This is a genomic window from Rhizobium sp. RCC_161_2, from assembly GCF_041355235.1.
GTDB lineage: Bacteria > Pseudomonadota > Alphaproteobacteria > Rhizobiales > Rhizobiaceae > Rhizobium.
The window spans coordinates 1-113,200 of the sequence record NZ_JBFUPL010000003.1; the positions used below are offsets into that span (position 1 = coordinate 1).

General features: G+C 59.7%; 111 protein-coding genes, 1 tRNA gene and 1 pseudogene (1 of these 113 cut by a window edge). 59 read left to right on the top strand and 54 right to left on the bottom strand.

The window, feature by feature from the left end:
- Both AB6803_RS07820 and AB6803_RS07825 read right to left on the bottom strand, forming a co-directional pair.
- Positions 1-402: DUF6538 domain-containing protein (locus tag AB6803_RS07820; RefSeq protein WP_371108352.1), on the bottom strand; the 402-nt coding region annotated here is incomplete at its 3' end.
- Between the two features lie 109 nt (positions 403-511).
- Positions 512-587, bottom strand: a tRNA-Ile gene (locus AB6803_RS07825).
- A gap of 164 nt (positions 588-751) precedes the next feature.
- Here AB6803_RS07825 and AB6803_RS07830 point away from each other — a divergent pair.
- Entirely contained in the window at positions 752-1,495 is a 744-nt protein-coding gene (locus AB6803_RS07830) for an SIMPL domain-containing protein (RefSeq protein WP_371108353.1), read from the top strand.
- Between the two features lie 205 nt (positions 1,496-1,700).
- Here the strand turns inward: AB6803_RS07830 and AB6803_RS07835 are convergent, their stop codons facing one another.
- The 4 genes from AB6803_RS07835 to AB6803_RS07850 all read right to left on the bottom strand — a co-directional run bounded on the left by AB6803_RS07835 (position 1,701) and on the right by AB6803_RS07850 (position 3,671).
- Positions 1,701-2,036 (bottom strand): hypothetical protein, encoded by a 336-nt coding sequence (locus AB6803_RS07835; RefSeq protein WP_012651887.1) that lies wholly within the window; start codon positions 2,034-2,036, stop codon positions 1,701-1,703.
- Between the two features lie 283 nt (positions 2,037-2,319).
- A complete protein-coding gene (locus AB6803_RS07840; protein ID WP_371108354.1) occupies positions 2,320-2,625 on the bottom strand; it encodes a hypothetical protein in 306 nt (101 codons plus the stop codon).
- Between the two features lie 178 nt (positions 2,626-2,803).
- Complete coding sequence (locus tag AB6803_RS07845; protein WP_371108355.1) at positions 2,804-3,232, bottom strand: secondary thiamine-phosphate synthase enzyme YjbQ; 429 nt, start codon at positions 3,230-3,232, stop codon at positions 2,804-2,806.
- An 85-nt stretch (positions 3,233-3,317) separates the two neighbouring features.
- The gene (locus AB6803_RS07850; protein ID WP_174161355.1) at positions 3,318-3,671 is read right to left on the bottom strand and encodes a DUF1428 domain-containing protein; all 354 of its coding nucleotides are present in this window, start codon (positions 3,669-3,671) and stop codon (positions 3,318-3,320) included.
- Between the two features lie 185 nt (positions 3,672-3,856).
- On the opposite strand from AB6803_RS07850, the gene AB6803_RS07855 reads away from it, so the two are divergent.
- Positions 3,857-4,249: a GNAT family N-acetyltransferase gene (locus tag AB6803_RS07855; protein ID WP_371108356.1), complete on the top strand. Its 393-nt coding sequence runs from the start codon at positions 3,857-3,859 to the stop codon at positions 4,247-4,249.
- 14 nt (positions 4,250-4,263) lie between these two features.
- Here the strand turns inward: AB6803_RS07855 and AB6803_RS07860 are convergent, their stop codons facing one another.
- From AB6803_RS07860 to AB6803_RS07880, 5 genes and pseudogenes are all read right to left on the bottom strand, one after another.
- On the bottom strand, positions 4,264-5,187 hold the full coding sequence (locus AB6803_RS07860; protein WP_371108357.1) for a LysR substrate-binding domain-containing protein: 924 nt from the start codon (positions 5,185-5,187) through the stop codon (positions 4,264-4,266).
- Between the two features lie 324 nt (positions 5,188-5,511).
- Complete coding sequence (locus AB6803_RS07865; protein WP_371108358.1) at positions 5,512-6,741, bottom strand: MFS transporter; 1,230 nt, start codon at positions 6,739-6,741, stop codon at positions 5,512-5,514.
- A 149-nt stretch (positions 6,742-6,890) separates the two neighbouring features.
- Positions 6,891-7,583, bottom strand: coding sequence for a B3/4 domain-containing protein (locus AB6803_RS07870; protein ID WP_371108359.1), 693 nt, complete (start codon positions 7,581-7,583; stop codon positions 6,891-6,893).
- An 83-nt stretch (positions 7,584-7,666) separates the two neighbouring features.
- Positions 7,667-8,020: a helix-turn-helix domain-containing protein gene (locus AB6803_RS07875; RefSeq protein WP_371108993.1), complete on the bottom strand. Its 354-nt coding sequence runs from the start codon at positions 8,018-8,020 to the stop codon at positions 7,667-7,669.
- Between the two features lie 24 nt (positions 8,021-8,044).
- A pseudogene (locus tag AB6803_RS07880) lies at positions 8,045-8,398 on the bottom strand (AraC family ligand binding domain-containing protein); the annotation flags it as partial.
- Between AB6803_RS07880 and AB6803_RS07885 the strand changes: the two are divergent.
- A complete protein-coding gene (locus AB6803_RS07885) occupies positions 8,331-8,501 on the top strand; it encodes a hypothetical protein (protein WP_371108994.1) in 171 nt (56 codons plus the stop codon). The pseudogene AB6803_RS07880 and the gene AB6803_RS07885 overlap by 68 nt on opposite strands.
- A gap of 21 nt (positions 8,502-8,522) precedes the next feature.
- Here AB6803_RS07885 and AB6803_RS07890 read toward each other — a convergent pair whose 3' ends face one another.
- The 3 genes from AB6803_RS07890 to AB6803_RS07900 all read right to left on the bottom strand — a co-directional run bounded on the left by AB6803_RS07890 (position 8,523) and on the right by AB6803_RS07900 (position 12,117).
- Complete coding sequence (locus tag AB6803_RS07890; protein ID WP_371108360.1) at positions 8,523-9,491, bottom strand: DMT family transporter; 969 nt, start codon at positions 9,489-9,491, stop codon at positions 8,523-8,525.
- Positions 9,492-9,626: 135 nt separating this feature from the next.
- On the bottom strand, positions 9,627-11,078 hold the full coding sequence (locus tag AB6803_RS07895; RefSeq protein WP_371108361.1) for a DUF930 domain-containing protein: 1,452 nt from the start codon (positions 11,076-11,078) through the stop codon (positions 9,627-9,629).
- A gap of 238 nt (positions 11,079-11,316) precedes the next feature.
- Positions 11,317-12,117, bottom strand: a complete 801-nt coding sequence (locus AB6803_RS07900) for an APH(3')-II family aminoglycoside O-phosphotransferase (RefSeq protein ID WP_371108362.1) — start codon at positions 12,115-12,117, stop codon at positions 11,317-11,319.
- Positions 12,118-12,189: 72 nt separating this feature from the next.
- Between AB6803_RS07900 and AB6803_RS07905 the strand changes: the two genes are divergently transcribed.
- Positions 12,190-12,432: a type II toxin-antitoxin system Phd/YefM family antitoxin gene (locus AB6803_RS07905; RefSeq protein WP_371108363.1), complete on the top strand. Its 243-nt coding sequence runs from the start codon at positions 12,190-12,192 to the stop codon at positions 12,430-12,432.
- Positions 12,432-12,851: a type II toxin-antitoxin system VapC family toxin gene (locus AB6803_RS07910; RefSeq protein ID WP_371108364.1), complete on the top strand. Its 420-nt coding sequence runs from the start codon at positions 12,432-12,434 to the stop codon at positions 12,849-12,851. The genes AB6803_RS07905 and AB6803_RS07910 overlap by 1 nt, the downstream gene beginning before the upstream one ends.
- A 58-nt stretch (positions 12,852-12,909) precedes the next feature.
- Here AB6803_RS07910 and rpoD read toward each other — a convergent pair whose 3' ends face one another.
- The 5 genes from rpoD to dnaG form a co-directional block, all read right to left on the bottom strand.
- The gene (gene rpoD, locus AB6803_RS07915) at positions 12,910-14,973 is read right to left on the bottom strand and encodes an RNA polymerase sigma factor RpoD (RefSeq protein WP_007701617.1); all 2,064 of its coding nucleotides are present in this window, start codon (positions 14,971-14,973) and stop codon (positions 12,910-12,912) included.
- A 445-nt stretch (positions 14,974-15,418) separates the two neighbouring features.
- Positions 15,419-16,456 (bottom strand): L-threonine 3-dehydrogenase, encoded by a 1,038-nt coding sequence (gene tdh / locus AB6803_RS07920; protein WP_371108365.1) that lies wholly within the window; start codon positions 16,454-16,456, stop codon positions 15,419-15,421.
- A 21-nt stretch (positions 16,457-16,477) separates the two neighbouring features.
- Positions 16,478-17,665, bottom strand: a complete 1,188-nt coding sequence (locus AB6803_RS07925) for a glycine C-acetyltransferase (protein ID WP_371108366.1) — start codon at positions 17,663-17,665, stop codon at positions 16,478-16,480.
- Positions 17,666-17,802: 137 nt separating this feature from the next.
- A complete protein-coding gene (recQ, locus tag AB6803_RS07930) occupies positions 17,803-19,677 on the bottom strand; it encodes a DNA helicase RecQ (protein ID WP_371108367.1) in 1,875 nt (624 codons plus the stop codon).
- Positions 19,678-19,684: 7 nt separating this feature from the next.
- Positions 19,685-21,679, bottom strand: a complete 1,995-nt coding sequence (gene dnaG / locus AB6803_RS07935; protein ID WP_371108368.1) for a DNA primase — start codon at positions 21,677-21,679, stop codon at positions 19,685-19,687.
- A 582-nt stretch (positions 21,680-22,261) separates the two neighbouring features.
- Between dnaG and AB6803_RS07940 the strand changes: the two genes are divergently transcribed.
- Positions 22,262-22,504 carry a hypothetical protein gene (locus AB6803_RS07940; protein ID WP_371108369.1) on the top strand — a complete coding sequence of 81 codons (243 nt, stop codon included), beginning with the start codon at positions 22,262-22,264 and terminating at the stop codon, positions 22,502-22,504.
- 241 nt (positions 22,505-22,745) lie between these two features.
- Here the strand turns inward: AB6803_RS07940 and AB6803_RS07945 are convergent, their stop codons facing one another.
- Positions 22,746-23,198, bottom strand: coding sequence for a GatB/YqeY domain-containing protein (locus tag AB6803_RS07945; RefSeq protein WP_153365139.1), 453 nt, complete (start codon positions 23,196-23,198; stop codon positions 22,746-22,748).
- Between the two features lie 308 nt (positions 23,199-23,506).
- On the opposite strand from AB6803_RS07945, the gene carA reads away from it, so the two are divergent.
- Positions 23,507-24,715, top strand: a complete 1,209-nt coding sequence (gene carA / locus AB6803_RS07950; protein ID WP_371108370.1) for a glutamine-hydrolyzing carbamoyl-phosphate synthase small subunit — start codon at positions 23,507-23,509, stop codon at positions 24,713-24,715.
- A 100-nt stretch (positions 24,716-24,815) separates the two neighbouring features.
- Here the strand turns inward: carA and AB6803_RS07955 are convergent, their stop codons facing one another.
- From AB6803_RS07955 to AB6803_RS07970, 4 genes are all read right to left on the bottom strand, one after another.
- Positions 24,816-25,388, bottom strand: a complete 573-nt coding sequence (locus tag AB6803_RS07955) for an EVE domain-containing protein (RefSeq protein ID WP_371108371.1) — start codon at positions 25,386-25,388, stop codon at positions 24,816-24,818.
- Positions 25,389-25,487: 99 nt separating this feature from the next.
- Entirely contained in the window at positions 25,488-26,885 is a 1,398-nt protein-coding gene (locus AB6803_RS07960; RefSeq protein ID WP_371108372.1) for an MATE family efflux transporter, read from the bottom strand.
- A 148-nt stretch (positions 26,886-27,033) separates the two neighbouring features.
- Positions 27,034-28,290 carry a TCR/Tet family MFS transporter gene (locus tag AB6803_RS07965; RefSeq protein WP_371108373.1) on the bottom strand — a complete coding sequence of 419 codons (1,257 nt, stop codon included), beginning with the start codon at positions 28,288-28,290 and terminating at the stop codon, positions 27,034-27,036.
- 316 nt (positions 28,291-28,606) lie between these two features.
- Positions 28,607-29,536, bottom strand: a complete 930-nt coding sequence (locus tag AB6803_RS07970) for a neutral zinc metallopeptidase (protein WP_371108374.1) — start codon at positions 29,534-29,536, stop codon at positions 28,607-28,609.
- A gap of 346 nt (positions 29,537-29,882) precedes the next feature.
- Between AB6803_RS07970 and AB6803_RS07975 the strand changes: the two genes are divergently transcribed.
- The 5 genes from AB6803_RS07975 (at position 29,883) to AB6803_RS07995 (ending at position 37,158) form a co-directional block, all read left to right on the top strand.
- Positions 29,883-30,458, top strand: coding sequence for a DUF1190 domain-containing protein (locus AB6803_RS07975; RefSeq protein ID WP_371108375.1), 576 nt, complete (start codon positions 29,883-29,885; stop codon positions 30,456-30,458).
- Between the two features lie 12 nt (positions 30,459-30,470).
- Positions 30,471-31,643, top strand: a complete 1,173-nt coding sequence (locus tag AB6803_RS07980) for a glutathionylspermidine synthase family protein (RefSeq protein WP_371108376.1) — start codon at positions 30,471-30,473, stop codon at positions 31,641-31,643.
- Positions 31,644-31,877: 234 nt separating this feature from the next.
- Positions 31,878-35,363, top strand: coding sequence for a carbamoyl-phosphate synthase large subunit (gene carB / locus AB6803_RS07985; RefSeq protein WP_371108377.1), 3,486 nt, complete (start codon positions 31,878-31,880; stop codon positions 35,361-35,363).
- Between the two features lie 241 nt (positions 35,364-35,604).
- Positions 35,605-36,081 (top strand): transcription elongation factor GreA, encoded by a 477-nt coding sequence (gene greA / locus AB6803_RS07990; protein WP_371108379.1) that lies wholly within the window; start codon positions 35,605-35,607, stop codon positions 36,079-36,081.
- Positions 36,082-36,087: 6 nt separating this feature from the next.
- The gene (locus AB6803_RS07995; RefSeq protein WP_371108380.1) at positions 36,088-37,158 is read left to right on the top strand and encodes a glycosyltransferase family 4 protein; all 1,071 of its coding nucleotides are present in this window, start codon (positions 36,088-36,090) and stop codon (positions 37,156-37,158) included.
- 9 nt (positions 37,159-37,167) lie between these two features.
- On the opposite strand, the gene AB6803_RS08000 is transcribed toward AB6803_RS07995, so the two are convergent.
- From AB6803_RS08000 to AB6803_RS08010, 3 genes are read right to left on the bottom strand one after another with little or no spacing between them, the layout of a single operon-like run.
- Positions 37,168-38,082, bottom strand: a complete 915-nt coding sequence (locus AB6803_RS08000; protein WP_371108381.1) for a glycosyltransferase family 92 protein — start codon at positions 38,080-38,082, stop codon at positions 37,168-37,170.
- 18 nt (positions 38,083-38,100) lie between these two features.
- The gene (locus AB6803_RS08005; protein ID WP_371108382.1) at positions 38,101-39,009 is read right to left on the bottom strand and encodes a glycosyl transferase; all 909 of its coding nucleotides are present in this window, start codon (positions 39,007-39,009) and stop codon (positions 38,101-38,103) included.
- 4 nt (positions 39,010-39,013) lie between these two features.
- Positions 39,014-39,481 carry an Lrp/AsnC family transcriptional regulator gene (locus tag AB6803_RS08010; RefSeq protein ID WP_371108383.1) on the bottom strand — a complete coding sequence of 156 codons (468 nt, stop codon included), beginning with the start codon at positions 39,479-39,481 and terminating at the stop codon, positions 39,014-39,016.
- Between the two features lie 240 nt (positions 39,482-39,721).
- On the opposite strand from AB6803_RS08010, the gene trxB reads away from it, so the two are divergent.
- The 5 genes from trxB (at position 39,722) to AB6803_RS08035 (ending at position 44,832) form a co-directional block, all read left to right on the top strand.
- The gene (trxB, locus tag AB6803_RS08015) at positions 39,722-40,696 is read left to right on the top strand and encodes a thioredoxin-disulfide reductase (protein ID WP_371108384.1); all 975 of its coding nucleotides are present in this window, start codon (positions 39,722-39,724) and stop codon (positions 40,694-40,696) included.
- Positions 40,697-40,719: 23 nt separating this feature from the next.
- Positions 40,720-41,616, top strand: a complete 897-nt coding sequence (locus AB6803_RS08020; RefSeq protein WP_371108385.1) for a LysR family transcriptional regulator VtlR — start codon at positions 40,720-40,722, stop codon at positions 41,614-41,616.
- 565 nt (positions 41,617-42,181) lie between these two features.
- The gene (locus tag AB6803_RS08025; protein ID WP_371108386.1) at positions 42,182-42,475 is read left to right on the top strand and encodes an ArsR/SmtB family transcription factor; all 294 of its coding nucleotides are present in this window, start codon (positions 42,182-42,184) and stop codon (positions 42,473-42,475) included.
- Positions 42,476-42,553: 78 nt separating this feature from the next.
- Positions 42,554-43,666, top strand: coding sequence for an alkene reductase (locus AB6803_RS08030; protein WP_371108387.1), 1,113 nt, complete (start codon positions 42,554-42,556; stop codon positions 43,664-43,666).
- 362 nt (positions 43,667-44,028) lie between these two features.
- The gene (locus AB6803_RS08035; RefSeq protein WP_371108995.1) at positions 44,029-44,832 is read left to right on the top strand and encodes an aminoglycoside phosphotransferase family protein; all 804 of its coding nucleotides are present in this window, start codon (positions 44,029-44,031) and stop codon (positions 44,830-44,832) included.
- A 9-nt stretch (positions 44,833-44,841) separates the two neighbouring features.
- Here AB6803_RS08035 and AB6803_RS08040 read toward each other — a convergent pair whose 3' ends face one another.
- The gene (locus AB6803_RS08040; RefSeq protein ID WP_371108388.1) at positions 44,842-45,816 is read right to left on the bottom strand and encodes an NAD-dependent epimerase/dehydratase family protein; all 975 of its coding nucleotides are present in this window, start codon (positions 45,814-45,816) and stop codon (positions 44,842-44,844) included.
- 94 nt (positions 45,817-45,910) lie between these two features.
- On the opposite strand from AB6803_RS08040, the gene AB6803_RS08045 reads away from it, so the two are divergent.
- The gene (locus AB6803_RS08045) at positions 45,911-46,798 is read left to right on the top strand and encodes a LysR family transcriptional regulator (protein ID WP_371108996.1); all 888 of its coding nucleotides are present in this window, start codon (positions 45,911-45,913) and stop codon (positions 46,796-46,798) included.
- Here AB6803_RS08045 and AB6803_RS08050 read toward each other — a convergent pair.
- Positions 46,795-47,076 carry a DUF2188 domain-containing protein gene (locus AB6803_RS08050; RefSeq protein WP_371108389.1) on the bottom strand — a complete coding sequence of 94 codons (282 nt, stop codon included), beginning with the start codon at positions 47,074-47,076 and terminating at the stop codon, positions 46,795-46,797. The genes AB6803_RS08045 and AB6803_RS08050 overlap by 4 nt on opposite strands.
- A 233-nt stretch (positions 47,077-47,309) precedes the next feature.
- Between AB6803_RS08050 and AB6803_RS08055 the strand changes: the two genes are divergently transcribed.
- Positions 47,310-48,407: a calcium:proton antiporter gene (locus AB6803_RS08055; RefSeq protein ID WP_371108390.1), complete on the top strand. Its 1,098-nt coding sequence runs from the start codon at positions 47,310-47,312 to the stop codon at positions 48,405-48,407.
- A gap of 146 nt (positions 48,408-48,553) precedes the next feature.
- Here AB6803_RS08055 and AB6803_RS08060 read toward each other — a convergent pair whose 3' ends face one another.
- Positions 48,554-49,756, bottom strand: coding sequence for a pyridoxal phosphate-dependent aminotransferase (locus AB6803_RS08060; protein ID WP_371108391.1), 1,203 nt, complete (start codon positions 49,754-49,756; stop codon positions 48,554-48,556).
- Between the two features lie 632 nt (positions 49,757-50,388).
- Here AB6803_RS08060 and AB6803_RS08065 point away from each other — a divergent pair.
- From AB6803_RS08065 to AB6803_RS08080, 4 genes are all read left to right on the top strand, one after another.
- Positions 50,389-51,534 (top strand): PQQ-dependent sugar dehydrogenase, encoded by a 1,146-nt coding sequence (locus AB6803_RS08065; RefSeq protein WP_371108392.1) that lies wholly within the window; start codon positions 50,389-50,391, stop codon positions 51,532-51,534.
- A gap of 108 nt (positions 51,535-51,642) precedes the next feature.
- On the top strand, positions 51,643-52,533 hold the full coding sequence (locus tag AB6803_RS08070) for a DMT family transporter (RefSeq protein WP_371108393.1): 891 nt from the start codon (positions 51,643-51,645) through the stop codon (positions 52,531-52,533).
- Positions 52,534-53,029: 496 nt separating this feature from the next.
- Positions 53,030-53,245: a cold-shock protein gene (locus AB6803_RS08075; protein ID WP_004116423.1), complete on the top strand. Its 216-nt coding sequence runs from the start codon at positions 53,030-53,032 to the stop codon at positions 53,243-53,245.
- 148 nt (positions 53,246-53,393) lie between these two features.
- Positions 53,394-53,825 (top strand): BA14K family protein, encoded by a 432-nt coding sequence (locus AB6803_RS08080; RefSeq protein WP_371108394.1) that lies wholly within the window; start codon positions 53,394-53,396, stop codon positions 53,823-53,825.
- Between the two features lie 59 nt (positions 53,826-53,884).
- On the opposite strand, the gene AB6803_RS08085 is transcribed toward AB6803_RS08080, so the two are convergent.
- Entirely contained in the window at positions 53,885-54,523 is a 639-nt protein-coding gene (locus AB6803_RS08085; protein WP_371108997.1) for an MBL fold metallo-hydrolase, read from the bottom strand.
- Between the two features lie 289 nt (positions 54,524-54,812).
- Here AB6803_RS08085 and AB6803_RS08090 point away from each other — a divergent pair, with 289 nt between their 5' ends.
- The 6 genes from AB6803_RS08090 (at position 54,813) to AB6803_RS08115 (ending at position 59,735) form a co-directional block, all read left to right on the top strand.
- Positions 54,813-55,451 carry a DUF1236 domain-containing protein gene (locus tag AB6803_RS08090; RefSeq protein WP_371108395.1) on the top strand — a complete coding sequence of 213 codons (639 nt, stop codon included), beginning with the start codon at positions 54,813-54,815 and terminating at the stop codon, positions 55,449-55,451.
- Between the two features lie 246 nt (positions 55,452-55,697).
- Positions 55,698-55,958 carry a hypothetical protein gene (locus AB6803_RS08095; protein WP_371108396.1) on the top strand — a complete coding sequence of 87 codons (261 nt, stop codon included), beginning with the start codon at positions 55,698-55,700 and terminating at the stop codon, positions 55,956-55,958.
- Between the two features lie 568 nt (positions 55,959-56,526).
- A complete protein-coding gene (locus AB6803_RS08100) occupies positions 56,527-56,949 on the top strand; it encodes a MarR family transcriptional regulator (RefSeq protein ID WP_153510366.1) in 423 nt (140 codons plus the stop codon).
- Between the two features lie 88 nt (positions 56,950-57,037).
- Entirely contained in the window at positions 57,038-57,739 is a 702-nt protein-coding gene (locus tag AB6803_RS08105; protein WP_047456280.1) for a response regulator, read from the top strand.
- Between the two features lie 24 nt (positions 57,740-57,763).
- Positions 57,764-59,143, top strand: coding sequence for an ATP-binding protein (locus tag AB6803_RS08110; protein WP_371108397.1), 1,380 nt, complete (start codon positions 57,764-57,766; stop codon positions 59,141-59,143).
- 10 nt (positions 59,144-59,153) lie between these two features.
- Entirely contained in the window at positions 59,154-59,735 is a 582-nt protein-coding gene (locus AB6803_RS08115; protein ID WP_371108398.1) for a DUF1349 domain-containing protein, read from the top strand.
- Between the two features lie 58 nt (positions 59,736-59,793).
- On the opposite strand, the gene AB6803_RS08120 is transcribed toward AB6803_RS08115, so the two are convergent.
- The 5 genes from AB6803_RS08120 to AB6803_RS08140 form a co-directional block, all read right to left on the bottom strand.
- Positions 59,794-60,381, bottom strand: a complete 588-nt coding sequence (locus AB6803_RS08120; RefSeq protein ID WP_371108399.1) for a hypothetical protein — start codon at positions 60,379-60,381, stop codon at positions 59,794-59,796.
- 167 nt (positions 60,382-60,548) lie between these two features.
- Positions 60,549-60,890, bottom strand: coding sequence for a tRNA-binding protein (locus AB6803_RS08125; RefSeq protein WP_174161297.1), 342 nt, complete (start codon positions 60,888-60,890; stop codon positions 60,549-60,551).
- A 25-nt stretch (positions 60,891-60,915) separates the two neighbouring features.
- Positions 60,916-61,755: a pyrroline-5-carboxylate reductase gene (proC, locus tag AB6803_RS08130; RefSeq protein WP_371108400.1), complete on the bottom strand. Its 840-nt coding sequence runs from the start codon at positions 61,753-61,755 to the stop codon at positions 60,916-60,918.
- Between the two features lies 1 nt (position 61,756).
- A complete protein-coding gene (locus AB6803_RS08135; RefSeq protein WP_371108401.1) occupies positions 61,757-62,257 on the bottom strand; it encodes a YbjN domain-containing protein in 501 nt (166 codons plus the stop codon).
- Positions 62,258-62,648: 391 nt separating this feature from the next.
- Positions 62,649-62,909 (bottom strand): accessory factor UbiK family protein, encoded by a 261-nt coding sequence (locus AB6803_RS08140; RefSeq protein WP_184354101.1) that lies wholly within the window; start codon positions 62,907-62,909, stop codon positions 62,649-62,651.
- A 263-nt stretch (positions 62,910-63,172) separates the two neighbouring features.
- Here AB6803_RS08140 and lgt point away from each other — a divergent pair, with 263 nt between their 5' ends.
- From lgt to AB6803_RS08170, 6 genes are all read left to right on the top strand, one after another.
- The gene (lgt, locus tag AB6803_RS08145; protein WP_371108402.1) at positions 63,173-64,060 is read left to right on the top strand and encodes a prolipoprotein diacylglyceryl transferase; all 888 of its coding nucleotides are present in this window, start codon (positions 63,173-63,175) and stop codon (positions 64,058-64,060) included.
- A 78-nt stretch (positions 64,061-64,138) separates the two neighbouring features.
- Positions 64,139-65,236, top strand: coding sequence for a class I SAM-dependent methyltransferase (locus AB6803_RS08150; RefSeq protein ID WP_371108998.1), 1,098 nt, complete (start codon positions 64,139-64,141; stop codon positions 65,234-65,236).
- 135 nt (positions 65,237-65,371) lie between these two features.
- The gene (gene pgeF / locus AB6803_RS08155) at positions 65,372-66,154 is read left to right on the top strand and encodes a peptidoglycan editing factor PgeF (RefSeq protein ID WP_371108403.1); all 783 of its coding nucleotides are present in this window, start codon (positions 65,372-65,374) and stop codon (positions 66,152-66,154) included.
- Position 66,155: 1 nt separating this feature from the next.
- The gene (locus tag AB6803_RS08160; protein WP_371108404.1) at positions 66,156-67,307 is read left to right on the top strand and encodes a M24 family metallopeptidase; all 1,152 of its coding nucleotides are present in this window, start codon (positions 66,156-66,158) and stop codon (positions 67,305-67,307) included.
- Between the two features lie 56 nt (positions 67,308-67,363).
- Positions 67,364-68,245, top strand: coding sequence for a hypothetical protein (locus tag AB6803_RS08165; protein ID WP_371108405.1), 882 nt, complete (start codon positions 67,364-67,366; stop codon positions 68,243-68,245).
- 106 nt (positions 68,246-68,351) lie between these two features.
- Positions 68,352-69,284 (top strand): ribose-phosphate pyrophosphokinase, encoded by a 933-nt coding sequence (locus AB6803_RS08170; RefSeq protein WP_371108406.1) that lies wholly within the window; start codon positions 68,352-68,354, stop codon positions 69,282-69,284.
- A gap of 16 nt (positions 69,285-69,300) precedes the next feature.
- Here the strand turns inward: AB6803_RS08170 and AB6803_RS08175 are convergent, their stop codons facing one another.
- From AB6803_RS08175 to AB6803_RS08185, 3 genes are all read right to left on the bottom strand, one after another.
- Positions 69,301-70,539: an MFS transporter gene (locus tag AB6803_RS08175; RefSeq protein WP_371108407.1), complete on the bottom strand. Its 1,239-nt coding sequence runs from the start codon at positions 70,537-70,539 to the stop codon at positions 69,301-69,303.
- Positions 70,540-70,564: 25 nt separating this feature from the next.
- A complete protein-coding gene (locus tag AB6803_RS08180) occupies positions 70,565-72,025 on the bottom strand; it encodes a hypothetical protein (protein ID WP_371108408.1) in 1,461 nt (486 codons plus the stop codon).
- A gap of 106 nt (positions 72,026-72,131) precedes the next feature.
- Positions 72,132-73,583 (bottom strand): hypothetical protein, encoded by a 1,452-nt coding sequence (locus AB6803_RS08185; RefSeq protein WP_371108409.1) that lies wholly within the window; start codon positions 73,581-73,583, stop codon positions 72,132-72,134.
- Between the two features lie 303 nt (positions 73,584-73,886).
- Between AB6803_RS08185 and AB6803_RS08190 the strand changes: the two genes are divergently transcribed.
- The 5 genes from AB6803_RS08190 (at position 73,887) to AB6803_RS08210 (ending at position 79,126) form a co-directional block, all read left to right on the top strand.
- Positions 73,887-74,501, top strand: a complete 615-nt coding sequence (locus AB6803_RS08190; protein ID WP_371108410.1) for a 50S ribosomal protein L25/general stress protein Ctc — start codon at positions 73,887-73,889, stop codon at positions 74,499-74,501.
- A gap of 244 nt (positions 74,502-74,745) precedes the next feature.
- Positions 74,746-77,112: an EAL domain-containing protein gene (locus AB6803_RS08195; RefSeq protein ID WP_371108411.1), complete on the top strand. Its 2,367-nt coding sequence runs from the start codon at positions 74,746-74,748 to the stop codon at positions 77,110-77,112.
- Positions 77,113-77,127: 15 nt separating this feature from the next.
- Positions 77,128-77,859, top strand: coding sequence for a substrate-binding periplasmic protein (locus AB6803_RS08200; RefSeq protein ID WP_371108412.1), 732 nt, complete (start codon positions 77,128-77,130; stop codon positions 77,857-77,859).
- 75 nt (positions 77,860-77,934) lie between these two features.
- A complete protein-coding gene (pth, locus tag AB6803_RS08205; RefSeq protein WP_371108413.1) occupies positions 77,935-78,651 on the top strand; it encodes an aminoacyl-tRNA hydrolase in 717 nt (238 codons plus the stop codon).
- A 1-nt stretch (position 78,652) separates the two neighbouring features.
- Positions 78,653-79,126, top strand: a complete 474-nt coding sequence (locus AB6803_RS08210; RefSeq protein WP_371108414.1) for a GNAT family N-acetyltransferase — start codon at positions 78,653-78,655, stop codon at positions 79,124-79,126.
- 15 nt (positions 79,127-79,141) lie between these two features.
- Here AB6803_RS08210 and clpS read toward each other — a convergent pair whose 3' ends face one another.
- Complete coding sequence (clpS, locus tag AB6803_RS08215) at positions 79,142-79,453, bottom strand: ATP-dependent Clp protease adapter ClpS (protein WP_012651940.1); 312 nt, start codon at positions 79,451-79,453, stop codon at positions 79,142-79,144.
- 14 nt (positions 79,454-79,467) lie between these two features.
- Here clpS and AB6803_RS08220 point away from each other — a divergent pair, with 14 nt between their 5' ends.
- The 6 genes from AB6803_RS08220 (at position 79,468) to AB6803_RS08245 (ending at position 84,038) form a co-directional block, all read left to right on the top strand.
- The gene (locus tag AB6803_RS08220; RefSeq protein ID WP_371108415.1) at positions 79,468-79,716 is read left to right on the top strand and encodes a hypothetical protein; all 249 of its coding nucleotides are present in this window, start codon (positions 79,468-79,470) and stop codon (positions 79,714-79,716) included.
- 79 nt (positions 79,717-79,795) lie between these two features.
- Positions 79,796-81,013, top strand: a complete 1,218-nt coding sequence (locus tag AB6803_RS08225; RefSeq protein WP_371108416.1) for an RNA ligase RtcB family protein — start codon at positions 79,796-79,798, stop codon at positions 81,011-81,013.
- Complete coding sequence (prfH, locus tag AB6803_RS08230; RefSeq protein WP_371108417.1) at positions 81,006-81,623, top strand: peptide chain release factor H; 618 nt, start codon at positions 81,006-81,008, stop codon at positions 81,621-81,623. The genes AB6803_RS08225 and prfH overlap by 8 nt, the downstream gene beginning before the upstream one ends.
- A gap of 157 nt (positions 81,624-81,780) precedes the next feature.
- A complete protein-coding gene (gene ychF / locus AB6803_RS08235; RefSeq protein ID WP_371108418.1) occupies positions 81,781-82,884 on the top strand; it encodes a redox-regulated ATPase YchF in 1,104 nt (367 codons plus the stop codon).
- A gap of 225 nt (positions 82,885-83,109) precedes the next feature.
- A complete protein-coding gene (locus AB6803_RS08240; RefSeq protein ID WP_371108419.1) occupies positions 83,110-83,574 on the top strand; it encodes a MaoC family dehydratase in 465 nt (154 codons plus the stop codon).
- Positions 83,571-84,038, top strand: coding sequence for a MaoC family dehydratase (locus AB6803_RS08245; RefSeq protein ID WP_371108420.1), 468 nt, complete (start codon positions 83,571-83,573; stop codon positions 84,036-84,038). The genes AB6803_RS08240 and AB6803_RS08245 overlap by 4 nt, the downstream gene beginning before the upstream one ends.
- Before the next feature lie 34 nt (positions 84,039-84,072).
- On the opposite strand, the gene AB6803_RS08250 is transcribed toward AB6803_RS08245, so the two are convergent.
- From AB6803_RS08250 to petA, 4 genes are all read right to left on the bottom strand, one after another.
- Entirely contained in the window at positions 84,073-84,615 is a 543-nt protein-coding gene (locus AB6803_RS08250; protein WP_007692558.1) for an adenine phosphoribosyltransferase, read from the bottom strand.
- A 120-nt stretch (positions 84,616-84,735) separates the two neighbouring features.
- Positions 84,736-85,602, bottom strand: coding sequence for a cytochrome c1 (locus AB6803_RS08255; protein WP_371108421.1), 867 nt, complete (start codon positions 85,600-85,602; stop codon positions 84,736-84,738).
- A 15-nt stretch (positions 85,603-85,617) separates the two neighbouring features.
- A complete protein-coding gene (locus AB6803_RS08260; protein WP_065706190.1) occupies positions 85,618-86,892 on the bottom strand; it encodes a cytochrome b N-terminal domain-containing protein in 1,275 nt (424 codons plus the stop codon).
- A gap of 14 nt (positions 86,893-86,906) precedes the next feature.
- Entirely contained in the window at positions 86,907-87,485 is a 579-nt protein-coding gene (gene petA / locus AB6803_RS08265; RefSeq protein ID WP_371108422.1) for a ubiquinol-cytochrome c reductase iron-sulfur subunit, read from the bottom strand.
- Between the two features lie 471 nt (positions 87,486-87,956).
- Here petA and AB6803_RS08270 point away from each other — a divergent pair, with 471 nt between their 5' ends.
- Entirely contained in the window at positions 87,957-88,892 is a 936-nt protein-coding gene (locus AB6803_RS08270; protein WP_371108423.1) for an endonuclease/exonuclease/phosphatase family protein, read from the top strand.
- A 56-nt stretch (positions 88,893-88,948) separates the two neighbouring features.
- Here the strand turns inward: AB6803_RS08270 and AB6803_RS08275 are convergent, their stop codons facing one another.
- The 4 genes from AB6803_RS08275 to AB6803_RS08290 form a co-directional block, all read right to left on the bottom strand.
- Positions 88,949-90,811: an ABC transporter ATP-binding protein gene (locus AB6803_RS08275; protein ID WP_371108424.1), complete on the bottom strand. Its 1,863-nt coding sequence runs from the start codon at positions 90,809-90,811 to the stop codon at positions 88,949-88,951.
- A 100-nt stretch (positions 90,812-90,911) separates the two neighbouring features.
- Positions 90,912-91,238 carry a type II toxin-antitoxin system RelE/ParE family toxin gene (locus tag AB6803_RS08280; RefSeq protein WP_371108425.1) on the bottom strand — a complete coding sequence of 109 codons (327 nt, stop codon included), beginning with the start codon at positions 91,236-91,238 and terminating at the stop codon, positions 90,912-90,914.
- Positions 91,235-91,507 carry a type II toxin-antitoxin system ParD family antitoxin gene (locus tag AB6803_RS08285; RefSeq protein WP_371108426.1) on the bottom strand — a complete coding sequence of 91 codons (273 nt, stop codon included), beginning with the start codon at positions 91,505-91,507 and terminating at the stop codon, positions 91,235-91,237. Before AB6803_RS08285 ends, AB6803_RS08280 begins: the two co-directional genes overlap by 4 nt.
- 150 nt (positions 91,508-91,657) lie before the next feature.
- Positions 91,658-93,511 carry an ABC transporter ATP-binding protein gene (locus AB6803_RS08290; protein WP_371108427.1) on the bottom strand — a complete coding sequence of 618 codons (1,854 nt, stop codon included), beginning with the start codon at positions 93,509-93,511 and terminating at the stop codon, positions 91,658-91,660.
- Positions 93,512-93,912: 401 nt separating this feature from the next.
- On the opposite strand from AB6803_RS08290, the gene AB6803_RS08295 reads away from it, so the two are divergent.
- The 3 genes from AB6803_RS08295 to AB6803_RS08305 all read left to right on the top strand — a co-directional run bounded on the left by AB6803_RS08295 (position 93,913) and on the right by AB6803_RS08305 (position 97,439).
- Positions 93,913-94,374, top strand: coding sequence for a tRNA (cytidine(34)-2'-O)-methyltransferase (locus tag AB6803_RS08295; protein WP_371108428.1), 462 nt, complete (start codon positions 93,913-93,915; stop codon positions 94,372-94,374).
- An 82-nt stretch (positions 94,375-94,456) separates the two neighbouring features.
- On the top strand, positions 94,457-95,584 hold the full coding sequence (locus tag AB6803_RS08300) for a hypothetical protein (RefSeq protein ID WP_371108429.1): 1,128 nt from the start codon (positions 94,457-94,459) through the stop codon (positions 95,582-95,584).
- Between the two features lie 211 nt (positions 95,585-95,795).
- Complete coding sequence (locus AB6803_RS08305) at positions 95,796-97,439, top strand: Na/Pi cotransporter family protein (protein ID WP_371108430.1); 1,644 nt, start codon at positions 95,796-95,798, stop codon at positions 97,437-97,439.
- Between the two features lie 42 nt (positions 97,440-97,481).
- Here the strand turns inward: AB6803_RS08305 and AB6803_RS08310 are convergent, their stop codons facing one another.
- Positions 97,482-97,742, bottom strand: a complete 261-nt coding sequence (locus tag AB6803_RS08310; protein ID WP_371108431.1) for a hypothetical protein — start codon at positions 97,740-97,742, stop codon at positions 97,482-97,484.
- A gap of 158 nt (positions 97,743-97,900) precedes the next feature.
- Here AB6803_RS08310 and hemF point away from each other — a divergent pair, with 158 nt between their 5' ends.
- From hemF to AB6803_RS08325, 3 genes are all read left to right on the top strand, one after another.
- Complete coding sequence (hemF, locus tag AB6803_RS08315; RefSeq protein WP_371108432.1) at positions 97,901-98,812, top strand: oxygen-dependent coproporphyrinogen oxidase; 912 nt, start codon at positions 97,901-97,903, stop codon at positions 98,810-98,812.
- 90 nt (positions 98,813-98,902) lie between these two features.
- Positions 98,903-99,181 (top strand): hypothetical protein, encoded by a 279-nt coding sequence (locus AB6803_RS08320; protein WP_371108433.1) that lies wholly within the window; start codon positions 98,903-98,905, stop codon positions 99,179-99,181.
- 133 nt (positions 99,182-99,314) lie between these two features.
- Positions 99,315-99,500, top strand: coding sequence for a DUF1059 domain-containing protein (locus AB6803_RS08325; RefSeq protein ID WP_371108434.1), 186 nt, complete (start codon positions 99,315-99,317; stop codon positions 99,498-99,500).
- A 16-nt stretch (positions 99,501-99,516) separates the two neighbouring features.
- On the opposite strand, the gene AB6803_RS08330 is transcribed toward AB6803_RS08325, so the two are convergent.
- The 3 genes from AB6803_RS08330 to AB6803_RS08340 are packed head-to-tail and all read right to left on the bottom strand — an operon-like array spanning position 99,517 to position 102,025.
- On the bottom strand, positions 99,517-100,773 hold the full coding sequence (locus tag AB6803_RS08330) for a CCA tRNA nucleotidyltransferase (RefSeq protein WP_371108435.1): 1,257 nt from the start codon (positions 100,771-100,773) through the stop codon (positions 99,517-99,519).
- Positions 100,770-101,405, bottom strand: coding sequence for a CoA pyrophosphatase (locus AB6803_RS08335; protein ID WP_371108436.1), 636 nt, complete (start codon positions 101,403-101,405; stop codon positions 100,770-100,772). Before AB6803_RS08335 ends, AB6803_RS08330 begins: the two co-directional genes overlap by 4 nt.
- Positions 101,402-102,025, bottom strand: coding sequence for a DUF1285 domain-containing protein (locus AB6803_RS08340; protein WP_371108437.1), 624 nt, complete (start codon positions 102,023-102,025; stop codon positions 101,402-101,404). The genes AB6803_RS08335 and AB6803_RS08340 overlap by 4 nt, the downstream gene beginning before the upstream one ends.
- Before the next feature lie 168 nt (positions 102,026-102,193).
- On the opposite strand from AB6803_RS08340, the gene AB6803_RS08345 reads away from it, so the two are divergent.
- Genes AB6803_RS08345 through AB6803_RS08365 form a run of 5 tightly spaced genes read left to right on the top strand, consistent with a single transcriptional unit; the run spans position 102,194 to position 109,483 of the window.
- A complete protein-coding gene (locus AB6803_RS08345) occupies positions 102,194-103,207 on the top strand; it encodes a MoxR family ATPase (protein ID WP_007692510.1) in 1,014 nt (337 codons plus the stop codon).
- A gap of 28 nt (positions 103,208-103,235) precedes the next feature.
- Positions 103,236-104,156, top strand: coding sequence for a DUF58 domain-containing protein (locus AB6803_RS08350; RefSeq protein ID WP_371108438.1), 921 nt, complete (start codon positions 103,236-103,238; stop codon positions 104,154-104,156).
- Positions 104,153-106,978 carry a DUF4159 domain-containing protein gene (locus tag AB6803_RS08355; RefSeq protein WP_371108439.1) on the top strand — a complete coding sequence of 942 codons (2,826 nt, stop codon included), beginning with the start codon at positions 104,153-104,155 and terminating at the stop codon, positions 106,976-106,978. Before AB6803_RS08350 ends, AB6803_RS08355 begins: the two co-directional genes overlap by 4 nt.
- Position 106,979: 1 nt before the next feature.
- On the top strand, positions 106,980-109,052 hold the full coding sequence (locus tag AB6803_RS08360) for a hypothetical protein (RefSeq protein ID WP_371108440.1): 2,073 nt from the start codon (positions 106,980-106,982) through the stop codon (positions 109,050-109,052).
- A gap of 5 nt (positions 109,053-109,057) precedes the next feature.
- Positions 109,058-109,483, top strand: coding sequence for a GNAT family N-acetyltransferase (locus tag AB6803_RS08365; protein WP_371108441.1), 426 nt, complete (start codon positions 109,058-109,060; stop codon positions 109,481-109,483).
- Between the two features lie 35 nt (positions 109,484-109,518).
- Here AB6803_RS08365 and AB6803_RS08370 read toward each other — a convergent pair whose 3' ends face one another.
- Together AB6803_RS08370 and AB6803_RS08375 are read right to left on the bottom strand one after the other, a co-directional pair.
- A complete protein-coding gene (locus AB6803_RS08370) occupies positions 109,519-111,510 on the bottom strand; it encodes a PhoX family phosphatase (protein WP_371108442.1) in 1,992 nt (663 codons plus the stop codon).
- Positions 111,511-111,652: 142 nt separating this feature from the next.
- Entirely contained in the window at positions 111,653-112,222 is a 570-nt protein-coding gene (locus AB6803_RS08375; RefSeq protein WP_371108443.1) for a GNAT family N-acetyltransferase, read from the bottom strand.
- 308 nt (positions 112,223-112,530) lie between these two features.
- Here AB6803_RS08375 and AB6803_RS08380 point away from each other — a divergent pair, with 308 nt between their 5' ends.
- On the top strand, positions 112,531-113,200 hold the 5' portion of the coding sequence (locus AB6803_RS08380) for a glutathione S-transferase family protein (RefSeq protein WP_371108444.1). 320 nt of this gene lie beyond the right edge of the window; only the first 670 of its 990 coding nucleotides appear in the window; the start codon lies at positions 112,531-112,533; its stop codon lies beyond the right edge, outside the window.

Genomic DNA, 113,200 nt, shown 5'->3' on the forward strand with positions numbered 1-113,200 from the left:
CGCATAGCAATCTCCTTTTCTGGAGATTGAATCACATACCAGCACCAACATGAACCCCGTTATGGGGACACGGCCTAGCTCATCTTCGCCGATTTCACGGTATTCTCTACCTTGATATTGGGCACCGTACGATGCAACTCCCTTGGCGAACCTTGCACTCTTGATTGCCTTCAATTCTTCATTGAGTGCTCGAAGGCTGTGAATAAGGGTGTCTCGCGTCATATTGGGCTCGTCCATCATCTGCATGGCCGCACCCGAGAGAATTATCGCTCTTTTCCTTGCCTCAGCAGCGGAAAGGGGACCGAGATTAACGCGGATCGGCGATTTTCCGAATTTTGATTCCACGCTAGCCGGTATGCGTTGCTGATAGGTGAATCCGTTATCACGTTTCCATAGGTACATTTAAAGCCTCTCAGTCTGGCTCGAAATGTGTACGGAACGGTGTAATTCATTGTGTACGGCGCAAATTTCGCCGAGAATATATCGTTTTATATCAATTACTTATGGTCATTGGTGGGCCCGGAGGGACTCGAACCCCCAACCAAGCGGTTATGAGCCGCCGGCTCTAACCATTGAGCTACAGGCCCGGCACGATGAAAAGTGATCGCGCATGCTGTTCCGGAGCAATGGTCCCCCGGAAGCCGATCTGGCTCTAACCCAATTCTTCTTTTCCCACAAGGGACTGCCGCAATACCTTCACAATCAATCAGCAAAAACGAATACTGAAAAAACACCAACCAAGGAACGAACCATGCCGATGACGAAAACCAGAGATTTCATTCTTGCTGCTCTGTTCAGTGCGACGCTTCTCGTGCCTGCCGCCCAGGCATTCGCCGAAGACGCCAAGCCGCGCGAGGCAATCATCACCGTCACCGGCGAAGGGCATTCGGCGATCGCGCCGGACATGGCAATCGTGACGCTCTCGGTCGTCAAGCAGGACGAGGCGGCCCAGGATGCGCTCGACCAGAACAACAAGGCGATGGGCGCCGTGCTCGCTACATTGAAGGACAGCGGGATTACCGAGCGCGACCTGCAGACCTCGGGCTTTTCGATCCAGCCGCAATATGTCTACTCTGGCGACAAGGACGGCCAGTCTCAGCCGCCGACGCTGACCGGCTATCAGGTCAACAATGGCCTGACAGTGCGCGTGCGTGATCTCTCCAAGCTCGGCACTCTTCTCGATCAGGTCGTCAAGCTCGGCATCAACCAGGGCGGTGATATCCAGTTCACCAACGACAAACCGGATGCTGCACTTCAGGAAGCCCGTAAGAATGCCGTGGCCGACGCAACAGCCAAGGCAAAGACGCTGAGCGACGCAGCGGGCGTTAAGCTCGGCCGCGTCATCTCGATCAGCGAGGGCGCCATCATGGCCCCGCCACAGCCTTACATGCGCCAAGCCATGGCCAAGGCGTCTGCCGATAGCTCTGTGCCGGTGGCAAGCGGCGAAAACACCTATAACGCGTCGGTGAGCATCACCTACGCGATCCAGCAATAGAGCAATTCCAGGAAAAGTGCGGCGCGGTTTTCCGTCGGAAATTGCATCAAACAATAGGCTAGAGCGGTCCACGCTCTAGCCAAAAACAAAACCGCCCTTCGCTCAAGTCCGATGGGACCGAGCAAAGGGCGGTTCGCGGCCCCCGCCGATAAAGCGAAAGCGTGAAATAGTGGGCGACAGACGCTAGACGCGTCCGTCAACCTTATTAGCGGCCGATCATTGGGCAACCACGAACATTGGCGAACATCATCGTATCCGGGCCACGGCGGGTGAAGCCGTCGACGATAACGCGGCGCGGCGTTACGTCAACCACGCGGGCACGGCGCAGGCCGTAGCTGCGGGCGACATCCATGGCTTCCCGCGGATCGCAGCCGCGACGACGATCGAAGCGCGGGTTGTCATAGTCCGGCGGTGGCGGCCGATGGCGACCAGGGCCGACATAGATGTCCAATCCCTGGGCGGAAGTTGTTTCAACCGTGCCCGACAGCGCAGTCACCGCGATAGCGGCGGCGACCCCCAACTTTGCCAGTAGTTTTTTCATTGTATCCTCCATGGAGTAAAAGGCTACTCTCTCATTGGCTTGCCGCATCTCCCGAGTGAGCGCCTGAGGAGTAACGGCCCGACACTGAACAAGTCCAGAATCAACCGCTCATGCCCTATTCAGGTACAACGAAGACAAACCCGATTCCAGAGGCAGATTCGCCGGAAGGCGGAAAAACAAAAACCGCCCGCCTTTCGGGAGGGCGACTTTGCTAAGCTTCGAATTGGATAGAAGCGACTGGAGCCCGCCCGTAAACGGTTACGCTACCCCTAGCCTTCCGATATTAGCGACGGATCAACGGGCAACCCGGCGCGTTGGCGAAGACGATGCGATCCGGGCCGCGGCGGCTAAAGCCGTCGACGACGACACGGCGCGGCGTGATGTTACCGATATGAGCGCGGCGCAGGCCCATGGCGCGGGCCTTCTGGACGGCCGCGATCGGCGAGCACGCGCGGCCGCGATGATGATCATAACGTGCCTGATGGACGCCGGCCGAAAAATCGTTGGCCGATGCAGTCGCCGCCGTGGCGGAGATGGCGCCGAGCGTGATGAGGGCTGCAATACCTGCCTTTGCAATGAGGCTGATCATGGGTGTTTCTCCTTCAAGTCCTTGGATCGTTGCAATCCCGAAATCCGGTCCCATCAAGTGGTCCGATGCCCTTGGGATTGAAAACACATTAGGTCAGCCAAGCTGAACCGAACGCGAACTGGCCATTCACAATGTATTCAGGAGCCTTAACAAAGGATTGACACCGATATCCACCGCCTCAGGCGGAAAGATGCAGCACGATATCGCGGCGATGCGGCCGGTCACGATGTTCGAAGAGATAAATGCCCTGCCAGGTGCCAAGCGCCAGCCGTCCATGCGTCACGGGAATGCCGATCGACACCTGCGTCAACGCCGCCTTGATATGCGCCGGCATATCGTCGGGGCCCTCGGTCGTATGCACGATCCATCGCATCGAGGGATCGGAGGATGGTGGCACGAGGCGACGGAAAAAGGCATTGAGATCGGTTTTCACATCCGGATCGGCATTCTCCTGGATCAGCAGGGAACAGGAGGTATGGCGAACAAAAACGGTCAGCAGCCCCTCGCCCATGCCTGAACTCGCCGCACGGACGAAGTCCGCCACCTGCTCCGTGAACTCGTAAAGTCCCTGGCCATGGGTGGATAGCGTAATGACGGTTTGCGGCATAGTCTCTTCCCGATACTGATGACGGTGGCGCACTTGAGGTCGGGCGCAACAGCCGGAAAGTCAAGCCCGCCCGGCCGCCGGCAGGTTAGATCTGCAGGAAGATATCGAAGCCGCCATAGATCATGCGTTTGCCATCGAAGGGCATGTTTTCCATCCCATCTTTCATTCGCGGATCAGCCATGACCTTTTCCAGAACGGCATCGCGATGCTGGCGGCTCTCATAGGTAATCCACGAAAAAATCACGAGTTCGTCCGCCGTGGCCAGGACGGCGCGTGGAAACGACGTCAGTTCCCCATAGGGCACGTCATCCCCGATCGCCTCGACGTAACTGAGCGCGCCATGCTCCATCCAGACCTCGCCAGCTGTGTGTGCCAGCGCCTTGTAGGCCTCGATCCTGTCTTTCGGCACGGCAAGAATAAAACCATCCACATAGGGCATATCGGTCTCCTCTGTTCTGTTCTCACTCGCAAAGGACGATCGATGATAGCGCGATCCGACATGGGATGCACTTTTCCATTCCGATTGCCCGGAGGTTATCAGTCGTATGCGACTGTTGCATCCTCTGACCCTGCGGATAAGCTTGGCATCACGGCTTCACCAACAATCAGCAACGGGAAATGGTTATGACGGTTGAATTCAGGACCGATCCCTATCCCGACAACGAAGCACTCAACGCTCTCTGCGCCGAGGCCTGGAATGAACCCGACACACGGGATTTCGCGCCGGTCCTGTCACGAAGCCTTGCTCATATTGGCGCCTTTGCCGGAGAGCGTCTGGTCGGCTTCGTCAATGTTGCCTGGGATGGCGGCATCCATGCCTTTATTCTCGACACCTGCGTCACCCCCGAATTCCGCCGGCGGGGAATAGCAAGCAGCCTTGTCGAAATAGCAACGAAGGTTGCACGCGAACGCGGCGCGGAGTGGCTGCATGTTGATTTCGAACCGCATCTTACCGGTTTCTATCGAAACCTGGGTTTTAGGGCGACCGCTGCAGGCTTGATCAGGCTACGCGATTGATGGCGATCGCTCTCTCAATCCACCTCGTTGGCCTGAGATATCAACCAATTGCGAAACAGCGCCGCCGACGGATTTTGTAGGGCATTGGGCGGATAGACCAGATTGTAGCTGACGGCCGCCGGCTGAACCTCCACGAAGCAACGCACCAGTCTTCCATCCGCAATATCTTCCGCAACAAGCGAGCTGCGCACCAGGGCGAAGCCGAGGCCGTCCCGACAGGCCCTGAGCATGTCCTCGAAGGTTTCGAACAATGGTCCGGCCTCCACCGCTTGGCCGATATCGAAACTCGCGACATCGCCATGATCGGGGTCCGTCACCTGCTCGTACCAGCGCTGCCAGTCCAGCACCGTATGCCGCATGCCGGCGTAGCGCAGCAACGGTGCGGCCCTTATGGCATTGCGCGGCGGCAATCGCTCGGACAGTCCCGAGGAGCTGACGACAAATTCCTCATCCGTCAGCAGCTCCTCCAGCACAAGCCCGACTTCGGCCCGCCCGAGCCAGATGGCGAGATCGACGCCACCAGCCCCGAAGTCCGGCCTCTGATAGCCGACAGCCATCTTCAACTCGATGTCGGGATAGCGCTGACAAAAATCCGGCAGCCGCGAGGCCAGCCATTGGCTCGAAAATTCCGGCGTCACCGACAATCCCAAGGTGCGGACCGACACACTTGCCCGTGCCTGATAGAGCGCTTTCTCCAAGTGAGAAACCGTTTCCGCGATTGACGGGTGCAAACGCGCGCCGAGCGGCGTCAGGCTTGCACCCGACCGGCCGCGATCGAAAAGCCTGCCGCCGATCCAGCCTTCAAGCTGCGAAAGCTGATGACTGATCGCGGTCTGCGTCAATCCCATCCGCTCGGCCGCGCGCCCGAAGCCACCGGTTTCGGCGACAGCGCAGAATGCCTGCAAGACGGTCAATGGCGGAAGCGGCCTCTTACCCATGAAAAACCTTCATGTATTATCGATGAAGGCTTCATTATACGCCGCAAATTTTCAAGCGCATACCTTTTGATCACAGAGTCAAAAGGTGCGTGAAAGATGAGAAATCTTCATGTAAATATTGGGCCGCTGGTCGTCCAAAAGCGGATCGATCGACTACTGCAGGCACTTCGATGCATGCGGAAATCTCGCTCCGAGGACAAAGCAGCACGCAAGAATGCCCTAGGCCTCAGCGAGCATCTCAAACGAGATACCGGGCTGGATCATATCCCGGATGACCAATGAGCATGCGGGACTAGCCGTCGCGTCGACGTAATCGACCGCGCCTCACCCATTGAGCGTCTTGACCTTGGTCAGATCCGGGAAGATCCGTGTCCAGAGCAGCACCACCGCAATCGTGCCGACACCGCCGATAATGCCGGTGAGTACAGGACCAAGCACACTGGCAAGCATGCCGGACTCGAATTCGCCGAGCTGGTTGGATGTGCCGATAAATAGCGAGTTCACCGCATTGACGCGGCCGCGCATGGTATCCGGCGTCAGGAGCTGCACCAGCGAGCTGCGCACGACGACGCTGACCGTATCGGATGCACCGACGACCAATAACGCCGCAACCGAGAGGATGATGTTGGTCGAGAGCGCGAAAACGACGGTCGCGACACCGAAGATGAAGACGGCGATCAACATCTTCTTGCCGACGTCGCTCTGCAGCGGCCGCCGCGCCAGCCAGATCGACATGACCAGCGCGCCGACGGCTGGCGCCGCGCGCAACAAGCCCAGCCCCCAGGGACCGGCATGCAGGATATCGCGGGCGAACATGGGCAATAGCGCCGTGGCGCCGCCGAGCAGAACCGCGAAGAGATCGAGCGAGATGGTGCCCATCATCACCGGCCGGCTCTTGATAAAAGAAACGCCGGCAAAGACCGAGCTCAGCGTCACCGGCTCGCGCGAGGATGGCTGCTGCCGCTCGACGCGGATGGAAATGACATTGATGCTCGCAATGACATACAGCACCGCAGACACGAGGAAAGGCGCGATGGGATTGAGGCCGTACAGCAGACCGCCGAGCGACGGACCGATGATGAAGGCCGTCTGCATCATCGAGGTCGAGGTGGCAATCGCGACCTGCAGCATCGAGGGCGGCACGATATTCGGCAGCAGCGCCGCCATCGTTGGACGCTCGAAGGCAGTGGCCGCCCCCATGACGGCAACGGCGGCGAGAATACCATGGGGACCGATCCAATGCTGCCAAACGGCAACGCCCAGCACCAGCGCCGTCAACGCCTCGATCAACTGACAGGCAAGGCCGATGCGCCGCCGATCGAACCGATCAGCCACATGCCCGACGATGAAGGTCAGGATCACCATCGGCAGGAACTGGCAGAAACCGACCAGACCAAGGTAGAAAGCGCTATGGGTCTGATCGTAGATCATCCAGCCCATGGCCACGGTGACGGACTGGAAGCCGATGGAGGAAAAGACGCGGGAGGCGGCGAAGGAACGGTATCCGGGATGACCGAGCGCGCTTGTCCGGTCTTGGCTCTGCAAGGTGTCCATGGGTCTTTCTTCGGTTCCGCGCACAGGGAACGGAACCATCTTCATGGGAAATATGAGATATTGAGTTGAGTTCCCTGCTCTGCCCGAACACAACAATTGTCAATCGCGTTTTTGTCTCGATCCGTCGTTTGCCGCAAAAAGACGTAAACCTAGAGATCAAAACGTGGTGAAGAGCGGCTGAGGAGCGCGGTCTTTGCCTTGACCTTCCATACAACAGCAAGCTCCGCAGCAATGGTCTCAATCAACTTCGGCACATCACGACCGGCCGCCTCATGCATTGCCTCGGCAACGATGAGTACCGATCGCGTATCCTCGCGAACAGCGGAAAGGCCGCTTTGCCGATTGGTCCAGCGCCGCGCATGCGCCCGATCGTTGCTATCGGCGAAAATCACTTCACGCGGCTCCGGATGCTCCGTCTCGCCGGAGAACGTCAGATAGGTCTCCCTACCGGTCGCATGCCTGACTTCGAGATCGCCCGAAATCTTCACGAGATCGAACACGGCGATGGGAATGGCAAACGCGATGGAGATGGCGTTGCAGAGATCGACCAGCGGATGCAGTTGCGGCAGCGAATTTTCCTGACGGAAACGACGAAGCAGCGCTTCGGAGGCACAGCGATATTGCGTCGGTTTCAGCCCCATCTTCGAGAAGGTGCGCCGCCAGGCCTGTATCTCCGGCATCTCGCCCTCCGAACCCGCCGCCAGCCGTTCCTCGGCAATGGCATGGAACCTTGCGACAGGATCAGTGACGTCTGCATCCGCCGTAATCCCTTCGACAAAGAGCACACCAGGGACTAGATCGGGGAATTCACTCCACATCTCGTTCGAATGGCGGAAATACATGGTTTTTCCTTCTGCGCGTTTCCGATTTGCCGCCGCAGAAGAGCCCGTCGTTATCGCCGGGTCTTGAACAAAATTGCATGGATCTAGCCCGCAGCTGCCGCATAGACGCCCGGCGACACGCCGAAATTACGCACGAAAAGGCGTGTCATGTGACTTTGATCGGCAAAGCCGCTGGCAAAGGCGGCCTCGGCCAGTGGCGTGCCCGTCGCGATCAACCGCCGCGCCTCATGAATTCGGCGCTGCAACAAATAGGCGTGAGGAGTGAGCCCCGTCGCCTTGGTGAATGCCCGCAGAAACTGAAAATGGCTGAGCCCGCAGGCGTCAGCGAGTTCGGCAAGCGTCAGAGGGGCGGAAGGATCGTCCTCGATCAGATCGCGAGCGCGATTAATAGCGGTGGGAATGCCAATATCGCGCGATGTCTGCTCTCCCTCGCCCATGACGACCGCGACGAGCGATAACAGCAGCCCGTCCTGCAATAGCACATCCTGCGGCTCTGAATTGCCGACCAGGAGCGAGAACAGCGTTTTGAAACACGCCGCCAGCTGGCTATTGCGGATGACGGGCGATGGAAACTCTGCGCCGCCAATCCTGCCCTCGCCGACATCGTTCAGCAGAGCGCCAATCACCGGCGGATCGAAATGAAGCATCGTCCAGGCCCGGCTTTCGCCGATGGGCATGCCGTCATGCACTTCATTCGGATTGAAACAGATGACATCTCCGGCCTCGGCCTGTACCAGTCCGCGCCCGCTGAGCGACGCATGCGCGCCGGATTCGATGACGCCGATGCCGAATTGGTCATGCGTATGCTTGGGAAAGGTATATCCCGTTTCGGCTTTCACGGCCCTGATGCCCGTGACGCGGGAGCGGAACATCCTGAACTGGCCGGTCTTCATGTGCCCCGCCCCTCAACCCTGCTGAAAGCTGTCGGCGAGGCATATGTCACGTCTCAGGCCTCTCCTGCGCGGTCGCCAATGCTGCCTGTGTATTGGCGGTAACGGCTGTGGGCAGAGGCGTGCCACGTTTGCGCTCGCGCGCCAGCGTCAGCAGACCGGAGAAAATGATGAGCGTGATGCCCAACGCCATCGGCAGGTCGATATCGTCGTTGAACAGAAGATAGCCGAAGCCGATCGCCCAGATCATCTGGCTATATTGAGGCGGAGCGACGAGGTTGGCCGGCACCATGCGCGCCGCAGTCATCAACAGCACGTTGCCGACTGCACCAAGCAGCCCATAGCTCGCCAGGAAAAGCCATTGCCAGGCCGTCGGCATCGACACCTCGGACAGCATCAGAAGGCCGCTGACGATGAGCGTGCCGAACAGGCCCGCGCCATAAAGCGAAATTCGCTTCTCCTTTGCCCCGAGCGCCCGATTGATGACGATCCCGATCGCAGCCGCCAGCCCACCGATCGCTGCGCAGAGGTGACCGATCGAAAGCTCGCGAAAACCCGGCCGCAGCACGATGAGCACGCCGATAAAACCGAGGATCACCGCCGTCCAGCGCTGCCAGCGCACGTCTTCCTTCAAGAAGACGACCGACAGAATGGTGACGAAGGATGGCAGCAGGAACAGCAGCGCAAACGCCTCTGCCATCGACAACTTGGTAAAGGCGACGATCGAGCATATGGCGCCGGTGGCACCGCAGGCAAAACGCAGTATCCACAGAGGACGGTTCGATGTTCTGACCATATCCACCCAGTCATCGTCGCGCCTCTTCAGGAACGGGACAGCGGCGAAGCCGAAAAGCGCGCCGATGAAGGCCACCTGATAGGACGGCAGCGTCCCATGTAGCATCTTGATCGACGCATCGCTGAAGGCAAAGACGGCATAGGACGCGAAGGCCACCAGGACACCGCGAAGCGTGGAATAGCCGGCGGCCAAGGATTTGGAATCGGCAGTGATCGATGTCATCGGATTGAGCAATGCAAAGGGAGGGAGACTGAATCGCCTGAGTACGGGCAATTGTATGATGAAATAGGCAGAATTTCGATTGGTGCCGAAATAAACTATTGTTTCAAAGCGATGGGGCGGGTGTTGTTCGGGGGATCAATATTCAGGCAAACGAAGCCTATCAAGTTGGCTTCTAGGAACGCGTCCCACAACCGCGTGTGAAAAAGCTGTCACCTTCAACGCGTCGGCATCGACCTGGCATGTGAATTTGACTTGCTGCCAGCCCTTGGGAGTTTGAACTGCTTGGCCGTTGCCGAAGGAACCGGTGTCCGAAACCATGGCCGGCGACAGCGCAGAATTGACGAAAGAAATCGCATTCAGGTCATGACCGAATTGCAACTTTTCCTCCGATTGGCAAAGATACGAAATGCGCTGGCGTCGCGGCAGCTTTTTCCAGGCATCGTAATCGCTTTTGGACAGTTTGGCCATTTCGCTGCCGGAATAGAGCTTCTTGGCCTGTGTCTGTTGCCCCTTCTGCGCGCCCGACTTGGCGTTAGCGGCTTGCTGTTGCGATTTGACATCGGGTTCGGTGACGAAGGACGTTCCGGTCGCCGGATTGCTATTATTGTCCGACGCAGCCAGCTCCTTTGACGGTGGCTGCGATTGAGGACCTGCAACGGTCGGCACTGCAATTTGCGGATCAACCTTGCTGTCGGCGGATGACGGCTGCTGTTGTGGATCGGGAGCGGCGGCATTCGCCTGCTTCGTCTCGAGATCAGATATCGCCGCCGCCTTCTCCTGCGTGTCCGTGCCATCCTGCTCCCTCGCCGGAGCTTCCGGCTGAGCCACTTGCGCGTCCGAAGGTTGGTCCGTCGTAAGCTGTTTCGGCTGCGGCATCGAGGCAGGGTCGCGTGAATTGGGGTCGGCTACCGGCGAAGCCGCCTTGGCCTGCTCGGTGGACGCAGGTGGGGTAGCCTGTGCTTGCTGCGGCTGCGGATCAGGATCCCTGGCCGACGATGCGGCATCGGCCTGCGCGGTCTGGGCATCAGAGTCCTTGGCGGCTGGCGACGCTGGGGCTTGGTCTTCGGCTTGGCCGTCGTTCGCAGCCGGTGCTTCATCTGCCTGAGCCGATGCATCCGCCTGCTGTGTGGTCGAGGGATCCTTCTCCTCCCCCTTCATGTCCGGAAGGGGTGTCTCCTCTGCCGGGGGCTGCTGTTCAGGTTTCGGCGTAGGTGTATTGGAGCTTGGGTTACTGGCGGGAGGCGCCGCCTTTTCAGCCTCAGCCTTATGCTGCTGATCCGACTGCGCCTTGGGATCGCCGGGCTTCTGTTCCGGCTGTTTTTGCGCTTCCGCCTGCTGCGCCTTCTCGTCCGGCTTGGGCGTGGGCGTCGGAACTTGGCCGGAAGCCTCCTTCGGCTTTGTCGCGTTCTCCTGCTGCTCCTGCGGCTGCGGCACAAGCTCCACGTTGACATTCTCTTCCGGCGCCGCCTGCGGCGGCATCATCAACGGCCGCAGCAGGAAAATGGCCGCCAGTATGACATGCAGAAGGATCGACAGGATAAAGCCCCGCCCGATCTTCTCATCCTGCTTTGTCGCGGCCTGTTCCATCGCTCAGCGAACGGCTCGCCGGGCAAAAGCAGCCGATGGGAAAACGCGTATCAATTTCATCGGAACCTTACCGAAAATGACAGATCGAGCGGCGACAGACACCCGACATATGGTGGGCAACAATGCGGCCCGAAAGAGGCAATTGCGAAAAGACAGATTGTCAGGCCCTAGGCGGCTTCGCAATGCCCGGAAAACACACCTGCGTGATTACCCAACAGCTACGCCGATACGCCCAGAGCTAAAAGAACTCGTCCAGCAGCCGATAGTAACCCATTTTTTCCGCATCCACCTCGGAGATCCCATAGGCCTCCAGAAAGGGCGCAACCAGCGCTTCACCAAAGTTATACACGATGCTGCCGCAGGCCAGCGTTATATCCTGATAACGGTCGGCGACGCCGAGACGGCCGCAATCGATGTAGCCGGCGAAACGGTGACCGCCGGCGACAAAGTTCGGCAGACAGGCATCGCCATGGGTGACGACGAGGTCCTCCGCTGCCGGCCTGCGCTCTTCGAGTTCGCGAAAAAGACTTTCCGCCGACCGCCCTAACCGCACCTCATCGAAATCAGTCTCCTCGACGTAACCGGCAAGCATGCGGGCTTTTGCGGCCGCCATCCTTGCTTCCAATCGATGATCGAACGGACAGGCCGCGATATCGACCGCATGCAGTCTTCGCAGCGCATCCGCGAGCATCCGCACGCGCTCCAAGGGCGATATCAAAGACGCACTGGCGAGGTCGGCGCCGCCAAGCGCATCCATCAGCAGCCATTCACGCTCGCCGCCGGCTTCATGAGCGACGACCGCTGGGCAAACAAGGCCCTGCGCACCAAGCCACCGAAGCCTTGCAACTTCACCCGCCAATTCACTGAACGGACTGGCGATTTCACTCTTGAGATAAAGAGGTGGCCGCCCCTCGGCTTCCAAACGAAAAACACTTGCCGAGGAGCGTCCGAGTTCGTCTGCCGCCCAGCGATAATCGGAGAGCAGATCTCGCAACCGTGCTGGCAGAGAGGTTTCGAGGGGATAAGGGATAGTTTTCACGTCATCAGAACCCATGTTGTAAAAATCAGCCACTCAATCTACATTAGACTAGAATTATAGTCAGGAACGGCAATGACAACGGTCAATCTTGCAGATGCGAAAGCTCATCTCAGTGAACTTGTAAACGAGGTTGCGGCGGGTAACACCGTACGTATTCTCCGGCACGGCAAGCCGGTAGCGCAGTTGACATCAGTCAAAACCGAGAAAAAGCCAATCGATATCAATTTCTTGCGCTCCGTTACGGATGGGATGTCTGTACAGGAAGACAGCGCTGGTGACTTCATGCGTGCCCTACGCGATAGCGAACGCTACTAATGTCCTATATCGATACCTCGGTGCTGATCTCCGCCCTTACAAGGGAAACAGCCACCGAACACGCGCAGGAATGGCTCGCAGCTCAAGAGAGCGCTCTCTATATCAGCGATTGGACGATCACTGAATTTTCCTCGGCGCTCTCCATGAAACTTCGAACCAGGCAAATATCGATCAATGAGCGCAACACCGCATTGGCCGCGTTCAATCACCTGATGGGTTCGAGTTTTGAAATCCTACCCGTCTCCCCCGGACATTTTCGCACAGCGGCACGGTTTTGCGAGCGTTCCGAACTTGGCTTGCGTGCAGGTGATGCATTGCATGTAGCTGTCGCCATGGAGCATGGAACGCAAATCGTTACATTTGACCGACGGCTGGCTGAAGCGGGAAATCTGCTCGGCGTAAATTGTGTTTGTTTTTAGCAAAAAACCCGGCTCGCATTCACGAACCGGGTTTTGATTTTGTAACGGCAGAAACCGCTTAGCTGTCGAGGAACGAGCGCAGCTTGCGGCTGCGGCTCGGATGCTTCAGCTTGCGCAGCGCCTTGGCTTCGATCTGGCGGATACGTTCGCGGGTGACCGAGAACTGCTGTCCGACTTCTTCGAGCGTGTGGTCCGTGTTCATGCCGATGCCGAAGCGCATGCGCAGCACGCGTTCTTCACGCGGCGTCAGCGAGGCCAGCACGCGGGTCGTCGTCTCGCGTAGGTTCGCCTGGATGGCGGCGTCGATCGGCAGCAGCGCATTCTTGTCCTCGATGAAGTCGCCGAGATGCGAATCTTCTTCGTCACCGACAGGCGTTTCGAGCGAGATCGGCTCCTTGGCGATCTTCAGCACCTTGCGCACTTTTTCGAGCGGCATGGCGAGCTTTTCAGCCAGTTCTTCCGGCGTCGGCTCGCGGCCGATTTCGTGCAGCATCTGGCGCGACGTGCGAACGATCTTGTTGATCGTTTCGATCATGTGCACCGGAATACGGATCGTGCGGGCCTGGTCGGCGATCGAACGGGTGATCGCCTGCCTGATCCACCAGGTCGCGTAGGTCGAGAACTTGTAGCCACGGCGATATTCGAACTTATCGACCGCCTTCATCAGGCCGATATTGCCTTCCTGAATGAGATCGAGGAACTGAAGACCGCGGTTGGTGTATTTCTTCGCGATGGAGATGACGAGGCGCAGGTTCGCTTCGACCATTTCCTTCTTGGCAATGCGCGCTTCGCGCTCACCCTTCTGCACCATATGCACGATGCGGCGGAATTCCGAGATGGAGATGCCGGTTTCGGTCGCAAGGTTCTGAATTTCCTGGCGAATGTCGCGGATCGTGGTGTTTTCGCTCTTGGCGAATTCCTTCCAGCCGCGCGCGGCCAGATTGCCGATCGACTTCATCCAGTTCGGGTCGAGCTCGGCGCCCTGATACTGTTCAAGGAACGAATCGCGCTTGACGCCATAGGATTCGGCAAGACGCAGCAGCCGGCCTTCGTTCTGCACGAGGCGCTTGTTGATGTCGTAAAGCTGCTCGACGAGAGCGTCGATGCGGTTCTGGTTCAGGGACAGAGACTTGACCGACTTGACCAGCTCGTCCTTGAGCTCCTTGTAGCGGCGCTCCTGCGCCGACGACAGCGTGCCCGATGCAGACAGACGCTGCTCGACCTGCTGGTCCTGCAGCTTGCGCAGCTTCTTGTAGGTCTCGGCAATCGTGTCGAGCGTCGTCATCACCTGCGGGCGAAGCTCGGCTTCCATCGCGGCGAGCGAGAGGCTGGATTCGTCCTCGTCTTCTTCTTCTTCCTCGCCCGGCAAGCCTTCGCCGCCGACATCGGTGATGTCGTCATCGCCGGAAGGCGAACGGCCGCGACGGGCCTTTTCCTTCTCTTCGGCGGCCTTGCGATCCGCCTCGATCTTTTCCGGGCTCTGGAACTGCGGCGCAGCCTTGGCTTCCGGGCCGGAATAGGTGGTTTCGAGATCGATGATCTCGCGCAGCAGCGTCGTGCCTTCGTTGAGTTCGTCGCGCCAGATGATCAGCGCCTGGAACGTCAGCGGGCTTTCGCAGAGGCCACCGATCATGGTCTCGCGGCCAGCCTCGATGCGCTTCGCGATCGCGATTTCGCCTTCGCGCGACAGTAGTTCGACCGAACCCATTTCGCGCAGGTACATACGCACCGGATCGTCCGTGCGGTCGGTCGGCTCTTTCTTCTTGGCGGTAGCAAGCGCCGAACCGGTAGAAGGTGCGAGTTCGCCGCCTTCCCCATTGTCGTCGTCGCTGGAATCGTCGTCGTCGCTGCTGGTTGCAGCGCCCGCCTCTTCGACATCCTCGTCTTCAATAACGTTGATGCCCATATCGGAGAGCATCGCCATCGTATCTTCGATCTGTTCGGACGTCACTTCTTCGGACGGCAGGACGGCGTTAAGCTCGTCCATCGTCACGTAGCCGCGTTTCTTCGCGGCCTTGATCATCTTCTTGACCGCGTCGTCGGAAAGATCGAGAAGCGGGCCATCGGAGGTGCCGTCGCGTTCGACTTCAGCTTCTTCGTTCTCTTTGACCTTGGTTGCCATCTCTATATCGTCGCTTTCCCTGACGCTTAAAACTTATACGCGGTGAATGACCGCTCTGGCCCGGCGCGCCGCGCGCCAGCCCCGAATCACCGACAAAGACCTAACGGAATGACCTTTAATGCCTGCTTAACCACGATCGCCGGCATCGGACAGCAAAGCTGGATTGCGTTTGGATTTCCGGCCATGGTATAAATGATCCGCCTGATCCAGTTTACCGTTTTTCCGAGGACAAACGGTGATTCCTATAATTTTTGCTCTCGTCAAGCTTTTCCAACAAAAAAGCCTGTTAAAATCGTGAAAAAGCCTTATCCACAGGCTCAGCACGCCGGAAACAATTGTTTCCCGTATTTAGGAAGTCCCCGCGCGATGACAAGAGCAGCCTTGTCAAACGCCTGTATTTCCGCAGTTTGCGGGCTATACTGATGCGATCAAGCCACAAATATGCTCAAAACCAGTCCATTACCACCTTGCCGGAGTTGCCGGAACGCATCGCCTCGAACCCATCGCGGAAATCATCGATGCCGATGCGGTGGGTAATGACCGGCGAGACGTCGAGTCCCCCCTGAACGAAGGCGATCATCTTATACCAGGTCTCGAACATTTCGCGGCCATAGATGCCCTTCAGGTTCAGCATCTTAAAGATAACCTTGTTCCAGTCGATCTCGAAGCCGGCCGGCGCGATGCCGAGAATGGCGATCTTGCCGCCATTGTTCATCTTGTCGATCATGTCGCGGAATGCGGGCGCCGCACCCGACATTTCCAGACCGACGTCGAAGCCCTCGGTCATGCCGATGGACTTCATGACATCGGCAAGATTTTCCTTTGAGGCGTCAACGACGTGGTCGATGCCGAGCTTGCGGGCAAGCGCCAGACGGTTCGGATTGATATCGGTGATGACCACCTTGCGCGCGCCGGAGCGCTTGGCGACCATGGCACCCATGATGCCGATCGGCCCGGCACCGGTGACCAACACGTCCTCGCCCACCAGATCGAAAGAAAGTGCCGTGTGCACGGCATTGCCGAAGGGATCGAAGATCGCCGCCACCTCATCCGGAATGTCGTCAGGGATCGGCACGACATTGGATTCCGGGATACAGACGAATTCGCCGAAGGAGCCGGGGCGATTGACGCCGACGCCGAGCGTATTGCGGCAAAGATGCCCCCTGCCCGCCCGGCAATTGCGACATTTGCCGCAGACGATGTGTCCTTCACCGGAAACACGCTCGCCCACATGATATTTCGTCACCGCCGAACCGATCTCGGCAATCTCGCCGCAAAACTCATGGCCGACGACCATCGGCACAGGGATGGTCCTTTGCGCCCATTGGTCCCAGTTCCAAATATGCACATCGGTGCCGCAGATCGCAGACTTCCTGACCCGAATCAGCACATCGTTCGGCCCGACTTCGGGAACGGGAACATTTTCCATCCACAGCCCGACTTCAGGCTTTGATTTGACCAGCGCCTTCATCATGTTCGACATGATCTGTCGTCTCCAACCGATTCAAATGATTCCGAGTTCCCGTCCCGCCTCGGCGAAAGCGGCTATCGCGCGCTCGACGTCGGCCTTCGAATGCGCCGCCGACATCTGCGTGCGGATACGCGCCTGTCCCTTCGGCACCACGGGGAAGGAGAAGCCGATAACGTAGACGCCCTTTTTCAGCATCAGCGCCGCCATCTCCTGCGCCACCTTGGCGTCGCCGAGCATGACGGGAATGATCGGATGATCGGCGCCGGCAAGCGTAAAACCGAGCTTGGTCATTTCGCTGCGGAACAACTCGGCATTGCCACGCAGACGTTCACGAAGAGCGTCACCGTTGTCGATGAGATCGAAGACCTTCAGCGAGGCGGCTGCGATGACCGGCGCCAGCGTATTGGAGAAGAGATACGGCCGCGAGCGCTGCCGCAGCCACTCGACGATCTCTGCTTTCGCCGCGGTATAACCGCCTGATGCGCCGCCTAGCGCCTTGCCGAGCGTGCCGGTAATGATGTCGATCCGGCCCTCGACGCTGCAATACTCCGCCGAGCCGCGACCGTGATCGCCGACAAAGCCCACCGCATGGCTGTCATCGACCATGACCATGGCGCCATATTTCTCGGCGAGATCGCAAACACCGCCAAGATTGGCGATGATGCCGTCCATGGAGAAGACGCCGTCGGTGGCGATCAGCTTGAAGCGACTACCCTCAGCCTTCTTCAGCTCTTCCTCCAACGCCGCCATGTCATTATTGGCATAGCGGAAGCGCTTCGCCTTGGAGAGGCGTACGCCATCGATGATCGAGGCATGATTGAGCGCATCGGAGATAATCGCATCCTCCTCCGACAACAGCGTCTCGAACAGCCCGCCATTGGCGTCAAAGCACGAGGAGTAGAGGATCGTGTCCTCCATGCCGAGGAAAGACGATATCCGCGCCTCCAGCTGCTTGTGCTCCTCCTGCGTGCCGCAGATGAAGCGCACCGAGGCCATGCCATAGCCGTAACGATCGAGTGCCGTCTTCGCCGCCTCCGCCAACTCGTCATTATCGGCGAGGCCGAGATAGTTGTTGGCGCAGAAATTCAACACCCGCGCACCGCCCGCAACAGCAATCTCTCCGGCTTGCTTGGAGGTGATGACGCGTTCGGACTTATAGAGCCCCGCATCTTTCAGGCCGGCGATTTCGGATTTGAGGTGAGAGATGAAGGCAGATGTCATGATGAACGTGCTTCCCGATTGTACCTGTCTCAGCTATCGCGAAGAATTAGCACATCGCCCCACGCCTTGTCGCGAATGCTGACGATAAGCCGTGTCGGTCCTGAGATAGTCTGCGGGCCGCGCGATGTCGCGAGAGCCTATTCAAACGTCTTGATAACCTTCAGGAACGCATCTCCATAGCGCTCCAGTTTCGCCTGCCCGACGCCCGAAATCCCCAGCAGGGCAGCGCGGCTCGTTGGCCGTTCCGTCGCAAAGGCAATCAGGGTCGTGTCCGGGAAAACGACATAGGGCGGCACGCCGAGTTCCTTGGCGATTTTCGTGCGTTCTGCCCTCAAAGCATCGAACAGCGGCTGTGCCTCGCCCGAGAGGCTCGACTGCCGCTTTTCCATCCGCGCAGCCTTCTTCGCCCCGCGCCTTGCTTCCGGCCGGTCCTTACGGAAGAAGACCTGACGCTCGTGCTTGAACACGGCTCTCGCCTCCGGTTCCAGCTTCATCGCGCCAAAGGCGGTGTGATCGACGCTGATAAAGCCGTTCGCCAGCAACTGTCGGAAGACGGATTGCCAGGTGCGGGCGGGAATATCCCTGCCGGCGCCGAAAACGGGCATATCGACATGGCCGAACCGCTCCGTCTTCTCGTTGACCGTACCCATCAGTACGTCGATGACATGGCCGGTGCCGAAGCGCTCGCCGGTGCGATAAACAGCGGCCAGCGCCTTGATTGCCGCTTCCGTTCCGTCCCAGGTCTCGACCGGCTTCAGGCAGGTATCGCAATTGCCGCAACCGCCGCCATGGGCCTCGCCGAAATGCGCCAGGATCGCCTGCCGCCGGCAGCCGGCCGTCTCGCAGATGGCAAGCAACGCATTGAGCTTGGCGCGTTCGACGCGCTTGATCTCATCCGCCGCGTTGCCCTCATCGATCATCCGCCCCCGCTGGATGACGTCGGCCATGCCGTAGGCCATCCAGACCTCGGACGGCAGTCCGTCGCGTCCGGCGCGGCCCGTCTCCTGGTAATAGGCCTCGATGGAGCCTGGCAGATCGAGATGGGCGACATAGCGCACATTCGGCTTATCGATACCCATGCCAAAGGCGACCGTCGCCACCAGGCAAAGATCCTCTTCCTTCAGAAACGCATCCTGATTGGCATCGCGAACCGAACGGTCCATGCCAGCATGATAGGCAAGCGCGCGAATGCCCTGCCCGTTCAGCCATTCCGCCGTATCCTCGACTTTGGCCCGCGACAGGCAATAGACAATGCCGCTATCACCGCGATGGCCGTCGAGAAAGCGCAGCAACTGCTGGCGCGGCTGATCGCGCTCGACAATCTCATAAGCGATATTCGGCCGGTCGAAGCTGGTGGTGAAGACTTGGGCGTTGTCGAGCCCCAGCCGCTCGATGATATCGTCGCGCGTATGCGGATCGGCGGTTGCCGTCAGTGCGATGCGCGGCACATTGGGAAAGAGTTCCGCAAGCTTGCCGAGGTCGCGATATTCCGGCCGGAAATCATGTCCCCATTGCGAGACGCAATGCGCCTCGTCGATCGCAAACAGGGCGATCTTCGCCCTGGCAATCATCTGCTGGAACCCATCGGTCAGGATGCGCTCAGGCGTGACATAGAGCATATCGAGCGTGCCGCTGGAGACTGCGCGATAGACGTCGCTGGCCTCCTCGCGCGACAGCGACGAATTCAGTGCCGCAGCCCGGATACCAAGCTGCTTCATCGCTTCGACCTGATCGCGCATCAAGGCGATCAGCGGCGAGACGACGATGCCGATGCCGTCGCGGCAAAGCGCCGGAATCTGAAAGCACAACGACTTGCCGGCCCCGGTCGGAAACAGCACCACCGCATCGCCACCGGCCACGACATGCTCGACCACCTGCTGCTGCTTGCCGCGAAAGGCGGAATAGCCGTACACTCGCTTGAGGATGTCGAGCGGCGCCATTCCGGAGCTGCGATCCGCAAACAGCGCATTGTCGGCGGAAAACCGCGGTTCCTGTCTATCCGGCTGTGACATCTATCCCCTACTTCCCTGCGGGTCCTTTGATCCGGCCGGAAAGCACCCCGAAGCCGTCGATAATCGCTTCCTGATTTTCCAGCCGCACGGCTTCGAGCTGCACTTCCTGCAAAGCGCGCATCAGTTGCTCGATGAGTTCACCGTCGCCCTCTTCCGTCGCTTCGGCAACGGCGCGCTCCAGCTCGATCTTATGCCAGCGCAGCGCCTTCGAGCGCTTGTGGAGCGCGAGCGCCTGGCGATAGCCTTCGCGCGCGTCTTCCATCGCCGCTTCCTCGGTCGCCGTCCAGAGGCGGGCATTGCGCACCTGCTGGTCCAGCGTCTTCAGCAAGGCGGCGAAACCCTGTTCTTCCAGCTGTTCGAGCAATCGCTCTCGGCTCAGCTGCTGAGCCGGTATGGTCGCGGCAGCACCGAGCATGGCAGACCATAGGCGCTGCAATTCGCGGCTCTCGTAGTCGATCGCGGCGATCTCGTCATATTCGTCCTGCAACAGCAGCGGATGATTGACGATGGTCACCGCCAGCACGCTTTCGCGCAGGCCTGGAATATCATGATGGCCCTTGATCATGCCCGAGCGCATCAAACGATCCGTCGCCTTCGTGCTGACGGCCGCCGGACGATCGCGGCCCTGTCCGCCACGACCACCGAAAGAACGACTGTTTCCGTCGCGGGAAAAGCCGCGCCCCTGCTGATTGTCGTTGCGCCGGAACTGCGGCTGGAACAGGCCGTTCAACCGGTCGCGAATATCCTGCTGGTAATGACGGCGGACATTCTCATCGGCGATGACCGAAACCATGTGCTTCAGCCGCGCTTCAAGTTCGGCACGCGCCTCCGGGGTATCGAAAGTGCCGTTGCTGGTTTCGCGGCTCCAGATCATCTCCGCCAGCGGCTTTGCCTGCGCCAGCACCTTATCGAAGGGCGCGCGGCCATCGTGGCGGACGAGATCGTCCGGATCCTTGCCGTCTGGCAAAAGCGCGAAACGAACCGTGCGGCCGGGCTTGATATGCGGCAGCGCCAGATCGGCGGCACGATTGGCGGCGCGGATACCAGCGCCGTCGCCATCGAAGCAGAGCATCGGCTGCGGCGTCATCTTCCAAAGGAGTTCAAGCTGGCTCTCCGTCAGCGCCGTGCCGAGCGGTGCTACGGCATTCTCGACGCCGGCCTGATGCAGCGCGATCACATCCATATAGCCTTCGACGGCGATGATCGTCCCTGAACCATCATTCCCCTGGGCGGCCCGCCGCGCACGGGTGAAATTGTAGAGCACGTTACCCTTGTGAAAGAGCTCGGTCTCGTTGGAATTGAGATATTTCGCAGGAGCATCCGGCAACATCGCCCGGCCACCGAAGGCGATGACCTTTTCGCGGGAAGACAGAATCGGGAACATGATGCGGTCACGGAAGCGATCGTAGGAGACCGGGATATCCGGACCATGCACCACCAAACCGCAGGCTTCGATCTGCTCTTTGGCAACATCCTTGCCGGACAGAAATTCCTTCAGCGCATTGCGGCTATCCGGCGAGTAACCCAGACGGAAGGTGTCGATGGTGCGACCAGTCAGCCCGCGATCGCGCAGATAGGCACGCGCCCTCGCCCCGTTTGCCGTTTGTAGCTGATCCTGAAAGAACTGCGTCGCCATCTCCATGACGTCGAGCAGCGAGGTGCGTTCCTTTTCGCGCTTCGCTTCCATGGGATCGGCAATCGGCATGGGAACGCCGGCCATGTCGGCGATCTGCTGTACGGCTTCAGGAAAACTCAAGCCCTCCAGCTCCGTCAGGAAACGGAAATGATCGCCGGTGACGCCGCAGCCGAAGCAATGGTAACGGCCCTTGCGGTCCTCGCAATGGAAGCTCGGCGACTTTTCGCCGTGGAATGGGCAGCACGCCCAATAATCGCCGCGCGGCACATTGGTCTTGCGCCGATCCCACGTCACACGACGGCCGATCACGTCCGAAATAGGGACGCGGTCGCGAATCTCATCGAGAAACGTATTGGAAAATCGCATAATTACCTCTGGCTTGCCCCCTTATAAGCAGGAACAACGCGCATTGCCATGAGAACCCTTCACCACACCCGCTATTCACAGCCCTTGCGGAGAGGCCGAAATTCAACCAATCCGATCACAAGACCGTGATTGCAGCGGCATTGTTAACGTTCCCGCGCCCAACCGAAAAGCGATTTTGACATCATCGACGACAGAAACGGCGGCGACTCCCTACGACCTTTATACGCGTCTGGAATGCAGCGTCTCCGCGCAAGAAAAACGATGAAAAAGCAAATGCTTGCCCATAGCTTTGACTAGCGATACGAGAGTGCCGCAACACTCGCCGCAACCATTGGCAGAAGGAGAAAGCGCGCGCAGTCTTCCCTGTTGGTGGCACATTTGCGGCATGGTTCGTAAGTCAAACATTATTTTTTTGTAATTTGATTGTTCGTGTGCGGCGCAATAGCTTTCATCTCACGGGACGAGACAAGCCGGCGAACAAATACTTCGCGACGCGACATGCCTAGACGACCCGACGAACCGGAAGCCAAACATACTGGTTTTCAGTTCCAAACATACTGGTTTTCAGTTTAGGAGATTAAAATGCGCGTTTTGCTGGTGCCCTTTGCCGCCGCTGCTCTCTTCGCCACAGCTAACTATAGCTCGGCGATGATGACGGACGGCGCAGTCCCCGCAGCAGCAACGAACGTGCTCTATACCGACGCTGGCTACCAGCTTCCGGTCGATATGAAAGTTCCGGCTCTCAAGGCCGGCGTAAAAGTTCAAATATCCTGGCTGGAATCGCAAGGCATGGAATTGCCGCAACAGGTCAGGATCACCAGATAAGATTTTACCTATCCCCAGGTGAGGCACCATCCCTACCCCCGGCGCCGCCTCACCTGGGTGCCTTTGCAATAGACGTTTGATTTTTGGGCCCCACCCTGCGTCATCAAACGGCTGCAAAGCGCAAGAAGGCAGGAGCTCCCCCAGCTCCTGCCTTCTCTATTTTCAGCCTATGTCGATGCAGTACATCGAGAATCGAACATCGTTTTGGCCGCGCCAGAGCGCGGCCGCGAACGGATAAAATTTACTTCAAAAGATCCTTGAGGATCGCCGACGCCTTGGCGAAATCCATCTGCCCGGCATAGCGCTCGCGCAGCGCCGCGACGCACTTGCCCATGTCCTTCAGGCCCTGGGCGCCAAGCTCGGCCACGACGGCGGCGCAGATCTCGCGTACCTTCTCTTCGGAGAGCTGTTCCGGCATGAAGCCCTGAATGACCGCAATTTCCTCGCGTTCCTTCTGAGCCAGCTCCGGACGGTCGCCGTCGGTGTACATCTTGACCGATTCTTCGCGCTGCTTGATCATCTTGGCGAGCAGCTGCAGAATCTCGTCATCGCTTGCCTGTTCCTTGGCCAAGCCGCGATTGGCGATGTCCTTGTCCTTGATGGCGGCCAGGATCAGGCGCACGGTCGAAAGCCTCGCCGCATCCTTAGCCCTCATGGCATCCTTCTGGGCGTTGGAAAGCGTTTCGCGGATCATGTCTTTAACTCCCTAAGCAGGCCGGCGACGATCGCCCAGCCTCTCATTTCACGGTGCCAGTCTCATAGACCATCAGCTGCGATCAATGCAATTGCGTGCCTGCGGCCGAAACTCGGCGAATTCCCTGGCGGGAAACGAAAACGGCGCATTGACCGGCACGCCTTGTTTGGCTATGTCCAACACCTGCACATTAGATCGATATTAAGGTCTCAAGCCGCGACGCATGTCGCTGGCTGCAATCTGCGACAAACATGGCGGAAGCCCCCGGTCTTTTCAAGGCCGCGCACGACGCCGGAAACGGGATGACAATGACCGCCACAGCTCCATGGACAATTGAAAAGCCAAGTGCCCTGCTCGTTCTCGCCGACGGCACCGTGATCGAAGGCAAGGGCATAGGCGCGACCGGCAAGGTCCAGGCCGAAGTCTGCTTCAACACGGCGCTGACAGGCTACGAAGAGATTCTGACCGATCCCTCCTATCTCGGCCAGATCGTTACCTTCACCTTCCCGCACATCGGCAATGTCGGTACCAACGAGGAAGACGTCGAAGACCTGACGCCTGCCGCCCGGCACGGCGCCGTCGGCGTCATCTTCAAGGCCGATGTCACCGATCCTTCGAACTACCGCGCCGCCAAGCATCTCGACCAGTGGCTGAAGGCCCGCGGCATCATCGGCATGTACGGCATCGACACCCGCGCGCTGACCGCCTGGATCCGTGAAAACGGCATGCCCAACGGCGTCATCGCCCACGACCCGAACGGCGTCTTCGACATCGACCAGCTGAAGGCGGATGCCAAGGCCTGGAGCGGCCTGGAAGGTCTCGACCTCGCCAAGGTCGCCACCTCCGGCCAGTCGTCGCAATGGTCGCAGACGCCCTGGATCTGGAACGAAGGCTACGGTGAGCTGAAGGCTGCCGACGCCAAGTATCACGTCGTCTGCCTCGACTACGGCGTGAAGCGCAATATCCTGCGCCTCTTTGCCGGCCTCGACTGCAAGGTCACCGTACTGCCGGCAACCGCATCCACCGACGACGTGCTGGCACTGAAGCCGGACGGCATCTTTCTGTCGAACGGCCCCGGCGATCCAGCCGCAACCGGCGAATATGCCGTTCCCGTCATCCAGGATCTGCTGAAGGCGGACATCCCGCTGTTCGGCATCTGCCTCGGCCACCAGATGCTCGGTCTCGCGCTCGGCGCCAAGACCGCGAAGATGCATCAGGGTCATCACGGCGCCAATCATCCGGTCAAGGATCACACGACGGGCAAGGTCGAGATCGTGTCGATGAACCACGGCTTCGCGGTCGACGCGAGCACGTTGCCGGAAGGCGTTGAAGAGACTCACGTTTCGCTCTTCGACGGCACCAATTGCGGCCTGCGCGTTTCCGGCAAGCCCGTCTTCTCGGTTCAGCACCATCCGGAAGCCTCTCCGGGTCCGCAGGACAGCCACTACCTCTTCCGCCGCTTCGTCAATCTGGTGCGCGAGAAGAAGGGCGAGCCGGCTTTGGCTGAGCGCGCATAAGCAGCGCCGCCATTACCATCAGATAAAGGAAGAGCCCCGGATTGACCGTCAATCCGGGGCTTTCGTCTTGGGGAATACATTAAAGCGGCCAACCGCCCGATCAGGCCTGCAAACGCCGGAGCCTGACCTCCTCAAGCTCGCTCGTGAGGATTTCCTGCAGGAACTCGAAATCGGATTCACCGAATGGAACCAGGCCAAATCTCAGCCTGTAGCCCCAGTTTTTGTCCTGGGTGAAATCGAGCCAATCCAGCAGCGGGCGGATCGGTTGCTCCGGCACATCTAGCCAATCGACGTCGCGGCGATATGCCTTGCCGCATGCCATCTCGCCTTGATAGGGCTCGCCGTCGCGGACATATCCGATCGCCGTAAAGCTTTTAAAGCCGTCCTTGTCACCCATCGCTACCGACGGAGAATAATAAACCACGCCGTCACCGGGCTTGATCCGCTTCAGCGGCCCCTGCTTGCCGTGATTGACCTGCATGAAGCCATGGGCCCGCCCGTAGCGGACGTGCGCGGCGCAGGCAACGGCCAGCCAGTACGATCTTGCTTTCGGTTCTTCGCGTCGAGGCGACGCATCGGAATGTGCGAGCATATGCACGACGGCACCGTGGGTTAGAAGTCCATCCAGGGGGAAAAGCGTGGTCTCGCTGTGAGCGCTTGCTTTGTATGTCATGGTCGTCTCCCATCAAATTGGTATGACGCCAATATACGGGATCATGCTGCCAATATCTGTCAGCAGTCTTCTCGCCGAGATGCAAAAAAATGGACGGGCTCAGCCCGCCATTTTCTCCGAGCGCACTAGAATGTAGAACCGCACGCAAAGCATCGCCGCGGCCGAGGCCAGCCCGAGGAGGAAACCGATCCAGATGCCGACGCCGCCGAAGCCAAGTGGGAAGGCAAGGAGCCAGGCCAGGAAGAAACCGATCGGCCAATAGGCGATCAGCGCCAGGATCATCGGCACGCGCGCATCCTTCAGGCCCCGCAACAGACCGCTGGCAACCGCCTGCAATCCGTCGACCAGCTGGAACAGACCTGCAACGACGATCAGCGGCGCGGCATAGGCAAGCACCTGCGGGGCCTCGGACGAGGTCACGTCGAGGAACCAGCTTCCGAACCACATCGGCATGGTGGCGAACAGAATACTGCCAAACAGCGAGATGCAGCTTGAAACGATGAGCACGACGATCGCCGCACGCGTCAGACCGACATGATCCCCCTGCCCATGCGCGACGCCGACCCGAACGGTAGCCGCCTGGCTGAGGCCGAGCGGGATCATGAAGGCGATCGACGCCCATTGCAGCGCGATACCGTGGGCGGCCAGCTCGATCGTGCCGATCTGGCCCATCAGCAGCGACGCCGCCGTGAATAGGCTGACCTCGGCCAGAACCGTGATGCTGATCGGAAAACCGAGGCGAACCACGTCCCACAATGCGTGCCAATCGGGGCGCCAAAGGCGAACGAAGATCTCATAGCGACGCGTCTTTTCGCGGCTCTGAACGAAGGCGACGATGAACAGGAAACCAGCCGTCTGCACCGCCACCGACACGATGGCGGCACCATGCAGCCCGAGCGCCGGCATGCCGAAATGGCCGAGCACCAGGGCATAGGCAAGGATCGCGTTCATCACCAGCATGGCGATGGTGACGTAGAGAATGACGCGCGCCATGCCGATTGCGCTCACCAGCGCACGGATGACGTTATAAAGCAGCCCCGGCAGCACGGCGTAGTGGCCGATGGCGATATATTCGCTGGCCAGCCTCGCCACATCCGGCTTCTGTCCAGCAGCCAGAAGGATCTGCTCGGAATAGAAAAAGGCCGGCTGCGTCAACAGCCAAAAGGCGGTGACGACCCAGATACCCATGCGCAGTGCCCGGCGCACCGAAGTGACATCGCCTTGGCCATAGCCCTGCGCCACCAGCGGCACGACGGCGATGGAAAAACCGGAACCGAAAATCTGGATGGTGAACAGGAACTGGGCGGCCAGAACCATGGCAGCCAGTTGCTCGGCGCCGAGACGGCCGACGATCATCACATCCGTGGTGTTGATGCCGAGCTGTGCCAGCTGTGCGCCGATCAGCGGTATGCCAAGCGCCAGGGTGGCGCGGATATGCGCAGACCACGAATTGTTGTTGTCATGCGCGAACGGGCGCGCAGTTGCCGGCATATCCATCTTGAAAACTCGATTTTAAGAAACGCGCAGACCGCTCCTACCCGAGGTGCGCGAGCCTGCCGCCTTAGCGCAACTTCAGCGAAAAAGCCAGTTGGCAAAGCTAAGATGCTAAAGAATTCATCAGATCATCAAAATATCTGATGATTATTTAGGCCACTTCTTGAACGGCCGGTTCCAGCGTGGCTTTCGGCGCGGTCTTACGCACCTTGGCGACAAAGACGGTCACCGCAGCCACGGTCAGAGCTACTGCCATGATGAAGGGTGCACCGGCAAAAACGACGGGCGCTTCAGGCGCGGTGAAATAGCGGAAGAGGTAGGGAAAGAGCAGCGGCCCGATGATCGCGGAGATGCTGGTCAGGCTGCCGAGTGCACCTTGCAGCTCGCCCTGCGCCGATGGCGGCACCTTGCCGGCAGCGATGGACCGCAATGGCGCATCCGCGACGTTCTCGATGACGGTGACGATGATGACGGCATAGACCATCCAGCCATGCCAGGAGGAGGCATAACCCATGAGGCCGATACCGGAGAACGTCATTCCCAGCAATGCGGTCTTCCATTCGCCAAGTACCGGCACGAGCCGCGGCATAATCAAGCCGATGGTGATCGCAGCTCCAATGCCGTAGACACCGAGCGAAAGGCCGATCTGCCCCTCGCTCCAGCCGTAACGATAGGAGGAGACGAAAGCCCATACGGCCGGATAGACGCCATGCGCCAACCAATTAAGGAACATGACGACACAAATCCAGCCGACGCCGGAATAGTGCCGCATCTGCCGAAGCGCACCCAAGGGATTGGCACGCGAAAGCTGGAAAGCGCGGCGGTTCTTTGCATCCAGCGTTTCCGGCAGCAGAAAATAGGCGCAGACGAAATTCAGGAAGGCCACCACGGCAGCCCCGTAGAAGGGCACGCGCGGGCCAAACTCGCCGAGAAAGCCGCCGATGACGGGGCCGAGCACAAAGCCGACGCCGAAGGCCATGCCGATCAGGCCAAAATTCTTGGCGCGGTTCTCATCATTGCTGATGTCGGCGATATAGGCCGAGCAGGTCGAAAAACTCGCGCCACTGATACCCGCCAGAATGCGGCCGACGAACAGTACCCAATAGGTGCCGGCGATGGCGCAGATGAGATTGTCGATCGCGAAGGTCAGCACCGAGGCGAGCAGGAGCGGGCGACGACCGAAACGATCGCTCAGATTGCCGATCAACGGTGAAAACAGGAACTGCATCCCGGCATAGGCAAGCAACAGCCAACCGCCTTCAGTCGCAGCCTCGCTGATCGAAGCACCCGTCAACTCCTCCAGATATTTCGGCATCACCGGCATGATGATGGCAAGGCCGATGACATCGAGGAAAAGAATGAGGAAGACGAGGAGCAGGCCCCGACGGGCGAATTTCTGGTCGATCATGGAGTTTGCCTTTTGGCGGCCCTATCTTCATGAAGAGACAGAACGTGAACGAAAATCGGTGCGTCCCCAATACTTGAAGATTTTGCCCGAAACAATCGGTGAACGCTTCAATCTTTCTGATTTATCGGCCGATTTTTTTGATCTTTGGCGCTTGGGATGCCAGCCATTCCTCAGGTGTCTACCGGCGCTCCAGCCTTAAAAAATCGACCGTACACGAAGCATAGCAGGGAGGTTGACGTGGGTACCAACGATCCGACCGATCGTCATCTCCCCGCCCCTTCGATAGAACCAGGAGCGGGAAGAAAGAATCGAGGCGTTAAACCGGATTGTTCAGCGTATCGCAATCGCTGAGCTTACCGGAATCGAAGCCCTGCTTGAACCATTTCATGCGCTGCGCGGATGTTCCGTGGTTGAAGCTGTCGGGAACGACATAGCCCTGGCTGCGCTTTTGCAGCGTATCGTCGCCGATCTGCTGCGCGGCATTCAGCGCCTCTTCGAGGTCGCCCTGCTGCAGAATGCCCTTCTGCTGCGTGAATTTGCCCCAGATACCGGCAAAACAATCGGCCTGAAGCTCGATACGCACGGACATCTTGTTGGCATCCACCTCGTTCATGGTCTGGCGGGCCTGATTGAACTTCGGCAGGATGCCGAGCTGGTCTTGAACATGATGGCCGACTTCATGCGCAATCACGTAAGCCTGCGCGAAATCGCCGGAGGCGCCGAACTGGTCCTTCATCTGTTGGAAGAAGGCCATGTCGAGATAGACCTTCTGGTCCGTCGGGCAATAGAAGGGGCCGGTCGCAGCCGAGGCGGTGCCGCAAGCAGACGGGAAGCTGCCCGAGAACAGCACCAGCTTCGGATCGGTATAGGTCTGGCCCATGGATTTGAAGATGCCGGTCCAGGTGTCCTCGGTATCGGCGAGCACCGTGGCGACGAATTGCTTCATCTCGTCATTGGCCGGCGCGGCGGTGCCGCCACTGTTGTCGCTCTGCTGATAGCCGGGGGAACTGGAGCCGCCGGTCAGGGCGCCGCTCTGCTGCAGCAGGCCGATGACATCAACACCCATGGCTCTCAACACCAGGAAGATCACCACCAGGACGATGATGGTGCGGAAGCTCAAGCCACCGCCACCTAAACCGCCACCGGGAAAGCGAAATCCGCCGCCGCCAAGAGGACCGCCTCCCGTCGGCGAAGAACCGCGTTCGTCCTCGATATTGTCGGATTGCCGACGTCCCTTCCAGTCCATGGTGCACCTCCTGGCGATGCAGGTCCTTGAGAAAACAGAGTGTAACTCTTTCTAAGATATACTGTGTCACCATAAATTACGAAAACCGCAAAGAAAATTTTCACCATCCTGTCCGTCCGACGGCAAATCCTGACAAAAAACCGGGCAGGCATTCTTTAAAGATCACAAGCGCATACCCACCTGCTCCTCTGCGCAATATTCCTTACGTTGTATTCCATAGCCATGTGGACAACCGTGAACTCGCACTTTGAGACTCTTGCGGTTGGACAGCGAATATGCGCGTCGTAGTTGAAGCGCGGAGGCATGTGAACCTGCTGTGCGCCCCGGGGGTTTGATGAAGCGATCGATGAGTGTTTCCCTGCTGCTGATGGGTACGGCAGCGCTGACGAGTTGCGGTCAGAAGGACAATACCGCTAAAATTTATAAGGACGTCGACGCCTGTCTCGCGGACAAAGCCTTTTCCGCTGACGAGTGCCGATCCGATTTTGCCGCCGCCGAGAAGGAGCGGCAGCAGAATGCACCGGCTTATGAAACGGTAGCCGCGTGTGAAAAAGACTATGGCGCCAACGATTGCCAACCAACCACAAGCGCCCACCAAGCCGGCATGGGTCATTTCATTCCATTCATGGCCGGTTATCTCGTCGGGAACGCGTCCCGGAATTTCAATGCCAACGCGCTCTATCAGCTGCGTGGCAGCAGCGACTATAGAAGCGCTGCAGGGCGAAGCTTTACCAATAGAGCGCCGGTTGCCAACAAGGGCTATTCGCCGACGAAGGATGACGAGAACAACGCGCAATCGTCTTCATCCTCATCGTCTGGCGGTGGATCGTCCTGGGGATCGTCCTCAAGGCGCTCCGCTTCCTCGACCACCACCGTCGAGCGCGGTGGCTGGGGGTTCCGCGGCTTCCATCTTTCGGGCTGAGGGGCGGCGCGGATGAGACGCATCGAAGTCAACGAAAGGCCAGGTTGGAAAGCCGATGCGGAAGCCTGCGGCTTTACCATCCATTCCATGTATGGCCAGCGCTACTGGGATGAACGGCACGCCTACGTCTTCAGCCTGGCGGAAATAGAGACAAGGCTCGAGGATCCTTCAGCCGCTCTGCTGCAAATGTGTTATGCCGCCGTCGAAAAGATTGCAACCGACACCAAGCTAATGCGCCGGATGGCGATCCCCGAAACCTACCACGAAGCGGTCGCCCGCTCCTGGCGCAACCGCGAGCATGATCTCTACGGCCGTTTCGATCTGGCTTATGATGGCAAGGGTCCGGCAAAGCTGTTGGAATTCAATGCCGATACGCCGACCAGCCTGTTCGAAAGCGCTGTTTTCCAATGGCGATGGCTGGAGGACATGAAAGCGCGTGGAGAAATTCCGCCCGGAGCCGATCAGTTCAACTCCATCCACGAGCGCCTGATCGAGGCCTTGGGCTTCCTCGCCGCCCCTTCGCGGCGCATGCATTTTGCCGGCATGCTCGAATCGGAAGAAGACCTTGTAACGCTCAACTACCTGGTCGATTGCGCCGCGCAGGCCGGTTGCCAGACGAAGCTGATCGGCATGGCGGAGATTGGCGTCGATACCAAGCATTGGCTGGTCGATCTAGAGGACGAACGAATCGACTGCCTGTTCAAGTTATATCCGCTGGAGGACATGGTGCGCGAACCCTTCGGCCGGCATCTGCCATTGACGCCGACACGGGTCGTTGAACCGCTGTGGAAATTGGCCCTGTCCAACAAGGGCCTCCTGCCGGTTCTCTGGGATATGTTCCCCGACCATGAAAACCTGCTGCCGGCCTATTTCGAAGACGATCCTCGTGCCGAGAGCCTTGGCGAGCGTTATGTGCGCAAGCCGCTTCTGTCCCGTGAAGGCGCCAATGTGACGCTCGTCAATCATGAGGACGACAATGGCAACTATCATGTCGAGGGACCTTACGGCGAAGAAGGGTATATTCGACAGGCGCTGCACCTGCTTCCCCGCTTTGGAGATGACTGGACCGTGATCGGCTCGTGGATCGTCGCCGGCCAGCCTGCCGGCATCGGCATTCGGGAAGACGATACGCCGATCACCCGGGATACATCCCGTTTTGTGCCGCACATCATACTCGACAGCTGAGTTCCAGCCAAACCCATGGAATATCGCCGTGGAAAACCCCGGTTTAGGCCGATCGCTACGCGCGATCGCCTATCTCTTCCCGATTCCTGTCGATTCCGTGATTTATGGGGTTCCGTTTGCAAATACATTTGCCTATAAGCCGCTTCTAGCCTGAAAAGACTTGACCATGCGCCCCGGCCGGTGATCTCCCACCCTGGCCGGTTTTTCGCGCAGCCAAAAAACGGATGTGAGCCCATGCCGAAGCGCCAAGATATCAAATCGATCCTCATCATCGGTGCTGGACCGATTGTCATTGGTCAGGCATGCGAATTCGATTACTCCGGCACACAAGCCTGCAAGGCGCTGCGCGAGGAAGGTTACCGCGTCATCCTCGTCAACTCCAATCCGGCAACGATCATGACCGATCCGGGCCTGGCGGACGCGACCTATGTCGAGCCGATCACCCCGGAAGTCGTCGCCAAGATCATCGCCAAGGAACGCCCGGACGCACTGCTGCCGACCATGGGCGGCCAGACGGCACTCAACACCGCGCTGTCGCTGAAGCGCATGGGCGTGCTCGACCGCTACAATGTCGAGATGATCGGCGCCAAGCCGGCCGCCATCGACATGGCCGAAGACCGCGCCCTTTTCCGCGAAGCCATGGCTCGCATCGGCCTCGAAACGCCGCGCTCGATGCTGGCGAACGCCACCGACATCAAAGATGCCGACCGCAAGACGCACGAAGCCGAGCGCAGCAAGCTGAAGGCCTCTCTCTCCGGTGCAGCGCTGGACAAGGCGCTCGACGAGCTGGAGAATCAGTGGAACCTCGGCGAAAGCGATCGCAAGCAACGTTACATGAGCCACGCCATGGCGATCGCCGCCCAGGCGATCGATCATGTCGGCCTGCCCGCCATCATTCGCCCTTCCTTTACCCTCGGCGGCACCGGCGGCGGCATTGCCTATAACCGCTCGGAATTCTTCGAGATCGTCGGCGGAGGTCTCGACGCCTCGCCGACCACGGAAGTGCTGGTCGAAGAATCCGTGCTCGGCTGGAAGGAATACGAGATGGAAGTGGTCCGCGACACGGCGGACAACTGTATCATCATCTGCTCGATCGAAAACATCGACCCCATGGGTGTCCATACCGGCGATTCGATCACGGTTGCGCCGGCGCTGACGCTGACCGACAAAGAATACCAGATCATGCGCAACGCCTCGATCGCGGTGCTGCGCGAGATCGGCGTCGAGACCGGCGGCTCGAACGTGCAGTTCGCCGTCAATCCGAAGGACGGCCGTCTGGTCGTCATCGAAATGAACCCGCGCGTGTCGCGCTCCTCGGCGCTGGCCTCGAAGGCCACCGGCTTCCCGATCGCCAAGGTCGCGGCCAAGCTTGCCATCGGCTATACGCTGGACGAGCTGGAAAACGACATCACCGGCGGCGCGACGCCCGCCTCGTTCGAGCCGTCGATCGATTACGTCGTCACGAAAATTCCGCGCTTCGCCTTCGAGAAATTCCCCGGCGCCTCGCCTGTCCTGACCACGGCGATGAAGTCGGTCGGCGAAGTCATGGCGATCGGCCGCACCTTTGCGGAATCGCTGCAGAAGGCGCTGCGTGGCCTCGAAACCGGCCTCACCGGCCTTGATGAGATCGAGATCCCCGGCACCGAAGAAGGCGAAGGCAGCCGCAATGCCATCCGCGCCGCCATCGGCACGCCGACACCGGACCGTCTGCGCATGGTCGCCCAGGCGCTGCGCCTCGGCCTCAGCCCGGAAGAGGTGCATGAAGGCTGCAAGATCGACCCCTGGTTCATCGCGCAGCTGAAGAGCATCGTCGACATGGAAGCCCGTATCCGCGAACACGGCCTGCCGGAAGACGCGACCAACCTGCGCATGCTGAAGGCCATGGGTTTCTCCGACGCGCGCCTGGCGACCCTCACCGACAAGCGTCCAAAGGAAGTGGCCGAGCTGCGCAACAGCCTGAACGTTCGGCCGGTCTTCAAGCGCATCGACACCTGCGCGGCCGAATTTGCATCGCCGACCGCCTATATGTATTCGACCTATGAGACGCCCTTCGTCGGCTCTGCCCGTTCGGAAGCTGAGGTTTCTGACCGCAAGAAGGTTGTCATCCTCGGCGGTGGTCCGAACCGCATCGGCCAGGGCATCGAATTCGACTATTGCTGCTGCCACGCTGCCTTCGCTCTGAAGGATGCCGGCTATGAAGCGATCATGATCAACTGCAACCCGGAAACCGTTTCGACCGACTACGACACGTCGGACCGGCTCTATTTCGAGCCGCTAACGGCAGAAGACGTCATCGAAATCCTCCGCGCGGAGCAGGAAAATGGCGAGCTGGTCGGCGTTATCGTCCAGTTCGGTGGCCAGACGCCGCTGAAGCTTGCCGAAGCGCTCGAAAAGAACGGCATCCCGATCCTCGGCACCGCGCCTGATGCGATCGACCTTGCCGAAGACCGCGACCGTTTCCAGAAGCTTCTGATGAAGCTCGATCTCAACCAGCCGAACAACGGCATTGCTTATTCTGTCGAGCAAGCCCGGCTCGTCGCCTCCGAAATCGGCTTCCCGCTGGTCGTGCGCCCGTCTTACGTTCTGGGCGGCCGCGCCATGCAGATCATCCATTCGGAAGGCATGCTGCAGACCTACCTGCTCGACACCGTGCCGGAGCTGGTTCCGGAAGACATCAAGCAGCGCTATCCGAACGACAAGACCGGCCAGATCAACACCCTGCTCGGCAAGAACCCGCTGCTGTTCGACAGCTACCTCGCGAACGCCATCGAAGTCGATGTCGACTGCCTGTCCGACGGCACTGACGTCTATGTTGCCGGCATCATGGAGCATATCGAAGAAGCCGGCATTCACTCCGGTGATAGCGCCTGCTCGCTGCCGCCGCGCACGCTGTCGCCGGCCATGATCGACGAGCTGGAGCGCCAGGCAAAGGCCATGGCCAAGGCGCTGAATGTCGGCGGCCTGATGAACGTGCAGTTCGCCATCAAGGACGGCACGGTCTACGTGCTCGAAGTCAACCCCCGCGCCTCGCGTACCGTGCCTTTCGTCGCCAAGACCATCGGCGCGCCGATCGCCAAGATCGCCGCGCGCGTCATGGCCGGCGAAAAGCTGGATGCGGTTTTTGCCGCCTATGGCGAAAAGCCGGATCCGCGCAAGCTGAAGCACATCGCCGTCAAGGAAGCCGTCTTCCCCTTCGCCCGCTTCCCCGGCGTCGATATTCTGCTCGGACCGGAAATGCGCTCGACCGGCGAAGTCATTGGTCTGGATACGGATTTTGCGCTGGCCTTCGCCAAGTCGCAGCTCGGTGCCGGCGTCGAACTGCCGCGTGACGGAACGGTCTTCGTCTCCGTCCGCGACGACGACAAGCCGCGCGTCCTGCCCGCTATCCGCATGCTGACGGAGATCGGTTTCAAGGTGCTCGCCACCGGCGGCACCCAGCGTTTTCTCGCCGAACAAGGCATTGCCGCCGCCAAGATCAACAAGGTTCTGGAGGGCCGTCCGCATATCGAGGACGCCATCCGCAACCGCCAGGTCCAGCTCGTCATCAACACGACCGACAGCAACAAGGCAATCTCTGATTCGAAGTCGCTGCGCCGCGCGACGCTGATGCAGAAAGTGCCCTACTACACCACCATGGCCGGTGCAGAAGCCGCCGCCATGGCGATCAAAGCGCTGAAGGCCGGCAACCTCGAAGTCCGGACCCTGCAGAGCTATTTCTGAGGCGATCGAGGCCCGCGACCGCTACTTTCGAGTTGCTGATCGTTGGTTGTGCAAAACTGACTCTGGCGAGTGCTGACCAAGATCAGCCTCGCCATAAGTCTTCGAATTTTCTGGAAATCGGCTGTCGCAATCTGCTATAGATGACAGAATAATGGCTCTACATGGTTCCGAAGTACCGCTTCGGGACCTGTTTTCTTTTGTGTCTGCGACAGAGCAACACAGGGAGTGAAGGACAAGAAAAATGGTTGAAAAGGTACCGATGACACAGAACGGGTTCGTCAAGCTGCAGGAAGAACTGCGCTGGCGGCAGCAGGAAGAACGCCCGCGAATCATCGAAGCAATTTCGGAAGCCCGTGCCCATGGCGATCTCTCCGAAAACGCCGAGTACCATGCTGCCAAGGAAGCCCAGAGCCACAATGAAGGCCGCATCGGCGAACTCGAAGACCTGACGGCGCGCGCCGAAGTTATCGACCTCACCAAAATGTCCGGCTCGAAGATCAAGTTCGGCGCCAAGGTAAAGCTCGTCGATGAGGACACCGACGAAGAGAAGAGCTATCAGATCGTTGGTGATCAGGAAGCTGACGTGAAGGCTGGCCGCATCTCTATTTCCTCGCCGATCGCCCGTGCGCTGATCGGCAAGGAAGTCGGCGATTCCATCGAGGTCAACGCCCCAGGCGGCGCCAAGGCCTACGAAATCCTCTCCATCTCCTGGGGCTGATCGCCCGTGCGCGATCGTGACTCATCGCATGCAGGCGATCTCAGTGAGATCGAGGTCATCGCGACGAATTTCAAACGCCGGCTCTCCGGCGTTACCTCCACGATCGTTCAGCTTATTCCGAAGCAGATCGAGCTCGGCTGCCATATCGTCACGCTTGGCCCAGGCTTGCCGGACGATTTGCCGAGGCTCGGCTGGGCGCGGCTGCCCGGCCTCTGGATAAAGCCGCGTCGGCATCGCGTGCGTGTCTGGCACGCCCGCCGCAACAATGAGATGCTGGTCGGGCTGCTCCTGCGCTCCTTGCTGCGCATGCCGCTGAAACTGGTCTTCACCTCGGCCGCCCAGCGCCGCCACACCGGCTACACGCGCTGGCTGATCCGCCGCATGGATGCGGTGATCGCCACCAGCACCCGTTCCGGCAGTTTCCTCGAGGTGCCGCATACCGTCATTCAGCACGGTGTCGATCTCAAGCTGTTCCACCCGCCGGAAGTGCCCGACGACCGGATGGCCTCCACCGGCCTGCCCGGCACCTATCTGGTCGGTTGCTTCGGCCGCGTCCGCCACCAGAAGGGCACCGATCTCTTCGTCAAGGCGATGATCGAGCTTCTGCCGCGCTATCCGGACTGGACGGCCGTCATTTGCGGTCGTGTCACCGCCGAGCATCGCGGCTTCGCCGACGAACTGGTGAAGATGGTGGCCGCAGCAGGTCTCAATGACCGCATCCGCTTTCTCGGCGAAGTTGATAATGTCAGGCCCTGGTATCGCCGCGCGACGCTTTATGTCGCCCCTTCCCGCAATGAAGGTTTCGGCCTAACGCCGCTGGAAGCCATGGCCTCGCGCACCGCGGTCGTCGCTTCCGACGCCGGTGCTTACGCCGAGTTAGTCGCGCCGGGAGAAACCGGCGCCATCGTGCCCGCCGGTGACGGCGAGGCGCTGACGAAGGCAATCGCCTTCTATCTGGCCAATCCGGAACAGGCGCTCCAGCAGGGCGAGAATGCCGTGCGTCATGTCCGCAGCGAATTCGCGCTGGAAAAGGAAGCAACAGCGATCGGCGATATCTATCGGCAGATGCTCGGCTGAGTCGCCAGGCTACTGACCGAGGTCGATGCGGTTGCGCTCGACGAAATCGACCATCGCCCGATCCTCGACCACATCCTCCTCGATGCTTTTGACGATCGACAAGACCTTGTCGCGATATTTGGTCGGCGAGGTGTCATAAGCCCATCCGCGCGACAGCTTGGCCATTAGTTCCTCGCGGGACTTGGTATAATAGTGGTTGAGCTGCAGAAACCGGTTCGAATAGAACTCCGGCGATTTACGCGCCCGGCGCGTGAAACGCTTCCCGGCATCGTTCGCCGTGAGATCACCGAATTCGCGGGTCTGGAACTGATGCACGCTGACTTCCGTCACCTCGCAGGGATCGACGATGCATTTGAAATTGCGGACATCTTCCTTTGATGTCATCGGATCGGCGCCGCGCATCGTGTAGTTCAGCGTCAGCGGGCCGCCGGGAGGCGTCGCATGGCCGCTGGTGGCAAACATGTGCCATGGTAGCGAGACATTCGGGAAATCGCCGACCGCCTCGAGCGCCTGCTCGACGGTGCGTCCTTCTTTCGGCAGCAGAAACTCGTCGACATCGATGAAGGCCATCCAGCGATAGGCACCGCCGAAATTGAGAATGGCATGGGCAAAGACGATCACCTGGCCGTTCAGCGTCGTTCCGGTGGCGACATCCTTCATCCGCCCCGCCCAGGGGATGATCGTCAGCATATCGGCGTCGAGGAGATCGCTGAGAATTGCGCAGGTCTGATCCGTCGAGCCGTTATCGTAGATATAGAAGTGACGAATGCCGACAGCACGATGGAAAAGCACCCATTCCTCGATGTAACGTGCCTCGTCCTTGACACAGGCGGCGATAGCGATCCCATGCCGGCCCTCCTGGGGCCGCGGCGGATCGATGGCCAGTTTCTTGGCATCGGCAGTCTTAGGTTTCAGCCAGCCCATGCGTCCGTTCCCTGCAACTCAGATCGTCGATGCGGCGGCGAACCTGTCGTCATAGCCGAACCCATGTTTCAATAGCGCCGAAACCGGCGAGTAATTGACAAATGTCACGCCGCGCTCCGCGGCGATTTCCCTTGCCAGAATGAAATGCTCGAGGATGCGGCCCTCAGCCCGGGCGATGCCGGAAAAGGCAGCTTCGTCACTGGTTTCGTAGAAGCGGGGCTCACCGGCATTGGAAATATCGATGCCGAGAAAGCCGATCATTTTAGGCGAACAGCAAAGCGCGAATTGCAGCGCCGACACGGCGACCGAGCCTCCCTGGAAAACGCCCAGATCCGGTGCGAAGGAGAAACCGGCAGTGCCCGCTGCGTTGAGCCGTACAAAATCGAGCTTTCCGAGTTCGTCTATCAAACGGCGGCGGGCACCATAGGGCTTGCTGATATTGTCTATCAGAATAACCCTCTTGTCCGACAACCAACGGCTGTCCAGCTCCGAAATCGCCCGCAGCACGGGGACGGAGAGAAGACATATCGTTCCGGGCTTGATCCTGCGCCGCATCATCTCCGAATGCCGCCAGACGAAACGCTCATCCTCCACGGCAACGGCAAGCGGCGTGGCAATCTGCTCGCCGATCAATCCGATCGCGCCGTTCAGCAAGATGGCGCTTTTCGGCTCGAGGCCGGTGAGATCGCAATCACGGATCGACGGGCCGGAGCCGACGATATAGATATTTTCGCTCGCACCGTCACGCAGCCGATCGCTATCCGAGAGATCAGCGACCTTGGCACGGTGGTAGAACACCTCCCCCACGCCGCTCTTGCGCACGATGCCGAGCCCTGGAAACCAGTCCTGCGCGTGAGCGCGAGAACTGCCGAGCAGCACGCGCGCGCCCAGCTTGACCAACGTTCGGTGCCAGGGACGGTCCACCATGTCCTTAGAGCTCCACGAGACCGAGTTTCTTCACCTGCCGGATGGTCAGCATGGTACGGACCGTATCGACATGCTCGTTGGCCGTCAGCACTTCGATGACGAAGTCCTGGAAGCGGGTGAGATTTTCGGCAACGCAATGCAGCAGGAAATCGCTGTCGCCGGACACCATCCAGGCCTGGCGCACCAGCGGCCACTCTGTCGTGGCGCTGGCAAAAGCCTTGAGATTGGCCTCCGACTGATGCTTCAGGCCGACCATGCAGAAAGCAACGAGATCGAAGCCGAGCCTCGGGCTGTTCAGCATGGCGTGATAGCCCTCGATGATGCCGGCTTCTTCCAGCTTGCGCACCCGGCGCAGACAGGGCGGCGCGGAAATGCCGACTCGATCGGCCAGCTCGACATTGGTCATGCGCCCGTCGCGCTGGAGCTCCCGCAGAATCTTGATATCGATGGCGTCGAGTTCAGCTCGCAGCACTTTTATGGCCTTTCTTTAATTCCCCATCGCCAGCTTCTATATAAAGCGAAGAAATTCGCAAGAAAGTTTCGCTTGCGTAACCGAATCTTACACAAAGCAGATTTGCTCTGTTGGTAATGCAAGGCTGCCCTTGAATAAATGCATGCGGCAATCATAAATGGGTCAGCAGATCGTGAAATCGCCTGCTTCGCCCGTTTGAAGCTGAAATTAGCGACGCGCTGAGATTGAAAGGACTTAACTATGCCTGCCCGCCACACCAAGGTGCTCATCATCGGTTCCGGCCCCGCCGGCTATACGGCTGCCGTCTACGCGGCGCGCGCCATGCTGGAGCCAGTCCTGATCGCCGGCATGGAACAGGGCGGCCAGCTGATGATCACCACGGATGTCGAAAACTATCCGGGCTTTGCCGATCCGATCCAGGGCCCGTGGCTGATGGAGCAGATGCTGCAGCAGGCCAAGCACGTCGGCGCCGAAATCGTCAACGATCTCGTCACCGAAGTCGACACCAATCAACGCCCCTTCGTTGCGCGCACCGACAGCGGCCAGGTCTGGACCGCCGACACGCTGATCATCGCAACCGGCGCCAAGGCCAAATGGCTCGGCATCGAGACCGAGCAACATTTCCAGGGCTTCGGCGTCTCGGCCTGCGCCACCTGCGACGGCTTCTTCTATCGCAACAAGGATGTGATCGTTGTCGGCGGCGGCAATAGCGCCGTCGAGGAAGCGCTGTACCTCTCCAATATCACCAAGTCGGTGACCGTGGTGCATCGCCGTGACTCCTTCCGCGCCGAAAAGATCCTGCAGGAGCGCCTGTTCGGCAAGCCGAACGTCAAGATCCTCTGGAACACCGAAGTCGCCGAAATCACCGGCACGCCGGCCAAGCCGCCGATGCCGCCGTCAGTTTCCGGCGCGCGTCTGCGCGACACCCGCACCGGCGTCGTCACGGATGTGACCATCGACGGCATTTTCGTCGCCATCGGCCACGCGCCGGCGACCGAGCTTTTCAAGGGCAAGCTGAAGCTCAAGGATAATGGCTACCTCTGGACCGCACCGGATTCGACTGCGACCAGCGTCGAAGGCATCTATGCAGCCGGCGACGTGACCGACGATACGTTCCGACAGGCGATCACCGCAGCGGGGATGGGCTGCATGGCCGCGCTCGAGGCGGAACGCTATTTGACTGGGCACATGCCCGTCGCCGTGGCTGCGGAGTGATATAGCCGATGAGGGGAAGCGGCATGCCATTGGACTGGGACAAGCTGCGTATTTTTCACGCGGCTGCCGAAGCGGGATCGTTCACGCATGCGGCCGACAAACTGCATCTGTCCCAATCCGCCATTAGCCGCCAGGTCAGTGCATTGGAGCAGGATGTCGGCATCAAGCTGTTCCATCGCCATGCCCGCGGCCTGATCCTAACGGAACAGGGCGAATTGCTCTACCGCACGGCGCATGACGTTCTCCTGAAGCTCGAAACGGTCAAGATGCAATTGACCGAGACGACCGACAAGCCGAGCGGCAAGCTGCGCGTGACGACGACGGTCGGCCTCGGCCAGGGCTGGCTGACCGACAAGATCCAGGAATTCCTGCAGCTCTATCCCGACATGCAGATCCAGCTCATCCTCGACAATGAGGAACTGGACGTGAACATGCGCCATGCCGATTGCGCCATCCGCCTGCGCCAGCCGCAGCAGTCGGATCTGATCCAGCGCAAACTCTTCACCGTGCACATGCATGTCTATGCCGCCCCCTCCTACATCAACCGCTACGGCGAGCCGCAGTCGGTGGAGGATCTGGACGAACATCGCATCATCAGCTTCGGCGAGCCTGCACCAAACTATCTTCTCGACGTCAACTGGCTGGAGATCGCCGGTCGTTCGTCGGACAACAAGCGTCTGCCGCATCTGCAGATCAACAGCCAGACCTCGATCAAGCGCGCCTGCCTGCTCGGCATCGGCATTGCAGTGCTGCCGGACTATATTGTGGGACGTGACCCCGGCCTGATTCAGCTCGCGATCAATGCCGACGTGCCGTCCTTCGATACGTATTTCTGCTATCCCGACGAGATGAAAAATGCGGCGAAACTTAAAGTTTTCCGCGATTTTGTTGTTGCGAAGGCGCGGAACTGGAACTTCTAATCCGATTTAAATTATTGGAAATTCAGCACTTTTTTGATCTAATATATCAGCCACGCGTATTACGCATGGCTGATATGCACAAAACAGAGTTGAAGCATGCCCATTTAGACACCATATCGCACATAGCTGATGCACATGGTGGCTTTTCCTCCCAGTTCCACCGCATTGGCTGTTCCCCTCTGGAGGTTTTTAACCTTCATACCTATAGGGCCCTGGTTTACTCCGGTGGCCCTTTTTTTTGCCTTTTTGCGCCAGACGTCGCAAACGCATAACTGCCATGCACAAAAAAGCATTGCGCAGTGCACAAATTAGCATCATAACGCCTACAGCTGATGCACATGGTGGCTTTTCCTCCCAGTTCCACCGCAGCAGCTGTTCCCCTCTGGAGGTTTTTAACCTTCACACCTATAGGGCCCTGGTTTATTCCGGTGGCCCTCTTTTTTTGCCCATTTTCTGAGCACGCGTCAAAATACATCGGATAAAATAATATCTGGCGGCGGCCTTGATATATCGAAATGCGACGATACATAAATCGTCAGATTTCGATATTCGCGAGGTAAGTGCGATGGACAGGACTGAGATACTGAAGGCATTGGCCCATCCGGCCAGGCTCGAAATCCTCAATCACCTCAAAGACCCGCATACACATTTCCCGACACAGGAACACCCGCTGGAGCTGGGCGTCTGCGCCAGCCAGTTCGAACGCTGTGGTCTGTCGCAATCCACAGTCTCTGCTCACCTCGGTACGTTACAGCGCGCAGAGCTGGTAACCACCAAGCGCCTCGGCCAGTGGATTTTTTACAAGCGCAATGAAGAAACCATCGCTGAATTCCTCGCGACCCTGCAGAAGGAACTCTGACAACAGCCTCGGCTCTCTTCACCCTCACATCAAGCCCCTCCTCCACTCAACAATCCACATAGCAAAAAAGGACCCCCAATGACCAAACTCTTCGAACCGACAAAGCTCGGTGATATCTCCATCGCCAACCGCATCGTCATGGCGCCCCTGACGCGCAACCGTTCTCCCAATGCCGTTCCCAATGATCTGAACGTCAAATACTATGCCCAGCGCGCAACGGCAGGCCTGATCATTACCGAAGCGACAGCCATCACCCATCAGGGCCAGGGCTATGCCGACGTGCCCGGTCTCTACACCAAGGAAGCTCTCGACGGCTGGAAGAAAGTGACCGACGCCGTGCATGCCAATGGCGGCAAGATCGTCGTGCAGATGTGGCATGTGGGTCGTATTTCTCACACCAGCCTGCAGCCGAACGACGGTAAGCCAGTATCCTCCACCTCCAGGGCCGCCAAGGCCAAGACCTATCTCGTCCACAATGACGGCACCAGCGGCTTTGCTGAAACCTCCGAGCCGCGCGCACTCGAAACCAGCGAAATTCCGGGGATCGTCGAGGATTACCGCAAGGCCGCCCGCGCCGCGATCGATGCCGGCTTCGACGGCGTTGAGATCCACGGCGCCAACGGCTATCTTCTCGATCAGTTCCTGCGCGCCGATATCAACGACCGCACCGACCAGTACGGCGGCTCGATCGAAAACCGCGCTCGCTTCCTCTTCGAAGTGGTCGAGGCAGTGACCAAGGAAATCGGCGCCGGCCGCACCGCTATCCGCATCTCGCCCGTAACGCCGGCGAACGATGCCAGCGATCCGCAGCCGCAACCGCTTTTCACCTATGTCGTCGAAGGCCTGGCAAAATACGATCTCGCCTATATCCACGTCATCGAAGGCGCGACCGGTGGCGCACGCAACTTCCTGCCCTTCGACTATGACGCCCTGCACGCCGTCTACAAGGCGGCCGGCGGCAAGGCCGGCTGGATGCTCAACAACGGCTACAATCGCGAACTGGCGGAAGAAGCCGTCGACAGCGGCAGAGCCGACGTCGTCGCTTTCGGCAAGCCCTTCATCTCCAACCCAGATCTCGTACGCCGGCTAAAGGAAAATGCTCCGCTCACGCCCGTCGACCAGGCAAATCTGTACGGTGGCAGCGGCCCGAAGGGCTATTCCGACTACCCAACTCTGGACGAGGTGGCTTAATCTTCTCGTTCACTCGATTTTTTTTCCGCGCTCTGCCAACCGCTGAGCGCGGAATCCTCTATTAGCAGAATAACCTCGCAGGCCATACGGAACTGCAAATCTACCTTGGTGGGGCACAGGAGACCGGCGAACTGTCGCCCGCCTATGTACCGACGGAAATTAAGCCCGCCTCTCGTGGCTCGGAATGGCGGCGAGGCTCGCCGCCAGATCCGTGATGCTGATGATTGATAGAAGCAATTTCTGGCTTGGCAATACACTCCCCGCTCCCCATCTAACCCTGCGACGATCGGTGAGCAGCGCTCGCCATTTGGTAGAGAGGGTGTCCCGGCTTCATGACAGTGAACTCATTGCAAAACCAGGCTATATTTAAACCCTATATCGACCACTGGTCGCTGACACCCGATGGCAAGCCCATCACTACCCATTCCAGCCATCTCCTCCCTGTCATCTGGCACGACAAGCCGGCCATGTTGAAGGTCGCACTCAATATCGACGAGAAATTCGGCAATCGGGTCTTGCGCTGGTGGGAGGGTGACGGAGCCGCTTACGTCTACCAGCATGACGACGATGCGGCACTTATCGAGCGGGCGACCGGGCCAGGCTCGCTGCTGACCATGGCCATGGACGGCCGCGATGACGAGGCAAGCCGGATCATGTGCCGTACGGCCGCGAAGCTGCATGCGCCACGGCTGGCGGAATTGCCATCCGATCTCGTGCCGCTCGACCGCTGGTTCCACGAACTGGAACCGGCCGCGCGCACCAATGGCGGCATGCTCGCCACCTGCGCAGAGGTGGCGCGGGGTCTGCTGGCGGATCAGCGGGACATTACCGTGCTCCACGGCGATATCCACCACGAGAACATCCTGGATTTCGGCCCTCGCGGCTGGCTCGCCATCGACCCGAAGCGCGTTCACGGCGAACGCGGTTTCGATTTCGCCAACACTTTCTGCAATCCGGAACTGCCCATCGTCACCGCTCCAGGCCGCCTGCAAAAGCAATTACCGATCGTCTGCGCCGAGGCCGCCTTGGAACCGAAGCGACTACTGCAATGGATCATCGCCTATGCCGGCCTTTCCGCCACTTGGTTCCTCAGCGACGGAGACACGAAAAACGCGGAGTCGGATTTTACCGTCGCCCGGATTGCACTTGCCGAACTCCAGACCTGAGGGCGCACCTCATAGCGCCGGCAAGCAGCCGATCCCCGCCAGACTTGCCTTCATCGCCGCATCGATCGGCGTATGCGGCTCCTCGCCGAGCACCGCCACGAGCCTGTCGTTTCTCATCTGCAACGGTACGTTCCACAGGTAGCGCATTTCGCGCAGTTCCTTCATCAGCGGCACGAAGGGTGCGGCAAGCGGCAGCACCCACCAGGGAAAAGCCTTCACTTTCACCCTATGCCCAACCGCGCGTTCGATCGCACCAATCATCTGCCGGCCATCGCCATCCCAATGGCCGCGCATGTGATAGACCGCGAAGGCGGGAAGCGCATGGCCCTTCTCGATCAGCCGGATCATTGTTTCCGCGACATCAGGCAGATAGGCCCATTGATGGCCGATACCAGCCTTGCCCGGATAACTCACCGACGTCACCGGCTTTCCAGCCTTAACGATCCCCTGCGCAAGCCAGCTATTGCCGGCGTGCTCGCCGAAGAAATCACCAGCGCGAACAATGATGACGGGCGTAACACTCTCTGCCGCCGCCTTTAAACGCCGCTCCATCTCGACACGGATCGCCCCTTTGCGCGTCCGGGGACGCTGCGGGCTGTCCTCGGTCACATCGGGAAAGACATCCGGCCCGAAATTATAGACCGTGCCCGGCAGGACGATCCGCGCCCCGACCGCCCTCGCCGCCGCAATCGTGCTGTCGAGCATTGGCAGGACCAGTTGCCCCCAATTGCGATAGCCGGGCGGGTTGACGGCATGCACGATCACGTCGACCCCTTGCGCCGCCCCCAGCACATCGCTTGCCTGCATCGCATCGCCCTGTATCCAGTCGAAACCGGGTTCACGACGCGCTGTCTCGGCTGCATTGCGGTTCAGCGCCCGAACTCGCCAGCCACGAGCGGCCAGCCCACGCGCAACCGCGCCGCCGATGCCGCCAGTGGCGCCCAGTACGAGCGCAGTCTTTCCACTCTCCATTTGCTTGGTCATCGTCATCTCCATCAGTTTGATGACGCGACTATGCCGCGCAGCCGCGATAAACGGAATTGCCGAAAATTCTGCATATGATATACAAAAATGCATGATGACATCGGAACCAAGCTGGGATTTCTACCGCACCTTCCTCGCCGTGCTGCAGCACGGTTCGCTTTCGGCCGCCGCCCGGGAACTTGGCCTCACCCAGCCGACCATCGGGCGCCATATCGACGCACTGGAAGAAGCCATCGGCGCCGAGCTGTTTACCCGCTCGCAACAAGGTCTTTTACCGACGGACTCAGCCCTCGCCCTAAAGCCCTATGCTGAAACACTGGCCAATACGACCGCCGCTCTTCTGCGTGTCGCCTCCAGTTCCCGCGACCGCGTCAGCGGTACAGTCCGTATCAGCGCCAGCGAAGTCATCGGCGTCGAAGTTCTGCCGCCGATCCTGGCCGGACTGCAGGCAGCATATCCCAACCTCACCATCGAGCTTTCCGCCTCTGATGCCGTCGAAGACCTGTTGCAGCGCGAGGCCGATATCGCCGTTCGCATGGTCGCGCCCGCGCAGGACGTGTTGCTGGCGCGTTATATCGGCTCCATCCCTCTCGGCCTCTTCGCCCATCGCAACTATCTCGAACGATATGGTGAACCCAAGGACATCGGAGAGCTGCGCCGGCACAAGCTGATCGGGTTCGACCGCCAGACCGCTTATATCCGCGCCATGATGAAGCGCTATCCCCTGTTCGACGGCGTCTCCTTCGCCTTCAAGTCGGATCACAGCATTGCCCTGCACAACGCCCTGCGCGCTGGCATCGGTATCTGCTTCTATCAGGTGCCACTCGCAAAAAGAGATGGGGAACTTGTTCGGCTGCTACCCGAAATCGAACTGCCGCTCGACACCTGGGTTGCCATGCACGAAAATCTCAAGGCATCGCCGCGCTGCCGCGTGACCTTCGACACGCTGGTGGCGGGATTGTTGGCCTATAATCGCAGTTAAGCGCCGGGAGCCGTACTGACCGGTGGGAAATGCGCCTTGCCGTCGACCACTTCCGTTTCCGGCCGATCGCCACCATCGGTATATTCCTCGTGCCACTTGCCACGCTCGTCCTGCCAGCTGATTTCCGCCGCGTCGCCGCCGATCTGCTGTTCGGCCGCCACGATCCTGGCTGCCTCCACGGCTTCAGAATGAGTCGGAAATGCCTCGGAATAGACGTCACCGAGGCGGTACGCCCATCCGCCGTCATGCGGCACGACTTCATAAGTGACCTTGACCATGCATAGCCTCCTTTTCATCTGCCAAGACCTTAGAGGTCCAGGTGCCACCCGGCGGGAACGCGGTCCATCGGAGATGTTTTTCAAGGATGCCGCGATATTGCATTGGGCAGACCGATGCGTGCAGTATTCCATTAAACGCCGCTGACTGCAAATTTTGTCATCTCCGCGCATGCTTGATGTGAAAAATCATTGGTTTAGAGTGCAAAAGTGAATCGGTGCGAGAGGTGGGGATCTTGGCTATATCGAATTGGCTGAAGCAGGAAAAATTCCTGCTTATCGCATTGGCAATCGGCGTCATCGCCTATCTCAGCGAACATGCGGTGCTGGAGATGGGCCAGACCGCATCGATTCTAGCCGCCGCTGCGCTGGTTGCGACCATCGTGCTCGCCTCCATGCGCGTCGCCCATCACGCCGAAATCCTGGCGGTCAAGGTCGGCGACCCCTATGGCACGATGATCCTGACGCTATCGGCCGTCGCCGTCGAAGTCATCATGCTGGCGATCCTGATGGGCGGCGAAAGCTCGCCGACACTGGTGCGCGATACCATCTATTCCGCCGTCATGCTGGACATCAACGGCATCATCGGCCTTGCCGCCCTGATCGGTGGACTGAAGCACGGCGAGCAACCCTATAACGACGACTCCAGCAGGTCCTATGGCGTGATGATCCTGACGGCCATGGGCATTTCGATGATCGTGCCGGAATTCGTTCCCGAGGCGAAATGGCACTATTATTCCGCCTTCACCATCGTTGCGATGATCGCGCTTTATGCGCTCTTCCTGCGCATGCAGGTCGGCAAGCACAGCTATTTCTTCAGCTACAGCTATCCGCGCATCGAAAAGCATCAAGGAGCCGAGGAGGAGCATCACGGCGAGGAATCGACGATGACCTCCATCATCACGATCCTGATCGGCGTCGTGCTGATCGGCGGACTTGCCGAGTTCATGTCCGCCTTCATGGATGTCGGCCTCAAGAATAGCGGCGCACCGCCCGCGATCGCGGCGATCGTCGTCGCCACCATTTCCGCCGCCCCGGAAATCCTGACGGCATTGCGTTCGGCATTGCGCAACCGCATGCAGGCGACGATCAACATCGCCATGGGCGCCTCGCTCTCGACCGTCATCCTCACCGTGCCGGTCATGGAAGGGATCGCGCTCTATACCGGCCAGCCCTTTATCATGGCGATGACGCCGGTGCAGACCGTGATGATCATGACCACCCTCATCGCCGCCGCCATCAACCTCAACGACGGTGAAACCAATGCCATCGAAGGCATGACCCATTTCATCCTCTTCGCCACCTTCATCATGCTGACGATATTGGGACTTTAGCCTGATTTCAAAGGGTTGGAGCAGGCGGCGGAATCGGTTTGAGAGAGACTTGACTCAAGTGATGAAGCAGCGCCGCTTCTAAAGCCGACAAATTAGAAAGCCCGCCGTCACTGGCGGGCTTTCTAATTTGTCTTGGCTGAGGCTGCTTACTTGCAAGCGCCACAGAAGCGCTGGATACGGCGGCAAGCTTCCTCGAGAAGCTCTTCCGAGGTCGCGTAGGAGATGCGGAAGTTCGGGCCGAGGCCGAAGGCGGAGCCGTGGACGACGGCCACGCCTTCCGATTCCAGCAGTTCCGACACGAAGTCTTCGTCCGTCTCGATAACCTTGCCGGTCGGAGCCGTCTTGCCGATCAAGCCGGCGCAGGACGGATAGACGTAGAAGGCGCCTTCCGGAACCGGGCAGGAAATGCCCTTTGCCTGGTTCAGCATTGACACGACGAGGTCGCGGCGGCCTTCGAAGATCTTCTTGTTCTGCGGGATGAAATCCTGCGGACCGTTCAGCGCTTCGACGGCAGCCCACTGCGCGATCGAGGTCGCGCCCGAGGTCTGCTGCCCCTGGATCATGTCCATCGCCTTGATGAGGACCAGCGGGCCGGCGGCATAACCGATACGCCAGCCGGTCATCGCATAGGCCTTCGAAACACCGTTCATCGTCAGCGTCCGGTCATAGAGGCTCGGCTCGACTTCGACTGGCGTGGCGAATTTGAAGTCGCCATAGGTCAGGTGCTCGTACATGTCGTCGGTCAGGATCCAGACATGCGGATGCTTGACCAGCACGTCCGTCAGCGCCTTCAGCTCGGCATGCGTATAGGCAGCACCCGACGGGTTCGACGGCGAGTTGAACATGAACCACTTGGTCTTCGGCGTGATCGCCTTTTCGAGATCCGCGGGCTGAAGCTTGAAGCCGTTGGCCTGCGTCGTCTCGACGAACACCGGGGTCCCACCGCACAGCGCCACCATTTCCGGGTAGGACACCCAGTACGGCGTCGGGATGATGACTTCATCGCCGGGATTCAGCGTCGCCATGAAGGCGTTGAACAGGATCTGCTTGCCGCCCGTGCCGACGATGGTCTGCTCGGGAGCGTAGTCGAGATTGTTCTCTCGCTTGAACTTGGCGGCGATCGCCTTGCGCAGCTCGGGGATGCCGGCAACCGGCGTGTACTTCGTCTCGCCGCGGTTGATCGCGTCGATGGCGGCGTTCTTGATATTGTCCGGCGTGTCGAAATCAGGCTCGCCGGCGCCGAGGCCGATCACGTCGCGTCCTTTTGCTTTCAGCTCGCGCGCTTTCTGGGAAACGGCGATGGTGGCAGAAGGCTTTACACGGGAAAGGGCGTCGGCAAGAAAGGCCATGATGATCGGTCCTATTCGGTTGAAATGGGCAGAAAGCCTGTGGACCAGATTTCTGCGCTAAGCTCTATGTCGAATGTAGGCGGCCGTTTCAAGCAGAAAGGCGTCACAGTGACGTTATTTCGCGCGCCCGTAGACAGCGGCGCCACACGTCATCGTTGGGCGGCCATACGCCTTCCATTCTCCCAAAGGAAGCCCCTCTACACGCCCTGAGTGAAACAAAGAAGGAAGATGGACAAACACAAAAAGCCCCCGCGGATGAATCATTTTATGAAGGACCTGATTCAATCTCTCAATTCACTCGAAATACCTCATTAAAATCAGTCATATCATCATACATCTCAACCGCCGTGAATTAGCATCGCGAAATTCCTCCAGCGTCGAATTCGGTCTGACAGAGATGCGCATTGAACACTTTTATCGTGTAGTCGCTGACCATAACACTCCGGCTAAGCCATGTTTTAGACAATGGCGCCATTACACGTAGGTCGATACGCCATATCGCAGATGCCGGCAGCCGCGGGCGACACCGCCTCGACGGACACAATGACGTTATCGACACCCTGACGCGCTTGAACCGCGATCCGTCTACCCCACGTTGCGTAAACTATTCTTACCACGGAGGAAATGGATCGATGCGCCCTCACAAAACGGCACTTTTCGTTGCCTTTGCAGTATCAACTCTGTCACCGGCAAATGCTGCCCTCGCCGATCCGGCCAAGACCATCAACACCCAAAAGCTTGCCGTCAAGGTTGAGACCATCGCGAGCGGGCTCGATCATCCCTGGGCCGTGGAAGCGTTGCCGGACGGTGCCTATCTGGTGACGGAACGACCGGGGAACATGCGCATCATCCGCAACGGCAAGGTGTCAGAGCCGCTTGCCGGCGTGCCCGAAGTCCATGCCCGTGGCCAGGGAGGGTTACTCGACGTCGCTGTCGATCCGAAATTCGCCAGCAACCGCACAATCTTCTTCACCGCCTCGATCACCGAGGACGGCGGCAGCGGCACCGCGGTCTTTCGTGCCGTCCTGTCGCCGGACGAGCGGCGGCTGACCGATGTGAAGCGCATCTTCCTGATGAACAAGCTATCGCGCGGCAATATCCAATACGGTGCACGCATCGCCATCGCCAGGGACGGCAGCCTCTTCGTCGGCCTAGGCGACCGCGGCGAGCAGGATCGCGCCCAGGATTTCCATGACGACGCCGGCTCGATCATCCACATCAAGGCCGATGGCAGCATTCCCGCCGACAATCCCTTCAAGGACGGTGCCAAGGCCCAGCCGGAGATTTGGTCCAAGGGCCACCGCAACCCCCAGGGCATCACCTTCGATGCCGTAGACGGCAAGCTCTATACGGCCGAGCATGGCGCGCGAGGCGGCGACGAGATCAACACACCACAAGCGAGCAAGAATTACGGCTGGCCAGCCATTTCCTACGGACGCAATTATTCCGGCACCAAGATCGGGATCGGCACGGCGAAAGAGGGAATGGAACAGCCGATCTTCTATTGGGATCCCTCGATCGCGCCCGGCGCCATCGCCGTCTATCGCGGCAAGATGTTTCCCGAATGGAACGGCGACTTCCTGGTCACGGCGCTGAAATTCGAACTTCTCTCGCGTCTCGATCGCGACAAGAGCGGCAAGGTGGTCGAGCAGGAGCGCCTGTTCGAAGGCGATTTCGGCCGACTACGCGATATCGTCGTCGCGCAGGACGGAGCGTTGCTGATCACCACGGATGAAGATGACGGCGCGTTATTGCGTGTTTCGAGAGCAACGGACTAGTGACAAGGGTTGCTGGTAGCGGTCGATCTTTGGCTCTTGCTTCAAGGAAAAGCAGCTGCTAACGCACTGTCTTCCTTCCTTTTCTTCTCCCTCTCCCGCAGGATGTCGATGACTCGCATACAGGCGAATTTGGTGTTGTTGCTGGCTGCCGCGATCTGGGGCAGCGGCTTCGTCGCGCAGTCGACGGCGATGAAGGCGATCGGGCCGTTCTGGTTCATCAGCCTGCGCTTTGCCGTCGCCACCATCGTCGTCCTGCCCTTTGTCTGGAAGGAAAAGAGCAAGGCCGACAAACCGCTCACGCGCCGCAACTGGCTCTCCTTCTTCCTCACTGGCGTCGCGCTTTTCGGCGGCGCGGCAACGCAACAACTCGGGCTCTTGACGACCACCGTCACCAATTCCAGCTTCATCACCGGCCTCTACGTCGTCTTTGTACCGCTGATCGCCGTCGTCTTCCTGCGCCGGCAGCCGCACTGGATCATCTGGCCGGCTGCGTTGACCGCGCTGAGCGGCATCTACCTCCTGTCCGGCGGCTCCTTTTCCAGGCTCACCCCGGGCGATTTCCTGACGGTCGTCTGCGCCGTGTTCTGGGCTGCGCAAATCACCCTCGCCGGCTCGTCGGTCCGCGAAACCGGCCGGCCGCTCAGTATCTCCGCCACGCAATTCGCCGTCACGGCTATCCTCGCCCTCATCGTCGCCGTGATGGTCGAGCCAATCAGCATCACCGGCATCCGGGCAGCCCTCGGCGAAATCCTCTATCTCGGGATATTCTCGTCCGGCCTTGCATTCGCGCTACAGGTCATCGGCCAGCGCTACACGAGCGCGCCGCAGGCGGCGATCATCCTCTCTTCGGAGGCCTTGTTCGGCGCTTCACTCGGTGCGTTGTTGCTCGGCGAAACCATGGGGCCCCTCGGCTATGCGGGCTGCGCCTTGATGTTCAGCGCCATACTCGCGGTGGAACTGGTGCCCGAGCTCGCCCGACGACGCAGCGTCACGGCATAAAAAGCAACTGAAAATGCCCGCTATGGCTGTCCCCGCCCGCCTTTGCTAAATTTTTTAAATGATCCGAAAGACAGATTTTGAAGGCAGCATTTGGGAAAATTTCGCCAAACTTATATCGCAAACGATACAAAAGTCTTGGAAATCCATTTGCCACGAGGGAAAATTTGCGAATCGCCTTAACACAGGCGCATTACGGCATTGTGCCCCTTTTAGGACGTTAAAAAACTTTTGCTTGCCAATTCCCGATAAACACAGCACTCTCAAGGGTGTTCGGGCATTTTTAAAGCATGGGAAGTCCTAAAGAAAGTGCGCGCCGGGAACGCTAATATTCCGGTCAGCCTGGTTGAGAAACGATACGCGGATATCGCTTCATGGCCACGCCGAGGTATAGGGGACCTTTTCCTTCAAATTGCGAGAACTGCCTGCGAGCGCCCGCAAGGGCAATACAGCAATGCTGCCCGTGTGGATGGTGGGCAGAGAGAAAAGGACCTGACGCATGGCCGAGACTGGCACTGTAAAGTTTTTTAATACCGATAAGGGCTTCGGTTTCATTAAACCAGACAAGGGTGGCGCTGACATCTTTGTACACATCTCCGCAGTACAGGCTTCTGGTCTGGCAGGATTGTCGGAAAACCAGAAGGTAAGCTTCGACACGGAACCGGATCGCCGCGGCAAGGGACCGAAGGCCGTCAATCTCCAGATTGCCGGCTGAAAAGCCTGACGGCTATCATTCGAGTTGAGGCCCGGCAGAGATGCCGGGTTTTGTCATTCAGTCTGCATTCAGCTTGCCGTGCCTAGTTTATCCCCCAATGCAAGATTGGGAATGACGGTTCTACCGCTCCCGTTCAGAGGATAGACGAATGAACATGCTCGGCAAAACCCTCCTCATGTCCGCCATGGCCGCAACGCTGACGCTGACCTCCATGTCAGCTGCTTCGGCCGACGATCGCTGGCATCATCGTGACGGCTGGGTGCTGGGCGGCGCTGCTGGCCTCGCCACCGGCCTGATCGTCGGATCCGCCATCGCCAACCAGCCGCGTTATGTCGAGCCAGGCCCGGTTTACGCCGATCCCGACTACGACGCACCGCCCCCGCCCTATTACTATCGCGCACCACCGCGCCGCGTCTATGTCGAGCGCGATGTCAGCTATTACGCTCCGCCGACCGCCGGCCTGCGTCCCTGGTCGTCGCAATGGATGCGCTATTGCTATGATCGCTACAGAAGCTTCGACGGCCGCAGCGGCACCTATGTCGGCTTTGACGGCATGCGTCACTTCTGCACGGCCGACTGATCGACATATCGGTTGATCTGATGAAAAAGCGCCGCCTCTCGCGGCGCTTTTTTTGATCCTTAGAGCCCGCGCAGAAAGGGGTTGGTCCGGCGCTCCTCGCCGATCTGGCCGCCCGGACCATGGCCGCAGATGAAACCGACATCATCGCCCAGCGGAAACACCTTGTCGCGGATCGAGTCCAGCAGTTGCTGATGATTGCCGCCCGGCAGGTCAGTGCGGCCGATCGAGCCGTGGAAAAGCACGTCGCCGAGATGGGCGAATTTCTGCTTCCTGTTGACATAGATGACATGACCCGGCGCATGGCCGGGGCAATGGAACACCTCGAATTCGTGCTCGCCGAAGGACACCTTGTCGCCATCCTTAAGGAAGCGATCCGGCACGACGTTGCGCACGCCTTCGATATTGAACATCTTGCCCTTGGCTTCGATATCCTGCAGCAGGGACAGATCATCCTCATGTGGGCCGATCACTTCCAGCCCGAGCGCTTCGCGAACTTCATCCGCGCCGCCGGCGTGGTCGATATGGCCATGCGTCAGCCAGATCGCCTTCAGCGTGATGTTGTTCTCACGAACCGTCTGCAGAATGAGATCGACATCGCCGCCGGGATCGACCACGACCCCTTCATTCGTCTCCGGATCGAACAGGATCGTGCAATTCTGTTCGAAGGGGGTCACCGGAATGATGCCGGCCTGGAGCATGCCCATGAAGCGCCTCGTCTGTTGAATGTCTGTTCTACCGGTATAATCACAAACACCGGCCAAAACAGCCCCTTGCCCTGAAAATGCCCGCACAACAAGGACGGAACGCCGGTTTCCGATCACCGTTATCGAAAAATCAGAATGTTACAAACTCTCCGAAAGCGGAAGCAGGACCAGGTGCTTAGGGAAAATTTCTCCCGTAGCGCATCAATCGACATATCCGTCAGGCGGAACACCGAAGCATTCAAGGCGTTTGTCTTTTGGCTCCCAATACAAAAGGAGAAAGCCAATGTCCTTGAAGAAAAACCTGCTGCTGGCCAGCCTCGTTGTCCTCGGTGGCGCCGGACTGGCGCAGGCCGAAATGTCCGCGACCACGGCCACCGACATGGAGGTTCGCTCGGGCCCTGGTCCGCAATATCCGACGGTCGGCATGGCGACTCGTGGCTCCGAGGCCACCCTTGACGGCTGCATCGAAGGCAGCCGCTGGTGCCGCGTCGACGTCAACGGCATGCGCGGCTGGGTCTATGCCGAATATCTGAACGTCGAGCAGAACGGCAATACGCTCATCGTCGAAGAACATCGCGACGACCTTGGTGTTCCGACCATCACTTATCAGCAGACCGACCCGACAAGCACCGGAAGCATCCAGACGGCGCAACCGAGTGCGAATGACGAATTGCTCGGCCCTGTCGGCCAGGGCGACGGCGATGTCGTTGCGATCACGCCGCCGAGCGAGGTGGAGACCTACATCACGGAGAATCCAGCCGACACGGTTCAGTTGCGCGGCGACGTCGTCGTCGGCGCCACCCTGCCGGAAAGCGTGATCGTTCACCGCATACCGGACTACCAATACAGCTATGTCGAGGTGAATCGTCAGCCGGTGCTGGTCGATCCCGAGACCCGCCGCATCGTCTACGTCTATCGCTGATTCGCGCTGCGGCCGCAGCAATATGTCGAAATCAAAGGCGGCCGCATGGCCGCCTCCCTTTCAATGCGGCTTTTCCCCTGAATTATTACAATTTTCTCCCGTTTGAGTTGCCTTTCTATTTCCACCAGCCGATGCATGATGTAATTCTTATATAAATGAGGATTATCGCCACTCCCAAGGCTCAATCCGGGGCGCGGCGCGACGGCATCCGGAAATGGCTTCCGGTACTATGGGAGAAGGCTGATCATGGAAAGTTTAGGGCCTATCATCACGCAACTGGTTGCCGGCGCTATCGGCGGCAACGGGGCCAGCGCCATTTTGAAGCAGGAAGGGATCAATCTCGTCGCCAGGACGATTGCCGGCGCTGTCGGCGGTCTCGGCGGGGGTCTCATTCTCAACCTGATCGGCAGCGAAGCCCTGACCGGCTATATCGCGCAGGGTCTTACCTCGCTGGTTGCCGGCGGCGTGCTCTCGGCGATCGTCGGTGCAGTGCTCGGCCGTAAATAAGACGGGAATATCAGACTGAGGAAGCCGGACGGGGTAGACCGCATCTGGCTTTCCTTGGCCGCTCCACAGTCTTGCCTGACAGCAGCGGCAGTCGGGTAGCCTCTTGCTATATAGTCGTTCATCAGCGTCTCGTTGATCACTGCTGTCGCGACACGACAAAGCCCGGTTCCGATACCGGCAGCGGCATATGAATGTCGCCATTCTCGACGAAGACGATGTTGGCGCCTTCCGCCTCTCGCCGCAATAGCCGAGTCTTACCATTGAACCGTATTTCCCCTGCGCTCGACCCCCACGCCCGTCGATTGTCGTTGCGGCAGCGCTATCCACAAAGTGCGTGGAAAGACATGAGATCTGTTGGAGTTTTGCCAAGCCCGGTCTAATTTCCATTCATGGCTATCCGTCCGGAGTGCAAAAGGTTGGAGAAACTTGCGGTGACGCAAAAATACGTCAATAAAGCTGACATATTTTTGCGCAAGTTTTCCCCTTGCCTCAAAACAGGAAAGGAAATGCCAAGGTGACACGGCAGGTGAACCAAAAAGCGGCAAAACCGGAGCTACTGGCAGCGCCGATGCAAAATGTCGGGATCATCGATTTCGAAATCATCGAGCTGCTTTTCTTCGCCTATCGCGACTTCGTCTCCGATCCGGACCAGATCCTGGACAAGAGCGGGTTCGGGCGCGCGCATCACCGTGTCGTCCATTTCGTTAACCGCGAACCCGGCATGACGGTTGCGGACCTTTTGGAAACATTGAAGATCACCAAACAGAGTTTGGCGCGGGTTCTCAAACAATTGATCGATTCGGGTTATATTCGTCAGGTGGCCGGGCCTGAGGATCGTCGCCAGCGTAAGCTGTATCCGACGCAGGCGGGCCGCGATTTGGCGCTGGCGCTGGCGGAGCCGCAATCACGCCGCATTGAACGGGCATTCGAAGGCGCGTCCGACGCGACGCGCGAAAGCGTCAAACGGTTCCTGAGGGGAATGCAGGACTAAGACATGATCTCGAACCGGAGAGCCGCGCAGCGGGTTTGGGATAAGATCATCTCAATCAAATAGATAAAACAAGATCGAGACGGATTGAATGACGACAAAGACAGCAATTTCCGATGATGCGGCGCATCTCCTGGTCGTGGATGACGACACGCGTATCCGCGCCCTTCTCAATCGCTATCTCATGGAAAAGGGTTTTCGGGTGACGGTCGCAGCCGAAGGCGCCGAGGCCCGCCGCAAGCTCGAAGGCCTGGACTTCGACCTGATCATCATGGACGTGATGATGCCCGGCGAGTCCGGAATTACGCTGACGTCGAGCCTCCGCGCCATCAAAAACATCCCGATCATCATGCTGACCGCCCTTGCCGAAGCCGATGCGCGCATCGCCGGATTGGAGGCCGGTGCCGACGATTATCTGCCGAAGCCTTTCGATCCGCGCGAATTGGTGCTGCGCATCAACAATATCCTCCGCCGCAATACTCCAGCCGACTCGCCGAAGATCGAGCAGGTGATGTTCGGTCCCTATACCTTCTCGCTGACCCGCAAGGAGCTGAAGAGGGCCTCGGAGCTCATCCGCCTGACCGACCGGGAGCAGGAGATCATGCTGCTCTTCGCCAAGCGCGCCGGCGACACCATTCCGCGTCACGAGCTGATCGGCAGCGATGCCGAAGTCGGCGAGCGTACCATCGACGTGCAGATCAACCGCCTGCGCCGCAAGATCGAGGACGATCCGGCCAATCCCATCTGGTTGCAGACGGTGCGTGGCATCGGCTACCGCCTGAGCATAGATTGATATCAAGTCTCAGGGACCAGCGGCATGGTGACATTCGACTCGATCAGACGCGATCAGGACCACCCCCCGTCCAGCGGCATGCGTTGGCTGTCGCGCTGGCTGCGTCGACGTCTGCCGACCGGCATCTATGCGCGTTCGCTGCTGATCTTCATCCTGCCGATGATCATCCTCCAGGCGGTCGTCACCGTCGTCTTCATGGAACGCCACTGGCAGATGGTGACGCAGCGCCTGTCGATGGCGACCACACGCGACATCGCCGCCATCATCGCGATCATCGAAACCTATCCGCAGGATGCCGACTATTCGGCCGTCACGCAGATAGCACGTCAAAAGCTCGATCTCACCATCTCGATCGAGCCGGGCGGTGAATTGCCGCCGCCGCGCGAAAAACCGTTCTTCTCGATTCTCGACGGCATCCTCAGCGACGAAATCCGCGACCAGATCAACCTGCCGTTCTGGGTCGACACACTCGGCAATTCCAGCCTTGTCGAAATCCGCGTCAAGCTGCCGGACAAGGTGCTGCGCGTCTTTGCCAAGCGCAGCCAGACCTATGCTTCGAACACCCACATCTTCATTCTCTGGATGGTCGGCACCTCGCTGGTGCTGATCGGCATCGCGGTTCTGTTCCTGCGCGGCCAGATCCGCCCGATCCTGGCACTGGCGCAGGCCGCCGAGAGTTTCGGGAAAGGCCAGCGGCTGGAGAATTATTCGCCGCGCGGTGCCGATGAAGTCCGCCGCGCCGGCCTTGCCTTCATCCTGATGCGCGAGCGCATCGAGCGGCAGATCGAGCAGCGCACGGCAATGCTCTCCGGCGTCAGCCATGACCTGCGCACAGTGCTCACCCGCTTCAAGCTGCAGCTCGCCCTTGTCGGCGAAAATCCCGACCTCGACGGCCTCAGCGAGGATGTCGAAGACATGCAAAGCATGCTGGAGGGCTACATTGCCTTCGCTCGCGGCGAAGCAGAAGAGGATGTCGGCACGCTCCATCTCAGCGATATCCTCAACAGGGTCGAACAGGACTTCTCCCTCCACGGCAAATCCGTGACCTACTCGATCGACGGCGACGATGAAATCTCCGTCCGTCCGAACGCCTTCGCGCGGCTGGTGACGAACCTTGCCTCCAATGCGCGCCGTTATGCCCACACGCTCCGCATCGAAGCCAAGCATAGCGCCAAATGGCTGACGATCATTTTCGACGACGATGGTCCCGGCATTCCCGTCAATGCGCGCGAAGACGTGTTCAAGCCATTCTTCCGGCTGGATGAGGCGCGCAATCTCGACAATTCCGGCACCGGCCTCGGCCTGGCGATTGCCCGCGATATTGCCCGCAGCCATGGCGGCAACGTCACGCTTGGCGACAGCCCGCTCGGCGGCCTGCGCGCCACCATCCGCATTCCTGCTTAAAGGGACGCACATGCCGATCGACATCAACGACATGCATTGGCTGAACGCGCCGCCCGTCTGGGAAATGAACCAGGGACGGCTGCTTGTCCGCTCGGACGACAAGACCGATTTCTGGCAGGGAACCTATTATGGCTTCCACCGCGACAACGGCCACTTCCTCGGCCGGCCGCGCCAAGGCGACTTCACCGCCGAAATCACCTTCATCGGGCATTATCGCGAACTCTACGACCAGGCCGGCCTGATGGTCCGCCACGACGCCACACGCTGGATGAAATGCGGGATCGAATATACCGACGGCGCGAGGCATTTCAGTGTCGTGGTCACCAACGGCAATTCCGACTGGTCCGCCTTCCGGCTCGATCACGAATTCGATGCCATGTCGGTGCGGGTAACACGCAACGGCGACGCACTCTTCATCCAGTACCGCACCGACAAGATGAGCGAGTGGCGCATGGCCCGGCTCGCCTGGTTCGATCCGACCCTGGAAGAGATCTCCGTCGGCCCCTCCTTCTGCTCGCCGCAGCGAGAAGGTTTTGAAGCCGAGTTTCTGGATTTCAGCCTGAGCGATCCGGTATCACGGGATATTCATTGAGCATCTGGCATAGTCATTGCTCGAAGGCGCGCTGCCCGCTTTACATTTCACGCACGCCTTATAAGTCGAAAGGGTCAGACTTTGTTGAGGGAGACGCTTTCCCGGCAAAAGGATCTTTGGTGGTTGCCGGTGGAGCAGAAAAGCTATTTCCAACGGCCTTCTGGCATTGAATAAGTTCAATTGCAGCCGCCGCAGATCCTCTCAAACTCAGATTTGCAATTACATTCCCGTTAAATGAAAATTTAAGACCAAGCTTCCGCACAAACTCGTTCACAAAATTTGTATCGGAAAAGCTGACTAGCAGCATCTTCAAATTATTCATATCGATGCCCCTGGCCGTAGCAGTCCAAGGTGAATTCTGGTCGAGTTGAATTGCGATATCGTAATCTTTTCCAACTTCTATCGATTTCCAATCACCGCTGCCGATAGCAATATAGGCAGGACCTAGGGAATTTGTACTGTCGAATCCAAGTCTAAGAACAATGCCATTTTCATAAATATTGGCAATAAAACAAGAATTCCCCAAAGAAGAATCAATGGCGACAATCCAACCACCAACATTCTTCCATGGAATAGATGCATCATTTGCAATAGCATATGTCATCGATGTCAGAAAAAGAGCCACCGAAAGAACGACCCGAAACATCCGCACCATCCTACTCAACACGCGATTCATATTCAGACGAATTCCCGCAAAAGTCGAGAAAATATTTTCCGAAATACTACCCTGTGATGGCAATCAAGCGCTGAGCATCAAGGCGAGAATTATCTCAACAGCCTAATCAAGGAATTTTTGCTTAAACTTTCTAGATATCACATCATCTTCTTGCCGTTCGGCACCGGCTGCGTCACGGCCGCAAGCACGATGGCGCCGTTTTCATCCTCAAATCCGAGCGTCAGCACCTCGGAGCGGACAGGGCCGATCTGGCGCGGCGGGAAATTGACGACGGCGAGGATCTGGCGGCCGATGAGGCTCTCCAGCGTGTAGTGCACGGTAATCTGTGCCGAAGAACGCTTGATGCCGATCTCCGGTCCGAAATCGATCCTCAGCTTGTAGGCCGGCTTGCGCGCTTCCGGAAAAGCCTCTGCCTCGATGATCGTCCCGACGCGGATATCCACCCGCTCGAAATCGCCATAGGTGATCTCTTCCGCCATACGCATACCCTTTAGATCTTGGAATTCAGCCGGCCAGTTCCTGTGCGCGCTTGCGCGCCGCTTCCAGCGCCTCGTCGAACAGCGGCTGCATGCCGCCTTCGGCCATCAGGACGGCAAGGGCCGCCGCTGTCGTGCCGCCGGGAGACGTCACGTTCTGTCGCAGGCGCGAAGCGTCATCGGGGGACTGATGCAACAATTCACCAGCCCCCGCGACAGTTTCCCGTGCGAGCCGCATGGCGAGGTCCGCCTGCAGGCCAAGCTTCCGGCCCGCTTCCGCCATGCACTCGACGAGATAAAAGACATAGGCCGGCCCGCTGCCGGACACCGCCGTCACGGCATCGATATCGACCTCTTCCGGCACCCATTCGACCGGACCGGACACCTTCAGAAGATCATGCACCAATTGCCGCTGGCGCTCGCCGACCTCGGCATTGGCAAACGCACCGGTGACGCCGCGACCGACCATGGCCGGGGTGTTCGGCATGGCGCGTACCATCGCCGCTCTCCCAAGATTCTTTTCGAGGGAGGCCAGCGTCTTGCCCGCCGCGATCGACACCACCACCGTATTCGGCCCGACCGTTTCCTTGAACGGCGGAAGGACCGCATCCATGACCTGCGGCTTCACCGCAATAAAGAGAACGCCTGCGGTGACACCGGCGGGAACACCAGTCACATGGCTCGCGCCGGCATCGGCGATCAGCTTCAGCATCGTCTCGGACGGATTGGGATCGACAACGGTCACCGAGGAGCCCGGCACGCCGTTTTTCAGCCAGCCCATCAGCATCGCGCCGCCCATATTGCCGGCGCCGATCAGGATGATGGCGCCGGAAGATGCGAGAGCGCTTGAGGATGCCTCGGTCGTCATATCAGCATTCGCCCACGGTTTCAAACAGCACGGCTTCCATGGCGCGATTTGCGTCTAGGCCCGACCATACTACGAACTGGAAAGCCTGATAGTAAGCCTCGCAGGTGTCAAGAGCGTTGGAAAGCAGCACTTCCACCTGCCGGTTGGTCGGCTCGGCGCCGCCGGAAAGCAGCAGCGACTGCCGGAAAATCACGATATCCTCCTGCCGCCACAGGTCGAAATGACCCATAAGCACCTGGCCGTTGACACAGGACAGAAGCTTGATGACTTCGTTGGCGCGGATATCCGGGACCTTGATGTCGAAGGCGCAGGCAATATGCAGCGCCTCGAACTCCTCCATCCAGGAGAAGGATACATGATAGTCCGTCCATTTACCTTCGACGGTCATGGCGATTTCGTCTTCACCCGACCGCTCAAACGACCAGTCGTTATTGGCGGCCACGAACTCGATCATATCGACCGGATTCGACTGTCGTTCGACTTCCACTTCCATAAGGCTCATGCAGCACCTTCTTGACCGGAACGAATGCAGCTTTCGCGTGCTTCAACATTGAGAGAACGCAAACTGTTTTACTCCGGAATCATCTTCGGGATGATGTTGAACGGCTGCCAGACTAACGCATCCACCCTGCCCGGAGCTTACCAAGTCCGTTTCGAATCATCATTTAAAATCAGTGTATAACGGCATGCCCGGCATGCCAGCCCCTGGAGGGAGATTTTGAACAAAGGCGCTGTGGAAAGCTCTTCCGATGTCTATTCAGAAGGGAGTCATAACCGACTCTGGCGATTGGCTTTTTTGCCAGTGTCCACAGGTGGATAAATCGCCGAAAATTTTAGAGGAAAAGTGCGTGGCAGAGGCCCGCCACGCTTATTTATCGCAAAATTAATCGCAGTTACTTGCTTTTGGCGGAAAGACGCGCTTCCAGCGCCTCGATTCTGGCGAGCAGCGCTTCGTTCTCGTCACGCGCCTTGATCGCCATTTCGCGGACGGCTTCGAACTCCTCGCGCTTGACGATATCGAGGCTGTTCAGCCAACGTTCGGCATGTGCGTTGAAAGCCGTCTCGATCTCGCGGCGCACGCCCTGGGCCGCACCGGCGGCATCGGTCATCAACTTGGCGAATTCGTCCATGATACGGTTCGGTCCAGTGCTCATTGTAGTCTCCTTGCGGCCGTCGACCCCGAAAGCGGATGGCATCAATATAGGGGCCGGATAGGGATGAGGTAGGATTTCCCAGGGTTCGATGCAAGCAAATTGAGATAGGGCGGGACAAGCTGGCCCGTGACGAAAGACTTCCGAAAATCGACTTGACCGTTTCAATACCGAACGCCATCTTCCGGCCACATTGGATTTAGCATGCTCTTGTCCAAGAATCGCATCGCAATTTTGCGAACCATGCTCTAACGGATCTGACAATCTTGCTGACATCCGCCAACCTCGCCGCCATCCTGCCTTTTCCCGATATCGATCCGATCGCCTTTTCGCTCGGCCCGCTGGATGTCCACTGGTACGGCCTCGCCTATGTCGCAGGCATCCTGCTCGGCTGGCTCTACGCGCGGCGGCTGGTCGACAATGGCAAGCTCTGGGTGAACGACACCGCGCCGATGACGCGCCAGCATCTGGACGATTTCATCCTCTGGGTGGCACTTGGCATCGTTCTCGGCGGCCGCATCGGCTACATCCTGTTCTACGATCTCGACAAGGTGATCGCCAATCCGATCCGCGCCATCCAGATCTGGAAGGGCGGCATGTCTTTCCACGGTGGATTGATCGGCACCACCATCGCTATGATTCTGTTTGCCAATCGCAGCAAGATCCCGGTGTGGAGCTTGTTCGATATCGTTGCTGCCGTCGCCCCTATCGGCCTTTTCTTCGGCCGCATCGCCAATTTCGTCAACGGTGAGCTCTGGGGCCGGGCCAGCGACGTCCCGTGGGCCATGGTCTTCTGCAGCCCGCATATTATTGCCGCCCATGAAGGCATCTGCCCGGCCGGCCCCGATCCGCGCCATCCGAGCCAGCTCTACGAGGCCGGCATTGAGGGCATCGTCCTCTTCTTCGCGCTCTTCATCCTGACGCGCTGGGCCTTGGCGCTGAAGAAGCCCGGCACCATCAGCGGCGTTTTTGTCATCGGCTACGCGTTCTCGCGCATCTTCGTCGAGTTCTTCCGTCAGCCGGACGAGCAGCTCGGCTACCTGCTCGGCACCAACTGGCTGACCATGGGCATGGTGCTGTCCCTGCCGATGGTCGCGATCGGCCTCTGGGCAGTCATTCGCGCCCGCCACGACGCCGCCAGGCAGACGGCTTGATCTCCGGCTGAAATATCGCGTGATCCTTCCGAAAACTGCCTTATATTTTTCGGAATCATGCACTAGCGAGACCAAATGATGACGACCCCGCTCGGCGAAAAAATCAAAGCGATTATCCGTGCGAACGGACCGGTCAGCATCACCGACTACTTTTCGCTCTGTCTCGCCGATCCGCAACACGGCTATTACAAGACGCGCGAACCCTTCGGCAGCGTCGGCGACTTCGTCACCGCGCCCGAGATCAGCCAGCTCTTCGGCGAAATGATCGGCATCTTCATGGTGCATGCCTGGCAGCGCCACGACGCACCCTCAGAGGTCCAACTGGTCGAAATCGGCCCCGGCCGCGGCACGATGATGGCCGACATGCTGCGCGTCATCAGCAAGCTCGCGCCGGCGCTTTATGACGCCATGAGCATACACCTGGTCGAAACCAGCGATCGGCTGCAGGAGTTTCAGCGGCAAACGCTTGCCGACCACGGAGACAAGGTTTCCTGGCATTCCGACTTCAATGACGTGCCGGCAGGCTTCACCCTGCTTGCCGCCAACGAGCTCTTCGACGCCATTCCCATCCGTCAGTTCGTCCGCACGGCGAACGGGTTTCGCGAGCGCACGGTCGGGCTTGATGCCAATGACGAGCTGACCTTCGCGGTTGGCGTCGCTGGCCTCGACCCGGCATTCCTTCCGGACGGGCAGCTACCACCCATCGGCACCATCTTCGAGATCGCCCCTGCCCGACAGGCGGTGATGACGACGATCTGCGACCGGATCGCCGCCCATGGCGGCACCGCGCTTGCCATTGACTATGGACACATGGCGACAGGATTCGGCGACACGCTGCAGGCCGTGCGTATGCATGAATACGATCCGCCACTGGAGCATCCGGGCGAAGCGGACCTCACCAGCCACGTCGATTTCCAGCATCTGGCCCAGACGGCCGCTGCCTCCGGCCTGCACATCAACGGATGCTGTCATCAGGGTGATTTCCTCCTCGGGCTCGGACTGCTGGAGCGGGCAGCCGCACTTGGCCGCGATCGCGACGCGCCAACGCAGGACGGCATCCGCGCCGCTGTCGAACGGCTTGCCGGCGCCGGCGAAGGCAAGATGGGTGAGCTCTTCAAGGTGCTGGCAGTCTCAAGCCCGGCGATCGATCTCCAACCCTTTCGCCCGGCGCGCTGAACAAGACTGCTAAAGCCAGCGGATTGACAGGGCGCGCATGGCTGGGCCAACATCCCGGCCAAATCGAACCGCTTCGCCACAGACGCGTTATTCATCACGCTCCACGCCAAAGACCATATCAAGGGATACGCGGTATTGCCGACTCCGATCGAAAGCACATTGTTGAGCGCCGCCAAAAGCGCCGGTATCCGCCATGGTTATTTCACCCGCGAGGGCGGCGTTTCGGAGGGCCTCTATCGCGGCTTGAACGTCGGCCTCGGTTCCCACGATGATCGTACACATATAGAGGAAAACCGCCGTCGTGTTGCCGGCTGGTTCGGCCTGCCGCTGGAGCGGCTTGCGACCGTGCATCAAGTCCATTCGCCCGACGTGATCACCGTCGATGCCGATTACGACGGCAATCGCCCGCAGGCCGACGCCATGGTGACGGCAACGCCGGGGATCGTGCTTGGCGTGCTCGCCGCCGATTGCGGACCGATCCTCTTCGCCGACCCCGAAAACCGGGTGATCGGTGCCGCCCATGCCGGCTGGAAAGGCGCGCTGACCGGCGTGTTGGAGAACACCATCGAGGCGATGGTCGCGCTCGGCGCCAAGCGCGAGACGATCACCGCCTGCCTTGGCCCCTCGATCAGCCAGGCAAGCTACGAAGTCGGCCCGGAATTCGTCGATCGCTTCACGACTTACGATCCGAACTACACCAAGTACTTCATTCCGTCCGAAAAGCCCGGTCACGCGATGTTCGATCTGCCGGCGCTGACGGTCGACCGCTTGCGCAAGACTGGCGTGACCGCCGAAAGCCTTGCTCTCTGCACCTATCCCGATGCCGACCGCTTCTTCTCCTATCGCCGCACCACGCACGCGAAGGAGCCGGATTACGGCCGGCAGATTTCCGCCATTGCCATCGAGGAGACCTCCTAAAATGGCCCTGCATTTCGAACGCAGCGAATTCGACGCTCGCCTCGCCCGTCTCCTTGCAAAAATGCAGGAGGAGAAGCTCGACGCCATACTGCTCTTCGCGCAGGAAAGCATGTACTGGCTGACGGGCTACGATACCTTCGGCTATTGCTTCTTCCAGACGCTGGTGGTCAAGTCGGACGGCACGATGGTGCTTTTGACCCGCTCGGCCGATCTGCGCCAGGCGCAGCTCACGTCCGTCATTTCCGACATTCGCATCTGGGTCGATCGCGTCAACGCCGATCCCACGGTCGATCTCAAGGAGTTGCTGGTGGAGCTCGATCTGCTCGGCGCCCGCATCGGCGTCGAATATGACACGCATGGCATGACCGGCCGCGTCGCCCGCCTGCTCGACAGCCAGATCGCCACCTTCGGCCAGATTGTCGACGCCTCCTATCTCGTCGGCCGCCTGCGCCTCGTCAAAAGTCCGACGGAAATCGCCTATGTCGAGCGCGCCGCCACCCTCGCCGATGATGCCCTGGATGCAGCCCTTGCGCTGATCAAGCCCGGCGCCGATGAGGCCGATATTCTGGCCGCCATGCAGGGCACGATCTTTTCCGGCGGCGGCGATTATCCCGCCAATGAGTTCATCGTCGGCTCCGGGCCGGACGCCCTGCTCTGCCGCTACAAGGCCGGCCGCCGCAAGCTGGATGCCAGCGACCAGCTCACCCTCGAATGGGCGGGCACCTACGCCCATTACCACGCTGCCATGATGCGCGCCGTCGTCATCGGCGATCCCACCCATCGCCACCGCGAGCTCTTCAGCGCCTGCCTCGAAACCATCCAGGCGATCGAAACCGTGCTGAAACCCGGCCATACCTTCGGCGACGTCTTCGACATGCATGCCAAGATCATGGACGAGCGCGGCCTTGCCCGTCATCGGCTGAATGCCTGTGGCTATTCGCTTGGCGCCCGCTTCTCCCCCTCCTGGATGGAGCATGAGATGTTTGTTGCCGGCAATCCGCAGGAGATCGAGGAGGGCATGTCGCTCTTCGTGCACATGATCATCATGGATTCCGATACCGGCACCGCGATGACGCTCGGCCAGACCTATCTGACGACATCCCAAGGCCCCAAAGCTTTGTCGCGCCATCAGCTCGAATTTCTTAACCGTTAGCAGCGTAAAATAGCGATCCTGGACGGGGGTGCCCCTCGAAGGAAAGGATCGCGCATATGGGACTGGTCAGGACAACGTTGATTCCCGTTGGCTTCTGCCTTGCGCTCGCCGCCTGCAACACGACGGACGCCCTGACGCCGCCCGAAACCATCGGCGACGCCGGCTCCAGCCCCGTTACGCAGCGCGATGTCGAGCGCATGGCCGCCTCTTCGCAGCGCCAGCAGACCTACCAGACCGCGCAGGACAGCTATAGCTACCAGCGACAGGGCTATCAGCAGCAGGGTTACCAATCGCAAAACTCTGGCGGAGGCTCGCTGGACGATCAGGCGGCAGCGCTCAGAAACGGCGGCAGCAACCCCTACGCTTCCCGCCCCCTGGACGGCTCCCGGACCGCATCCATCCCGCCGGAAAATGCTCCGATTTCAGGAACCGACGAACAGAGCGAAGCCGACCGCCGTCTCGCCGAGGATCCTCAACCCCAGCAGCAGGCTGCACAAGACCCGCAGGACGACCAGCAGCAGCCCGAACAACAGCAGCAACAGGCTTCCCTGCCCCCCTCGGCCGCAACCGGCGGAAACAGCGTTCGCTTCCTGCCGATCATCGGCGCGCCGGTCGAAGCCGTCACCCCCCTTTCGCGCCAGCTCGGCGCGGAGGCGCGTTCGCTTGGCTTCACCATCAAGAGTTCGAGCGATTCCAGCGCCAGCTATATCCTGAAGGGCTATCTTTCCGCCTTCCAGGACGGACCACAGATTTCCGTCACCTATGTCTGGGACGTCCTCGACAATAGCGGTGCCCGCCTGCACCGAATCCAGGGCGCGGAAAGCGCGCCTCTGAAGCGCGGCGATCCCTGGACCGCCGTTCCACCTGCCGTCATGCAGAAAATCGCCACCAAAACCATGTCGGAATTCAATTCCTGGCGTGACTCTCACGGTGGATAGCCACAAGCTTTTCAGAAATATAAAAGCTATCGTACCCCTCCCCCCTTGCATTCGGGAGCAAGGCGGTTAAAAGCGCGGCTATCAGGTTGGTAACAGGCGGGCCAAAATGAAGATTTTCGCAGGCAATTCGAATAGGCAACTCGCCGAAGCGATCTGCAACTATCTCAATCTTCCTTTGGGTAAGGCAAGTGTCCGGCGTTTCGCGGACCAGGAAATCTTTGTTGAGATCCAGGAAAACGTGCGCGGCGAGGACATCTTTGTCGTTCAGCCGACATCGTTTCCGGCCAATGACCATCTCATGGAATTGTTGATCATGGTCGATGCGATGCGGCGCTCTTCTGCGCGGCGCATCACCGCTGTCATTCCCTATTTCGGTTATGCTCGTCAGGACCGCAAGGCCGGTCCGCGAACGCCGATCTCGGCAAAGCTCGTGGCGAACCTCATCACCGAGGCCGGAGCCGATCGCGTACTGACGCTCGACCTGCATGCGGGCCAGATCCAGGGCTTTTTCGATATCCCGACGGATAATCTTTACGCCCTGCCGATCCTGACGCGCGACATCGTCGCCAACTACGATATCGGCAACGTCATGGTGGTTTCGCCCGACGTCGGCGGCGTGGTGCGTGCCCGCGCGCTTGCCAAACGCCTCGACTGTCTACTGGCGATCGTGGACAAGCGCCGTGATCGCCCGGGTGAGTCCGAAGTCATGAACATCATCGGCGATGTCACCGGCAAGGACTGCATCCTGATCGACGATATCGTCGATTCCGGCGGCACGCTATGCAACGCTGCCGAGGCGCTGCTGAAGAATGGTGCGACCAGCGTCACGGCCTATATCACCCATGGTGTTCTGTCCGGCGGCGCTGTGACCCGTATCGCCAATTCGAAGCTGAAAGAACTGGTGATCACCGATTCCATTCAGCCGACGACGGCGGTGCTATCCGCACCTAACATCCGCGTCATCACCACCGCCAGCCTCATCGGCGAAGCCATCAACCGCACCAGCCAGGAAGAATCGGTTTCCAGCCTGTTCGACTGAAAACCGGCCGCCCCCGTCATGCCGGCTGTTTCGCACCGGCCGGATGGCTTTGCCGCCAGACGAGCAGCCCTATTCCGATCAGCCCGGCGACGAAAACCGCGGCGCCCGCGCCCATGATCGACGGCCCGATGCCGAACCAGGCAAAGAGCGTCGGCGACATGAGATAGGCCAGGAAAAGACCGAGGAAGATCGCGCACATCATCAGGCGATAGATCTGCGCCAAACGATGCGGTTCACTGCGAGTCTGCATCAGGTGCAGCATGGCAAGGTTCTCGAAGGGGCCGTTGATCGAGGCAAAGCACGCTACGGCCATCAACCAGAAACGATCATGCATCAGCGGCAGCAGGAAGACGCCGGTGCCGAAAATCAGTTTTGCCACGATGATCCAGACCACCGGCCGACGCGGCTTCATATTGCTGAGGATGAGGTTGGTCGTCACGTTGCCGACGCCGTAGGCCATCATCATCAGGCTGTAATCCGTCAGCGGATCAGAGCTGGTCTCGCGCAGATGCAGGATCATCCCAAGCAGAATGCCCATCGCCCAGGCGATATTCCCCATCAGATTGGTGAACAGGCCATAGAGGATGGCGGCATGGCCCCGCGCCACCCTCCATCCGCCCAGAACGCCGTCGATCACCGCGGCCGCCCCCGAAAAATCGCGGCGGCGAGGCGCAGGCGGCACTCTGGCGACAGCCAGCCACACCGCCAGGGCAGACAGCAGGAATGTCCCAGCCGTCACGGTGAAGAACTGCGATTTCGGCAGGAAGCCATTGACCAGCGCAATCAAGCTTGGTCCGAGAATGCGGGCCATGCGCCTTGTCGCGTCGAACAATCCGTTGGTGGCATGCCGGATGTCGGGATCGACGGCGATCGTCGGCAGGGTCGCCTGCAACGACGGATCGAACGCGGCCGTAAGCAGGGCGATGCATCCGGCGAGCACCATCAGCAACGGCAAGCTCATGACCTGCATCACGCCGGCGACGGACAGCGCCAGCAATAGAAGCGCGCGCAGCACGTCGGATGAAATCATCGTCGTACTGTGCCGCCAGCGATCCGTCAGGATACCGCCAAAGAGGCTGCCGAACAGAAGCGCGCCCGCCTGAAGGGCGGACACGTAGCCAGCGTTTCTGCCAATAAAATCCGCCGCGAACCAGACGACGGCAACCATGTAGAATTCGGATCCGGTCGCCGCCAGCACCTGGCCAACCCATAGGAGAGAAATCGAGCGCTGGGCCAGCGGCCTTAGGACAAACATCTTCGCATTCTGTTATTCGGGCTGCTTACTTGATGACCTGACCGTTGATCGTCACGGTCTTGTCATCGGCGATGCTGACCTCCCAACGCGAACGTCCGTCGGGATCGGTCTTGGCAAAACCTTTGGCCATCATCAGGCCGAAGGAAAATTGATTAAGATCCGGCTGCGTCTTCGCAGCCTCCTGAACAGCGGCAATCGTCTTGTCGAGATCGCGGGCAAGCACCGTCATGCTCATGGTGACACGGTCGGTGTCATCAAGCGCGCCGCGCATACTGCCCGAAGCCTCGACATCGTAGAGTCCCGAAACCGCACTGATCTTCGGAAAATTGACCGTTATCGTTCCATCCGGGAACATGGCCCGCTGCAACTGGTTATCCACTGCTTCCTGACCGGCAGGATGGTTGAAATCGGTCTTCTGCAGAACGTCCGCGAGAGCGGTGAAATTCAGGTTCGGCAATTGCACCTGCATTTCAGCGGTATCCGGAATGAAGGCGACATAGTCTTGCGGCACCAGACCGGATGCCAAAGTGAGCTTTTCGGCACGCAGACCGAAATCGGCATTCATCGCATTGCTCGGTCCATCCACCTTGAAGAAGTAGCCCATATTCTGCAGGCCGCCGTCTCCAAAGAGCGTCGAGACGGAAAGATCCTTGATGGAGACCTTCTCCTCGAACGAACCGGCAATCGGCATTGCCGTCTGCAGCAATGCCTTGATCTCGGCGCTCTCGCTATCGGACAAGGTTTTCGTTTCCTTGTGATCGGAAACGAAGCGCAATATTTCGTTCAGCGCCTTCAATGGCAGCTTGGTGGCGCTCGCATTGAAATCGATCGCGCCGACCTTAATCTCGCCGAGCGCCATGTCGCCGGAGGTGATCTTGTTGGTGAGCGATTGCAGGCTGCCGTCCATCTTGAGATCAAGCTTGCCCGGCTCGCCGCTATCAGTCGAGGACAGCTTGTAGACGATGCTGTCGGCCGTGGCATCGTTCTTCTGCACGCCATTATCTTTGTCGGTCGTCTTGCTGGCGAAGGTAATGCCACTGCCCTTCAGATCCATCGAGCGGACATAGTGAAGCGCAGGATCGAAGATCCCCTGGAAGCTGGAAGACGCCAGGGCATAGCGAAATTCCATGTCCGTCGCGCTACCCGGCTTCGAATGCGCCGTCACGTCAATGGCGTTGCTGCCCTCGATTGCCCAGAGACCACTATCCTGCGGTGTTGCAAGCGCCGTTAGCGGCTTGAGACCGCTGATGACGACATCGCTGATCTTCAGCTTGTCGAAGAGCTTCTGGAGATCATAGGTGATTTCGTAATGATCGCTTGCCGGCTTTACCGCGACGAATCCGCTTTTGGCCATATCGTCGGGCAGGAAATAGGTGAGATTGCCTAGCAGATCCTTGGCGCCCTGCTCGTTGATATCGGCCGCCTGCGACGCGCCGGCCAGACCCGCGGCGAAAACCGCCGCCGCGGCTACTGCTTTGAAACGCATAGTTCACTCCCCCAAAAATGCTTAGAAAAACAGTTGGAAACAGAAGAACCCTGAGTGGGTTCTCGATCAGATCGAAGACGCCGCAACAAGCGTCGGATGCAAACTCCTAGGGGGCCTTCGGCCCTTTCAGCACCTGCCCGTTCACCGTGACGGTGCGGTTTTCATCAATCGTGACGTCCCAGCGCAGGCGGCCGTCCGTATCGGTCTTGGCAAAGCCCTTGGCGGCCATCAGGCTGAAGGAAACCTTGTTCAGCTGCGGGTCCGTCTTGGCCGCGTCCTGGATGACGGTGATGGTCTTGTCAAAATCACGAGCCAGGATCGTTGCCTGCAGCGAGTAGCCGGCATGGGACTGGGTCGTACCTTTCAATGCGCCGGAAACCTCGACATCGTAGACGCCGGAGGTCGCGCTGATTTTCGGAAATTCGAGAGTAGCATGGCCGCCTGGGAATGCGATGCGCTTCAGCGCCTCGCCGGACACAGGCGTGGCACGCGTCGACACATTCTTCAGCGCCGCATCGATAAGACCATCGAAATTGATATCGGGCATGCCGAGTTGCACATCGAGCGTCTCCGGCACGAAGGCGGCATAGGCCGGCGGAATGAGGCCGGGGTCAGGCGTGAGATGTTCCGCCCGCAGGCCGAAATTGACGTTGGAGGCCTTGGTGAGGCCATCCATCTTGAAGCTGTAGCCGACTGTCTTGACGCCGACCTTTCCCTTGTCGGTCGTCACCAGCAGATTGTTCAGCGTCACCGTTTCGTCCAGCGAGCCGAAGCCCGGCAAGGCGCGACGCACCAGTGACGCGAATTTCTCGCTGCCACTGTCGGACAGCTGCTTGGCCTTGATGTGCTGAATGAAGAAGTGGACGAGTTCACGCAGCTCCTTCGCCGGCAGGCTCGTTGCCGCCAGCTTGATATCGATGCTGTCGGTACTGAGATTGACGGAAGAAGTGCCAGGCCCGGTCACCGTTTCATTGAAGCGCTGCAGCGTGCCCTGCGATTGCAGGTTCATCTTGCCGGCCTCGGTACCATCGGTCACCGCACTGGAGAACGACGCACTATCGATGGTGGCATCCATCGCATGTCCGGTGTTTCTGCCGCTGCCGATGCTGGAGAACTTGATGTCACGGCTCTTGGTCTCCGACGACCGCATCACCTCCAGCGCCGGATCGAAAATGCCCTCAATCGCGTTGGAAGCGACCGAATAGGTAAAGTCCGATGCAGGAGAATGAACCGAGACGCTGACGCTATTGTCGCCCTTCAGGTGCCACTTGCCTTCCGCGAGAGGCTGCGCAAACAGCGACAGCGGCTTGAAACCGGTAACCGAGAGTGTGCTGGAATTGATCTTGTCGAAGAATTTTGCCAGGTCGTAGGTGATTTGATATTGATCGCCCGCCGGCGTGACGGTGACGAAACCGCTACGGGCGAGATCGCGCGAGAGGGAATGCGTCAGGATATTGCGCAATTCCTTGGCGCCCTGCTCGTCGACGTCAGCCGCCTGCGACGCGCCAGCAAGGCCGATGGAAAAAACCGCGGCGGCGGCAATAGCCCTGGAGCGCATACCCGACCTCTCCTTTTGACCCTGATCGATTGAAATCGACTGTTGAAGAGGCCGGAGGTATATGTCAAGGCGTTGATAGAAATAGCCTCGCCCGCTATTTATCGTCAGTTGCATTGTCGTCACATATGCGCTTTCTCCGGTGAGACTTGCACCCTGGGCCTGTTTGTACTATACGCCACGCGTCCGCGTAGACACCCTTGGAGGCAACGCGGATGAGGCAGGGCTTGCCCTCCTCCAGTTCAATCGGCTCCCCGCTTGCCGGCGACCGGATGAACTCTCCAAATAACCTCGAAAGGAATAGCTATGAGCCACGAAAGCTACGAGCTCAAGGCCGAGGCGCGCGAACGGGTTGGTAAGGGGTCCGCCCGTGAACTTCGCCGCAATGGTTTGATTCCCGCTGTCATCTACGGTGACAAGCAGGCCCCCATTTCTATCGCTCTCAACACCAATGAGGTGACGAAGCGCATTCATGCCGGTGGTTTCCTCACCACGATCGCGACGATCGACGTCGACGGCAAGAAGATCAAGGTTCTGCCGAAGGACTACCAGCTCGATCCGGTCCGCGACTTCACGGTCCATGTCGACTTTCTGCGCGTCTCCGGCAACAGCCAGGTGACCGTTGAAATCCCGGTTCACTTCGTCAACCAGGAAAAGTCCCCGGGCCTCAAGGCTGGCGGCGTGCTGAACATCGTTCGCCACGAAGTCGAAGTCCATTGCCCGGCCGATGCGATCCCGGAATTCTTCACCGTTGATCTGTCGGGCCTCAAGGCTGGCGACAGCATCCACATCTCGCAGGTCACCCTGCCGAAGGGCGTAGTCCCGGTCATCGCCGACCGCGACTTCACGATCGCAACGATCGTCGCTCCGGCTGCCGGCCTTGCGGACGAAGAAGAAGGCAGCGAAGAAGCCAGCGCTTAATCAGCGTCTTCATCGCCACGCATTCAAACCCGCCTCCCCTCTGGGGACGGCGGGTTTTTCATGTGTAAATTCTAATAAAAGTAGCACGAAGTCTTCAGAACTTCGGAATCAATACTTCATTTAAATCCATTAACCCCACGGTTTCAGCAACATTTAACACATTCGTGAAATTTTACGCCAAACAGTTGTAGAGAACGGCCCGCCCCAAGATCAGCCGGTCTATGACCGGGGAGCTAACGGAACTATGAACCATTCCGTCGAAAACAGGTTTTTCGCGATCGTCTGCGGTGCGCTGCTGATTTTCGTCGCGCCGCTCTTCGTACTGTTCCTTTTCCTGTCGTCTGGACGCGCCGAAAAGGAAATCAAGGATCATATCTCAGTGCTGCTGGTCGCCAACGCCCAGGCCTTGGCCAAACCCCTGTGGGATCTTGACGAGGACAGCATCACGCAGATCAGCGCGACGACGGTCGCCGAGGGCGCGATCGTCAGGGTCAATGTCCGCGACCTCTCAGGCCAGCTCGATGTCACGCAATCGACCATCCCGAAATCCTATAAGGGCCTGTTGGAGGCCGTCTCGCGCCCGATCATTTATAACGGCGTGGATGGCGCACGGAACCTCGGCACGATCACTGTCTACTACCCGAAGCTTGGCCTCTTCGACGGCTTGAAGAGCGAGGAGATCGTCTTCATCTCGATCTTCATCTTCGCCGTCTTGACCGTCTTCGGGGCCGCCCTGATCGGCAACCGCATCTTCGTCATCCAGCCGTTGATGCGCCTGACCCACGCCATCGAGGCGACGAGAAGACTGGGGTCGCGCCACCATGTCGATTGGCAGTCCAACGACGAAATGGGCCGGCTCGCCAACAGCTTCAACGAGATGCAGAGCAAGCTGGAGCGCGAGGAGACCGAGCTGAAGCTTGCCCATCGCCGCGCCACCGATACCTATAATCTGACGCCCGCCATGCTGTTTTCCCTCGACAAGGACGATTGCATCGCCGCCGTCAGCGATTATTGGCTTGCCGCCACCGGCTATGCCCGCGCAAACGTGCTTGGGCGCAAGTTTGCAAGCCTTGTCCTGCCGGAATCGCGCGCGAAATATATCGAGCGCAAGCGCAGCCATCCCGATAGCGCCGCCCGCTTCGATGTCACCGTGAAATTCCTGTGCCAGGATCACCGGACCATGGACGTACTGATCCTCGAGACGACGGCGATCCAGGATGGTCTTTCGCTATCGGTCATGACCGATGTCACCGATCTTAAGCAATCCGAGGACCGGAACCTGCTCCAGGCGATCACCGATCACCTGACCGGTCTCTTGAACCGCCAGGGCTTTGAAACGGCGCTCGACACCAAGATCAACGAGGCTGACAAGCGCAGACGCGAGCTTGCCTGCCTCTTCATCGATCTCGACCGCTTCAAATGGATCAACGACAACAAAGGCCATGCCGCCGGTGACGCCGCGCTACGCGAGCTGGTGGCACGCTTGCAGGCACGGCTGGAGCCCGGCGACATCGCCGCCCGCCTCGGTGGTGACGAATTTGCCATCCTGCTGCTTGCCGAGGATGCAGAAACGAGAGCCATCGAGATGGCCGCCCGCATCGCCGAAGTGTTCGAGGCACCCTTTGATGACGACGCCCGCCTCAGCGCCAGCATCGGCATTGCCATCTACCCGCGCCATGCCGCCAACGCGGCCGAGCTGCTGCTGAAATCCGACATCGCGATGTATGCCAAGAAACACGACGGCAAGAACGGCGCACAGATCTTCGACAACAGCATGCTGGACGCATCCCGCCGCCGCGCCGAACTCGAAAGCCATATCGAAAGCGGCTTGAGCGAGGACTGGTTCGAGGCCTATCTGCAGCCGATCGTCAATATCGACGACCGTTCCATCGCCGGCTTCGAGGCACTGATGCGGCTGCATCATCCGCAGAAGGGCATTCTGCCTCCGGCCAGGATCATCGAAGTCGCCGAGGAAACGGGGTCGATCATTCGCATCGGCAATCGCATCATGGAGAAAGCGGTTTCCAATTTCGCCCGTCTTTTGCGCCTCGACGGCATGCAGGACACCTATCTCGCCATTAACTTCTCTCCGCTCCAGTTCGAACCGGACCTGCCGGTGCGCATCGCCGCTCTGCTGTCGCGCCACGATATTTCCCCGAAGCGCATCGTCGTCGAAATCACCGAAGCGGTATTGATGGACGACAACCCGGAAACCCGCATGGTCATCAACGAAATATGCCGCTACGGCTGCCGCATCGCGCTTGACGATTTCGGCACGGGCTATTCGTCATTGAGCTACATCAACCGCTTCCCGGTGGATATCATCAAGATCGACCAATCCTTCATCCGCGCGATCAACGATGACGCCTCGGATGTCAGCGCCAAGAGCCGCATGCTGGTCGAAAGCATCACGACGCTGTCGCACAAGATGAATTGCACCGTCATTGCGGAAGGCATCGAAACCGAAGAGGAGTGTGCGACGCTGCGCACCATGGGGCTTGATTACGGCCAGGGCTATCTGTTCCACCGGCCGCAACATCCGAACGATCTGATGAAAACGCTGGCGGGATCGCCAGCAGACGGCCTCGCCTCCGTGGCGCAAGCATCGTAGCAGGAGGAGAACCATATGCGGAAACTGCTCCTCCTCGTCCTTTTCAGCCTCTCCCCCTGCTGCATTCTCTCCGTGGCTCAGGCACAAACGATTGCCTTCACCACGGAGGAATATCCACCCTTCAATTACCGCGACGGCAAGACGGTTGCCGGAGCGACTGTCGAGCAGGTGCAGAAAGTGATGGCCGATATCGGCATCGACTATTCCATCGAGGTCATGCCGTGGGCGCGAGCCTATGCTCAGGCGCAGACGGTGCCGATGACCTGCGTCTTCGCGACCGCTCATAATGAAGAACGCGACAAGCTTTTCAAATGGGTCCAGCCACTATTGGTCGACCGCAATATCCTCATCAAGCATGCCGGATCCAGCGTCGCCGCCGCCACGCTCGACGAGGCGCGGAAATATACCGTCGGCACGTGGCGGGAGGACTACACCGAGGCCGCCTTGCGGCAGGCCAATTTCCCAAGGATCGATGTCGCCAGCGACTTCAGGGCGACACTGAAGAAGCTGATGAGCGACCGCATCGACCTGATGCCGATCTCTGAAAGCTATTTCGACAAATTGAGGAAAGAAGGCAACGCCGTCGAGAAGGTAACCGTGCTCTCCGCAAAGCCCATGGGCATCGCCTGTCAGAAGGATTTCCCGGACGATCTGCTGAAGAGGATGCAGACAGCGCTCGACAGCTTGATCGCCGACGGCACGCAAAAGCGGATATTCCTGAAATACGGCCTGCACCTCGGCGACTGACGGGTGGTCCTGCCTTGACTTTGCCGTCAATTCCCTGTCGTGAAGGGCATCGGCATTTTCCAAAGGGTGAAGCGCATGCTTCTCATTGCGGGCCTCGGCAATCCCGGCGCCAAATATCAGGGCAACCGTCACAATATCGGTTTCATGGCTGTGGATGCGATCCATCGTCGTCATAATTTTTCACCCTGGACGAAGAAGTTCCGGGCAGAAATTGCCGAAGGCGAACTCGGCGGCCAGAAAGTCCTGCTGATCAAGCCGCAGACCTTCATGAACCTCTCCGGCGAAGCCGTTGGCGAAGCCATGCGCTTCTACAAGCTCGAGCCGTCCGACCTCGTCGTCATCTATGACGAACTCGACCTTCCGGCCGCCAAGGCGCGGCTGAAGACCGGCGGCGGCCATGGCGGCCATAACGGCATCAAGTCGATCGACGCCCATTGCGGCCGGGAATATCGGCGGCTGCGCCTCGGCATCGGCCATCCCGGCGTCAAGGAGTTGGTGCAGCACCATGTGCTCGGCGACTTCGCCAAGGTCGATCGCGACTGGCTGGAACCATTGTTCGACGCGATTGCCGACAATGCCGACATGCTGGTGCGTGGCGAGGATTCACAGCTCATGAACAAGATCGCGCTGGCGCTGGGCGGCAAGGCGGAGGAACCGGCGCCGAAGCCGGAGAAGAAGGCTGTCGCCAAATCGCATGTCCATCAGGCCCGCAACCATAGTCAGCCACGCATGCCCGAGAGCGGCCCGATGGCCGAAATGCTGAAGAGAATGTTCGGCAAGAAGGACGATTGAGATGGCGGACGCGGCAAACGGCAGCGACACGGTCGTGATCCGCCCGGCTGCCGCCGGCGATCTCCCTACCCTTCTCGCACTTTACCGGCACCTTAATCACGGCGATCCGGAGCTGGAACCGGCGCTAGCGGACAGCCGCTTTGCCGAAATCCTGGCGCATCCGGGCATGACGATCTTCGTGACGTTTGCCGGCACCCTCGCCATCTCCTCCGTCACCCTGGTCATCATCCCAAACCTGACACGCGGCGCGGCACCCTATGCGCTGATCGAGAATGTCGTCACCCATGCCGACCATCGCCAGCGCGGTCACGCTCGGACATTGATCCATAAGGCGATCGCAACGGCCTGGGAGAAGAAGTGCTACAAGGTGATGCTGCTTACCGGTTCGAAGACACCCGCAACATTGCGCTTCTACGCCAATTGCGGCTTCTCGCAGGACAAGACCGGCTTCCAGATCCGCCGCCCCGTCATCTGACTCTTATGACCGCGTTTATTCTTCCGGCTCGGTGGTGAACATCAACGGGAAGTCCGCACTTTTCGCCAGATCGATGGCTTCCTGCGCCTTCGTCTCGGCAATGTCCCGGGCACAGACCATCACCACGCAGCTGCCAAGCTTGTGCGCGGTCATCATCACGCGATAACCGGCCTCCTCGCTCATGCGGAAGACGGCTTGCAGCACCATGATGACGAACTCGCGCGGCGTGTAATCGTCGTTGACGAGAATGATCTTATAAAGCTTCGGCCGCTCGACCTTGGGCTTCGTCTTGGTCTTCGGTTTTAGGACAACATCATTGTCACTCATCGGAGTCACCGTTGATGACAGGGGAAAAGGGCTTGTCGCTGATAACAGGTTTATACCGCACCGCAACCGGCCATTCAAGCGAGACGAAGGTTGCACGACAGCCGTTCGGATCAATCGACCGTGAGCAGGAGGCAATCCCGACCATCAACACAACACTTGCAATCGTTTTTATTTCGCTTATACAACCGCCATCAATTCTTCAGGATCGGGAGCAGCAAATGATTAGCTTCGTTTCATCGCGCCCCTTAGGGGCAAAAGCCTAAGCCAGCGTCGATGCGCTGTTGCGGGCTTCTTTGATCGGCCTCAAAGCCGAACGATTTACCCTGTCCTGGAATTATATTCATGGGCAATTCCATAGGGACCTCCGGTCCCATCGTCGTGCGCTGCGGTCAGCCTGCCGCGGTTGCACATTACTTTACATCAAAATCCTGGATCGAAGGATCGGCGCTGGAACAGCTTGCGGAACTGGCCAAGCTTCCCGGCATGCGCTCCATCGCCGGTTTCCCCGACCTGCATCCGGGAAAATACGGCCCGGTCGGTATGGCTGCGCTGGCATCGCGGCTCTATCCGCAACTGATCGGCAACGATATCGGCTGCGGCATGGCGCTCTTCGAACTTGCCCTACCACAGCGCAAGTTCAGGATCGACAAGGCAGCCAACGCGCTGCGCGAGCTTGAAAACATTGCGTTCGACGCACCCGACGTCGCGAAATTTGCGCCGTTGTTTGAGCTTGGAGCAAACACCGAAGCGCTTGGTACGATCGGTGGCGGCAATCACTTTTGTGAGATCCAGGCCGTAGAGGAGCTGTTTCAACCCGATGCGGTTGAACTCTTGGACAGGCAGAAGCTTTATCTGCTCATCCATACCGGCTCGCGTAATCTCGGCGCCAGTGTGTTCAACCAAACCATCGATGAAAACGGCGCAATGACAGGCGGCCTCGACCCGGCTTCCAAGGCTGGTGCAAGGTGGCTGGCTCTCCACGGTCTCTGTGTCGAATGGGCAGCACTCAATCGACGCATGATTGCGCAGCGAGCTGCCATGGCACTTCGCACAGACGTGCGCTTGATTGCGGATGTCCCGCATAATCTTGTGCGTACGCAAGCGGATGGCTATGTCCACTACAAGGGTGCTGCCGCCATCCAAAGCGGCGGTATCGCGCCCATTGCCGGCTCCAGGGCAAGCCTGAGCTATGTCGTTGAACCGCTTGACGCAGCGGTTAAATCGCATTGGGCAATCTCGCATGGGGCCGGCCGTAAATACGACCGCCGCAACATGCACGGTCGCAGCGGCACCACGCGTTCGGAGCGGAAGGCATTGCTGCGTAACCCCTGGGGCGGCGTCGCCATCTGCGATGATCGCAAACTTGCAATCGAGGAGGCAGCCGGCGCCTACAAGAATGCAGGGCAAGTGCTTGAGGATCTGGCGGGGCACGGCCTCATCAGGCCGCTCGCATCGATGAAGCCGCTGATTACCTACAAGAAGATCAGTGTCGATCACGAAGAGCCGAAGCAAGATCGTATGCGTGACCGCAAAGCGTTAAGGAGGCGTGAAAATGGTTGACATCCATCTGCTCACCACCTCCGGTAACGGCCCGGCAGAATGCCGTGTCGCGCTGAAATCCCTGCTGTCCATTCTTGAAAAAGAGGCACGGGGCAGAGGCTGCGAAATAGAGGTGACGGCATCGCAAGCACCGGACCAGCATGGCCCGGTTTCGGCGATCGTCACGCTGCGCGGCGCGGGCGCCGATAGCCTGGCGGAAGACTATTGCGGCTCGATCCGCTTCATCTTCAAGAGCAAGATCAGGCCGGGACACAAGCGGCAAAACTGGTTTGTCGGCGTCAGGCGGGTGGAACTCGCCGACACGTCGAACGAAACGACTACCATTCATATGAATGATATTCGCTTCGAAACGCTACGCGCCGGAGGTCCGGGCGGGCAGCACCAGAACACCACCGACAGCGCGGTCAGGGCAATCCATATCCCCACCGGCATCACCGTGACCTGTCGTGATGAACGCTCCCAACACCGCAACAAGGCGCTCTCCGTGCGCCGGCTACAGGCTATGTTGCGGCTGCTGGCCGAGAGGGAGAGCCTGAATGCGAAAACCGCGCTCTTCCTTGCCAATAAGGAACTGGAGCGCGGCAACGAAGTAAAAGTGTTCCGCCTTTGACATGACGGCCCGCCCGGCTGATTTCGGGCGGGCCTCTCCATAGCCCAAAGCGACCCTTTTCGCCGGAAAATCGGCTCGTACTTTGCACAAGACTTGACCCGCAACCGCCCTTCCCCCATACGCACTGCAAAGATTTTCAAGATATGGACAAGGTGCCATGGGTTTCAAATGCGGTATCGTCGGGCTGCCGAATGTCGGCAAGTCCACTCTGTTCAACGCGCTGACCAAGACGGCGGCGGCGCAGGCGGCGAATTATCCGTTCTGCACGATCGAGCCAAACACCGGTGAAGTGGCGGTTCCCGATCCGCGTATGGAGCAGCTTGCCCAGATCGCCAAATCGAAAGAACTGATCCCGACGCGTATCTCCTTCGTCGATATTGCCGGCCTGGTGCGCGGCGCGTCGAAGGGCGAAGGCCTGGGCAACCAGTTCCTTGCCAACATTCGCGAAGTCGATGCCATCGTGCATGTGCTGCGCTGCTTCGAAGACAGCGACATCACCCATGTCGAAGGCCGCATCAATCCGGTTGCCGACGCCGAGACCATCGAGACCGAGCTGATGCTCTCCGATCTGGAGAGCCTGGAGCGCCGCACCGAGCAGACGCGCAAGCGCGCCACCGGCAAGGACAAGGAATCCATGGCGATGCTGCCGCTGATGGAAGCTTCGCTCAAGCTGTTGAACGAAGGCAAGCCGGTACGCAACCTGCTGTCGAAGCTCGACGACGAGGAGCTCCGTATCCTCAAGAGCCTGAACCTTCTGACCTCGCATCCAGTACTCTATGTCTGCAACGTCGCCGAAGCCGATGCCGTTGCCGGCAACGAGCATACAGCCGCCGTCGCCGCCATGGCGAAGGAGCAGAATTCCGAAGTGGTGATCATCTCCGCCGCCATCGAAGCGGAAGTGGCGCAGTTGCCCGCCGACGAAGCCATGGAGTTCCTCTCCGAGCTCGGTCTCAAGGAAGCCGGCCTCGACCAGCTGATCCGCGCCGGCTACAAGCTGCTGCATCTCATCACCTATTTCACCGTCGGCCCGAAGGAAACGCGCGCCTGGACGATCGAGGAAGGCACCAAGGCCCCGCAGGCCGCCGGCGTCATCCATTCCGATTTCGAACGCGGCTTCATCCGCGCCCAAACCATCGCCTATAGCGATTATATCGCCTTCAAGGGCGAAGTCGGCGCCAAGGAAAACGGCAAGATGCGCTCCGAAGGTAAGGAATATGTCGTCCAGGACGGCGACGTCCTCAATTTCCTCTTCAATGCCTAGAAAATAACGGGGTTGCCGGCTCTCATCTGAGCGTCGGCAATCCTCCCTGCACGGCTGCCGTAGTAGCCGGATGATGCGCGGAGCGGATGCGGCCAGCCAGCGCCGATCGGCAAGACGCAACCAATGGCCGTAGCCCTTTTCCCGTCACCGCCACGAAAAATACTTGCGCCACTCCTACCCAGCATGCGATTGCGCTCGGGAGGAATGAGGAGGCCGCTAACGGATATGGCAAAACTGACATATGAGGATTTTGAGCCGGGACAGGTGTTTCCGCTCGGGCCGAAGCACGTGACGGCAGAGGAAATTATTGAATTCGCAAGCGAGTTCGATCCGCAGCCGATGCATCTCGATGAAGCCGCTGGCCGCGCCAGTATCCTGGGTGGGCTCGCCGCCTCCGGCTGGCACACATCGGCAATATTCATGCGGATGATGTGCGACAGCTATCTGCTTAACACCGAATCCGAGGGCGCGCCGGGCATCGACTTCATGGACTGGAAAAAGCCGGTTCTCGCCGGCGACACACTTTCGGGCCATTCAATTGTGCTCGAATCCCGTGCCATGCGCTCTCGCCCTGGCATTGGCATCGTCAAGTTCCGGCATGAAGTGAAGAACCAGCACGACGAACTCGTCTGCCTCGGCGAGAACGCCACGATGATCCGCATGCGCTTACCCGTGGAGGTCTCGCCATGAAGATGATGGAGCTCTATCCCACCGGCGAACGGGCCGAGATCGGCACCCATACGTTTACGGCCGAAAACATCATCCACTTCGCCTCGCGCTTCGATCCGCAGATTTTCCATATGGATGCGGAAGCAGCCAAGGACACGCTGTTCGGCGGCCTCTGCGCTTCCGGTTGGCATACTTGCGCCGCCTGGATGAGGACCTTCATCGACTATTGGAAAGGCGAAAACGCCCGCCTCATCGCCGAAGGCGTAAGGCCACCCAATCTCGGCCCCTCGGCCGGTTTCCAGAAGCTGCAATGGCTGCGCCCGGTCTTTGCCGGTGACACCGTCACCTACGGGGTCACCCTGCTCTCCAGCCGCCCCCTGGCGTCACGCCCCAGCTGGACGCTCAACACCATCCTCTGTGACGGCACCAATCAGGACGGCGTGCCGGTGATACGCTTCGAGAGCACCGTGCTGGAATTTGAGTGACACCTTCTCTCCGTCGGAGAAAAGGTCTTTGCCATCAATGCCCGCTGAATTCCACCAGCGTGTGAACCGGCACATCAAGCGCTTCCAGCTTCTTGCGGCCACCGAGGTCCGGCAGGTCGATGACGAAGCAGGCGGCGACGACTTCGGCGCCGATCTGGCGCAGCAGCTGCGTGGCACCAACGGCGGTGCCGCCCGTCGCGATCAGGTCGTCGACCAGGATTACTTTTTCGCCGGGGTTCACCGCGTCGCGGTGCATCTCCATCTCGTCGACGCCGTATTCGAGGCTATAGGCGATGCGCACGATGTCGTGCGGCAGCTTGCCCTTCTTGCGGATCGGCACGAAACCGGCCGACAGCTGATGCGCCACCGCGCCGCCCAGAATGAAGCCGCGCGCCTCCATGCCGGCGACCTTGTCGATCTTGGTGCCGGCATAGGGCTGCACCAGCGCATCAACGGCGCGGCGAAACGCCTTGGCATCGCCAAGCATCGTGGTGATGTCGCGGAAGATGATACCGGGCTTGGGATAGTCCGGGATGGAGCGGATGCTGGCGGCAAGCTCCGAAGCGATAGTCTTCATGGAAATACGTACTCTCAGGCTAAGATAGGGCCGGCCGCACCCTAGCAAGACGCGTACGCGATACCAACAAAAAAGGCGACCAAAACGGGCCGCCTTTTGTTGATTGCAGGGCCGAACTGCCTAGTGAGCGCCAGCCTTGGCATAGACCGACCGCTTGGTGAGATAGATCAGCGTCGAGAAGATCAGCAGGAATATGATGACCATGAAGCCGAGGTGCTTGCGCTCCTCCAGATGCGGTTCCGAAGCCCACATCAGGAAGGCGGAGACATCGTGCGCATACTGATCGACCGTCTGCGGCGAGCCGTCGTCATAGGTGACCTGACCGTCCGAAAGCGGCTTCGGCATGGCAAAGCTCGCGGCCGCATCGAAATACGGGTTGTAGTGCGAGTTCTGCGGAACCTGGAAACCGGCCGGGGGCTCCTCGTAACCGGTCAGCAGCGAATAAATATAATCCGGGCCGCCTTCCTGATACTGCGTGAAGATGTCGAAGATGAACTGCGGAAAGCCGCGTTCGACTTCACGCGCCTTGGCAAGCAGCGACATGTCCGGCGGAACAGCCCCGTTGTTTGAGGCGGCTGCCGCTTCGTCATTCGGGAACGGCGACGGGAAATGGTCGGACGGAAGCGCCTTGCGCGTGAACATCTCGCCCTGAGGGTTCGGACCGTCCTGCACTTCGTAGTTCGCCGCGAAGGTCTTGACCTGCGCTTCCGAATAGCCGAGTTCGCCCAGCGTGCGGAAGGCCACCAGCTTCATCGAATGGCAGGCGGAACAGACTTCCGTGTAGACCTTGAGGCCACGCTGGAGCTGCGCCTTGTCGTAATAGCCGAAGGGGCCGGAGAAGGTCCAATGCTGGGTCCTCGGCTCCTTGAGCGGGTAGTGCGGTGTCGCTTCTTCGGCGGCGGGCTTGGTCTCCGCGGCAACGGCGGCAACCGTGGCGAAGCCACCGATGAGTGCGAGCGACAGAAGGCCGGCAACAAGCTTTTTCATTGTTCTCTTCCCCGGTTACGCTTGAGCCGGAACGGCTGTCTTGCCGTTCTGCTTCTCAAGGACCGCCTCCGTAATCGAATTTGGAATGCGCCTCGGTGTTTCCACCAGACCGAGAACCGGCATGGCGACAAGGAAGAACAGGAAGTAGAACAGCGTCGCGAACTGCGAGATCACGACGAAACTGCCTTCCGCCGGCTGCGAACCGAGCCAGCCGAGCAGAACAGCATCGGCCACGAACAGCCAGAAGAACAGCTTGTACCAAGGGCGATAGACCGCCGAGCGGATCTTCGACGTGTCGAGCCAGGGCAGGAAGAACAGCACGATGATCGCGCCGAACATCGTCAGGACACCGCCGAGCTTGGAGTCGATCGGACCGATATTGAAGGTGATCGAGCGCAACATCGCGTAGAACGGCAGGAAGTACCATTCCGGAACGATGTGGGCCGGCGTCTTCAGCGGATTGGCCGGAATGTAGTTGTCGGCGTGGCCGAGGAAGTTCGGCAGGTAGAAGACGAAATAGGCGAATACCAGCAGGAAGATGGAAACGCCGAGCGCATCCTTCAGCGTCGCATAGGGGGTGAAGGGCACCGTATCGGTCTTCAACTTGACTTCGACGCCGGTCGGGTTCGTCTGGCCGGTCACATGCAGCGCCCAGATATGCAGGATAACGACGCCCGCGATCATGAACGGCAGCAGATAGTGCAGCGAGAAGAAGCGATTGAGCGTCGGATCGTCAACGGCAAAGCCGCCGAGCAGGAAGGTCTGGATCCAGTCGCCGACCCAGGGAAAGGCCGAGAAGAAGCCGGTGATGACGGTCGCGCCCCAGAAGGACATCTGACCCCAGGGCAGAACGTAGCCCATGAAAGCCGTCGCCATCATCAAGAGATAGATGATCACGCCGAGGATCCAGAGGATTTCGCGCGGCGCCTTGTAGGAACCATAATAGAGGCCACGGGCGATATGGAGATAGACCGCGACGAAGAAGAAGGACGCGCCATTGGCATGCATGTAGCGCAGCAGCCAACCATGATTGACGTCGCGCACGATCTTTTCGACGGAGTTGAAGGCGACGGTCGTGTCCGCCGCATAATGCATGGCAAGAACGACGCCGGTCAGGATTTGCAGAACCAGCATGACGGCCAGCATGGCGCCGAACGTATAGGCATAGTTCAGATTGCGCGGGACCGGATAGGCGATGAAACTGTCATAGACCATGCGCGGCAGCGGCAACCGCGCGTCGACCCATTTTTCGAGCCCTGTCGATGGCTCGTAAGACGAATGACCACTCATGATTCAGTTCCCCCTCAACCGACCTTGATCTTTTTTTCTGCGGTGAACGCATATAGCGGAATGGCGAGGTTCTGCGGCGCTGGCCCATGGCGGATGCGACCGGCGGTATCATAGACTGAACCGTGACAGGGACAGAACCACCCGCCATACTCCCCTGCCTGACCGAGCGGTATGCAACCGAGATGGGTGCAGACACCGATCATGACGAGCCAGTTCTCCTTGCCGTCACCGGCCGAACGCGCGACATCGGTGGCTGGCGCATCCGGAGGCAGGTTGGCATTGCGGGCGACCGGGTCTTTCAGATCGGAAATCTGCGCTCCCTTGCCGTCGTCGATTTCTTTTTGCGTGCGATTGCGGATGAAGACCGGCTTACCGCGCCATTTCACCGTCAGAGACATGCCCGGCTCCAGGCTGGACACGTCTACTTCGATGGAGGCAAGGGCAAGCGTCGAGGCATCCGGCCGCATCTGGTCGATAAACGGCCATGCGACGGCGACGGCTCCGACCGCGCCAGCCATGCCCGTCGTCAGATAAAGGAAATCTCGGCGAGTTGGCTCGCCCGTGGTTTCACTCGTCGTACTATGCTCGCTCAAAACCGGACCATCCTCTTCCGCAAAACCGCAGCTAGGCGCTGCGGTACCCCCTCACAAACGGCGAATCAACGCGACCATAATTCCGCCATAGATTCCTCCGTATCCCGCCGCGTTCTAAGCTTGATCGCAAATTATGTCCAGTCTTGGCAAGGGGTGGAGGCACAATGTCGCGGCAAAAGCGCGCAATTTGGCTGCGAGCAGCGAGCTTAAAATCTCCGCCAGCAGTCAAATCGGCGTAAGAGCATGAAAAATCGTAAGATTCGCATAATAAAATTCCTCATTGCAGAGCAAAATAAACAATGATTTCAATGCTGCATCGCAACAAATTCAATGACATGCCGGTCATTGATCTCTAAGACGACAGTCTTTCCTCGTCTTGAAGCGCTATGGATTTCATGACTGCGTCACGCGCCATTTCACGCTCTGCCGCCCGCTTTTGAACTGCGTTTTAGCAATGCCAAGGATATGTTTATGAGGCAGACGATTTACTGCGTTTTATGCGTGCTCGCGACCTTATTGCTGGTAACGCTGGCGGCGCGCTATATCATCGACATCTGGCTGCTCGCCTTCTTCGAAAGCCTGCAAACCCATTTCAGCCTCTTCGGCGTTGCGCTTGCCCTGCTCGCGCTTCTTTTCCGGCGGCACTGGTATGCGGTTCTCCTGCTCGTCTTCGGCGTCGGGCTTGCGGTCCATTCTGTCCTGATGCTGCGGGAATATGCCGCCGGCCCGACGACGGCGACCGACGCGAGCCAGAGCTTCAAACTGCTCTCCTTCAACATCGAAAACAGCAATTTCGAGAACGGTGCCCGCATCACCGACTTCATTCTCGCCTCCAACGCCGATGTCGTGGAGATTTTCGAAGCCGAGCCGATCAAAACCGAGTTGCAGCGTATCAGTGGCGCCTATCCCTACAGCGTCGGCTGCAACGACATGAGCATTGAATGCGATTCACTTTTGCTGTCGAAACGTCCGTTTCAGACACAGGACATGCGCAGCCTCGGCAGCCTCTGGCGCAATCGTTTCATCCTCGCGACCATCGACATGGATGGTCAGCCGGTGAACTTTGTTTCGGCGCATCTCAGCAAGCCCTATTTCGACGAATTTCATGCCGACGAGTTGAGCATCCTCGGCCCGATCCTCAAGGGTATTGAAGGACCGCTGATCCTAGCCGGTGATTTCAATGCGTCGGTCATTGCCCCCGACATGCGGGATTTCCTCAGGGATACCGGGCTCAATCACGCCTTTCCGGAGCCAGCCACCTGGCCGGTCATGGCTGGCGCTTACGGCATTGCCATCGACCATGTCTTTGCGCGCGCGCCGTTGCAGCTGATATCCGTCAAACAAATACCGGATGCGATGGGCTCGAACCATTTTGGCCTGATGACCGAGTTCAGCATTTCGAAGTAGCTCTTTGATTTTGCGCAAGCTTCTCGGACAATCGCGTAAGGTTTACGATGACCGCGTTACTCGGCGTCCTCCGCGATAAAACCGCCGGACTGGCGCGCCCAGAGCTCTGAATAGAGGCCGCCGCGGGCAATCAGCTCGTCATGCGTGCCGTCCTCGATGATCTTGCCCTTGTCGATGACAATCAGCCGGTCGAGCTTGGCGATGGTCGAGAGGCGATGCGCGATAGCCAGCACCGTCTTGCCTTCCATCAGCGTTTCGAGATTGGACTGCAGCGCCGCCTCGGCTTCCGAATCCAGTGCCGAGGTCGCCTCATCCAGCACCAGGATCGGCGCGTCCTTCAGCATGACGCGGGCTATGGCGATGCGCTGGCGCTGGCCGCCGGAGAGTTTGACGCCGCGCTCGCCGACATGGGCGGCATAGCCCTTTCGCCCCTTCTGGTCCTCCAGCGTCGCGATAAACCTGTCGGCCTCCGCCCGCCGTGTCGCCTGCGCCATCTGCTCCTCGCTCGCCTGCGGACGGCCGAAGAGGATATTGTCGCGGACGGAGCGGTTGAGAAGTGCGGTATCCTGAGTAACCATGCCGATTTCGGCGCGCAACGACTCCTGCCGGACCGTGGCGATATCCTGCCCGTCGATCAGGATCCGGCCGCCTTCGAGATCGTAAAAACGCAACAGCAGATTGACGAGCGTCGTCTTGCCGGCGCCGGAGCGGCCGACAATGCCGACTTTCTCGCCGGCGCGGACAGTCAGCGAGAAATCCTCGATAATGCCGCTGCCGCGACCGTAGTGGAAGGTTATGTGCTCGAAGCGGATGTCCGGACGGACGATCTGCAGATCCCTGGCGCCTGGCCGGTCGACCAGCCCGATCGGCTCTGAGATCATTTCCGCCGAATTCTGGATCGTGCCGAGATTGCGCATGATCGCATTGAACTGCGACATCATCCGGCCAAAGAGCATATTGAGCCGCAGCACCATGCTGAGCGTGAAGGCCACGCCGCCGGTCGAGATTTCGCCGGCGAGCCAGAGATGGATGGCAAGGGCCGCGATCGTTGTGATCATCACGCCCGACAGAAGCGCCAGCGACGAGCGCACACCGGTCAGAAGCCGCGTGAACGGCATGACGGCCGCCTGAAAGCGATCGAAGCCGTTGCGGATATAATCGTCGTTTTGTTCTTCACGGCCGAAGAGCTTCAGCGTCTGGATATTGGCATAGGCATCGACCATACGCCCGTTCAACACCGACGCAGCTTCTGCGGAATTGCGGGCATGACGGCGGATGCGCGGCACGAAATAGCGGGCGAGCAGCGAGAAGACGCCGATCCAGATGGTGATCACCAGCGCCAGGCGCCAGTCCAGCCCGCCGACCAGCGCTATGGTCGAGGCCGCATAGATGATGATGAACCAGACCACCTGCAGCAGCGACACGACGAGATCACCCGTCGATTGCCCCGCCGACCAGACCTTGGTGACGATGCGGCCGGAAAAATCATTCTGGAAGAAGCTTATCGATTGACGCGCGACATGTGCATAGGCCTGCCAGCGCACCAGATTGAGGAAGCCGGGAACGACCACTTGCTCCTCGACCAGTGCCCCGAGGCTCACCACAAGGAACCGCACGACCAGCACGACGAAGACCATGCCGAGCAGCGTCCCGCCATGACCCGCAAGCAGTCCCGTCCAGCCCTCGCCCGGCTTGACCTTGTCCAGGATATCGACGAGATGCCCGACGAACCAGAACAGCGCCGCCTCGAGCATCGCCACGGCACCGCCCAGCACCGCCATCGCCAGAAACGGCCCTTTCGCCTGCCCGACATAATACCAGATGAACGCCCAGAGCGACCGCGGCGGCCGAAGATCGCCGGCGCGGTAGTAGGGATCAATCCAGGTCTCGAACAGCCGGTAGACGGAGCGGATCAGCATCCCATGCGATATAGGAGGTTTCGCCGACGGCGCAAAGGAATGCCACGGCTTGAGAACATTATATTTTTGTCATGTTTGAATCTGAAGAGCACTTGGTGCTTCACATCGCCCCATCGTCGTCGCCCAGAATATTTTGCAGGTCACGTCGGCCGTGCAAGACACGGACAACAACGATCATTTCATCTTGGACAAGATAGTAAACGCGAATTGTCTCGAATCCGGGTATAGCGCGCGATCTCAGACCGTCGAGAGCTGGATTGTCGAACCGGCGGGGTGATCCAGCCAAAGGTGCCTGCGCGATGGACGACAAGGCGTCTTGGGTACCAGCTAAAAAGCGCTCGCCGACATCGCCGCCGCCGGCATCGGTATAATATCGCAACTGCTCAATGATATCCGAGCGAGCCGCCGGCTTAACGATCAATTTCACTGAGAGATTTTTCCGGATTTTGCTTTGGCAAAAAGCTCAGCGGCTTCCGCTTTAAGTTCAGTCCAAAACTGCTCGGTTACTTCGTGCCCCTCCCCGGAAGCTAGCCCCTCCAGTAGCAATGACTGCAGGCGCGCTTCATTCTCCTTGGCTTGTGCCTCGCGAAGCAGACTGCGAACATACTCACTGACATTTCCGAAGCCCTTATTGGCAATCTGCCCTTCTATGAAGGCTTTCAGGTTGTCCGGCAGTGATATCGTAACGGTAGCCATCGAACGCCTATCCTATCTAAATCAGAGATTTATATTAGCACGTCATCTTAATTGTTCTCAATAGATAAGACGAAAGGGGTCGCCAATTACACCCAATATGCTAGCCAAAACGAAAAGGGCGAGCTCCAAAGCCCGCCCTTCCCTTGATCCCTACTGCGCCGCCGCCTCGGCCTCTTCATGGTCCGCCAGGAAGCCACCGGACTGGCGGTTCCAGAGGTCGGCGTAGATGCCGCCGGACTGAACGAGATCGTGATGCGTTCCTGTCTCGATGATGTGGCCCTTGTCGAGCACGATCAGGCGATCCATCTCGGTCAGTGTCGACAGACGGTGGGCGATCGCGATCACCGTCTTGCCCTGCATCAGCGCGAAGAGATTTTCCTGGATCGCCGCTTCCACTTCGGAATCGAGCGCCGAGGTTGCCTCGTCCAGCACCAGGATCGGCGCGTCCTTCAGGAAGACGCGAGCGATCGCGATGCGCTGCCGCTGGCCGCCGGAGAGCTTGACGCCGCGCTCGCCGACCTGCGCGTCGAGGCCCTTACGGCCTTGCATATCGACCAGCCCTTCGACGAACTCCCAGGCATTGGCGCGCTTGGTCGCCTGGATGATGTCGGCGTCGGTCGCCTCCGGATGACCATAGGCGATGTTGTCGCGGATCGAACGGTGCAGCAGCGACGTATCCTGCGTCACCACGCCGATCAGCGAGCGCAGGCTGTCCTGCGTCACCTTGGAAATATCCTGGCCGTCGATGGTGATGCGCCCGCTTTCGAGATCGTAGAACCGAAGCAGCAGGTTCATCAGCGTCGTCTTGCCGGCGCCGGAGCGACCGACAAGGCCGACCTTCTCGCCGGCACGGATATCGAAGGTCAGGTTGTCGATGACGCCCTTGGCCTTGCCATAGTGGAAGCGGACGTGATCGAAGTGGATCGCACCCTGTTTGGCAGAGATCGCCGGAGCCGCCGGCACATCGACGATATCGTGCGGCTTCGTCAGCATCTCGATGCCGTCATAGATCGTGCCGATATTCTCGAACAATGCCGAGACTTCCCACATGATCCATTGCGACATGCCGTTGACGCGCATCGCAAGGCCGATGGCGATGGCGATGGCGCCGATCGAGATCGAGCCGCTGAGCCAGAACCAGATCGACAGTGCCGAGACGACGAAGAGCGCCACGCAATTGTTGACGTAAACCGCGATGTAGAACAGCGTCACCTTACGCATTTGTCCGTGGACGGTCTGCAGGAAGCCATCCATGCCGGCCTTGGCATAGCTCTCCTCACGACCCGCATGCGAAAACAGCTTCACGGTTGCGATATTCGTATAGCTGTCGACCACCCGGCCCGTCATCGTCGAGCGCGCATCGGCCTGGGCGGCGGCGATCTTGCGCAGCCGCGGCACGAAATAGCCGACGATGGCGATGTAGGCCGCCAGCCAAGCCAGGATCGGCAACATCAGCCGCCAGTCCGCCACCGCGATGACCAGGATCATCGACAGGAAATAGGTGACGACATAAACGAAGACATCGAGGATCTTGATGACCGCTTCGCGCACGGCAAGCGAGGTCTGCATCACCTTGGTGGCGACGCGTCCCGCAAACTCGTTGGCGAAGAAGGTCATGCTGTGGCGCAGCAGGAAGCGATGCATCTGCCAGCGGGCAATCATCGGATAGTTGCCGAGCAGGACCTGATGCATGATGACGGAATGAATGACGGCAGCCAGCGGCAGGCCGACCACCACCATGGCGCCCATCCAGAACAGCTTTTTCCATTCCATCTGCAGGAACGTCGCCCGGTCGGCATGCGACAGCCAATCGACGATATTGCCGAGGAACTGGAACAGCGCGACTTCGCCGGCAGCAATCAACATGGCGAGAAAAGCCATGGCGAGCAGCCAGGGTGCTGCCGGCTTGGTATAGTGCCAGCAAAAGGCAAACAGCCCGCGCGGCGGAACGTCCGGCACTTCGCTCGGAAAGGGATTTAGTCGCTGTTCGAACCAGCCAAACATGAAATATGCTCCAAAGACTCGACCCTTTGGCCACGGCTGCTGAATCTCAAAGGATCACAGGCTGACATGGTGGCCGGGTGATAAAAGAACGAGGCCCTATCAGCCGCGTATCGAATCGAAAAAAGGGGGAACTCGCGAAAGTGCGCTTTATAGCGCCTGAATCACAGCCATGGTCGAATGGCCAGGAGGCGCATCATCACGAACGATATATTCATCTAAGCCTCCCTGTGTCGCAAGTTGTAGAGCGGCTCCCTTTTACCGTGCATTTTTAGCTTTGAAAAGCGGAATATGCCTAAAAACGCGCCGGAATCTTCAATTTTGCTGATGGACGTCATCACAAAATCAGAGCCATTCGACGAATACCCAAAGACAAATTCGAGCGTTTTCGGTAGTTGCAAACCATGACTTCGCTGCACATCGCCCTCTACCAGCCCGATATTCCCGGCAACACCGGCACGATCCTTCGGCTCGCCGCTTGCCTCGGCCTTGGCGTCGATATCATCGAGCCCGCCGGCTTCGACATTTCGGACCGCAACCTCAAGCGCGCCGGCATGGATTACCTCTCAGCCGTTGCGCTGACACGGCATGTCAATTGGGAGCGCTTCGAGAGCTGGCGCGCGGCAACCGGGAGGCGGCTGGTGCTCGCCTCCACCAAGGCGGCCGAGCGCTACACGGATTTCGCTTTCCGGGAAGACGATATCCTGCTCTTCGGCCGCGAGAGCGCCGGCGTGCCTGATCACGTCCATGAAACGGCCGATGGCCGGATCCTCATCCCCATGCTCGAAGGCCAGCGCTCCATCAATCTGGCCATGTCCGTCGCAATGATATCGGGTGAGGCTTTGCGACAGACGACGTGGTCGTGAATTGCCGTTGGCATGCTGAATGAAGTGTGAGAAGCTTTCCATCGGAATGCTCTAACTTACGGCAGCCTTGGCGAGGTGACCCATGTTCCAGACGGCATTCACCCTCACTCTTACGCAGTTCGCACGCACCCTTAGCCTGCCCGAACGGCTGCAACGCTCGCCGATGCGCAATCTCGCCCTGGAAGCCCTTCGCCAGCGCAACACGACGCTCGATGCACTGTTCTACGACATCAAGGTCATCACTCCCGACGAAGCTTTCTACATCAGCGACTCCCTGGCCGCCGAAGGCACGATCATGATCGTTCCGCCAAGCGGCAGCGGCGCGATCATTCTCTGCGAAACGCTCGAAGAGTTCGCGCTGCGCGGCGGCCGTGAGGTGCAAGCGCTGGCGGTTGCCGGCATCGGCGGCTCAGCTCTTGGCGCAGCGGCCTTTGCCCGCAATGTTGCCGATGCGATCGGTGCACCGGCCGCGGTCGTCGTTTCCGGCTATGGCCTCGCCGATGTCATCACCGAGACGCTTGGCGGACATTTCTTCTTCGGCCATCTCAAGGGCCTGCGCCCCGTCCTTGAAATACTGGACGACTTTGCCGGACGGCCGAAATTCGGCGCCGCCGGCGCGAGCAGCAACGAGACGACCTCGCGCACCAGCCTGGACACTCGCACCGTGCGCGCGCTTCTCGCCGATCCACGCTTCTCCTTCCGCCTGCTCGTCAGCCACTCCAAGGGCAATCTGGTGCTCTCGGCAGCCCTTCACGACCTCAACAGGCAGGATGAGGCCCGAGTTACGAAACTAGCTGAGAGCACGAAGATCGTCACCATCGGCACCCGCATCGCCATGCCGCCGATCTTTTCCGACGTCATCGACGTCATCGGCGAATGGGACTGGTTCGGCGAAATGAATTCCCGGCCGTTCATCTCCACTGATCGTCGCATTCCGCATGCCGGGCACCACACCAATACGGATTTGCACAGCCATCTGCCGGTGACATCAGTGTTGAAGGAGATCCTGGCCGCCGCGCCGATTGTCGAAAAGGCTCACGCCGCGTCGGCGTTGCATGTCGTGGCAAAACCTGAAGCTCCAATGCGGCCGATGCGGCGCCCCGTACCGATTGAAAAGGTGAAGAAAGCCTTCTCAGACAAGAGTTTGCCCAATATTCCGCCGAAGGAAACCGGCCTTTCCGACGAGGTGCCAGCCCCAAAACCGCACTAAAATCGGGCACTGCGCAAATATTGCCCGGATATGTCGCACATGGTGTTGGAGCATGGCCGCAACCAGCATATAATCCTTAGCCGGCAAGCAAAATGGCCTCGATTCCCTAGGCAAGCAAAGTCACAGAAACTCATGCCTTTTCAGTGGCTTCCGCTCGGGTTTCACCTACCATCAATGGCATCACGGCATGAGAAAGATATAAAAAGACGACATGGAATCCACCGTCGTGATGATCAATCTGTTCGGAGCCGTGGCATTGCTGCTGTTCGGTCTCGCACAGGTAAAGGATGGTGTGTCGCGTGCCTTCGGCGCGAGGCTTAGAACCGGTCTTGCCAGCGGCACTCGCGGCGGCCTTCGCTCCTTCGTCTCCGGCTTCGTCGCAACCGTGGCGCTGCAAAGCTCGACCGCAACCGCGCTGATGATCGCCTCCTTCGTCGAGCGCGATCTCGTCCTGCCCAGCATGGCCCAGATCGTGCTGCTCGGCGCCAATGTCGGCACTGCGGTGACGGCATGGATCGTCGCGACCGGCATCGAGTGGCTGTCGCCGCTGATCATCCTCATCGGCATAGTGCTCTACCGCCGCTCGGCCACCACCCAGCAGGGCGCTGGCACAGCCCTGATCGGCATAGGCCTGATGCTGCTGTCGCTGCAGCTCCTGAGCCTCGCCACGGAACCGATGCGGCAGTCTCCGGCGCTCGCCGCCTTTATCGGCCTGCTCGACGGCGCACTGCCGGTGGCGCTGATCTTTTCGGCCGTGCTTGCCTTCGTCTCCTCGTCCAGCCTCGCCGTGGTCGTGCTGATCCTGTCGCTTGCCTCGGCCGGCATCCTATCTCCGGCCCTCACGGTGGTGCTCGTGCTCGGCGCCAATCTCGGCGGTGCGATCCCGCCCGTCATGGCCACTCTCTCCGGCCCCGCCACCGCCCGGCGCGTGACACTCGGCAACCTGATCGTACGCACCATCGGCTGTCTCATCGTCCTGCCCTTTGCAAGCTATATCGGTGCGTGGATGCAGGGCCTGCATTTTTCACCCGCCAAGCTGCCGGTTGACGTGCATCTGCTCTTCAATATCGCCCTTGCCATCTGCGCCTGGCCCTTCTCGTCCTTCCTGTCGAAGACGATGCTGCGGCTGGTACGCGACGATCCGCAGGCCGATGACGGACCGAAGTTCCTCGATCACAACGCGCTCAGCACGCCGGTCGTGGCGCTCGCCAGCGCGACGCGTGAAGTCCTCGGCGTCGGTGATCTTATCGAGCGCATGCTGATCCGCACGGAAAATGCCTTCAACCACAACGACCTGTCGCCGCTGAAGGAGATCGCGTTTCTGGAAAAGCGGGTCGACCGCATCCAGCAGGAGGTGAAGATCTATCTCTCCAAGCTCGGGCGCGAGGGATTGGACGACGAAAATGGCCGCCGCTCGATCGTCATCATCGACTATGCCATCAACCTCGAGCATATCGGCGACATCATCGAAAAAGGCCTGGCCGAACAGGTGGCGAAGAAGATCGGCAAGGGCCTGACCTTCTCGGATGACGGTTATCAGGAGCTGCATAAACTCTTCGGCATGACGATCGACAATCTGCGCATCGCGCAGACCATCTTCGTCACCCGCGATTTCAATCTCGCCCGCCAGCTCATGGAGGTGAAGGTCGATGTCCGCCGGCTGGAGAAGCAATCCTCCGAGCGCCACCTCGAACGCCTGCGCGACGGCCGCGTCGACAGCCTGCAAACCAGCTCGCTGCATCTCGACATGCTGCGCGACCTGAAGCGCATCAACGCCCACATCGTCTCCGTGGCGCATCCCATCCTGGATGAAAGCGGGCTGTTGATCGAGAGCCGGCTGCGGAACACGCAATAGCCGTTTCAAACCGCTGGCGACGACACTCTTACTGTCTTCCGGTCAATCCGCCGATGGCAGGCGCCGCATGGTGAACTCGATGCGGTCGCCATCGACCTGCCGCCAACTCTCGACTTCGGTCCAGTAAGCAGCTTTCGGGAAAGTGTCGAACCATTCGCGCGCCTTGGCGCGGGCTTCCGGACGGCTGAGACAAAAGGTCTCGCGAACGAAATCATTCTTTCTGCCAGCAGGATTTTCCTGCCGGTACTGGAATATTCTCTGTTTCAACCCATCGAAGGGCGGCGGTCCGGGTATCTTCATCATGAAACCTCGCCTTTAACAGGGAACATAATACCGCATTTGACAATTTGCGAGTCGATTCTCCGGTGAGACAAGCGCGCTGGTTCCGCCACGATGTTGCTGATATTCAAGGCGACAAATCGAATCGCGGGCATCGGCCGCCCGCATCCGGAGATGCACATATGGAACGACCGAACCTCCCCAAGGAACTGCCCGAGGACATCGAAGACAAGAAGGAAGCGGCACAAGGCTGGTTCCAGAGCCTGCGCGATGCGCTCTGCGCCGAGTTCGAACAGCTGGAAGACGAGCTTGCAGGCCCCCTTTCCGATCAGACGCCGGGGCGCTTCGTCGCCAAGGACTGGCAGCGGGAGAACGGCGAAGGCGGCGGCGGGCGCATGTCGATGATGGAAGGCCGCGTCTTCGAGAAGGTTGGCATCCACACCTCCACCGTCTACGGCGAATTCTCGCCCGACTTTCGCAGCCAGATCCCAGGCGCCGAAGAAGATCCGCGCTTCTGGGCCTCCGGCCTGTCGCTGATCGCCCACCCGGTCAATCCGAATGTGCCAACCGTGCACATGAACACCCGCATGGTGGTAACGACAAGCCAATGGTTCGGCGGCGGCTGCGATCTGACGCCGATGCTCAACCGGCGCCGCACGCAGGAAGACACCGATAGCGTCCTCTTCCACCGCGCCATGCAGATCGTCTGCGATCGCCACAAGGTGGCGGACTACCAGCGCTACAAGGCATGGTGCGATGAATATTTCTATCTGAAGCACCGCAATGAATCGCGCGGCATCGGCGGCATCTTCTTCGACTGGCTGCATTCCACGGAAGAGGCCGGCGGTTGGGATGCCGATTTCGCCTTCACCCGCGATGTCGGCCGCGCATTCTCCATGGTCTACCCCCGGATCGTGCGCTCGAACTTCAACGAAGCATGGACCGAAGAAGATCGTGACGAACAATTGATCCGTCGCGGGCGCTATGTGGAGTTCAATTTGCTCTATGATCGGGGTACAATCTTTGGGCTGAAGACGGGCGGCAATGTTGAGTCGATCCTATCGTCCTTGCCGCCGGTGGTGCGTTGGCCGTAAGCGCCGACATTAAAACATCAGGAAAACCCTGAAATCGTTCGGAGGAGTACCTAGGTTAGGTAATGCGCGTTTCAATCGGAGGAGATTGTAATGGCAGTACAGAATCAAGTTGCAGAGACTGCGAATGAACAGAAGCTCTTGCGTAGCGTCGACACGCCGGAATTTATAGTTCGGCTGGCTGAGGATATGCGGGTCAGAAGCGGATCGGATCTGCCCCTCTCCTGCTTCATCGAGCAGGTCAGGATGCAGCTCGCCGGCAAATCACAGGGCGAGGTCGCCAGCATGGCGGCGGATCGTTCGGCACGACAAACGCCGGCTCCGAAATATCAATCTTCGGGTTGCTTCAAGGCATGGGCCATGCCGGACTGAGGTCCGGAAAGCATCGTCCGGCAGGGCGGAGGCCTTGCCGGGCGGAGGAAACCTTTCTCCACCTTTCGCGTTCTGACCTTCATGCCCCACGGCATGAAGAAATGACATCGCGTTGAAGTATCAGGAGGCAGATATGCGACTGTTCGAATGTGGTACGCTCGTGCCCGGCTGCGATTGGCACACCCGCTCCAACGACGATGCCGAAGTGGTTCGTCGCGCCGTCGAGCACATGCGTAACGCCCATGGCGAGACGACCATCCGGGAAGGCATGGTCGATAACATCAAGGCACGCATTCGCGACGAAGCGAACGCCGCCTAATCCAAGCCCATGGACATCAGGACTCGATCAATTCCTTCAGCCGGGCGAGCAGAGCCGCCCGGTCCATGGAGAAATTGCCGTCGAGCCATTGCTGTTCGAGCTTGCCAAGGATTTCTCCGACCCGAGGCCCGGCGCTGACGCCAGCGGCCAGCGCATCCGCGCCGCTGACCGGGAAAACCGGCTTCTTCCAGCCTGCCGTCCGCTCCAGCAGCTTGCCCAGCCGGGCCGTGCGCGCCATCTCCTCGAAATCACCTTCCGCCTTGCCCCGCGCAACGGCAAGCGCCAGCTTCAGTCGGGCGACGATGCCGAGCGTATCGTAACGGTAAAGCAAGCGGTCAAAGGCCGCTTCGGAGATATCGTCCTTGATACCGGGCGCATTCGCCCAGCCCTGCAAATAGGCGGCCTCAGCCTTCGACAGTCGCAGCCTTTCGGCAAGCTTTGCCAGCCGCGCGGCATCCGGCGGGACTATAGCCGCTAGCCGCAGCAGGGGATCGGGCGTCCAGCCGAGCGCCTGTTCCGTGGCGATCAGCGCCGGAATGGCGTCGATACCCCATTTCTCGGTTTCCGGCAGCACCTCGGTCAGAATCCCGACCTGCCGCATCCAGAGCAAAGCCCGGCCCGGATCCTTGGCCGCAAGCAGCTTCTTCATCTCCGACCAGACTCGCTCCGCCGACAGCAATGCGATCTTGGAGCGCGCCGCCGCGCAGGCACGCAACCCGTCGGCATCCGGCCGGCCGTTGCCGTAATAGGCGAAGAATCGAAAGAAACGCAGGATACGCAGATGATCTTCGGCGATCCGCGTCGCGGCATCCCCGATGAAACGGATATTACGGCGCTCAAGATCGGCGAGTCCGCCGACCATATCGATGACCTCGCCATTGTCAGAGGCATAGAGCGCGTTGATCGTCAGGTCACGCCGCTCGGCATCCGCCTGCCAGTCATTGCTGAAGGCTACCTGGGCTCGCCGGCCATCCGTCTCAACATCGCGGCGCAAGGTGGTGATCTCAAACGGTTTTCCATCGATGACCAGCGTCACCGTTCCATGCGCTATGCCCGTCGGCACCGCCTTGATACCGGCGGCAGCGGCCCGTTCCATGACTGCCTGCGGCAACAAGGTCGTGGCGATATCGATATCGGCCACCGGCAGCCCCATCAGGCTGTTGCGCACCGCACCGCCGACGACACGCCCCTCGCCGCCATCGGCGTTCAATAGGGACAGCACGCGCTGCAGGGCCTCGTCCTTGAACCAGGTCTCACCGGCAACGGAGGTCATGAATAGAGCCTTTCATAAAGCGTACGGACAATGCCGGCGGTAATGCCCCAGATCATGTGCGATCCATAGGGCATGCGATAGAAGTGGCGCTCGATCCCCTGCCACACCATGCTGTCGGTAACGTGATGGTCTGGGTCCATCAGGAAGGAAAGCGGTACTTCGAAAGCATCTTCCACCTCTGTCGGATTGAGCGCTAGTTCGAAGCCGGGCTTGACCACAGCAAGGATCGGCGTGATGCGAAAGCCGGTCGCCGCCAGATAATAAGGCAACCGGGCCACTGGCTCGATGAAAATATCCGCCAGGCCAATCTCTTCGGCGGCCTCTCGCATCGCCGCCATTTCCGGCGAGGCATCCTCCGGATCGATGGCGCCACCGGGAAAGGCGATCTGGCCGGAATGCTTGCGCAAGGTCGAGGTGCGCAGCGTGAAGATGACCTTGGCGTCCTCGCCATCATCCACCACGGGCACCAGCACCGCAGCATCGCGCAGGTTTAAACCCTCGACCTGCAGGATCGTTTCGGGATTGAGCGCATGGTCGCCATGGTCGCGCCAGGCAAGCTCGACCGGACCGCCGCTCTGATTGAGCGCGCGACGCCGGAATTCACCGGCGGAATAAAGGGGAAATTCGCTCATCGCGTCAGGGCATCCAGTTCGGCAACCGGCATGACGGGAAAGATGGAGGTGCCGGAGCGTATGCAGAAGATCTCTCGCCCGGCAATCTCCACGGTCTCCCCGAGTTCGACGAGATCATACATCACCGCGCGGGTCACCAGCGCTTCCAACCGACCGCGAACATGCAGGTAGGGTTTCAGTTCGTCATTGTCGCCGCGAATGACGAAGCGTATCGGATGCTCTCTGCCCGCCTCGACGACATCGCCGACATTGGTGCGGAATGTCAGCAGCCTTTTGCCGTCCCGTTCGGTCACGCTCATCTCGACCGCAACAAAAGGCGCATCGACAACGCGGATGCCGACCTTTTCCACAGGCGTGACGAGATAGGTCTTCTCATCCGCATCCTTGCGCAGAACCGTGGAAAACAGCCGCACCAGCGGTGCGCGGCCGATCGGCGTGCCCATGTAGAACCAGGTGCCGTCGGCGCGGATTTCCATGTCGATATCGCCGCAAAACGGCGGATTCCATTGGTCGACGGGCGGCAGACCCTTCTTGCGTCCGCCACTATCTCCGGCCGCTCGTGAAATCAGCGCAGCCAGACTTGCCGCATCGCTGGTCGACCTGATTTCTTCGCTTGCCATTGTTCCGTCCCGGTTTGCACTTAGTCCTGAATACAGCCGTTTCTCACGAGATAGTCATTCGAAACGCGCTTGTCAGCTATCTTCATGGCGGTAAGTTGTATTGAGTATGAGGCAAATGTGTAAGTTCTGCGAATCGCGTGTACCGTTTATCAGCCGTTGGAGATGCAAATGGGCATGATCAAATCGACCGAAACGAGCCTCGACGACCAGGCCATGATTGCATCGGCCGAGCGGGCACTGGGCGATATCGCCACCATCCGCGATGAGGTTTCGAAGGTTATCTTCGGCCAGGAAAGCGTCGTCGAAAACACGCTTCTCGCCGTGCTCGCTGGTGGTCATGCCCTGCTTGTCGGCGTCCCGGGCCTTGCCAAGACCAAGCTGGTGACCACGCTCGGCGCCGTTCTCGGTCTTGCCGCCAACCGCGTCCAGTTCACGCCGGACCTGATGCCGTCGGATATTCTCGGCTCCGAAGTCATGGACCAGGATGAAAGCGGTCGCCGCTCCTTCCGTTTCGTCAAGGGCCCGGTCTTCGCTCAATTGCTGATGGCCGACGAGATCAACCGCGCCTCGCCGCGCACGCAATCGGCGCTGCTGCAGTCGATGCAGGAATATCACGTCACCATCGCCGGCCAGCGCTACGACCTGCCGGCGCCGTTCCATGTTCTGGCAACACAGAACCCGCTGGAGCAGGAAGGCACCTATCCGTTGCCGGAAGCGCAGCTCGACCGTTTCCTGCTGCAGGTCGACGTGGACTATCCGGAGCTTGCCGACGAACGCCGGATCCTGCTCGAAACCACCGGCCTCAACGAGGCGACGCCGCATGCGGTCATCGATGCCGAGCGACTGATCGAGATCCAGACGCTGATCCGCCAGATGCCGGTCAGTGACGGCGTTGTCGACGCCATCCTCTCGCTGGTGCGCTCCGCCCGTCCCGGTCAGGGCAATGCCTCGACCGACAAGCACGTCGCCTGGGGTCCCGGCCCGCGCGCTGGCCAGGCGATGATGCTCTGCGCCCGCGCCCGCGCGCTCTATGAAGGCCGGCTTGCGCCTTCGCTCGACGACGTGCATGCGCTGGCCGAGCCGGTGCTCCAACACCGCATGGCGCTGACTTTTTCCGCCCGCGCCGAAGGCATGTCGGTACGGGACGTGATTGCAGGGCTGGTCAAGCAGTCAAGAACGTAACGCGGGATATCGAGGAGAGTATAAGCGCGTGGCATCCATCGGACAGATCGTCAGCCCGACCTCAGGCAATGATGCCCTCTCCCGCGCTCGCAGCCGTGCCGCCCTCGTGCCGGATTGCCTCGTCGAAGCCAAGCGTATCGCCAACACCGTCATTGCCGGCTGGCATGGCCGGCGTAAGCGTGGCATCGGCGAGAATTTCTGGCAATTCCGCCCCTATAGCGAGGGCGAAAGCCTATCGCGTATCGACTGGCGCCGCTCGGCCCGCGACGATCACACCTATATCCGCGATCATGAATGGGAAGCGGCGCACACGATCTGGCTCTGGGCCGACATGTCGCCGTCGATGATGTACAAATCGACCTATGGCCATGTCTCCAAGGAAAGCCGCGCGTTGGTGCTGATGCTGGCGCTTGCCGAAATCCTTGCCCGTTCCGGCGAGCGCGTCGGCTGCCCCGGCATCATGGAGCCGGTCTCCACCCGTAATGCCGCCGAACGGCTGGCGGCGGCACTGATGCACACCCCACTCGAGGGCGGCCTGCCGCAGACCACGATGATCCGCGGCTGGAGCGATATCGTGCTGATCGGCGATTTTCTGGATGATGCCGACGATGTCATGAGCCGGATCGGGCCGCTTGGCCGCCGGGGACTGCGCGGCCATGTGGTCGAGATCGCCGACCCAGCCGAGGAAATCTTTCCCTACAGCGGCCGCACCGAGTTCAGCGATCCCGAAACCGGCACGAAGCTGGTGGCCGGACGGGCGGAAAACCTGCGCGAGGATTATCAGCGCGCCTATCTCGCCCGCCGCGACAGTCTCGGCCAGTCACTGCGCCATCTCGGCTGGACATTTGTGAGCCACCGCACCGACCGGCTGGCATCGGAGGCGCTGGTCGCCGTGCATATGTATCTTTCCGGCATGCCGGCCCGGGCGATATCTGGAGGGCAGCCGTGAGTGGTCTCTCCTTCGCATTCGCCTCCCCCGCAATCCTCGGTGCCCTGATCCTGCTTCCGGCGATCTGGTGGCTGTTGCGTCTCACCCCGCCGCATCCAAGGGCGGAGGTCTTTCCGCCTCTGCGCATCCTGGCAAAGATTCTGAAGCGTGAGGAAACGCCGGCGCGCAGCCCCTGGTGGCTGACGCTGCTGCGCATGGCCCTCGCCGCTCTCGTCATCCTTGCCATCGCCAATCCGATGTTCAATCCGCGCACCAATACGCTATCGAGCAGCGGTCCGCTGGTGCTGCTCATCGACAATAGCTGGGCGACGGCTTCCGATTGGGAGCGCCGCGTGCAGACGGCCGATGCGCTGATCGATGACGCCGACGCGAAGGGCATACCCGTCTCCATCGCCTTCACAGCCGAACAAAGCAACGACAGCACGCCCGGCGCAGCGACAGCCGCCCGCGACAGGCTGCATGCGATCAATCCAAGACCGCTGGTGCCAGATCGTCAGCGCGCCGCCCAGGCCATCAAGTCCGCCCTCAACGGCACCGAGCCGGGCACGATCGCCTTCCTCTCCGACGGTGTCGAAAGCAAGGACAAGGACGATATCCTCACCCAGCTCGCCGCCTTGAAGCCGAGCGAACTGCGTCTGATCCAGGGCGACGGCGGCGATGTGCTGGCGATCACCGGCGCCACCAATGCCGCCAATGACATGACCGTCACCGCGACGCGGCTGAACGCCGCCAACCCGCTCCGGCTTGGGCTATCCGCCCTCGACAATCAGGGACGGCCGATCGCGGCGGGCTCGCTGAACTTCACCGGCGGCCAGACGGTTGCGACCGGCTCAATCGCTGCTCCCTTCGAGATGCGCAACGATTTCGCCCGCATCAGCATCGACCGGCATGCAAGCGCCGGCACCGTGCACCTGCTCGACGACGGTTTTAAACGCCGCCGCGTAGCATTGCTGTCCGGACAGGCCGCCGACGAATTCCAGCCGATCCTGTCTCCGCTTTATTATATCCAGCGTGCCCTGCAGCCCTATGCCGACTTGGCCCAGCCGAACAGCGCCGATCTGGCAAAGTCGATCCCTGAACTGCTCGCCGGCAATCCGTCCGTGATCATCATGGCCGATGTCGGCCGCCTGCCGCAGGAAAGCTATGGGCCGCTGCAGCAATGGATCCAGAATGGCGGCACGCTGGTGCGCTTTGCCGGGCCACGACTTGCCGCAGCGCCCGCCGAAGACCCGCTGGTGCCGGTGACGTTGCGCCAGGGCGAACGCACTTTCGGCGGCGCTCTCTCCTGGGCCGAACCGCAGCCGCTCGCCGATTTCCCCACTTTCGGCCCCTTTGCCGGCATGCCGAAGCCCGCCAATGTCCTCATCAAGCGGCAGGTGCTCGCCGAACCGACACCTGACCTTGCAGAGCGCACCTGGGCAAGCCTTGCAGACGGCACGCCACTGGTAACCGAAAAACAGATGAAGGCCGGCCGCATCGTCCTCTTCCATGTCAGCGCCGAGCCGCAATGGTCCGATCTGCCGATCTCGGGTGACTTCGTCGAAATGCTGCGCCGTATCGTACAGCTCTCCCGCTCAGGCGGTGTCACCTCGGGCGACAACGCGCCGAAGACCAGCGAAGCCATGCCGCCTTACCGGCTGCTAACCGCCAAGGGCGCGCTAGCCAGCGAAACCGGCAATGCTCGCCCGCTCGATCCGAACAACAAGGGTGGAATCATCGCCAATTTCGACAATCCGCCCGGTCTTTACGGCTCGGAGGAAGGTTTTGTCGCCCTCAACGTTCTGCCTGACGGCGCACAATTGAAGCCGCTGGATGCCTCTGCGGCAGGCCTCTCGGTCGCGCGCGAGGGTCTCATCGGCGGGGAAGCCTGGTCGGCCAAGCCGATCCTCTTCACCATCGCCTTCCTTGTCCTTCTCGCGGATAGCCTGATCGTGCTCTTCATGAACGGCGCCTTCCCGCGCCTTCGCAGGTCGACCAAGACGGCCGCAAGTACCGCCGCTATGCTGCTGCTCGCAGTCTCGGTCGCGACCTTCCTGCATTCGGGGAGCGCTTCGGCCGATGATTCCAAACCCGGCGACGACACCATCTTCTCGCGGCTCGACAAGACGCATCTTGCCTATGTCGTCACCGGCGAGTCCGACGTCGACCATGTTTCCGAGCGCGGCCTTGCCGGTCTTTCCGATTTTCTGACCTATCGCACGACGCTGGAGCCCGGCCCTCCGGTCGCGCTGGATCCCGCCAAGGACGAACTTGCCTTCTATCCGATCATCTATTGGCCGATTTCCGCCACCGCCCCAATGCCGTCCAACGATGCCATCAACCGCATCGACGCCTATATGCGCAATGGCGGCACCGTGCTCTTCGACACGCGCGACGCCATCGACACGATGGGCGACACCACAACGCCGAGCCCGAACGGACAGCGGCTGCAGGAAATCCTCGCCAATCTCGACATTCCGGCACTGGAACCTGTGCCGAAAGGCCATGTGCTGACGAAATCCTTCTATCTGCTCTCGAGCTTTCCCGGCCGCTATGCCGATAGCCCGCTCTGGATCGAGGCACGGCAGGATACGCGCGGCGATGGCAACGCCGTCGCCTCGGCAGATGGCGTGACCCCGATCATGATCACCGGCAATGATTTCGCCGGCGCCTGGGCGATCGGCGACAATGGTTCGCCGCTGTTGCCGACAGTGCCGCCGGACGAGACACAGCGCGAATATGCCTACCGCACGGGCGTCAACATCATGATGTACATGCTGACCGGCAACTATAAGGCCGATCAGGTGCATATCCCTGATATCCTGGAACGGTTGGGGCAATAAAATGAATATCGGTTTTGCCCCCTTCCTGCCCTGGTCCGCCCTCGCCGCCCTCGCGGTGATCACGCTTGCCATTGCCGCGCTCGCCGTTTTCCGGCGCATGCGTGGCGGCTGGATCCGTGCGCTGGCTGCCTTCGCCCTCTTAGCCGCACTCGCCAATCCCGTGCTGATGCAGGAGGATCGCGACCAGCTCTCGACCATCGTCCCCGTCATCGTCGACCGCAGCCTGAGCCAGCAGACGCCGGAGCGCATCAAGATGACCGACGAGGCATTGGAGGCGCTGAAGGACCGGTTGGCGCAATTCCCGCGCATCGAGCCGCGCATCGTCGAAGTGCGCGAACCCGCTGAATCCGAATCTCCCTCGACGCGGCTCTTCTCCGCACTCTCTTCTGCAATCGCCGATGTCCCGCCCGCCCGCGTCGGCGGCGCGATCTTCCTGACGGACGGCCAGATCCACGATATTCCCGGCATCAATCAGGCGCTCGGCTTCGACGCACCGATCCACGGGTTGATCACCGGCAAGCCGGACGAGTTCGACCGGCGCATCGAAGTGGTGCGCGCGCCGCGTTTCGGCATCGTCAACGACGAGCAACAGCTCGTGCTGCGCGTCATCGACGACGGCAAGAGCCCCGGCGGCATGGCAGACGTGACCGTCAAGATGAACGGCGATGAGATCGCCACGCTGCAAGCGACACCCGGCCAGGACACGCCTTTCAGCTTCAAGGTGCCCCGCGCCGGCAACAACGTGCTCGAATTCGCCGTCGCCGAAGTGCCGGGCGAAGTGACGCCCATCAACAACCGCACCGTTCAGATGATCGAGGGCATCCGCCAGAATATGCGCGTGCTGTTGGTCTCCGGCGAGCCGCATGCCGGCGAGCGTGCCTGGCGCAATCTGCTGAAATCGGACGCCTCCGTCGACCTCGTACACTTCACCATCCTGCGTCCGCCGGACAAGCAGGACGGTACGCCGATCAATGAGTTGTCGCTGATCGCTTTCCCGACACGCGAACTCTTCGTCGACAAGATCACCTCGTTCGACCTGATCATTTTCGACCGTTACCAGGACCGTCCCAACGTCCTGCCGACGATCTATTACGACTATATGGCCCAATATGTCGAAAACGGCGGCGCGCTGCTGGTGGCCGCCGGGCCTGAGCATGCGGCCGGCAATTCGATCGCATTGACGCCGCTCTCCGCTGTGCTTCCGGCCGAACCGACCGGACAGATGATCGAGAAGCCCTTCTATCCGCGCCTGTCGGATCAAGGTCGCAAGCATCCGGTCACGCGCGGCCTCGACGGATCGGATACCGAGCCGCCGCATTGGGGCCGCTGGTTCCGCAGCGTCGATGTCGAGAAGCCGCAGGGCCAGACCGTGATGGTCGGCGCCGACAACAGCCCGCTGCTGGTGCTGAACCGCGTCGGCCAGGGCCGTGTCGCCATGCTGCTGTCCGACGAAGGCTGGCTCTGGGCCCGCGGCTTCGAAGGCGGCGGGCCGCATGTGTCGCTCTATCGCCGCATCGCCCACTGGCTGTTAAAGGAGCCGGCGCTGGAGGAAGAGGCGCTGACGGCGCGCGCCGCTGGCCGCACGCTGGAAGTGACCCGCCAGACGATCGGCGACGATCCCGGCCCCGCCACGATCAAGTCCCCCTCCGGCAAGACACAGACATTGCCGCTGAAGCAAACCGAGCCGGGGCTCTACCAGGCTGACAAGCGCATGGACGAGATCGGGCTCTACCAGATCGCCAACGGCAATCTCTCGACGCTGGTGCATGTCGGCGCCGTCGATGCGCCGGAGTTCAAGGCGATGATCTCGACGACGGAGACGCTGAAGCCTTTGGCGGAAAAGACCAAGGGTCTCGTTGCCCGGGTTGCGACCGCAGGCGGTGGCGTCACCGTCCCGCCGATCCTGCCGGTGCGCGGTGCCGTGCGTGTCACCGACGATCAGCGCCTGACCATCCGCATGACCGACGAAACCATCCTGAAGGGCATCAACAATCTGCCGCTCTTTGCGGGTTTTGCCGGTCTTGCCGCCCTCCTCTTTGGCTTTTCCGCCATGTGGTGGCGTGAAGGACGGTGAGTACCATGTGGCGACTTGATGTAACGGACACTCCTTCCGAAAGCGACCTCGCGGCGATCAGCGAAGGCCTGACGGCCTTCAATGCCGCCGATGTCGGTCCGTCCGAGCGCCGCGCGCTTGCAGTCCTGATCCGCGACGAAGGCGGCGAGACCATCGGCGGCGTCTCGGGCTATACGGCCTGGGGCTGGCTGTTCACGGCATGGCTGTTCGTGCCGGAAACACTGCGCGGCCAGGGCATGGCCGGCAAGCTACTGGAAGCGGCGGAAGCGGAAGCGGTGTCGCGAGGTTGTTTCGGCGCCTGGATCGATACTTTCAATCCACAGGCGCTGCGCGCCTATCAGCGGCAGGGCTATGCAATCTTCGGCGAGTTACCCGATTTCCCCTTGGGTCGTAGCCGCTATTTCCTGCAGAAAAAACTATCGCCCCGCTGAGGCAGACGGGGCGATAGGTTGTTCTTTACAAAGCGTTAGACGGCGATCTTGCCACCGCCGGTCTTGGTGATGGCCACCACCGCGGGACGCACCGGCATGTCCGGCTTGAAGTCCGGCCAGCGCGTCGACAGATCCTCGTAATAGGACGGACGGCCGTGACCCGACCAGTCATCGCCGCCATCGCCCGGATGCTGCACGGCCACGAAAGCCGTCTGGTCGTCGGGCAGGAACAGCGGGCCACAAAGCTCGGCGCCGACGGGCACGCGATAGAACAACTTCGAGGTCGCCCGCGCATCACCTTCCGTATCGACAGCCCAGAGACCATCGGTGCGGCCGGTCGCCTTGTTGCTGTTGCCGTCGGTCGCCACCCAGAGACGACCGGCGGCATCGATGGAGCAGTTATCGGGCATACCGAACCAGCCGTTCTTCGTCGTCTCGGTCGAGAAGGAAGCCCCGACGGCAGCAACGGAGGGATCGCCGCATTTCAGCAGTACTTCCCACTTGCCCTTGGTCGCCGAGAACACACCGTCCTCTTCGCTGATCTCGATGATGTGACCGAAGGCATTGTCGGCGCGCGGATTGGCGGCATCGATCTGATCGGCCTTGCGCTTACTGTTGTTGGTCAGCATGACATAGACCTTGCCGTTGACGGCATTGGGTTCGATATCTTCCGGCCTGTCCATCTTGGTCGCACCGAGCAAGTCGGCGGCACGGCGCGTTTCGATCAGCACGTCGGCCTGGCTGGCAAAACCATGTTCCGCCGTCAGCGACCCCTGGCCGAAGGTCAGCGGCAACCAGGCAAGCGTGCCGTCCTCGGAGAACTTGGCGACATAGAGCGTGCCATTGTCGAGCAGATCGAGATTGGCGGCTCGGTCGGCGGCATTAAAGGTACCGGCCGTCACGAACTTGTAGACATAGTCGAACCGTTCGTCGTCGCCGAGATAGAGGACCACGCGGCCATCCTTGGAAACAATATTGGCAGCACCCTCATGCTTCACGCGGCCAAGCGCCGTGCGCTTCTTCGGCACCGACTGCGGATCGAGCACGTCGACCTCGACGACCCAGCCATAGCGGTTCGGCTCGTGCGGCTCCTTGGAGAGATCGAATCGGTCATAGAAATTCGCCCATTCGTAGCTGCCTTCCGGCACGCCATACCGCTTGTAATTGGCAGCTTCCTTGTGGCCTTCGGGCAGCTTGCCGGAGAAATAGCCGTGGAAGTTCTCCTCGGCCATGATGTAGGTGCCCCAGGGCGTGACGCCGCCGGCGCAGTTGTTGAGCGTGCCGAAAACCTTGGCGCCGGTCGCGTCGGCTGAGGTCTTCAGCCGATCATTGCCGGCAGCCGGGCCGGTCAGCTGCATCTCGGTCGTCGCGGTGATGCGGCGATTATATTTGCCGTCCGGAACGACCTGCCACTTGCCGTCGACCTTGCGGATCTCGACGATGGTGCCGCCATGGGCGGCCATCTCGATATCCACCTGCTCCTTGCTGAGCGGCGCCTGCTTGATCTTGCCGTCGGCGATCGTCACCAGGCCCGGAAACATCAGATGCGGGTTGGTATACTCATGATTGACCACCAGCAGACCATGTTCGGAAGACCCCTCCAGCGGGATATAGCCGACATAATCATTGTTGTAGCCGAACTGGCGACGCTGTGCCTCGGCGGACTGGTTCTTCGGATCGAAGACCGGTGAATCCGCGAAGAGCGCGTCGCCCCAGCGCAGCAGCACATTGGCATCATAACCTTCGGCGACATGGTGATCGGCATCGACACCGGCTTCGACTTCCTTGAAGGCGAAGGCCGAGCCGCCGGCTGCGCGCGCCTTTTCCGCGCTTACCAATGCGAGCGGCCCCACCGTCGCAGCGATAGCGGAAACAGCGAGCGACCCTTGCAGGAAGCCGCGACGGGAAAAACGACGTCCGATGATTTCCCCCATCGTCGGATTGTCGGTACAGTTATGGCCTTCCCCGTCAGCATCTTCCAGCTGGCTGGTCGGAAATATATCTTTTTGCGTGAGATTTTCAGTCATTGCACTACCCCCAAAAGTTTCGCAATCGCTCTTCATCAGAACAAGCAAAACTCTAGGTTGGCCGTATGACAGGTAGATGAAAAATACCCGCGCGAGGGAGCGCGCGGGCAGTGGTTGGCCGGATCTGTGGAAATCGTTGCGGCTAGACCGCGATTGCCACTGGCGGCAGATCTTCGTCCTCAATCTCCTCGGTAATGACGGCCGATACGGCGTCATCATGCCAGGCAATCGTGCCCTTCAGCCGCTCATGCGTGTCAGCGGCGAGCGGCACGACGAGCACCCTGCCCGGATCGACCGGCCCCGGAAATGCCAGCGCATTATAGGCGACCTTCTCGAAGCCGAGCGGGCCGTAATAGGGCGGATCACCGACCAGGATGACCGCTTCAGATCCTTTACGCTTGGCAGCTTCGATCGCGATCCGCACCAGCTCCCGCCCGATGCCACGGTTCTTGTGCGACGGGCGGACGGCAAGCGGTCCGAGCAGATGCCCCTTGACCGAGCCGGCGAGCACCGGCGTCATTCGGACGGAGGCGATCGTCTCGCCGTCGTCGGCGCAGATGAAGGAGAGCGAGCGCTCATGCGGCCCCTGCTCGCGAATCCGCGCAGCGGCGCGGGCGAACCGGCCGGGACCGAATGCTTCTTCGTTGATGAGTTCGATGACGGCGTCGTGCGACGCATCCTCAGTGAGGTAGACCAGATCGTGCTTGTACATTAGACCACAGAAACCAGATAGACAGACGGGATGGTTCTCGAAAACGCTTTTCGAGCGTTCGGGATCATCGGCGTCGTCGCAGGCTTCTGGTTGCTTTCATGACAAGGGGTCCTCAAAGTGTGACAAGCCGGATAGCAGGAAATTTTCGGTTCGTCCAATGTAAAATGCGAGCGGCCTTTTGTTGCTGCATGATCATGTCGGGATGATGACGTGACGCACTGTTCATCGTTTATCACCTCGCAATTCCGCAGACCTTTAGTATTTTTCCAGATCAAGTTTTTCGACAGAACTTCCGAAAGGATTGAACAATGGGCATGTTGGTTGACGGCGTCTGGCATGACGTCTGGTACGACACGAAGGAAACCAAGGGCCATTTCAAGCGCGCCGCCTCGCAGTTCCGCAACTGGGTCACCGCCGATGGTGCGCCGGGTCCGAGCGGTACCGGCGGCTTCAAGGCCGAGGCCGGACGCTACCATCTCTACGTCTCGCTCGCCTGCCCCTGGGCGCACCGCACGCTGATCTTCCGTAAGCTGAAGAAGCTCGAGAACCTGATCTCCGTTTCCATCGTCGATCCGCTGATGCTGGAAAACGGCTGGGAATTCGAGGGCAAGGATGGCGGCACGATCGATCACCTCTTCGGCGCCAAGGCGCTCTGGGAAGTCTACGTCAAGGCAGATCCGCATTATTCCGGCCGCGTCACCGTTCCCGTACTCTGGGACAAGCAGACCGGGACGATCGTCAACAATGAATCAGCCGAGATCATCCGCATGTTCAACAGTGCCTTCAACGGCCTGACCGGTTCGACGGACGATTTCTGCCCGACGGACCTCAGAGCCGAGATCGATGCGCTGAACGAGGTCGTCTACGACACGGTCAACAACGGCGTCTACAAATCCGGCTTCGCCAGCGCCCAGGAAGCCTATGACGGAAATGTCCGCCGCCTGTTCGAAACGCTCGACATGCTCGACAAGCGTCTGG

Excerpts from the sequence above, each read along its gene's own strand:
- AB6803_RS07840 (WP_371108354.1), bottom strand. The coding sequence starts at position 2,625 with ATGATCAGCCTCATTGCAAAGGCAGGTATTGCAGCCCTCATCACGCTC.
- AB6803_RS07865 (WP_371108358.1), bottom strand. The coding sequence starts at position 6,741 with ATGGACACCTTGCAGAGCCAAGACCGGACAAGCGCGCTCGGTCATCCC.
- AB6803_RS08270 (WP_371108423.1), top strand. The coding sequence starts at position 87,957 with ATGAGGCAGACGATTTACTGCGTTTTATGCGTGCTCGCGACCTTATTG.
- AB6803_RS08125 (WP_174161297.1), bottom strand. The coding sequence starts at position 60,890 with ATGGCGGAAGAGATCACCTATGGCGATTTCGAGCGGGTGGATATCCGC.
- AB6803_RS08335 (WP_371108436.1), bottom strand. The coding sequence starts at position 101,405 with ATGAGCGAATTTCCCCTTTATTCCGCCGGTGAATTCCGGCGTCGCGCG.
- AB6803_RS08240 (WP_371108419.1), top strand. The coding sequence starts at position 83,110 with ATGGCAAAACTGACATATGAGGATTTTGAGCCGGGACAGGTGTTTCCG.
- AB6803_RS08345 (WP_007692510.1), top strand. The coding sequence starts at position 102,194 with ATGGGCATGATCAAATCGACCGAAACGAGCCTCGACGACCAGGCCATG.
- AB6803_RS07975 (WP_371108375.1), top strand. The coding sequence starts at position 29,883 with ATGAGTGTTTCCCTGCTGCTGATGGGTACGGCAGCGCTGACGAGTTGC.
- AB6803_RS08190 (WP_371108410.1), top strand. The coding sequence starts at position 73,887 with ATGAGCCACGAAAGCTACGAGCTCAAGGCCGAGGCGCGCGAACGGGTT.
- rpoD (WP_007701617.1), bottom strand. The coding sequence starts at position 14,973 with ATGGCAACCAAGGTCAAAGAGAACGAAGAAGCTGAAGTCGAACGCGAC.
- AB6803_RS08175 (WP_371108407.1), bottom strand. The coding sequence starts at position 70,539 with ATGTTTGTCCTAAGGCCGCTGGCCCAGCGCTCGATTTCTCTCCTATGG.
- AB6803_RS07870 (WP_371108359.1), bottom strand. The coding sequence starts at position 7,583 with ATGTATTTCCGCCATTCGAACGAGATGTGGAGTGAATTCCCCGATCTA.
- AB6803_RS08030 (WP_371108387.1), top strand. The coding sequence starts at position 42,554 with ATGACCAAACTCTTCGAACCGACAAAGCTCGGTGATATCTCCATCGCC.
- AB6803_RS08250 (WP_007692558.1), bottom strand. The coding sequence starts at position 84,615 with ATGAAGACTATCGCTTCGGAGCTTGCCGCCAGCATCCGCTCCATCCCG.
- AB6803_RS07845 (WP_371108355.1), bottom strand. The coding sequence starts at position 3,232 with ATGCCGCAAACCGTCATTACGCTATCCACCCATGGCCAGGGACTTTAC.
- AB6803_RS08115 (WP_371108398.1), top strand. The coding sequence starts at position 59,154 with ATGCCGATCGACATCAACGACATGCATTGGCTGAACGCGCCGCCCGTC.
- AB6803_RS07955 (WP_371108371.1), bottom strand. The coding sequence starts at position 25,388 with ATGACATACAAAGCAAGCGCTCACAGCGAGACCACGCTTTTCCCCCTG.
- tdh (WP_371108365.1), bottom strand. The coding sequence starts at position 16,456 with ATGTCGAACATGATGAAGGCGCTGGTCAAATCAAAGCCTGAAGTCGGG.
- AB6803_RS08260 (WP_065706190.1), bottom strand. The coding sequence starts at position 86,892 with ATGAGTGGTCATTCGTCTTACGAGCCATCGACAGGGCTCGAAAAATGG.
- clpS (WP_012651940.1), bottom strand. The coding sequence starts at position 79,453 with ATGAGTGACAATGATGTTGTCCTAAAACCGAAGACCAAGACGAAGCCC.
- AB6803_RS08375 (WP_371108443.1), bottom strand. The coding sequence starts at position 112,222 with ATGTACAAGCACGATCTGGTCTACCTCACTGAGGATGCGTCGCACGAC.
- AB6803_RS08285 (WP_371108426.1), bottom strand. The coding sequence starts at position 91,507 with ATGGCTACCGTTACGATATCACTGCCGGACAACCTGAAAGCCTTCATA.
- AB6803_RS08095 (WP_371108396.1), top strand. The coding sequence starts at position 55,698 with ATGGAAAGTTTAGGGCCTATCATCACGCAACTGGTTGCCGGCGCTATC.
- AB6803_RS08340 (WP_371108437.1), bottom strand. The coding sequence starts at position 102,025 with ATGGCAAGCGAAGAAATCAGGTCGACCAGCGATGCGGCAAGTCTGGCT.
- AB6803_RS08100 (WP_153510366.1), top strand. The coding sequence starts at position 56,527 with ATGCAAAATGTCGGGATCATCGATTTCGAAATCATCGAGCTGCTTTTC.
- AB6803_RS08325 (WP_371108434.1), top strand. The coding sequence starts at position 99,315 with ATGCGACTGTTCGAATGTGGTACGCTCGTGCCCGGCTGCGATTGGCAC.
- AB6803_RS07910 (WP_371108364.1), top strand. The coding sequence starts at position 12,432 with ATGTCCTATATCGATACCTCGGTGCTGATCTCCGCCCTTACAAGGGAA.
- AB6803_RS08300 (WP_371108429.1), top strand. The coding sequence starts at position 94,457 with ATGTTCCAGACGGCATTCACCCTCACTCTTACGCAGTTCGCACGCACC.
- AB6803_RS08065 (WP_371108392.1), top strand. The coding sequence starts at position 50,389 with ATGCGCCCTCACAAAACGGCACTTTTCGTTGCCTTTGCAGTATCAACT.
- AB6803_RS07905 (WP_371108363.1), top strand. The coding sequence starts at position 12,190 with ATGACAACGGTCAATCTTGCAGATGCGAAAGCTCATCTCAGTGAACTT.
- AB6803_RS08075 (WP_004116423.1), top strand. The coding sequence starts at position 53,030 with ATGGCCGAGACTGGCACTGTAAAGTTTTTTAATACCGATAAGGGCTTC.
- pth (WP_371108413.1), top strand. The coding sequence starts at position 77,935 with ATGCTTCTCATTGCGGGCCTCGGCAATCCCGGCGCCAAATATCAGGGC.
- proC (WP_371108400.1), bottom strand. The coding sequence starts at position 61,755 with ATGACGACCGAGGCATCCTCAAGCGCTCTCGCATCTTCCGGCGCCATC.
- AB6803_RS07965 (WP_371108373.1), bottom strand. The coding sequence starts at position 28,290 with ATGATCGACCAGAAATTCGCCCGTCGGGGCCTGCTCCTCGTCTTCCTC.
- carB (WP_371108377.1), top strand. The coding sequence starts at position 31,878 with ATGCCGAAGCGCCAAGATATCAAATCGATCCTCATCATCGGTGCTGGA.
- AB6803_RS08170 (WP_371108406.1), top strand. The coding sequence starts at position 68,352 with ATGAAGATTTTCGCAGGCAATTCGAATAGGCAACTCGCCGAAGCGATC.
- AB6803_RS08165 (WP_371108405.1), top strand. The coding sequence starts at position 67,364 with ATGGGACTGGTCAGGACAACGTTGATTCCCGTTGGCTTCTGCCTTGCG.
- AB6803_RS07830 (WP_371108353.1), top strand. The coding sequence starts at position 752 with ATGCCGATGACGAAAACCAGAGATTTCATTCTTGCTGCTCTGTTCAGT.
- AB6803_RS08150 (WP_371108998.1), top strand. The coding sequence starts at position 64,139 with ATGACGACCCCGCTCGGCGAAAAAATCAAAGCGATTATCCGTGCGAAC.
- AB6803_RS08120 (WP_371108399.1), bottom strand. The coding sequence starts at position 60,381 with ATGTTTCGGGTCGTTCTTTCGGTGGCTCTTTTTCTGACATCGATGACA.
- AB6803_RS08275 (WP_371108424.1), bottom strand. The coding sequence starts at position 90,811 with ATGCTGATCCGCTCCGTCTACCGGCTGTTCGAGACCTGGATTGATCCC.
- AB6803_RS08060 (WP_371108391.1), bottom strand. The coding sequence starts at position 49,756 with ATGGCCTTTCTTGCCGACGCCCTTTCCCGTGTAAAGCCTTCTGCCACC.
- greA (WP_371108379.1), top strand. The coding sequence starts at position 35,605 with ATGGTTGAAAAGGTACCGATGACACAGAACGGGTTCGTCAAGCTGCAG.
- AB6803_RS08295 (WP_371108428.1), top strand. The coding sequence starts at position 93,913 with ATGACTTCGCTGCACATCGCCCTCTACCAGCCCGATATTCCCGGCAAC.
- AB6803_RS07925 (WP_371108366.1), bottom strand. The coding sequence starts at position 17,665 with ATGACATCTGCCTTCATCTCTCACCTCAAATCCGAAATCGCCGGCCTG.
- AB6803_RS07860 (WP_371108357.1), bottom strand. The coding sequence starts at position 5,187 with ATGGGTAAGAGGCCGCTTCCGCCATTGACCGTCTTGCAGGCATTCTGC.
- AB6803_RS08070 (WP_371108393.1), top strand. The coding sequence starts at position 51,643 with ATGACTCGCATACAGGCGAATTTGGTGTTGTTGCTGGCTGCCGCGATC.
- AB6803_RS08305 (WP_371108430.1), top strand. The coding sequence starts at position 95,796 with ATGGAATCCACCGTCGTGATGATCAATCTGTTCGGAGCCGTGGCATTG.
- AB6803_RS07875 (WP_371108993.1), bottom strand. The coding sequence starts at position 8,020 with ATGGGCGAGGGAGAGCAGACATCGCGCGATATTGGCATTCCCACCGCT.
- AB6803_RS08330 (WP_371108435.1), bottom strand. The coding sequence starts at position 100,773 with ATGACCTCCGTTGCCGGTGAGACCTGGTTCAAGGACGAGGCCCTGCAG.
- AB6803_RS07980 (WP_371108376.1), top strand. The coding sequence starts at position 30,471 with ATGAGACGCATCGAAGTCAACGAAAGGCCAGGTTGGAAAGCCGATGCG.
- AB6803_RS08040 (WP_371108388.1), bottom strand. The coding sequence starts at position 45,816 with ATGACCAAGCAAATGGAGAGTGGAAAGACTGCGCTCGTACTGGGCGCC.
- AB6803_RS08210 (WP_371108414.1), top strand. The coding sequence starts at position 78,653 with ATGGCGGACGCGGCAAACGGCAGCGACACGGTCGTGATCCGCCCGGCT.
- AB6803_RS08085 (WP_371108997.1), bottom strand. The coding sequence starts at position 54,523 with ATGCTCCAGGCCGGCATCATTCCGGTGACCCCCTTCGAACAGAATTGC.
- hemF (WP_371108432.1), top strand. The coding sequence starts at position 97,901 with ATGGAACGACCGAACCTCCCCAAGGAACTGCCCGAGGACATCGAAGAC.
- AB6803_RS07895 (WP_371108361.1), bottom strand. The coding sequence starts at position 11,078 with ATGGAACAGGCCGCGACAAAGCAGGATGAGAAGATCGGGCGGGGCTTT.
- AB6803_RS08080 (WP_371108394.1), top strand. The coding sequence starts at position 53,394 with ATGAACATGCTCGGCAAAACCCTCCTCATGTCCGCCATGGCCGCAACG.
- AB6803_RS08245 (WP_371108420.1), top strand. The coding sequence starts at position 83,571 with ATGAAGATGATGGAGCTCTATCCCACCGGCGAACGGGCCGAGATCGGC.
- carA (WP_371108370.1), top strand. The coding sequence starts at position 23,507 with ATGACCGCCACAGCTCCATGGACAATTGAAAAGCCAAGTGCCCTGCTC.
- prfH (WP_371108417.1), top strand. The coding sequence starts at position 81,006 with ATGGTTGACATCCATCTGCTCACCACCTCCGGTAACGGCCCGGCAGAA.
- AB6803_RS07850 (WP_174161355.1), bottom strand. The coding sequence starts at position 3,671 with ATGCCCTATGTGGATGGTTTTATTCTTGCCGTGCCGAAAGACAGGATC.
- dnaG (WP_371108368.1), bottom strand. The coding sequence starts at position 21,679 with ATGCGATTTTCCAATACGTTTCTCGATGAGATTCGCGACCGCGTCCCT.
- AB6803_RS08180 (WP_371108408.1), bottom strand. The coding sequence starts at position 72,025 with ATGCGTTTCAAAGCAGTAGCCGCGGCGGCGGTTTTCGCCGCGGGTCTG.
- AB6803_RS08255 (WP_371108421.1), bottom strand. The coding sequence starts at position 85,602 with ATGAAAAAGCTTGTTGCCGGCCTTCTGTCGCTCGCACTCATCGGTGGC.
- AB6803_RS07890 (WP_371108360.1), bottom strand. The coding sequence starts at position 9,491 with ATGACATCGATCACTGCCGATTCCAAATCCTTGGCCGCCGGCTATTCC.
- AB6803_RS08140 (WP_184354101.1), bottom strand. The coding sequence starts at position 62,909 with ATGAGCACTGGACCGAACCGTATCATGGACGAATTCGCCAAGTTGATG.
- recQ (WP_371108367.1), bottom strand. The coding sequence starts at position 19,677 with ATGTCACAGCCGGATAGACAGGAACCGCGGTTTTCCGCCGACAATGCG.
- AB6803_RS08135 (WP_371108401.1), bottom strand. The coding sequence starts at position 62,257 with ATGAGCCTTATGGAAGTGGAAGTCGAACGACAGTCGAATCCGGTCGAT.
- AB6803_RS08025 (WP_371108386.1), top strand. The coding sequence starts at position 42,182 with ATGGACAGGACTGAGATACTGAAGGCATTGGCCCATCCGGCCAGGCTC.
- AB6803_RS08370 (WP_371108442.1), bottom strand. The coding sequence starts at position 111,510 with ATGACTGAAAATCTCACGCAAAAAGATATATTTCCGACCAGCCAGCTG.
- AB6803_RS08005 (WP_371108382.1), bottom strand. The coding sequence starts at position 39,009 with ATGGTGGACCGTCCCTGGCACCGAACGTTGGTCAAGCTGGGCGCGCGC.
- AB6803_RS07855 (WP_371108356.1), top strand. The coding sequence starts at position 3,857 with ATGACGGTTGAATTCAGGACCGATCCCTATCCCGACAACGAAGCACTC.
- AB6803_RS08220 (WP_371108415.1), top strand. The coding sequence starts at position 79,468 with ATGACAGGGGAAAAGGGCTTGTCGCTGATAACAGGTTTATACCGCACC.
- AB6803_RS07940 (WP_371108369.1), top strand. The coding sequence starts at position 22,262 with ATGCGCGTTTTGCTGGTGCCCTTTGCCGCCGCTGCTCTCTTCGCCACA.
- AB6803_RS08225 (WP_371108416.1), top strand. The coding sequence starts at position 79,796 with ATGGGCAATTCCATAGGGACCTCCGGTCCCATCGTCGTGCGCTGCGGT.
- AB6803_RS08020 (WP_371108385.1), top strand. The coding sequence starts at position 40,720 with ATGCCATTGGACTGGGACAAGCTGCGTATTTTTCACGCGGCTGCCGAA.
- AB6803_RS08110 (WP_371108397.1), top strand. The coding sequence starts at position 57,764 with ATGGTGACATTCGACTCGATCAGACGCGATCAGGACCACCCCCCGTCC.
- AB6803_RS08000 (WP_371108381.1), bottom strand. The coding sequence starts at position 38,082 with ATGGGCTGGCTGAAACCTAAGACTGCCGATGCCAAGAAACTGGCCATC.
- AB6803_RS08365 (WP_371108441.1), top strand. The coding sequence starts at position 109,058 with ATGTGGCGACTTGATGTAACGGACACTCCTTCCGAAAGCGACCTCGCG.
- AB6803_RS08160 (WP_371108404.1), top strand. The coding sequence starts at position 66,156 with ATGGCCCTGCATTTCGAACGCAGCGAATTCGACGCTCGCCTCGCCCGT.
- AB6803_RS08200 (WP_371108412.1), top strand. The coding sequence starts at position 77,128 with ATGCGGAAACTGCTCCTCCTCGTCCTTTTCAGCCTCTCCCCCTGCTGC.
- AB6803_RS07835 (WP_012651887.1), bottom strand. The coding sequence starts at position 2,036 with ATGAAAAAACTACTGGCAAAGTTGGGGGTCGCCGCCGCTATCGCGGTG.
- ychF (WP_371108418.1), top strand. The coding sequence starts at position 81,781 with ATGGGTTTCAAATGCGGTATCGTCGGGCTGCCGAATGTCGGCAAGTCC.
- AB6803_RS08310 (WP_371108431.1), bottom strand. The coding sequence starts at position 97,742 with ATGATGAAGATACCCGGACCGCCGCCCTTCGATGGGTTGAAACAGAGA.
- AB6803_RS08050 (WP_371108389.1), bottom strand. The coding sequence starts at position 47,076 with ATGGTCAAGGTCACTTATGAAGTCGTGCCGCATGACGGCGGATGGGCG.
- trxB (WP_371108384.1), top strand. The coding sequence starts at position 39,722 with ATGCCTGCCCGCCACACCAAGGTGCTCATCATCGGTTCCGGCCCCGCC.
- AB6803_RS08290 (WP_371108427.1), bottom strand. The coding sequence starts at position 93,511 with ATGTTTGGCTGGTTCGAACAGCGACTAAATCCCTTTCCGAGCGAAGTG.
- AB6803_RS08185 (WP_371108409.1), bottom strand. The coding sequence starts at position 73,583 with ATGCGCTCCAGGGCTATTGCCGCCGCCGCGGTTTTTTCCATCGGCCTT.
- AB6803_RS07970 (WP_371108374.1), bottom strand. The coding sequence starts at position 29,536 with ATGGACTGGAAGGGACGTCGGCAATCCGACAATATCGAGGACGAACGC.
- AB6803_RS08195 (WP_371108411.1), top strand. The coding sequence starts at position 74,746 with ATGAACCATTCCGTCGAAAACAGGTTTTTCGCGATCGTCTGCGGTGCG.
- AB6803_RS08360 (WP_371108440.1), top strand. The coding sequence starts at position 106,980 with ATGAATATCGGTTTTGCCCCCTTCCTGCCCTGGTCCGCCCTCGCCGCC.
- AB6803_RS08090 (WP_371108395.1), top strand. The coding sequence starts at position 54,813 with ATGTCCTTGAAGAAAAACCTGCTGCTGGCCAGCCTCGTTGTCCTCGGT.
- AB6803_RS07960 (WP_371108372.1), bottom strand. The coding sequence starts at position 26,885 with ATGGATATGCCGGCAACTGCGCGCCCGTTCGCGCATGACAACAACAAT.
- AB6803_RS07945 (WP_153365139.1), bottom strand. The coding sequence starts at position 23,198 with ATGATCCGCGAAACGCTTTCCAACGCCCAGAAGGATGCCATGAGGGCT.
- AB6803_RS08105 (WP_047456280.1), top strand. The coding sequence starts at position 57,038 with ATGACGACAAAGACAGCAATTTCCGATGATGCGGCGCATCTCCTGGTC.
- AB6803_RS08320 (WP_371108433.1), top strand. The coding sequence starts at position 98,903 with ATGGCAGTACAGAATCAAGTTGCAGAGACTGCGAATGAACAGAAGCTC.
- AB6803_RS08045 (WP_371108996.1), top strand. The coding sequence starts at position 45,911 with ATGACATCGGAACCAAGCTGGGATTTCTACCGCACCTTCCTCGCCGTG.